This window comes from Haloarcula rubra, assembly GCF_019599465.1.
GTDB lineage: Archaea > Halobacteriota > Halobacteria > Halobacteriales > Haloarculaceae > Haloarcula > Haloarcula rubra.
Genome location: NZ_RKLR01000008.1, coordinates 1 through 115343, shown reverse-complemented (window position 1 = coordinate 115343; position 115343 = coordinate 1). Strand labels below are relative to the sequence as shown.

Genomic DNA, 115343 nt, shown 5'->3' with positions numbered 1-115343 from the left:
TTGACATCGAACCCAGCTGGGGGCCGTCCAGTCCATCGGCCAGCCTCTTTTGCAGCGTCGATACCGGATTGAATCCGACGGAGCTTCTGTTTGTGCTCAACCCGGGCGAGGTCACCCATCACACCGGCGATAAGCTGACTCACCGCTCTGTCAACGAGGCCATCCTCAAGGCTAATTTCCAGTCCGACTTCCAGATCTTGAACGCCAGTTTCGTGACTCAGACAGAACTCGAGGAACCCGTGGATTTCGCCAGCACCGAGTCGGGAGAGTCGGGACAGCTCGTGAACGACGACTACATCCAAAGAACCGTCTTCGATATCTGAACGGAGCCGCTGGTACTCTTCACCACGGGCAGTTTCAGTACCACCGATGATGTCTGCATAGGCGTTAATCTCTGGCTCATCGTACGTGTCTCTGGCAAACTCCCGAAGTTCGTCGAGTTGTCGTTGTGGGTCTTGGTCTGTCGTCGAGACACGGGCGTAGATGCCGATTTCGGGCATACTTTCTGCGGCCTCGACCGAGTGTATAAGTTATCCACCTTTTGAGGGGTCCGTAGGAAGCACTAGGTTTAAGCTATTACATAGGTCCCAACACGGACTGCAGTTCGTCTCTGATGAGCTCCGCACGCTGTTCTATGAACATATCGAAGTTCTCTAGCTGGTGGGTCTGAGGGTCGGTCGGGATCAGATGGGTGTCGTAGAATGACTCATCCCTGCTTTTGATCCACTTCTCGAAAGGTTCGTCCTGTTTTGCCTCGTTTTCGCGGCCGGTCAGCAGCTGGAGGTTCGCTAGACGGTCGCTTTTTTCCTCGAAAGTCCGAGCGCGGTCACGGTCAATTCCCTGTTCGACCAAGTGATCTTCGCTAAGGAGATTACTCGGGAAGATATGGTCCTGGTGATACTGGATACTCCCGAAGTCTATCTGATCATAGAGGAGTGTCAACGCTAGGAACGTCCGACTTCCACCTTTCGTGTACTCGAGGACATTCTCGATCATCTCCTCGTTGAACCCCGTCATCTTTCCGAGGTCAGCGAGCTCCGCTTCAATTGCCTCAACCGGGAACCCATCTCCAGCCTGATTCCTGAGTACATCTCGAAGTCGGGTCAGGACGGAGTCAGCACTGCCCGAGAAGGTCCCATGGAGGAGTGACGAGACGAACCATCGTTTGATTTCGCGTTTTGTTTCTGCCCGCTTGCTCTCATCCCGGCGTAGTTTTTCGGCCGTCAGCCCTGTCTGCTTGAAATAATACGCGAGCGGAATGACCGCGTTTCGGCTCAGCAGTGTCTTGCCACCGATTCCAAAATAGTTGACGAGGGTTGCTGCCTCCTCGATGGCTCGCCGAATCTCCGTCCATTCTGCTTCCATTTTCGCGACGTTCTCACGCTTGAACTGGCTAACCCTGTACCGGACGGGAAGGTCAGCTAAGACGAGCGAGGATTTCAGGAGGAAGTCCTTCCCGTAACTGTTCGGCATCGGAAGCTGGGTGTTGAGGTGGTCGACGAAAGACGTGAGTTCCTCCCGGGCATCGTACTCTTGCCAGTTGGCCTGCGCAATCGAGAGCAACAGGTCGGATTTACTGAGCTGTGTGCCTCCATCATTCGTGCGAATGAATATCTCAAGGACACGGTCGATATCTTGGCGTTGCTCTTCGAAGTAGGTGATGTACTTCTGATCGTGAATCGCCCGTCTGAGATCTTGGAGGTTCTGTCTGAACGCTTGCTCATCTGCTATTTCCCGTTCGGATATCTGCTCCGTGATATAATCCTGGATGTCGATGGAGTCTGGATAATTGAGAATTGCACCCGCCCGGAACCACCAGTCTTCACTGCGCTGAACGAGGGTTTCGTCGTAATTATCCACCGAGAGGAACTTGAACTGGTATCTGGTGTTACGATCGCCGCCTTCCTCGGCTTCTGTCCGTGGATTAGAGCTGAGATTAAGATAGAGGCGTGACTTCGTCCAAGAACTCGGGTTCCGGTACCATTTGTACGGCTGCTTGTACGTGTATGTTCCCTTGAGACCGATATAAAATGAAGAGAGTCGTTGCTGTCCGTCGAGAATGAGCTTCAGATCACCAGCCCCGTCCGGTTTCGCTTTGGAATTACGGGACTGGGCATTGGTCTCAATCCACTTCGTCGAGGTAATATAGTCCTTGATGAAGCCATACATCGTATACTCGTCCCAGTTCTCTTCCTGCAGATCCCAGTAGAGGAATGTCCCAATCGGATAGCCCTGCAGAACGGAGTCAAAGAGGTCGGTTATCTGCTCACGTTCCCAGACAATCTCTCTCTGAATCGCGGGGAGCAGGTAATTACCGTTCTCGATTCGCCGCACTGCGTCCCGAATCGTCACTCGCTGATCGTACATTGCCAGTACCAGTGGTATGCTATCAGATAACAATTGGGGGGTATCTATTCTGGACCTCTTTTCGAGGGCCGCGTTCCGTTTTCGAAGGCGGAATTCAATCGTACAGCAGTGGGGGGATTTATATTGTGGAGTGGTAATGCAACTACTATGTCTGACTTCAATGAGATCTCGAACTTCGTTTGGGGCACTGCTGATCTAATTCGTGACAAATTCAAGCGAGGCGATTACGAAGAAGTCATTCTTCCGTTTGTTGTACTGAGGCGGCTTGACTGCGTTCTTGAACCAAATAACGATGACGTGCGGGAAGCCTACGAACAATATGGTGACCAGCTGAACGAACAGGCCCTCCAGGAAGTTTTGAAAGATGCTGCGGACGCACCCTTCTACAACTACTCTGAGTACACCCTCGAAACCCTGCTCGACGAGCCGAGCGACATCGAGCGGAATCTCAAGGAGTACGTCCACTCCTTCTCTCCGGAGATGCAGGAGATTCTCGACAACTTCGGATTCGAATCGACGATTGAGGAGCTCGCTAAGCACGATCTCCTCTACAAGGTCGTGAAGCGGTTCACGCAGCCAGAAGTTGATCTGCATCCCGACCGAGTCGGGAACTCCACCATGGGAGACATCTTCGAGGAACTCATTCGCAGATTCAACGAATCTCTCGACGAGAATCCAGGCGAGCACTTCACTCCGAGAGAAGTCGTCCATCTGATGGCAGAGCTGGCAATCGAGCCAGACAGAGACGAGTACGAGGAAAACCAGATCCTCCACGTGTATGACCCCTGCTGTGGTACCGGTGGGATGCTGACCGAGACCGAAGACCGAATAAAACAGATCAACGACGAGGTTGAGGTCTGGTCGTTCGGTCAAGAGGTCAATCCCCAGACACACGCCATCGCCAAGTCAGACATGTTCATCAAAGGGGAGGACGCCACAGCAGCAAACAATATCTCAGACGGCTCTACCCTCGCTGAAGATGCGTTCCCGGACAAGCAGTTCGACTACATGCTCGCCAATCCCCCATACGGGAAAGACTGGAAAAGCGACAAAGAAGCCGTAGAAAAGGAATACGAGCAGGGATACGGAGGCAGATTCGGAGCGGGGTTACCCTCCAAGACCGATGGTCAGTTCCTTTTCCTGCAAACAATGTTGTCCAAGATGCAGGATCCTGACGACGGGAGCAGCAGAATCGCCTTCATCTCTAACGCGTCACCGCTCTTTACGGCAGACCCCAACGTCTCGGACAGTAAGAACGAGTGCAGTATCCGAAGATGGATACTCGAAAACGACTGGCTCGAAGCACTGATCCGGATGCCGGACGAGCTCTTCTACAACACCAAGATTACTACCTATGTCTGGGTGCTCTCTAACGACAAGCCCGAAGAGCGAGATGGGGAGATCCAGCTAATAGACGCGTCCGGTGAAGAGTTCTGGACTTTGATGGATGACAACAAGGGAGACAAGCGGAAAGAACTCACTGAAAATCAGATTCAGGAGGTACTCGAACTCTACAGAGAAAACGAGGACTCGGAGAACTCCCAGATCCATCCTGTAAGCGAGTTCGGCTACAGGAAAGTCCGTATCGAACGTCCGCTACGCAAGAACTTCAAGGCCTCCGAAGACCGGATCGAGCAGATCAAAGACGAAAGAGCATTCAGCAACCTCTCCGGCAGCGAAGAAGGCGAACAAAAGCAGGAAGCCATCATTGAAATGCTGCAAGGGATTGATGATGAGCTATACAAGGACAGGGGAGAGTTCGAGGAGAAACTCGACGAAGCAATCGAAGAAGCAGGTCTCGACCTCAAAAAATCCGTCCGCGGAAATATCTTCAACGCGCTTGGGGAGAAAGACCCTGACGCAGAGATCGTCCGCGACAGCAAAGGCCGACCAGAACGCGACACAGACCTAACCGAATACGAATACGTCCCCCTGGACAAAGACGTTCGAGACTACTTCGAGGAAGAAGTAAAGCCCTACCAGCCACACGCCTGGATCAACGAAGACATGACAGATCCACAGGAGGGTGGACTAGGCAAGATCGGTTACGAGATCAACTTCAACCGCTACTTCTACGAATACGAACCACCCCGGCCACTCGAAGAAATTGAGGAAGACATTGAGGAAGTAGAACAGCAGGTCGTCGACATGATCCAGGAGGTGACCGAGTGATGCAGGAAACTCAAAAGACGACTATCCAGGAGTTTGAATCAGAGGGCAACGGTCGCTATGGCAAATACCCTAATTATAAAGAAATAGATGGTTCTTTGCTATCTGTCCCTGACCACTGGGAAGTGAGGCGACTGAAGTTCTGTGCTAAGATCAACCCTTCAAAGAACGAAGTAGAGGATTTAGATCCGGAAACAGAGGTTACTTTTCTGCCTATGGAGGATGTATCTGAACAAGGCGAAATCAATCACGGGGAGACCGAACTGTTAGAAGATGTTATTGACGGGTATACATATTTCAGGGAGGGGGATGTCTTAGTTGCAAAAATAACACCCTGCTTCGAGAACGGGAAGGGTGCATTAGCCAAAAATATAAAAAATAACATAGGTTTTGGAACGACGGAGTTTGTTGTCTTACGGCCGGACGATGAGTTGAATAACGAGTTTCTCTACTACGTAACAGCCTCAAATCTCTTCAGAAAGGTCGGAGAAGGTCAAATGAAGGGTGCAGCAGGCCAGAAACGCGTCCCAGATGAATTCTTTCAGAACTTTCCTCAACCCCTTCCTCCCAAAGAAGAACAATTAGCCATTGTGAATTTCTTAAACAAAGAAGAAAATAGAATAAATAAATTGATTAGGGAGAAAAAGAGGCTGATTGATTTACTGAGAGAGAAGGAAGTCTCTCTAATCAAAAACCTAGTCAGTAATGGGATTAAATCTAACAGAAACGTTAAACAAAGTGGGGTTGAATGGCTAGGGGATATTCCAGAAGATTGGGAAGTGCGAGATCTCCGTTACATCGCTGATATTGACACTGGCGACAAGGACACTAAAGACGCCATTGATGATGGCGACTATCCATTCTTTGTACGCTCACAGACAGAAGAGCGAATTAATTCATACACTTACGATGGAGAGGCAGTTCTCACCGCAGGGGATGGTGTAGGTGTTGGAGAGGTATTCCATTATGTCAACGGGAAGTTTGACTATCATCAAAGGGTTTACAAAATAAGCGATTTTCCAGATGAGATTGATGGGAAGTATCTCTATTACTATCTTAGGGCAAATCTCAAAATGGAGATATTCAAAAACAATGCAAAATCTACTGTAGACTCGCTTCGAATGCCTATGTTCAAGAGCTTTCCAGTTGCGTTCGGAAGTCTAGAGGAGCAGCATGATATTGTTAACCTCTTAGACAAACAAAGTAAAGAGACAGATGACTTGGTTAATAAGGTCCGAGAGGGCATAGACCGGCTAAAGGAGTATAGAACTGCTCTTATTACGAATACTGTTACTGGGCAAATTGATGTCCGGGGTGAGGTTTGATGTCTAAAAAGCTGGGTGAGCGGGAGTTTGAGGACGTTATTGTCGAGGATTTGACTTCGGAGGATACGACTTGGGAGGAAGGCGAGTTAGAACCACTGTATGAGCGATTTGATCCTGGTGGTTACCGTGAACGCGAAAACCGCCATTACGACAAAGAACTCGCCCTGATCCCGGAGGATGTCTTGGAGTTCGTCAAGGCGACCCAGCCCGACGAGTGGGAAAAGCTGGCGGATTTCCACGGTGAGGGTGCCGAGAATAAGTTCCTGAATACGCTCGATAGACAGATCAAACGGAAAGGTGCAATCCACGTACTCCGAAACGGTTTGAGGCTTAGCGGAGCGAGATTCCAGCAACTCGCTTACTTCGAACCAGCCACGGACCGCAACAAGAGAGCAGTCGAAAACTACGAGAAGAACATTTTCTCGGTCATACCAAGACTCACCTACAAATCGGGATCAAATCTAGAAGTCGATCTCGTGATCTTCCTGAACGGGATTCCGATTTTCACGGCTGAGTTGAAAGGGGAGTACACTGGTCAGGATGTTATCGATGCTAAGGATCAGTACCGTACGGACAGAGATCCGAGAGACAAGCTCTTGAGCCCTGGTCGTTGTCTCGCTCACTTCGCCGTTGATCCCGAGGAAGTGTACATGGCTACCGAGCTGGATGGCCAGGATACCTACTTCCTCCCGTTCAACAAGGGATACGAGGATGGTGCCGGCAACCCGCCGAATCCCTCTGGCTACCGGACGAGCTACTTCTGGAAGTACCTGCTGAGTCCGGACAGCGTTCTCGACGTCGTCCAGAATTTCATAACCGAATTTCGTGAGCGAGATGATCAAGGGAATCTGAAAGACTCCGAGTTCCTTGTTTTCCCACGGTACCACCAACTTCAGGCTGTACGGCGGAGCGTCGTCGATGCGAAGCAGAACGGTGCGGGGCAGCGATACCTCATCCAGCACAGCGCAGGCAGCGGGAAGACCTTCACCATCTCCTGGCTCGGACACCAGCTTGCCGAACTCCACAACGATCAGAATGAGCCAATATTCGACTCAGTAATCGTCATCTCCGACCGGAGAGTACTCGATGACCAGCTACAGCACCATCTGAAGCAGTTCTCTCAGGTCGAAGGGGTCGTAGCCAACGTCGAGGACAACTCCCAGCAGTTGAAGCAGGCGCTCGAAAGCGGGGAGAAAATCATCGTTACCACGATCCACAAGTTCGACTACATCGTTGAGGAGATGCAGGATCTCTCCAAAAGAAACTTCGCTGTCCTGATAGACGAGGCTCACTCCTCCCAAACGGGCGAACTCAAAGACAGTCAAACGAGAGCCCTCTCCGAGGAATCCTCTATTGAAAGCGAAGAAGATGAAGATGAGGTCTCCGTTCAGGATCGGTTAACTCAGGACATGGAGGGGAGGGGGGTCCTCTCGAACGTCAGCTCGTTCGCCTTCACCGCCACGCCCAAAGAGAAGACTCTTGAGATGTTCGGTGAAGAGACCGAAGACGGCGGGTACGAGCCGTTCAGCCTGTACAGTATGCGGCAGGCTATCGAGGAAGGATTCATTCTCGACGTTTTGCAGAACTACACGACGTATCAAGACTACTTCAACCTGCTAAAAACAATCGAGGATAACCCGGAGTTTGAGGAATCCAAAGCGAAGAGACTACTTAAGTCATTTGTCGACAGTCACGACCTCGTTATATCCAAGAAGACCGAGATCATCGTCGAGCACTTCGTGGAAGAGGTGATGCATCGGATCGACGGGAAAGCGAAAGCGATGGTCGTCACGGGGTCGAGAGAACAGGTTGTCAAGTACAAGAGGGCATTCGACGAGTACCTTTCCGAGAACGGCTACGACTTCGAGGCCTTGGCTGCCTTCTCTGATTTCAAATACGAGGGCGAGAAACTCACGGAGAAGAAGGTAAACAAGGACCTCGATACCAAGATTGAGGACCGATTCGAGGACGATGACGCTCGGATTATTATTGTCGCCAACAAGTTCCAGACTGGGTTCGATCAGCCTCTTCTGCACACGATGTACGTCGATAAGAAGCTCGGAGGGGTGAGGGCTGTCCAGACCCTCTCTCGGCTTAACAGAACCCATCCGGATAAGGAAGATACGATGGTCGTTGACTTCAAGAACGACCCGGAAGACATCCAAGCCGCCTTCGAGGACTTTTATACCAAAACGAGGGTCAAGCAGGGGACTAACCCCCAGCTTGTGTACGATCTTGAGGATGACATACGCGAATTCAGACTGTTCGAAGACAGCGAGGTTGAGGAGTTCACCGAACTCTGGTACGGTGACGACACTACCCAAGATCAGTTGAGTGCTGTACTCGACCCCGTCAAAGAACGGTACAGGAGTAAGGAAGAGGAGACTCAAGAAGAGTTCCGCAAGAAGCTGCGGGACTTCATACAGCTCTACTCGTTCCTCATCAAAGTCGTGAACTTCCGGGACGAAGAACTGCACAAGCTCTATCAGTTTTCGAGGGTTCTGTTCCGGAAACTGGATGTGGAGCGGGGGGAGATGCCGAACGAGGTCAAGCAATTCGTTGACCTGGAGCAGTACCGCATCAAAGAAGTTGCTTCTGAGGAGAATCGGTCGCTTGAGAAGTCAAACGGTGATCTGGGACCGACTCACAAGTCGAAAGACGGGACGGCCAGGACTGAGGAGAAGAAGTCTCCGTTGGAGAACATCGTTGAGATGCTGAACCAGCAGTTTGGGTACGAAGTTGATGAGCAGGATAAGGCCTTCATCAAGCATCTGAAGAAACGCCTGGAAGAGAATGACGCGTTGAAAGAGACTGTGAAGAAGAATAGCACTGAGAAGGCCCAAATGAAGTTCGAGAACGTCACTCGACAGGAGATGCTGGATATGATTGACCAGAATACGAAGTTCTTCAACAAGGCCACAAATGATGACGAGTTTGCAGAGGTATTCCAGAGCTGGCTATTCAATCAGTTCGTCAGCTCTTCCAAGCAAGATACTCGGGGGCTGATTGAGAAGGGGCGAAGCAAGACAGTCGAATTCGAAGAGCATCTCCTGCCTGATACGGAGTCTGACGCCCTCGCAAAAGAAAGAGTCGCTCAACATGTTGCTGCATTTGCTAATGCTGCAGGGGGCCACCTGATCATTGGCGTCGACAAAGACGGGAACGTTCAGGGTCTCGAAAAGGATTTCAAATCAATCACGAAAGGACAAGAAGGGTTCAAAAAGCAGCTTGAGAACGCTCTGGCGGAGCACTTGGGTGAAACGTTTGCTACACAGAAGACCGGCGTTCAATTCGAGACTTTGAGCGAGAAGTCGGTATGTGTAGTGAAGGTAGAACCCAGTGACGAGCCCATCGAATTCAGCGGAGATGAGTTATTCGTCAGAAAGGATAGCGACACGAAACAACTCAGTTCAAGCGATTCGGAAGAGTACGTCAAGAGGCATTTCAGATAATCTGATTTGGAGTAGGTCGATCTGTATCATTGATGGCTGGGCGACCGATTGTTGTACAGCGTTTGATTAGGTTGGAAAAATGGATATGAGTCTCAAATTGATCTCGCAATCCCGGAACGTTAGTGCTGGTTGAAAATATAAATAATTGTGTTAGGTTACTACGCAGACGGAATTTGAGTGATGAAATCTGTGATGCTTAACGCCTCAAGCGTAAGCAGGGCCGCTATGCATAACACTACAAGTATCAATATGTAGTATATCAGCAGGTCAAGGGCGAACCCGTATTTCACCTTAGCCTGATTGGGATCTTTATTCCTAATATTCCACCACCACCGGAACGGCCGTCCCCACCAAGGAGAAGTGGTTTCAAGACCGATACCACGCTGGGTGAGCTCCTTATCACTGAAAAAGTTCTTGTAAAAATCAACCTGTTCTGTCTGAGAACCAACAAGATCTATAAACTGATTTCTGATGCCAAAAATCCGTCGGAGAGTAATCAAACAATAGACACCCAACAGCGTAGCGACGCCAATATATGTGGGTGTGGGTGGAAGAAGATCATCCAAACGGAATACGACTGTGGCTCCAATAATCACAATGAACGCAAATGTCCTGAATAGGTCGCGAGACAGATCGTTCATTAGCTCGGATCTAAGTCTAACATATTCGCTCTGGATGTTGAAGGCGCTCTCGGTCAGATCTTGCCGGAATTCAAAGAACTCATCCACGCTCTCTTTTACATAGAATTGCCTATTTGATTGGGCTGAACTCAATATCGGCTCGGCATCAGTGATTAACTCAGCAAGGGTGTTGGCGTATAATGTCGCGACATTGCGTACCACTGTTATTCTGTCATCCGCTCGTGCATCATAGATCCACGAATACAGCGCGTAGATATCCTTGACCAGTTCAGCAGTGATTTCAATCGTCGCTGAATTCCCATTGGAAGACACTGTGATCTGCTCACTCGCCGACTGCACTACCTCCCCCTCGATGTACTGGCGGCCCTGAATTCGCACTCGCCAGGTTGAGTCATCGACGAATTCGGCTGTGTTAGCAATAGCTAAAATCGAGAAGATTACAACATACGGGTTAAACAATTTTTTTGCCTCAGTCTCTAACTCTTGGTCGCTAGAAATATTGAACTGAAAAAAGGAGGGTGGTAGGAAACGAACCTCTGGCTCTTGGATTAGTGTTTGGCGCCGAATTTTCTCCATCTGGTCATGCCACTTACTTGACTGACCCTCGTTTACGTCGTATTCGTGAAGACGTGACAAGGCGTAGATGGAGAGTCCATCGCCTGTGACGAAATTGTCAAGTGACAGAATAACCACCAGGGAATGAGTGTGTCTATCATCAAGCAGCTTACCTCGTATTTCGGCGATACTGGTGTCGGAAATTTCGCGTTTGAATGTATCCAATTCGATATAGAAATGGACCGAAATACTGTCTACAGTCAGTTCGTTGGCGAGGGCTCTCTCTATCTCGTCGAGGGGAAGTGTATATTGAATATCGACCTGGAATTGATCGACAGTGTGGAAAAGCTCTAGAGCTTCTATAATATCATCCGTAGTACTAATCGTATTATCCCGTAACCCAGCCAAGACATCTATGAGAGCGTCTTGACCCCGATAGAGGTCATCAATCGCCGAGGGTCCATTCCGATCCCGTGAACCCGTAATTGAACCAGTCGATGGATTGTAATTGATGCTGTATTGTTCATCAGCACCAATTATCTCAAATTTCAGCGGACGGAGCCTGGCGAACTCAGACAGCTCTTCTGTATCAGCGATCAAGTCTTGGGATGCCTCAGGCGAGACATCGTCTGCATTGAGTGTCAGAGCCGCGTACCGTTCCGTTAAGGAATCGTCCCAAGATTCGACAAACGAAGATAGGGACCCCTTCAGTTCCTGAAACATCTACTAGCTACTGCTTGTAATCTTTGGAGACGTCATACCCTCTGATAACTGCTTCCCATTCATCCTGCATATGTTCCTGCTCCGAAATCTGGATCTGGTCGCTCTCAAGCAGTTCCACTGGAACCTGGATTACGATTTCACCATCAATCGTCCATTCTACCTTAGAGGGAGCAAAGTCTGGATCTGAACTGATATGTTCCTCGCCTTTTTCATACAATCGTCGCTCAAAGTCATCATCATCAAACTGTGGGCCAACAATGTCCCTCGCCGTTTCTTTCGCAACATCGTCTGTAAGTTCCCCATGTTCTTCTACGGCGTCGTAAAAATCCTGAACATCCTCTGATGTCAGTGACTCATTAGCTAGGGTTTCTTTGGTCTCCTCAACGGCCGCGAGGGTGTGTTGAAACTGCTTCCGACTTCCTTGACCAACGTCACAGCCCAAAAACCGAGGGAAATACTTTGTAGTACCGTCATCTTCAAGGAATTTGATATCTCCCGATTTGCTGAAATTATCGGACTCAAATAGCGGATACACACACCCTTTCTGAAAATCATCAGGATCTGGTAACGCGCTATCAAGCTCCTCATACCGAAGTTCCCGGGTATCTTCATCAATTACGGAGCGTTCCTCATCCTGGGGTTCCAGTTTGAGCATACTAATTAATGGCTCGCCATTCCAAGTCGCTTGAATAACGAAAAATATCCCCTCATTGGTGTTCCCGCTCATCTCCTCTATCAAACGGAAAGAAAAGCTCTCTGCAACATTTTCGAAATCATCATACTCAGCCGACGCTTCTTCCATATCTAACTCAAGTCCAAGCATCTCATCCAGATATTCCTGACTGCGGTCGTCATCTCTGAACTGGCCGACACTCACTTGGTTAGTATCGGGTTTGCTGATGATTTTTGCTATGTATTTACGAAATATATCTATAGTGTCATCATCGACATCAACATCCCGGGTACTTGATTGCCAGAACTCATCAGAACCTCTCTCTACATCACTATTGACCGGTGAGAAAGTAAGAGCATTAATTTCAACCGTCACAGTATATATCCAGAGACTTCATTTACATAACCTTTACCCACTCGTTGGCTTCTGATAATATGTAATATTGTCATATCTGTAAAACAACAACTATCACTTGTAGCATATCTTTCCAAAAAAGGCGCATTATATACAAACGAGGACTACTTTGAATTGTCCTAATAGGTGTCATTGTTCTGGTACGCTCTTCTGTTAGAGATTGTGGATAAAGTTCGCCACAGTGTGTCGGAACAGAAACTACCGATCTAACGCCTCCATGCCCAATTCTCTACTCAATTGGTTCAGCATAGAATCGCAACAGGTCTCTGCCTGAATAATGTGCCTCCCAAGAGTATTGTAAGAATAGACGCACCCCATGGTAGTCCGGCACAATAACCGTATCCGCTTGACTGGTCGTGATTATTGATCTATTCAGCCTCAGCCCCATACTACATAACCGCAGTAAAGAAAGATGTTATCGGATGGATAGGAAGTAGTTGATCGCCGCGGAGATACCGCCGATAACACGGAAGAACTTCGCCAGGGTGCCAAGTCCGATCGTCCCGAGGATGCCGCCAAATAGCGGGTCCACCGCCATTCCAATCCGGAGCAACGTCCCAAACTCAAACAGTTCGACGAGTAGCAGGCCGCCGGTGAACATGGCGAAGTCGACTGGGACGGCGATTCCATGTTAGTAGAGGAACCAAAGGGTGGCAACACCGCCGATCAGTACCCAGAACAGATACTTTCGTCCTCGCTGCGTGGCGCTCTCGGGGTCGCCCTTCCGCCAGTTCCGAAAGTAGTTCGCTGACTGCAAGAGGGCTTTGAGTAGTCCGGACGCCATTCTGACGTGTTAACAAACCGTTGAAACATATAAGCTTTATTCCGGTACGTAATCTGGTCACGAGCCTTGTGTAGACGGTCAGTATTGGGAGCAGATATTTAAGCAAACTTGACGTACTGTATGGAAATGACGGTATTCGGCCGTCTTGGTGCCCTGTTCGTGGTCCTCAACGGGGCAGCCCTCCTGCTCGTGGATGCTCTACGTTCTCCCCCAGGCCTCTGGTACGCGGCTATCGGTATCGTCGCTGGGACAACGATGATGGCGTATACGGTGATATCTTCGACCTTTCGCCGACGTCCGCAGCCTGCTCCCGAACCAACGTATTCGAGCACATCCAACAAGTCAACGACAGCTTCAACGACGCAGCAGACCGACTCACAGGCAGTTGAACCACCGCAAACAGCCGAGTCCCCCAAATCAACCGATCAGGAGCGGGTGTTAGAGAGCAACGACAACACGGATCCTCCGGAGTCGCCAACATCGGAGGAGAAACCGGAGCCGTCGTTGACCACGGTGAAAGATCCACAGCGCCTCCTGAAAAAGACCCAGACGACGGAGCGAACAGCCTCGTACACCAATTCCTCCCGGACGAAGAAAACGGCGGGAACGTCGTTTCGCCAGAATAGACACGTCACCTCCTCAGTTTCACCGAGGCGGAGCCCATCCACCGAGACCGACAACCAGTATTTCAAGCCGGTCGACTCGAGCCACGAAATCAAGTTCGCCCAGATCGACACTAGATTCAGCTACCTCGATATCGACTGGGGGCCGGAATTCATCGGTTTCGACCCGATCCCTGACCTCGTTGAGGTGGATGTCGGGCCAAGTGTTGTGAGCCACGAGTTGGTGCGCAGCCCGGTCGAGATCAAGATCTCCTCATTCCTCAAGACCCTCCTCGCACTCACTCCACGAAGCTCCGGTACCGCGACCCCGGACGTTGGTACGCAGCCGTCGGTAGCAGCGTACAACCACGTTCGTCGGCGGACAGACGACACTGCCACCAGCCAGAAATCGGTACCCCGCGATACCTATGAGACTCGGTATAGTGACCAAGACAGGCGTCTGGACAGCCGCCGTGAACCAATGACAGCGGCTGATAGACGGCAGCATCCGGCGGAGACATGGCCCAGGTCTAGTCCGGAACCGGGTTATCAACGCCCAACAACTGCTGACACAACCGGTTACGGTAGCCACGAAGAGCTGGGCACATTTGACAGCAGACGCTCTAGTGACCGCCGTTCACTTGGCTTCGAGCCGGTCATACGCGAGGAACCGATCGGACCGCAAGAGGTGGGTGTAGCCGGTAATCCGGCGGTCGATATGGATATGAATCATTCACTACCGCGAAGGGAGCCGCCGCAGTCGGATGCCGATACTTTTGGACTGAACGACGTCGCCCCGGGATTCTCCGAGCCAGCAGAGTCAGTGATGGACCCGATTGAACAACCAGCACTCGGGTTTGGAATGTCCGACTGGGAGCCCGGAATGCTGATCGACGAACCCATGGTGGATCCAGAAGTCGGTGCGGAGATGTTGGGCTTGGACGAGTTTGCGGAGTCATCAGAAGGCGCGGTCGGTCTGCCCGGCTCCGACGTCGAAAACGGATCAAACCCCTTGTTCCTCGAATCGGAATGCCTCTTCCCAGAACCAGACGCGGCGGACGACTGGCTGGGCTTCTAACATCTCTTGTATGGTTGGCCGGGGCACGTCAATAGGCCCTACAGCCATCCCCGATACTTAATTGACGAAAGGAGTTGATTATCGCGGCCAGATAGATCGAAATTTGAGATCGGTGAGGGCGCGATGCAGTCGGTACCCTGGTGTATTGCGTGGATCTATTCGAAGCGCCTCGCTGATTCATGGCACAGAAAGTCTCTTTCCTCGTAGAGGACTGCGGAATCGAGCCTGACTATTAACCAACATAGGTGAGACTAAGTACCGCCCTGTTGGTTAACAACATACCTACGGTCGTTGAATCGGTCAGTGCAGGTAACACACTTACCGTGACCAGCGACTACTTATCAGAATTTTATTACAAATGCCGTGCAAAACTTAGAGCATCTGCTCATCACGAACAGCAATAAGTTAGTCTACCCAACCAGCATACTACATGAGCACGCCGAATAATCCTCTAGATCCATTATTTCTGTCCGTCACACCGATCAAATTTCCGGACGGGGGTCACGCTACAGGCACACTGTTCAGGTACGAACAGGAAGGCGAGGAGAAAGACTTCCTGGTCACGAACAGGCACGTATTCGTTGAGGAGAATGAAGACAGCGAGGAAGAGTTAGTAGCGGAGGAAGCCCGGATTTATTTGCGAGACAGCGCTGATGCGCCGATGCTCCGGATTGCCAGGCCGCTCGAACTAGTCGAGAACGGGGAGCGAAAATGGATGGAACACTCCGCAGAACCACAACCCGACCTAGCAGTGGTTGAGCTGTATGACGACCTAGATGATTATATTAATCAACCGATAGGCCCTCCGAACTTCCTCCCGGATGGACGCCAGATAACGGCAGGCGAGGAAGCGATGATTGTCGGTTATCCAGTGATTGAACCGAACGATTACATGCCAGTAATTAGGAGTGCGCTCATCTCAAGCCATTACGGTAGCGGTTTCATGGGGAATCTTGCATTCGCTACAGACGCGAATACGCACTCTGGGATGAGCGGCAGCCCTGTTTTCACAACACCGTCAATTATAGACCAGATAGACGGTGGGCCGGTTGTATACCAACAACCGCAGCGGTATTTCCTCGGTATACATTCATCTACTCTCCATTCGAATAAGCATCCGATTGAGGAAGGCCCATTGAACGTGAACTTCGCCTTCTACCCTCAGCAGATAATCGAGATTATTGAAAACAATGGAAAGTGACCATTGCTCACTGCCGCTAGGTTCGGATCCAGTTTTTTCTTGGGAGTTGGATACATGTTAGACTGACTAAAAAACAGAATGAGTCGCTACCGCTCGTCGTGACCATTGTACTCAATCGGTTCCACAGCACCAGACGTTGTCACATGGAGTCCTTCGTGCTTGATCACCTCATTTAACCTGTACCGAACCTTTTCTTGGCGGTCTTCTTTCCCAATGTGCTGTTTCGGTGACGCCGCTTGCTCGATGACCTCAATAATCAGTTGATAATCCTGATTGTTTAGATTTTCTAATACGTCCATCACGTAATCCTTCCTGACGCCTTCTGCTCCATCAACCGGTGAAAAGAGACTGGCATTAAATTCAGCCTGATGTTCTGTCTGTTGATCATACTCGGTTTCATACCCCAGGTCTCGGATGAAACGATTCAAATCATCCCCTTGCCATGTGTCGGCTATCACCTCAGCAATAACATTCAATACAGACAAGTCGAACTGCTTCAGTTTTTTCAGCTCCTTCAGATCCTTATCGCCTGTTGGATTCAGCTCCTCAACCCGTTCTGCCTCTGCGTACAATTTCTGTAGATCCTCCCACTTCGGGAACCAGATGTACTGGTTTCCGTGCTCGTCTTGAAATTTGACATCCAATCGGATATCTCCACTCCTGAAGGTTCCACTGGAATTGATTTTCTCAAAATGGATTCGACTATCTGTCATAGCTTGTTTCTAGAATGGGAACGGTGGGATTTGAACCTGCGGCTAATCTCTTGGGAGAGGTACTATCTACTCTACTGAGTTACGTCCTTACAGGCAGGAATTGATGTAGAGGCTGCCAGAACGTGCAAGATATGTGCGTTGTATCTTGCACGCCCATCAGAATATCTATCGGAATTGATAGAAGCTCCGATGGTCAATACGCATGCATAACGAGGAGCTGATTCGATTTCCGCTCGTGCGCCTTCGCTAATTAGCCGTGGTGGCTATAGGGACTGTCTGAAGAATTCTGGTCGTGATTATCGCCGTAATCGGGACTTCACTCAGGGAGTTTCGCATCCTTTCCGGAAATCCTGGAAGCGACGGTTTACCGGAAACAGAACCGCATGACAACGGCGGAGTTGGCGATAAGAACAAACTATAGACCCCAATTTCCGGAAACTACCCAGTCACCATTATATACCGCGCTAGAAAACCAATCTACTAATCAATCCATGATTCGCGATGCTCGTGTGCTTCGGGCGGGGTTCATACCGAAGGAAATTGAGCATCGCGACGCCGAGTTGAACCACCTCTCCAGCGTTCTGGAGCCGATTACGAACGGGGAACCCGCCGACACCGCTATCGTCACAGGCCCCAGCGGCGCCGGGAAGACGTGCATCTCAAAGTTTGTCACCGAACGCCTGCGAGAGGAGGTACTGGACATCGAGACAACCTACGTCAACTGCTGGCGCAACTACACCCGCTTCCGCACGCTGTATCAGATTCTCGACGACCTCGGCCAGACTATCGATATCCACCGGCAGTCGACACCGCACGACGAACTTGTCGACCGGATTCAGCAGTACGATGGACCGCGAACGGTGATCATCCTCGACGAGGTCGACCAGCTGGAAGATCCGGGTATCCTCTACGACCTGCACAGCTTGGAGCAGTTCGCGCTGGTCTGTATCGCTAACAAAGAAGAGGAGCTGTTCAGCCGTGTCGACGACCGGCTCGTAAGCCGACTCCGCTCCAGCGAACACGTCCGGATGGACAAGTACCACGACGAGCAACTCTACGACATCCTGAGTGCCCGTGCGAAATGGGGTCTCGACGAGGATGTTATCACCGACAACCAACTCTATCGCATCGCCGACGCGGCCGCCGGCGACGCCCGTCTCGCGATAGGGATTCTCCGTACTGCCGCTAGCGAGGCTGACAGAGAGGAACAAGAGACGATCACAGACGAAATGCTGTTGGACGCTGCGGATGACGCCCGGGCACAAATCAGGCAGACGAGCCTCGATTCACTCACACCACACCAACAAACCGTCTACGAAATCGTTCATGAGGATGGTCCCCTCGGACCAGGAGCCATCCACGAGCGCTATCGCGACGCCGTCGAAGACCCGCGAACGAAACGGACGATTCGGACGTACCTCTCGAAGATGGTCCAGTACAACCTTCTAGAAGCCAACGGGACGAGCCGAGACCGGCAGTATTCCGTCGTCACCGAACCAGTCAGTTCGCCGGCGAACTGAGTCCCACGCAGCGATTCGACGCTACAGTTGCTTCGTTAACCAACAGTCGGACTGGTTTGACCCGTTTTGTTGGTTAATACACTCACAGCCGATTCCGGAGAGTTTCGCGGAAGCGGTCGAGACACTCAAAATCCCGGGTACAACGGTCTATTCCAGATTGCTCCGGTCGGTTTCCTGAAACACGGAAGCTACACGCCGCAGGTTATCGGATCCGTGGACCTCTACTAACGTATGTCAGACCACCCACCCTCGAATCGATTGGAAATTGAGCAACCAACGCGAGGAGCTGACCGGAATCGGTCCATTTCCAGCCAACCTGATACAGCGAGCGACGACATCCTACTTCCCTCACTTGAGGACGGCATCACGGTGTTGGACGTCGACGGCAGTCGGGGCGTGCCTATCCTGCAGTCGATAGTACTTGACCATCTCCTCATGCGCGACGGGCCCGCTTTCTGGGTTGACGCCAACGGGCACGCCACGACCACCACGCTCTCACGAATCGCTCCCAGCCAACGGTTGCTCGACCGGATCCACGTTGCACGCGGATTCACCGCCTCCCAACATTACGGCGCTGTCTGTGATCTCCCGATGGCAGTGAACCACTGTATTCAGGAATCGACGACAGAGGACAGCCTGCGAGGGCAACAGTCCACGGGTCATGACGAGGACACATCCCCGTATACGCCGTCGCTCATCGTCGCCCCAGCCATCGATGCACAGTACCGTGCCGACGATACCCTTGGAGAGGCACAGGCCGAGACGCTCCAAGCCCGAGCGCTCGCAAAGTTAGCGACCTATGCTGAGGGGTATGACATCCCCGTTCTTGTCACCCGAAGCAAGCGTGACGAGTTCGCGGCACCGGTCGAGACGGCCGCCGACCACCGGCTTGAGTGCGAGCAGACCCGGATGGGACCGAAAATTAGTGGCGACGACTTCGAGACACTCCTCTACCCCGTCGACGGCGGCGCTTACTACCAGACGACGTTTGCCTACTGGCGACAGTTGCTCGCGGCACGCGCCACGCAGGTCGGCGTGGAACCGGCGACGCCGTCAACGCCGACCCAGGAGGGCGTCGGGACAGGCGTCACAGCCGACGGTGAGACGGTTGCGGCCACCGCGGACCCCTTACTCGATGCGTGGACCGCGACCGGGACAGGAGGCCGATAGCGATGGGGCGCACAAACCCGACGTACCGAGACGCTATCCGGGCCATCGAAGAACGTTGGGCGGAGTTCCGCCGGGCACTGCGGCGTCGCGACCAGCCCCGGTTCGACCGACTGTTCGAGTACGCCCGCGAGCATGCTGACGCGAGCGGGCTGTTGAACCACCAGAACCCGCTGCTGCCGGCGCTGCTCAGCATTGACCTGGAACAGGAGGCCCGACTCGACGACCACGAGGAACGCCTCGAGGAGCTCGAAAACGAACTCAATGAGGAGAACAAACGACAGCAACTCCCCAAGACGGGTACCACAGAGGACGGGTTGCACTGATGATTTTTATGACGGGGTACTAGCCCCTTCGTATGGCAACGGATCGCTTCCAGAGAATCAACGGCTTGGAATCAGGTGATCGAATTCGGATCCACCTTACCGGGGACGGTCCGGTTGAGGCTGGCGATGTTACGTTTCCGAATCCGTGGGAGACCTCCGTCGGAAGTGTACACGAAGAGAGAAAGGATCCACGGAAGGGAGATGAGGTCCGACATATCGAATTTCACCGGACAGTGCGTCTCAATCCACCTGACGAGATCGTGCCGCCTGATCGCGTCGTGTTCAAAACTGCACATCGGATGGACCAGGAGAACACGCTTCAGCTGACATTCAAACAGCTGATCGAAGATAGTCCTGGTCACTATACACTCCTTGCTTTGGGATTCGAGGATCTCGATGTTCTCGAGTGAATCCGTATCGAATATAGCGCCTCAGTTCCGTAATCAGTAGTCTTAACCAACATATCGTGGGCTGCGCTGATTTTGTTGGTTAAGGTGGCGGGAAGAGGAACCAGCTCCCCGGAAGTGTTTGTGGAAGATGGTTGGACAGGGCCAAATTCGAATTCCAAGCCCTTCACAGCCGTGTCGCACAGATCCCTTGAACTCCGGAAGTGACACACTGTCAATTATCGGGTGAGCGCACGTTGGCGTGCCTATACTGGAGGGAGACAAATAGAAAATGCCGTTCACATTTGATTTCCTCGATGACGGCCGGGTCCTCGAATGGGAGACGACAGCTGACGGCGCCGTCGCGACCGAGCACGAAGACTACTCGCCGCGCTTCTACGTCGCCCCTCGCGACCCAGAGACTGACCTCGACCTCACGACACCCCAGTCGGTGTACGACCAGCACCCGGACGTCGTCGCGACCGAGATGGTTGCGCGACGGCCGGGCTTTCGGCGAGGTGAGGAGACAGTCCTCGCCGTCGACGCCGCCCACATCGACCGCGTCACTCCGCTCGCTCGGCAGGCACGCCAGTTGTCCGACTATCCGATCGGTGGTATCGCATGCTTCAACGTCGATTTCTCGCGAGAGTTCCGGTACTGCTTGGAGAACAGCGTCGATCCAACGCCGGCGAGCGAGCTGTCGACGCTCCGGCTCAGCGTCCCGGTGACCGAAACGAGCAACGATATCTATGGAGAGCTGTCCGTTGCCGGCGACACCGTCACCGGCTCGCCGACGGATATCCTGATCGCCGTCCAGGGGGCGCTCGAAGCACATGATCCGGACATCCTGGTCTGCTCAACCAGCGAGATTGTCCCGACGCTGTACGAGATGGCGACAGACGCCGGTGTCGACGACTTCTCGCTGAGTCGGTGGTCGGACGTCGACTATCAGCAGCTCGCGGGTGCATCGACCTACGCCAGCTACGGCCAAGTAGGCCACTCACCAGCACGGTATAACGTTCCGGGCCGGGCAATCGTCGACGAATCGAACACGTTCTTCTACGGTGAGACGAATCTAGACGGCGTCCTCGATCTTGTATCGCGCTCGAAAAAGCCCGTCCAAGAACTCGCTTGGGCATCTATCGGGAACGTTCTCACAGCGATTCAGATCTGTGAAGCCCACGGCCGCGGCGTGCTCGTCCCGTGGAACTCCTGGCGTCACGAATTCTTCAAGCCAATGGGCACGCTGCACGACGCCGACCGTGGCGGGTTCATCTTCGCACCGGAGGTCGGTTTCCACGAGAACGTTCACGAACTCGACTTTTCGAGTTTGTATCCGAACATCATCTGTACGCGAAACGTCTCACCCGACGTCATCAGGTGTGACTGCCATAGCGACCGTGGCGATGTACCCGGATTGGGGTACTCGATTTGTGACGAGCGTGGCTACCTCGTCGGCGTCCTCCAGCCGATCATCGACGCCCGAGACGAGATCAAGGCGGCCATCCGTCGAGAACACGAACGTGACGAGCCCAACGAAAAGCGCCTCGACGAACTCGAGGGGCGCTCGGGAGCGCTGAAGTGGATCCTCGTCGCGTGCTTCGGCTACCAAGGGTTCAGTAGCGCGAAATTCGGTCGTATCGAGTGCCACGAAGCGATCAACGCCTACGCTCGTGAGATATTGCTCGTGGCGAAACAGCGCTTGGAGGCGGGCGGCTGGCGCGTCGTCCATGGCATCGTTGACTCCATCTGGGTGACCCCAGACCCCGACGTCGACGACGATGCTCGTGAGGATCTCGAAACGCTCGCGATGGACATTACCGACGAAGTCGAGATTCGCCTCGAGTACGAAGCTCACTACGATTGGGTGGCGTTCGTCCCGCAGCGAGAGAGCAACGCCGGCGCGTTGACGAAGTACTTTGGAAAAGTCAGCGGCGAGGAGGAGTTCAAGCTCCGTGGCATCGAAGCTCGTCAGCGGTCGACACCACCGTTCATCGAAGCGGTACAACGGGAGTGTATAGAGGTGCTTGATGAGACACGGTCAGCAGACGTAGTCATCCGCCGGCTCAAAGCGGCGATTGCAAGCCTGCATTCCGGAGAGGTTGCTGCCGACCAACTCGTCGAACGGAATCGAGTCTCAAAACCACTGGAGGGGTATACCCAGAACACGCAGAATGTGGCCGCGCTCAAACGAGCACGAGATCAAGAATTGGGCGTCCATCCGGGACAGGACATCAAGTACGTGGTCGTCGATGATCAGAAATCATCTCGGGACCGTGTCGCCCTAGCGCATGAAGAGATTGAGGAATACGATCCCGAGTACTACGAGACACAGCTCGTTCGAGCGGGCGAGAGTATCCTCTCTCCAAAAGGGTGGGATCGGACAGATATTCGACGGGAGCTCGCTGAAACAACTACGAGGAGACTGAGAGACTATTGTTGAAACGTGATAGGGTGGACACCGGATTTCCGGGGAAATACTCCAATAGAGAAGCACAGCTGGTGAACTACCCGACCCTACTCGCTCGTTGAGGAAGGGGCCTTAGCGCCTACGTTCAGCTAAACGCAGGAGTCAACATTTACACATCGATGACGGGGGGTGCAATATGTCTGGGAGAGATTCCAGTCGAGGACTGCCGGAGATGTGGAAGTTACACATCGATGACGGGGGGTGTGGCTGACAGATGATTTGAACGACAATACCAGAGCGTTATCCAAATCCAGCCAATCCGCTCGCTGTTACACTTCGAGCACGGGGGGTGAACCACAGCAATGTACTTCGTTACCGGTACAAAGTCCAGATATTCCAGATTGGCAAATATGAGGGATAGCCCAAATGAGGCGGAGAGATATACATCGACGGAGGTTAATCTTTTTAGTACCTGCGTCACACAGCAGGAGTATGGCCGGCAGCAATCAGGGTGGGAGTGACCAATCTACGTTGGAAGAGGAATCAACGCAATCAGAGGTAGAGGAGAAGCCCAACGCCACTGAAGATAATCCCGCTGCCGACGACGCATCCCTCAGTCTTTCTGAAGAGAATGCTAGCGAGAGTACACAGCAGTCGATTCGGGATATGCTCAACGAGGAGGGTAACGGGTCAGTATTCGTCAATCGTGATCTCGTCGAGCCCGACACCATCATCGACGAAGAGCGAATCGTCGGTCGCGACGATCAGCTCGAATCGGTCGTGTCATTCCTGAAGCCGACACTGCAAGCAAACCGACCGCCAAATATGCTCCTCTACGGCCCCGCCGGTACTGGAAAGTCACTTATTATCGGTGCTGTGACCCAGCAAATCGTCGAGCTCTGCAAATCGAAGGGCGAGAGCTTCGGTGTTGTCGACATCAACTGCCAGCCGATCAATACGCTCGATCAAGCGGTCTATGAACTTGTCCAGACAGTCGCCAAAGACGTCGGCGCAGAAGTGGGCGTCCCCGAAACTGGCGTGTCGACGAAACGCAAGTACCGACGTCTCTACGAACTCATCAACGAACACTACGATTCGGTCATCTTCATCCTCGACGAGATCGACCTCCTGGTCGGACGCCGCGCTAACGACGAACCCGCCTACTCGAAGTTGCTCTACCAGCTCTCACGAGCCAGCAATACGAACGAAATAGAGGGCAGAGTATCCGTCGCAGCGCTGACGAACGACCCGAAATTCATGGAGGACATCGACGGCCGAGCCGAGAGTTCGTTCAACCCACGGGACGTCTACTTCCCAGATTACGACGCTAATCAACTGCGCGAGATACTCCAGAATCGTCGCGATGCCTTCCGACCAGACGCCCTCTCTGATGACGTGATTCCACTCGTCGCTGCTTTTGCAGCGCAGAGTCACGGGGACGCTCGGAAGGCAATTGACCTGTTCCGTGGCGCCGGCGACCTCGCCGACGAGCGTGGTGAGGACAGCGTCGACGAACACCACGTCCGAGAATCCCAGGAAGAAATCGATAAGGACCGCTCGTTGAAACTCGTGGAGGGGCTCACGACGCAGAAGAAGATCTCGCTGTACGCCACTGCCGCCGTCGCACATTATTCGAAGCGCTCAGGCAGTTCCGTTCCGAGCCCAGTTGGATTCAAAGTGTATCAGTGGGTTACTGATGAGCTCGACGCGGATCAAATGACTCGAGAGACGTATGTCAAGTACGTCAAAGAACTTTCTACGTACGGGCTCATCTCGACGTCGAGGAAGAGTCGAGGCCGCGGCGGGGGGATGTACATGGAGTTCACCTTCACGGGTGACCCTACGGGGATTATGGATCGAGTCACCGACGATACTCGTTTAGAGGGCATCGTTGGCCAAGGAGAACTACTCCGAACGGTGGTTAACGCGCAACTCAAAGAGTTCCACCAAGACTGAGGGACGGTATTTTCATCAAGTTCGAGTAGGACACACCCCCCGCCGTCGATGTGTAAGTTCCTGACCCCACCCCCCGTCATCGAAGTGTAACTGATTTCGATGCAGTGACTGATTCCACGAAACCGAACAAGGGCGATCGCGATTATTGAATACAGAGTCCAGGTCGTCTATAGTGGCAAGCACTCTCGCTATATTCTACTGATTCTGGAGGATGCATTCATTCAAAAGAGAGGGGGAGGTCTCTGAAGAATTACCTCAAGTTCATACTGCAACCCCCTCCCCCCGTCATCGATGTGTAAATCACCAGTGAGGGATGGGTAGAGGCGACAGAACAAGTAGTCTCAATCAGGTAGAGAGCATCTAAAGCTAGCGATAGTACGCGAAGAAGGGTGTAGAAAGACATTCATCCAGAGGAATTGACCTCGTTCGATCAACTTGAGAGATACTCCAGTTGACACTTACTCTAGGTCCACTGCGGATTAGGTTAACTCGGGGGTTACATAAAACTTCGTCAGACTAGAGTCATAAGTTCTAGAGAAGTTATTTATAGAGTGTGAGGACCTCTCGCCCGTGTTTGCGACTGTTCCCTCCGTTTTCCTCGATTTCGTCTTCTCCCCCCGCCCCCTTCTCACGGTTTTACACATCGATGACGGGGGGAGGGGGTCATCGCTTCCAAACTCATCGACAATCTTCACTTGGGGTTAACCGGGGCAATGTACTCATTCTTCCACGAATCGCCCTCTCGCCACTGCCAGTAAAAATATCGGTACGACTTATCGCCAGTCTCTTTTGTAGTCTTCACCGTGATGTAGGCTCCACTCGGAACATCGCTGTAGTCCTCGGAATCGGTCGAAATATCTCGTTCACTAAGCTCTTCAAGCACCTCTTCATCTACTTCTTCCTCAGCTCGACGTTGTTCCAGTTCTGCCTCTCGTTGTTCTCGTTTCCACTCGGCAAGGTCACTTGCGTAGGCCGCTACCGTTTCCAGCCGTTCCGGGGACTGTTTCTGGAGTGGCTCACGAAGATACTTCGGAAGATCCGGAGTCGGGGGCCTCTCTGCCATAGTTACCCCACAAGGCGAAAACACTTTGAATTTGTGGGGTAACTATCGAGAGCGAGCTAGAACCGATTGCTGTTCTATCCGATAATACATATCGCACATGGAGGGTCCTCGATTGGATATTTCAGCCGCTCAAACAGAAACCTCACACTACGGTTCCAAGTGTGGCACTCGAACACTGCGCGAGTTCATATTCCATGCCGGCGTAACTAACCTCCGTAAATGACTGCACCCTCCCAAAACGACGGGTCATCAAATGTCGATAACCCCAGCAATACGCCTAAGTACAGCCCAGTCACACTCAGTTCGATCCACGCTGCTATTGGCGAACTGGGTTACTCGAAAAAGTACATTCCTGTGGTCTCTCAAGCCCTCGATGAACTCCAGCTTGCGCTGTCGACCGCACAGGGTGGCACCTTCCTCTCTGTAGAACTCGCGAACAAAGCGAAATCCTCGAAATATCTTCACATCGACACTCATTCCGAACCCAAGAAAGGGCCGACCCAAGCTCTCACGGACCACTCGCCTGGATTCGATGAAATCATGCTCGCGAGCGGCAGTCTCGTCCGGACGATACTCGATGAATTTCTCTGCGTCGTCGACCCCGCATGGCAGCACTCGCTCGCTGAGGAACCGTTCGCAACTCGGAGCTCCGAGTTGGGGAGTGGTATGCCTGGTGGCCTTTCAGCAGACTCTCCCAGTACGGACGCGTTCGCTGAAGATAGACTCATTCCCGGCGTCAACTCTCTTGAGATGCTGTACGCTGTCCACGCGATCGTCGAATTGGCTTTTTACATCTATCTCACAGAGCCTGGTTTCGCTGGTTCGCTGACGACTGACTTGGAACCCGACGTACCCCGATTAGTCGCCCGGACTGCTCACTTCGACGATCTTGTGATGAACGAGCCCGGCCCGTACCGCGCTCCTATCGCTAGCGACTAAGTCTCATCTCCGTCGAAGCTGAAATGCTCAATGAAACGCATATATCTGACTCTCACAAAGATATATTGCGCTTCGTACCCTGCCTATGCTTATGACGGAGTTTGATCCAGCGCCAGAGTCGCCAGCCACCGAACGACGGTGGCAGCAAGGGGAGGATACGTTCAGTCGTGTCTACGATGTCGCAATGGGGATTACATCACCCACCCCCGCTGCCGAGATTGCAGACGTCGCAGATTGTTCTCCGAACGCTGCGAAAAAGCATCTTGATCGACTAGCGAAGATGGGCATTGTCAGTGTGAACCGTGACGGCCGGCCTGTGCAGTACGAACGCAACGAGGGGTATTTAGAATGGCAAGACGCTAGCCGGATTGCCGACGAACTGACCGTCGAGGAGATTATCGACCGGGTAGGTGAACTGGAAGAAGAACGGGCCGACTATGAAGATGAATTTGACGCTACCGATCCAACTGCTGTGAGCGTTTACGACCAGGACAGCCACGAGGCTATTCATGACCGGATGACTGCAGTCAGTGAGTGGCGCGGTGTTATTCGGGATATTCGACTGTACGAACTCGCCCGCCAGCTCGCAGAGAACGATGGGCATCTCATCCCGGCATAGATGGGGCCAGACCCAACCACACCGAATTCAGGTTCTCCCGGTCCACCCGACCGACAGACGCTGCAACTCCTGGCCCGGCACCTTCGAACTGAGGCACTCATTGCCGAGACGAAATTCGATCCAGACAGCTACGAGCCTCGCCTGCTTCACGCCTTAGTCGACGCGGGACAGTATCCTGAAGGCGTCATAGCGGCTCGACTCGATATTCGCTGGTTTACGACGGGAGATTTCTCGTTTCACTACGTCGAAACACACGAGGATGATAATCGATGGGAGTGTCGCTGGGACCGCCATCCAAATCCACACAACGCACGAGTGCACTTCCACCAACCACCAACCGCAGTGGAAGCCATCGACTTGTCACTGTCATCACGCCATCCGCTGGATGTCTACTCTACGGTTCTTGATGCTATCGAGGGGCGTATCCAAACACTCTGGGAGAATTGAGCAGCTTTCAGTCTGAGTTTCGAAACGGTAGCTGGTGTGTAGACCATCTACCGGTGCCTCTGACAGCCGTTATCCAATCGGCCTCTGTACATTATATGCGGACGACATAAATTCTCCCGTAACACCAGTGTCACCTCCCGAAACGAGTTGCAGAAAACCGGGCGTGGGCAACACCCGGCGAGATGCAGTTGGGCGAGGTCCCGGCAACTGGAAACTGGAGGTGTGAAACTCGCGGAGACCGTCGCCCACACGGGAAAGATTCTCTACCCCAGATATACGTTTTGTGGTGAGTTTCTTCTATTCCAATTGCTGGCGACGTCGACGACTGGCTGAACGTAACCAACGTCCAGCCAAAGACACACGGGATTCGGATTTGAGGTCGGGAGCTATCAGGGGTTTTGACCTCAGATCCGTGTCCCACTGAGACCGTACCTAAGGCGGTGTAATAAAAATTAGCCAACCCGGCTCGTCGTATTGAGCCATCGGAAGCAAAGGGGCACCTGCGCTGTTACACAGACGCGCTTACGGGCGCATCCCCTGCCACCGGAAACTGAGACGATTTCTTACGCGGGGTGCTCGGCCAGTGTGTCCACCAAAACGCGGCAGTAATCGGGAATGTCCGCGACGACGCGCCCCCAGACGATGTTGCCATCGCGGAATGCCGGTTCGTCGACCCAGGTCGCGCCGGCGTTTACGAGGTCGTCCTTGATGCCCAGTGACCCCGTCGCGTCCGAGCCCTCGACGATGCCGGCGGAAATGCCGACCAGTCCGGCGTGACAGATCATCCCGACGATGTTGCCGTCCTCGTAGACGTCCCGGACGAGGTCGAGCACCGACTGGTCGCGGCGAATCTTGTCGGGCGTCCAGCCACCGGGCACGAGGACCGCGTCAAACGCCGCCGGGTCGACCTCCTCAGCCGCGACCTCGGTCTCGGCGGTGAGTCCGCCGCTCTTGCCTGTGTACTCTACGCCGGCTTCCGTACCGACGACGTCAATCTGTGCCCCTTCCTCTTCCATACGCATGTAGACGGCCCAGAACTCCAGGTCTTCGAATCCGGGTCCGACCAACATCGCGATTCGTGTGTCTTCCAGTTTCATGTAGGATCACCGTTGGGATTACGAACTAGACGTTCCGGACTGCGACGTTCATGCCGGCCCGTCCGGCCGGTACCCAACCGTATATCGAAATAGACACGATTTCGTGATAATCTTGGCCCTGTTGAAATCCTTAGCAGCAGATAGCTTTTTGAGACCGTGCTGAATCCAGAGCGCATTTCGGTCAGCAATCTTCCAATTAGATTGGGACTGTGTATCGGTCAATACAGTCACTCAATAGACAACTTACTCAAACTGCACAAGAGATGTCTGGTTATCATTTTCAATCATTCCTCCATACTTACAGTACCGCCTGATTAGGGTAATTGCGAGTTCCCGTCGACGCTCGTGTTTTGCCGACGAACTATCTTCCCCAGAAATATCTATATCTTTGACAAGTCCAGTATATTTAATATCATATCGCCCATTGGCTTCATCCGCGTGCCTAGCCGTACTCAAAAATTGGAGGCAGTTTTCAATCCACTCAATAGCAACGTCTCCATCCTCTATTCGCTGAGTATTTAGTGTCTGTTGAAGAGATGGTGGGCGGACAGTGATTTCCTCATTACTTACAATATTTCCTTCTCGCCAAGCCTGAAAATCCCTATCTGAAAGTTCAGTGGGGAAGACTTTCATCCAGAGGTACGATGCCAGATACGACTCAGGCGGCTCGACATTATAAATTGGTTTGTGAGTTTTCGCTCTGAGGAATTCTTTGGTCCCCAATTGATAAGCCTGATATCCTCCATCCGGGCCAATTGTATTGCTGAGCGATTGTTCGTCAGGGAGGTGATCCTCACGGAACTCTTGGTCCAGTCTGGTTTCTCTCTGAAACACATAGTTGGCTCGCTGATCATCCATGCCATACCGGATTAAGATCAGATTTGGTTCCAACGAATATCCATCATCAAATCTTTTAGCTAATAAATCGCCGAACTGCGAGGAGTAATCATTTGGAACAAAAGCGACGATATCAGTCATTTCTGGTTCCTGAACTGTACCATCAGATCCTTCAATTGCATAACTATCCTCAACTCCACTACACATCTCTAGCAGTTTTGTAGCAATTTTTTCAGGGCTATATGATTTAGGTTGTGGGAGAATCTTTGCGATAACACCGTACTTCGAGTTAAAATAGACCGAAAAATCGGGGACATACTCAATGCCTGATCCGACATTATCCGGAAACCGGTCAAAGTGATACTGGGGAAAATACTCGTCATATACTCCGAAAACAGTCTCCCAGCCACTAATCACGTCAACCGTATCATTGTAGGTCTTGAATTGGTGATGCCGTCCTGGGACACACGGCATATCAGAATCACTCATAATTATGCAACAAAGTCAGTTAAATCGTAGTTTGGTTCTTCACGGACATGCATTACCCCCTCTTGGAATTCTTTTGAAAGCTGGTCGGCAACTCGAATAAGCGAGTTGACTGACCCTTTGTATCCAGGGACAATCGATACTGTGTTACTACCTGTAACATAGATATCATGGTTCGATCCGTCTACAAAATCCACCAGTGACAAGTGGGCATAGGGGTTATCGTGGAAGACAGCCATCGTCGTTTTTGTTAAATCATCAAGAGCATCAATTAATTCTCTATTGTCTGCCGGTGATCGAAGTACATCTTCGTCAAATTCAACTTCAATTTCAGTAATTTGACCGCCCTCCTCACGGCTTGTATCTACTAGCACCTCTAGCTTATCTGAGACTACATTAACTAGCGAACCAACAAGATACTTATAAAAAAGGTCAGGCTCTCCAGCATTCAATTTGGTTACTCCTTCTCGGCTAATGAAACCATCAAAGAACAATTCACCGTTACGTGTAGCTGTAAAATTGAGCTTATCAACGTATCCATTAGTCAATTTATTATCCGTGAATACTTGCTTATAGGGCCGCGTCTGGAAACTGATTTGTCCCTCATCGCGCGAATAAACAACAGTCTTGTCAACAGTGATGTCTACAGAGAGTTCTCTTTCCACGCGTTTTAAGATATCTCGAAGTTCCTCCGAATCCGCGTATAAATTCGAGATATGTGGCTCAGAACGTTTGAAAACCCATTTGAAACCTCGCTTGAAGAAGTCTGGGTCGTAGCCAGTTAATGCGGTCCAGATTTGGGACCCACCATGCTGATAAAGTGCAAATGTTCCTTCAACTTGGCGCTCACCACCATCTATATCGCTTCTCTCAATCGTCCGACTGACCGAAACGCTATAGAAGTCCTCCTCTTCGGTTACTTCCACAATAGCAGACTCTTGACGATCGGTGATGCGCGGTAGTACTTCATGAGGAGGCTTGTGACAAAAGACCGTTTTACACCGGGCCTTGGAGTAGGTATTATTGTTTATTTCAGAATCGATTAATCCCTTAAATCCACTCCACGAAACGTCTCCGTACTCAATTGCCGCCCCATCTTGGAATCCATGCATTGTTTAGTACTGCAAGTTACTATTCAACTATTTCCCTAGCCGAAGAGTGTTACGGAAAATACCATGAGAGCACTATTTTGTGTGTCCGAAAAAATAACCCACAAACAAAAAAGCACCCAGCAGTACAATAAGTTCGGTCATAGGAATATAATCAAGTGTAGACATTAAATAGTCAATTAGAAAGCTGATTAAACCAGTATCTCTAATCGAAACGATAAATTGGAGTAAACCTAATCCGAGGAGGAACCACGTTAATCGTTCGACAGAAGTCTGGAGTGAAAGATTAGATCGTGTTGCAGTTGATTGCAACCGATCGCGGATTACACCAGCAATCATATCAAGTTTTGTCTGTATTCGCTCGAGTGAGCCTTCAAGATTCGTTATTTGGTCTTCCAGGTGGGTAGTCCAGTTGGTTAGGTACCCATCAGTATCTGATGGAATAGACTTCTCAATTGGAGGGGTGCTCTCACCCTGGACATAGTCCTGAAGAAGTTGTTTCATTTGGGCAATATCATCTGTAGTTGTCGTGTACTCTTGGACCCAATCATCACGGAGTGACTCAAGGTCTGCTTCGGTTTCCCGAACATCAGCTGGTTCTTCAGTTTCATCAGTCTCCGGCACAGTGAACCCATGTGATTCGTCATCAATGGCACGAATAGCCGCAGAGCGAGAGTGTAGCCAATGGTCAATCAGTAAGGGTTGTGTGAGAATCTTCAGCTGACGAAAGGTTAGTTGAAACCATGAAACCCAATCATCTGAATCTGTAAGGGGATAGAGTGAGTTTTTCATCTCAGAAAGTGTGGGAAGTGGTGACTCGCGGTTACTTTCCCAATCGTTCGAAATGATTAGACGATCATCCACGACTGTTAGAGACTCATATGGATCAATTCCATACACATCAAGATTAGCAATTGACGAGCGAAATGACTCTACTGAGTCTACAGAAGAAATTAAGTTACTATCAGTATGTAACATAAAGATTCCTGGATATGGTCCGCTCTCAGTAACGAGCCCGTTTGGATATGTATCTGTAATCTGTTCTAGTGTCTCACGTATTTTTGTTCGGGTTGACCGAGCTTCAATAGCTGTCTGTCTGCTAAGCTTCTCAATTATTTCCTTATTAACTGTTCCAACTGTCAGTACCTGGGCGATTGATTCAATATCAGAAGTTTCTACGAAAAAAGCGTAGATCTCATCGAAATACTCTGAGTCTGCTTCTTGCTCCATTGGACCATACATATCCGCATTGCACTGTAATTTCCATTCGTTGACAGAGAAGATCTGCTCATTGAGTTTGAGATGATTATCAGAGTGCTTAGAGAGAGTCTGTTTTATTCTGTTAGATTCTGTTGAGCGGAAAAAATTCGAATGCACTAACAAAGTTGCTTCAATATCCATTCCGTCACTACAATTAGATTGATTTATTTTATTCTTTCTGTATGGATCTATCATCCCGGCTACTCTGAGCTGAACAGTATAGACGAAGGATGGCCCCCTTGGGACAAGAAGGGATCACAGGGTTGCCTCTGACAATTGAGTGGACATACCGGGCCGCGGGGTGATTAAATGATGTGGGAGTGTGCCCATTTCAACATGTCATCTCAAACCATTTAACAATCCTTTACCCAGAAATTCATGTTAGTAAAATAAATTACTTTACTATTTCATGCAATAAGAGTTGGGTGGCAGGGGCCGATTTGCAGTCTTGTTCTAACAGCCGATTCAGAAGGATAGGCTGAGAAACACACTGGGGTGCGATATCCAATCTCTCAGTATCACCGTACGAATCGCCATATCAATGATACCCGCGCGTGCCTTGTCCGGGGTCCTCGAAGTCAGCCGCATCGATATCAGTGGTGTCTGGCGTACTAGTCCCAATCGGATCGTTTCCGTCAACACGGGGTAGCTCCTCGATGTCGTGATTCCTCATCTCGGAGAGCCCCTCTAATTCCTCATTCGGTGGAAAGTCCTCTCGCTCAACCGACTCTGCATCGCGTTCAGCTGCATTTCTCCGCGCATCTTCGACGATGTCTTTCAATTCCGCTCCGGTGAGTCCTGCAGTGTGGCTTGCGAGTTCGGCCAGGTCTTCACCGGAGAGTTCCGATGGGACAGCAGCGAGATGCACGTTCAGTATGGCATGACGTGCCTCTTCGTCGGGGAGGCCGACCTCAAAGTGGGCCGATAGTCGACCCGGACGGAGTATTGCTGAGTCGATATCAGCAGGGCGATTCGTGGCTGAGACGACGATAGCCTCACGATTCTCCTTCGTAAGTTGGACGAGGAACTCCGAGGTCACTTTGCGATCCTCTGCATGAATCGTCCCGTCACCGAGAGTACGTGCACCGAAGAGATGCTCCGCTTCATCGATAAATATCACGCAGGGGCCCAGCGCTTGCGCTTCTTGAAACAGGATCTGGATCTGTTCAGTACTGGCATTGACCCATCTGCTAGTGACATCTCCCGGTGACAGCTCTACGAAGGGAATCCCGAGTTCGCCGGCGAGTGCCCGAGCGAACATCGTTTTCCCTGTTCCTGGCGGCCCGTAGAACATGATCCCTCGAGACGGCTGGATTCCGAACCGCTCGTACCGATCATCGCCTTCGAGTGTGGTCCTCAGTGGCTTTAGAACACGCTGATTTAGCGCTTCTTTCACCTCGTAGTACCCGCCGATATCCACAAACGTGGTTTGAGAGTATCGCCAATCGTAGGATAATTGATCTAAATCTACTGGCGCCGGAGTCATTGATACTTGCTGGGGCGGGCTCTTTCGGGCATCAGTGGAGGGTTTTTCTGGTGGTTCCATACCAGTTGAGTCGACATTCGGTTCAGTGCCCGAAGTTGATAGGATCGTTTTGGCGCTTTGTATGTCAGAATTTGCGCTCAAAGGCTTCGTATCGTTGCGATACCAGGCTACGAGCACTCCAACAAAGAATATAGTTAGCCAGAGAGTTGGCTGAACGTACTCACCGACGAATCCCTGATTGAGAGCTTGCTCTCCTACGTAGTCCTCGACGAATGTCAGCCCGAAGCTAAACAGAAACAACAGGGCACTGCCTGTACCAATGGCTCCGTGGACTCTTCCATTCCATAGAGACGCAGGTATGAACATTAGCGTATATACCAGTCCATACATCAGAATTCCATTTAACGCGACGCTATTGTCTATGGTTTCCCATTCCTGACCAAAAGGAAGTCCAATATAAGCAGCTACAATCAGCACTACGATTGTGCTTAGAGTTGCTTTTAGCCAGAACCGGTCGATCAAACGATAGGAGAGGTGCATTGGGATAGTCAAAAGAAGATCAACTACAAAGAGCAGCAGCGCGACTCCCAACCACTGTATGTATGACATTTATACTGATTTCGTCTTCGTCTGAGTCATCATCGATACTTCCTTCGTTTGTTCTATCACTTCAATAATATTTGAATAGAACGGTGGGGGCTCCGATTATTTGAGACATTTTGATTCATTTGATATCCCCAGAGTCACCGGCTTGGCCTGCCGCTGCCTTTCCGAATTCATCCAATGTCGTTTCTTCAGTAGGCCGCCCTGGAGAGTTCCCTGTCGTATTTGGCCGAATCATCATATTTGCCGAAGACCGTTTGGTCCCAGAATAGGCCAGATAAGGATTGCCACCAGCTGCACCAACGAGGGCTGAAGCACCTATTTTTGAGACATTTTTTGGGATAGTGAATCCTGCCATCTTTGCTCCTTTTTTACTCCGACCGGCTGCAACTTTTCCAGCGGCGGACGTTTTCTCACCTGCCTTTTGCGCCATCTCTCTCCGGTTGATTGATTTCTGCTCTTTGTGTGTCCGATCTGCTGCAGCAGTTTGTTCTTCCGAAAGATTCACTGTCTGCATCCTGCCGCTGGAATCTTGATAGGAGGCCATTGTAGCCCCCGAATCCGCATCTGTGTGCACAGTTGCACTAGCTCCTTCTGCTGGGCTTTGAGAGATAACTCCAAGTTCAGATGCTCTCTCAAGATCAAGTTCGCGGGAAGTGATTGCTTCAGAAACGAATTCACTAGCTTGTGATGCCTGCTTAGCATCCTTTCTCTTATTGTCGACCGACTTGTTGAACTGACTCACTGGATTCGCTTTATCGGCAACACCAGATGCCGTCTCGCTCACTTTGTTCACCCCGGAGCTGACGCTGTCGTCGACTTTCGATAGCGTCTGGCTCTGATCAGTAGCGAATTTCCTTCCTCGCTGCGCTACACTCCCCATACGACTGGCCAGTCCAGAACCACCACTTCCTAAGCTAGACGCACCTGTACTGGCAGCGCTGGCGCCTGAAGCACCAGCCCCGGACGCCCCAGCGGCACCTCCTGCACCACCAGCACCAGCAGCGCCGGCGCCACCGGCTGCTGCACCACCACCCGCCACAATGCCGCCGACACCACCCGTGGCGACGGTCCCGACTGCTGCAGCGGCAGCCAAAGTTGCAGTTGTCGCGGCTTCCCCGACGCCGAGTGGTTTGCCCGCCCAGGATATCTGTTTCCAGACGACTACGACCAGTATTATCGGGAAGATCATAATCAGGGCTATCTCCGCAGCGAGAGTTGCTGCAGTTCCAGCTATTCCGTCGGCACTCTCGACGAATCCACCGTTTTCGATGAGTGCCATCGTGAGGATGACCAGCGAGATAATAGGGCCCGACAGTAGCGCGTAGACGCCCATCTTGAGATAGGTCGCCCCGACGTTACCAACGGCTTCCAGCGGGCCTCGTCCAACGAACCAGAGAGCCACGAAGAACGGGGTTCCGATGAACACGAGATACACTATGAACCACCGGAGTAGCAGGAAGAATATCGTGAATATCACAGCTAGCATCGTCAGGAACGCCGTGAACAGAGAGATGACCATACTTAGCGTGGATGCCAAATCCCCAGCCGACTCGTAGGAACCGAAGGCCCCACCGACAGTCGGGTCGTAGTCCAGCATCCCAATCGTCACGGCATTGGTCACATCGATAGCGAACCCCCACGCCGGCTGGGAAATCCCGATGAAGAAAATCGCCATCACCAGCCGGATTATCATCTCAACGATGCTGAATTCCCTATTCTCCCCGAACGGCCATGCGACGAGGGCAACCGCGAAGAAAATCGGCAGCAGTATCAGCGAGATATCGAATACCCCGTTGAACACGTTGCCAGCAGTGGCTGATTCATACGGATTCGGAACCACGATCAGCTGTCGAATCATCCGCTCAGTAATTGCGGATGAAAACTCAGTGGCGGCATCCTCGAATATCTCCTCCACCTCATCGAAGAAGAATTCGACAATGCCGGTCATGACGTTCCTCAGGTCCTCTCGAATACCCATGGTTACTGATCTCCCACGGTAGATGTCTTCTGAGTGGGCTGATTGAGCGCCGCAGATGCGTCCAATGTGTCATCAACGCCCGGCATATCTTCTTGGACTGGCTGAGACGGAGCGATGTTCTCGCCTTCTCCAGCACCGACCGCTGGCTCGCTAGGTGCTACGCCACCCTCTTCCTGGGCGATGTACGCCCATGGATCGAGGTCGTTATCGAGGACGTGGTGTTCGAATTCCCCGGTGTGAACCTCGATACGGCGACGGCCGTGTTCTGTGGAGGAGAGAAGACAGCCAGAAAATCCTGAGGCTTGGCCTCGAGGCGCATCTGACTGTAGGTAGTTCACCTCTTCCGGAGAGAGGTCGAAGTACTCCCGCGTCTCCTCGGCCACTGACTGCGTGTAGAACAGCATCTTGATGTCGCAGTTATCGTAGACCTCGTGGGCCTCTGGTGTCCGGAGGAATTCGTGAGCCGTCTGGCTCATGAGCGTCAGACCGGCGTCATAGTGCCGGGCGTGTCTGATGAAGAGGTTGATGAGATCACGCGTCGACTCCCGGCCCAGCAGATAGTGGGCCTCGTCGAAGGTGACGTCGAACCGGCTGGGCGAGCGTTTTGCCTCGAGGTAGGCCCAATTCAACATCGCGTGAAGAATGAGGGGCATCTCCCCGGTGTCAGCGAAGGAGCTCATATCCATCACGACGAGGCGTGAGTTGAGGTCCAGGTTCGTCTGCCCGTTCAAATTCTGGTTGATGCCTCCGGGCTTGAACGACTCGAATTTCGGCTCAAGTGCCTCGGCAAAGCTACGGTGTGCTTCCGATGGCTCGAATATCGCGTCAGGAACAGCGAATGGCTGTGTCTCTGCCAGCTGTCCATCGGAATCTAGGATATGGAGTTCCTGTAACTGGAGGAGGTCCTCCATTGGGACAATCTCTTGCTCGAACGCTTTCGCGAAGCCGCCCACCGAGATGATTTTCACCCCACGGATGAGGTCACCGATAGTCGGTGACTCATTCTCATAGGTGTCGTACTGTCCCATCACGATCCCTTTCGAGAGGTACGCGTAGTGCGCTGCCTGGGTCAGCATCCCTTCTTCGGCCGGTGGAAGTCCGCCACTGGCTTCGAAGAGGGTGTGTAGCATCTCGACGATGGCCCGGACGGTCAGTGCATAGGTATCTTCAGTCTCGCCAATGTCTCTGTTCGGTGGTTCAAGATCCATCGGGTTGACTTTCTGATTCCCACCGAAGCGAATCACCTCTCCACCGAGCTTTTCGGCGAAATACGGGTAGTCGTCTCCAGCGGGGTCGAAGAGGACGAATTGAACATCTGGCTCACGGAGCATCCGGCGATACACCTCGCTCTTTCTGCAGTAGGACTTCCCCGACCCCGTTTTCCCGGTGATTGCGGCTGCAAAGCCGGAATGAGCGTAGCGGTCGATTACGACCGGACGGGATGTATCGTCGAATCCCAGCAGTATCCCATCTTCGTCGTAGATTGGCGGTTCGACGAGATTGAATAACGTCCCGAGTGCTTCCAATTGGACCGTGTGGGTGTTGTCGATAGTATCGGTCGCAAAGGGCGCGACTGAGCCGTTGGCTTCGAACTGCTGCCGTCGCAGGACGACCGTTTCGACATCTTGTTCGGCGAGAATGGTCTCGACCTGCGAGCGGGTTTCTGCCAGCTCCTCTTGGGACTCCCCGAGCAGTTCGATATAGACTGCAATCTGGAACATTTTCGTCTTGCCGCGGACGACGTCTTGGAGGATGCGAAGCAGGTCGTCCCGTTCGGCTTCGTCTTCCTGCAAGTCGGTACGCCCCTTCTTCGCCTTCCGCATCAACGATGTCTGCGTATGGGTATATCGAGCCTGAAGCTTGTTGCGAGCCTTCTTTTGGTCCGTGGGCTCGATGTGTAGCGATAGCCTGAGGTTGGCGTCAGCCACCGTGAGGGGCACGAGCCAGCCGAGGCCGACTTTCGATGGGAAGGCTGTGACAGTTAACGTCGTCGAGATGGTGCCGTTTCGAACCTGATATTCCGGCGTTCGCTCCATCGTTTTGGGCGCGATCAGTTTCTTATCCAGATTTTCGCGCTCCGCGAGCGATTCAACGGGAGAGACGAGCGGGACTTCATCAGCTTGGAGTTGATAGGCCGCCCACTCGATGTTCTCTCGGTTTGGCTCCCGGTTTATCAGTTGTAGATACTCTATCGCGACCTCGGTCTCGTTCCCAGTCATATCGTCGATAGGGATGCGTTCTTCGTCGTCGTCGTCGGATTCGTTTCCGAATAGGATATGTAATGGGTTCATTCATCCTCTCCTGCTTGCTTTTCACCTGGCTGTTCTGCTGGCGACACCTCTTCGCTAGATTCGCTCAGAGCCTTCTCAGACGCTTCTTCACTGTCGGCTGTTCCTGAACGCTGCTCCTCGCTGTCCGGGTCTGTGGTGTCTGGCACTGCTGCTGAGATGCCAGCAGTGGTAAGCTGGCCGCCATCAGCTGCAACATCAGACACGACTGGACCGTCGTCATCGGCGTCGGATTCTACATCGATGCCTCCGTCTCGACCATGGTTACCATCAGTATGAATCGGCAGATTGAGTCGACGCTGTGAACGAATCGCTACGGCCACAGCGAAGACCAGTGCAAAGACACCAGCTGCATACACCTGAATCGTGAACGTAGTCTGTGCCGGTGCGGACAGGTCCCATTGGAAGGGATACGCCCTGACGAACAACACCGTAGCCCAGGCTGTGACAGAGAGGCCTGCTGTTCCAACCAGCTTGGCTCTCCTCCCGGTCGGTAGCAGTATGACGAGACTCAGAAGGAAGGCCGGCAGACTCACCGCTAGTCCAGCGAAGGATGCTGTTCGTGCGGTCCAGTAGATATCAGCGCCTCGCGGTGCCGCTTCCAGACTCCAGACGAATCCGCCGAGACCACCGAGCGCTAACCCCACGCTCAGGATGGCCAGAGAGAGCCCAGCGTACACTGAGGCGGGAATAATCGGCCGCTCACCGTGACCGATGGGTCCTATGTTTCTGGCATACCAGCGCAGTATACGGTCTTTCGAGACTCGGTCCGCCAAATCTGGGTGGGCAAAGCCTCCGTCAGGAATAGGAGCTAAATGAGTCGCATCAGATTCCGGTTCAGGCTCTGGGTCTGTATCGGAAACCCGGCTGTACTCAGACTCATTCTTGCTGCTTTGCTCAGGATCCGGTGTGTCACTAACGGTGTCCGCGGAGCTAATTGCAGCGGCTTCGGCCACTCCCGAGGGCCGGGTGAAATTGCTCTGTGTGAACCCGAACGCTGGCTTCTCATTGTTGTAGACCTCGTAGAGTATCTCCAGCACAGCGGGCCGGGTATCGATGAGCGTTGTTTCGACCTGTACCTGGGGCAGTTTCGAGGCCACGTGTGAGGCGCGTGCTTTCACTTCCTCAATATACGCGTCCTCATCTTTCTCTTCAGGTTCGCTCTCGCCCTGCACTTTAGACAGAAGCGAGTTTAGGGGACTCTCTTCGGATCGATCTTCGCCCTTGGGAACAGCCACTGCGACAAAGAACTCTCTATCTCGAATATCTGCGACGTCGATGACTTCTCTGACCCACTCTGCGTGATACTTCCGACCGTAATCTAACAGCGGGGACTCGTCAGGGACGACGTCTGAATCATCTTCGTAGTTCGATCCGATGACTAATTCGTCATCGACAGCAACTCCTTCGAGATACGGCTCAGGGTTGTATGCCGTAGACATCGTCAGGATTTGCGTCGGGAACGACAAGCTCCGGAGATAGCTGAGGAACGAGCGGTAGATACTCTCTCGACGGTCAGTCGAAAGGACCAACCAGTCGGTTGGCTCGACCCGTACTATCATCGCATAGCTCGTTGGCGTCTCGATGATGCCACCATCTCGAATCGTGGTGAAGTCCATCAAATCGAGTGTCGAACCCGACCCGTCGACGGAGCTCATCGAGTCCCCTCGGATTCAACAGCTGACGGGCTCTCGGAGTCAGTAACACTACTCTCCTCGTGGAACGCCCGCCTGGCTTCTTGGGCGGGGTATGCGTCGTGGGTGAGCCATTGGTTTGAGGTGTCACCATGGCCGAGGCTTCCCTGCTCGGGGGTCGGTGCTTGCCAAATAAACTCTTCAGGGTCCCGCAAGTCACGGAGAATTGCCTTCATGAAATTCAATGGGCGTTGCCCGGCTGGCGTCCGCCTGTAGACGAAGACACCAGTACAGACTCCGACCAAGAGGAGGGGAAGGGTGACCTGTAGCGGCAACCCGAGTGTGTAAAGTATCACACACGGCAGCATCGGTGGGCCGACTGATTCCGCCAACTTTCGGACTTCGTAGCCACCGATCTTTGATTTCAGCAGATTCGAGGCCATCGGGATATCTTGGCTCACGGCGAATCCTCCGCACAATCCGTTTGGTCTCTGCCCGACGGGAGGCCGAGCTGTTGCTCGGTCGCGACGAGCTGCTGTTCGGCTTTCAACATTAGGCCACGCCACGTCAGGCCCAGATCTTCTCGAACGGTGACGAGCCACTCATACTCATCTGCATCGGAAATCTCGATTCGGGTCCTGTGGCCGGCAGGTGTCTCGGATGGCATTAGAACTGCCCCTCATCGAACTCGAGAGGATACTCGTCATATCCGTAGTATGGGTCGACTGAGTCGAACTGACCCTCGTGGGTTTCCTCACCCTCTACCCATGGCTCAGAAATTGGTTCGTCCTCAAACGCCTGGCCGTGGGTCTCTATAGACTCGAAGGCTTCATGTTCGCTGTCCCGGGGTTCATTGCTCTGCTCGTCACTGTTGCTTAGGGATTCGTGTGGCTGGAAGGACCTTGGACCAGCATCGCGATCTTCGTCGACCGATGAAACATCACTGGACGACCTGGTTGTATCGTGTGGACCACCTTCCTTGTCGACATCCGCCACGTCGTTAGCAGAGAATCCCTGCCCACTACTGGAGCATTTTGCTGTCCGGTCGAGGGTGCTCACCGGGCTGGTGGAGGACGATGGGTTGGTATGGGCCCGTAGGATCGCTTGGACGAGGTCGGTGCTTGCTGCGTCTTTCGCGCCTGCGAGGAGTACGCCGCGCCACAACAGCCCGTGGCGTTCACGGAGGTCACGGATTCGTTCGTATTCTTCGGCAGAGTGCCAGTCAATTTGTACTTCGGGCATTGTCGGGTGTCCTTACTATTGAGCGGACTAGCCTCGCTTACACGCTCACGAACCGCCTGGAGGGCGGGCATCGCATTGTCGTGTGATTAGGGGGATTTTAGCGGGCTTTTCCGTTGGATGGTCTCTGTCGGTAAATGATATAGTGGTAACAGGATTGCAAGGATTGTAACATTACAACCGTTGGTATCTGTGAGTCTACTTGCTGTAGGTCGCCCTCTCTGTGCGTACTCAGTTGACAGCGGGTTCCGCCGCTGGCAGCTCCTCCATCCCTCCAATGACATTCGAATCAACAGACCTGCTCGGGCATCTCATTCCCGTAGTTTCCAGTATCGGGTGGTTCCCCGCGTTTGGAGCAACTGCCGACGTATCGACATCTGCTATTCTTTCTCAGCTCCTCCATCTCAGCCCTGAGTGGGTAGCTGTGAGCCAGCAGCTGCTGGGAATGTTGCTCACATACCCACTCGGTGGCAGTTTCGATACGGTTGTGACTTTCCTCAGTGGCCACAGCGGAATTGTTGACGAGATTGCCGGCGCCGCTGAGATGCCCGCTTGGTTCGGAACATCAATGCAGACTCTCGGACTGATTCTGCTCGTTGTCGGAGCGATGGCGTGGGCCGTCAGTCCAAGTGCTCGAACGCGAGAACGGGGCTTCTATCTCGTATCCTCCGGATTCGTCCTCGCGATTGTCGGTTACGGATTCGAAACATTTCAGGAGTTGATTCAATATGTCTTCACCGCGTGACGAGGGGAACTCATCCTTCGCTCGTATCTTGTCCCGCACGAAGGCTTGGTCGCACTCGGTGGCCCCCTTTCGACAGAGGATCATCCTCGCTGTACTTCTCCCAGCTATCGTTTTCAGTTCAGTCACGATGCCCGTCAGCGCGACTTCGCTTGACCCTATCTACGAAGTCCCGACACCGACTCCCGGTGTAGAAACGTTCCACGACGGGACTTTCCGAATTCTGGCGAATAACGACGAAGACGTCTCACCATCGTATTTTGACTCAAATCCAGGTACTGATGAGACATATCTTGGGTACCCCAGTGCGCTTGGTGATGAGGTAATGCCATCCGCAGATGCACTCTACGCGACGACGACAGGCGATGTTTACCGGACACATCTCTCTGATTCTGTGCCTATCCCATATCAGGACGAGTGGGTCACGTATACCGAATGGCAACGCTCGGGTGGAACACCAGCCAGATTTTATCCAGTTAGCTCTGATTCGACGGTCCCAACAGACGCCTCTGGGCAGTGGCAAGTCGTCACTCGCAACCAGAATTTAGAGCCTCGGACGGTCTACAACGCGCAAGTCTACAGGAATCCTCTCACCGAAGAGCTTGAGATACTGAACTCCGATGATGCACTGGTCTATACCGCTCGCAGTGCGACCATTCAGGAGCGGTATCTGCACATTCGGGACCAGTATTTGCAATACAGCGATGATTCCTCCAGAGCAGCCGTCCCGATGTTTGATGGGGAAGAAGTCTATCCCACAGCAAGCGGTGGGTCTGTTCCGCTCCCGCACGGGCCCGGTAGCTCTGAAACAATATCGGATGCCTGGATTGGGATTTCCGATGTCCGAGAGAGCGCGTGGTATCGCGACTCCTACGTCACCGATAACGCCGACCTTGGTGCATACATTTTGTACGACTATCGGGCCAGTGCCCCCGATGACTTCACCAGCAGGTCCAGCTGTACCCGTACTCACACCGTCACCCGAACAGTCACCGTTGGGAACGAGACAAAGACTGTCACGGATACGCATACGCACAGGTATCCCCGGACTCGATGGGCTGAGTTCGACCTCGTCGATTCGAGTGCGACCGTCACTTCCGTCTCCTTGGACAGGCCCGGCTACGATGGTGACTCCGCACTCGTTGAAAATGAGGAAGGCATCTGGATGGCGACCGATGGAGGAAGAGACCGTTCCCCTGAGTTCTCCCCCGGTGAATACGAGCTCACCGCGACTCTAGAAGTTGAGTCCGAGGTCGAAGCTCGGTGGGGTGTACGGAGTAGCCGATGCAGTGAATATGAACGCTCTCAGAGCTATACCCGGACGCTGACTCGAAGTCACTCCGTCCCGGTAACTATCATCGACGCAGACGCGTCGGGTCTTGAGATAGATGTCACCGTCCTCGACGGTGTCGAATCGGACCGGACAATCGTGCAATGGGATGGGGACCAGGACCTCACTGGCGCTCCGTGGAGCTCGATCGAACTCGAAATTGGCGATGCCAGTTTCAGTGTTGATTCACCGTGGCGATTCTACGGGGTATCACAGACCACACACGTCGAGGAACGGAGCGGTAGTGATAGCGAGACATATCCCGTTACTCACACTCAGGGTGACGCTTGGCCTGCGCTCGTCCATTCGGTGACGAGCGTCGGTAACGTGTCCGTGTCCGCTGCCTACGGGCCAGATGGTGAGTACGGTGGCCTATGGATTGAGGAATCTACCGTGATTGACGAGGAAATTCCGGGAACAGAGCTACCCGCAGGTGTCGTCGACGAAGCCAACGGTTCACCGACGTATCTGTTCGAGAGGCTCGAAGGGGAATTCAGGCCACGAGATGCAAGAGTCGACGAAGCGCTGAATGTTCGGGCCTCGACGGTCTTCGATACCCAGGTTCCGGATGCGAATATTGACGCCCATATCGTGACATCTGAACTTTCAGAACTGGTCGTTGCCGACACCGTACCGGGAGACGACCCGAGCGACAGGCGTGTCCTCCTCCGGTTAACCGATCCCGATGGAAATCCAATACCGAACCGCGAGATTGCACTTAGCGGCGCCGTCGACGAGTCCGTTACGACGAATGGAGACGGTGAAGCGTGGACGACGCTCGATGGGCCATATCTTCGCGCTTCGTATTCTGGCGATGATCTGGCTGGTAGTGATGGCCGATATTTCGAGGGTGATTTCACGACCTACATGGCGCCCTATTCGTACGACGGCTGGGGAGCAACGGGGACGGTTGAACGGTATCTTGAGGCGGCTATCGGCAGCGTGCTCATGTTCGTCGAATGGATCGCCCTCGGACTCCTAGCCTTCTGGTGGCGAAAATATATCAGCATGAGGGAGGCACCCCAATGACGAGCGAATCCGGTTGCTGTGATTTGGCCAGTGTCGCGAGGCAGCTCCATGTCTAGCGTTGACGACCTTGTGGCACCTGCTGAAGCGCTTGCGACGATTGCTAACGCGCTTGGGTACTACGGGACGCTTATCGCACTCATCGTCGGTCTCGTCGGTTGGGTGAGTGCAACCCGAGATCCCGGGAGACAAGTTCGCTTCCGTGGGATGGCCATTGCTGGTGCTCTGGGCCACTTGGTTATCATCGCCGTCGAAGGCCTCTATGCTACCATCCGATTCGTCATGGGGACTGAGTTCCTGCCCGATGGCTGGCCGTATGGGGCATCCCTCTCCGGGTCAGGGGAGAGTGATCTGATACTCCTTTCAGAAGCGCTCAGTGGGTTGCTGTATCATCTGGGTCTGGCGATATTCATCATCGGCATCATTGCGTGGGCCTTCGGCCATATCGGGCGTGAAGGCTCGCTCAGGAGCAATACTGGGGTAACTCTCGGGCTGGTGATGATTGCTACCTCGATAGGCGGGAATCTGTTCAGTGTATTCACCTATATCCTCTTGTAGAATTAGTCAGCGATTTTCTACTCAAAGCAGGCGAAGCAGTGACCAGCATGCATTCGCACGAATGGAGTGAGCGTTCAGCCTTATTGACGTAGATTTTTGCGCCGAGCGGTGGGCGAGCGAGGCGAACTCACCCGAGGCTGAAAAGGTACGTTTGCGAATTTAGAACACAGCTAGCTGGCAGCTGTATCCTCTCCAGTTGACTTTCCAGTCTTTCATTGGAAAGCTCCAGTCTAAAAGCTGTATTTAACAGTAAGTTTTTGCCGCTTAGAATAGTAGCAAAATAGTAATGCCTATGGAAAAATCACATAGTAACCCTCAAAGAAAAATCAGGGCTAACTCTTATAAAAAATGTCCAGACTGCAAAGAGTCGAATCTTCAGCAAAATAATCAGTGCTCCGGTTGCGGCTCCAACTTTTAAAGTGACTAACCACTCAGACGACATCTTTGATGGTTTGGTGCAGAAATCGTACAAGAAATGTCCTGCCTGTGGAACAAACAACTTGCGGCAGAACAAGACGTGCTCAAACTCCGATTGCAGCCACCGATTCTAACTATGAGTAATGACGATTCCGACCCACAGTTCACCAATGATAGCCGGAAACTGTGCCCAGACTGCCAGTTAAGTAATCTTCGCGGCAACAAGGAGTGCACCAACTGTGGTTATGAATTCTGACAGGTGGAATAATGACCAATGAGGACGATGAGGGTAAGGCTCTTCGACAGTGGACATGTCCTGAATGCCGCTGTTCAAACCTCACTTCCAACAAGAAGTGTAAGAACTGTGACTATGAACTATAATGCTGTTTGATTCGGTTTTCAATATTGTACCGCAACCTGTAATTTCTTGGTGGCTGATACTCCTTCTACTCATAGAGTTAGTGACAAAAATCGGCATCAATCCAGTACATCAACTCAGTATTGTCGAAAGTCACGATGTGTATGAGGATATCTCAGAACGACAACGCAACTCGGCGTTGTTGGTCGCTAGCTTAGTGATAGCCGGATTAGCAATTATTCTTCGCGATCAAAGTAGCGAACTCGCACAGCAGGTCGAACTTTTCGCTGGAGCATTCGGACTACTATTGATTGCTGCGTTCGCCCATGAACTTAGCCAGACCTACAGAGTATACCTGACGTTTCAAGAACTTTCGCTGGAATATGGACTGCTACTCCTCGTATACGGTCTATTCCTGCTTGTCCAAGAACTCGTTCCAGCTGCTGCAGATGTCACATTTGCCGTCTTTGTGATTGTCTTCTTGTTTCGGTTTGCAAGCGTATATGGCGAACTTAAGGCTCACAATCTCGAATTCAGGAATTCTGATTACGCGACAAGACAGGAATTTTTAGAAGAAAATGTAGGGTTTAGGCTTACCAGACCCTCGATAAGTGGATTTCTCTACAGCATTCGCGGCAATATCGGAATACTCCTTTTGATGGCTATTGTCTACGTAGGGCAGTTAATCATTGCCGGAAATATAGACTCCAGCGCTGCTTTCACTGCGATTGAGGAATTGCCTGACTTAGGCTACTTTTTGCTTAACCCTTGGCTACACTCTACACACAACCACATCTTCCAGAACACACTGTTATTCGCACTCTTTGGCGCTTGGACTGAGAGAAAGACAGGTACGGAAACATTCGTAATCGGAGTTATCATTATCGGATACACCACGAATCTTGCCACTGGAATACTGGGTATTGGAGGATTTGGTATCGGTATTAGCGGAATCACCAACGCCTTAGAAACCTATTTTGTACTTTTTCAGCTTGCAGTCTACTCCAAGGCTATGAAAGCCGACCCGGCTCAGTACCGGAAGGCCGCGATGCACATCGTTCTTTTCTTTATAGCGTTAATCCTTGTCCTGAAATCTATTCTTGAGTTTGTTGGGTACATCACACCAAATCCTGGAGTCGCTACCGGAGCTCACTTTATTGGAGTTGTCATGGGGGCGGCTTGGTTCACAAGCAAGTATCTCGGCCCAAAGCTTCGAGAACAGTTCTCGACTCTTGCTCTGTTTGGATAAATCCCAACAGCGATACTGCTCTCCCTGTTCTTTAGAATATCGCTGAAAACAGTGAGAGAAATAAAACCGGTCGGCTCGAATTAAGCTGATTTCTGTCTTCGCCGGTTGTACTGATGATTCATTTCGAGGAAATTCTGTGCTGAACTGATGGCCGATACGTGCCCTGTGTGCAGCACGCCCCGCTTAACATCCCATCGAACTGGCAGGACTTTTTCCGGTCAGTATGCAGGTGCGTTGAGTAGCTGATTTGATAGGAACCTACACAAAGAAGCAGAGTCGTCGCGCTGAAATCAATCTATACATTCATCAACACTTTCGAGAACGGTCTCCGGCGGAGGATTCGAAAAGGACTACTGTCCTACAGCGACTGTCGCTATTCGCTGTCTTCCTCTAGTTCCGAGAGTCCAATCGGCAGGTATGGGCTCTGCAGTTCTTCACTCTGCGGGAACTTCATCGAGTCGAGGATTTCGTTAAGCGCCTCGTCGTATGACCGATTGACGAGCGGGTTCCGGTGCTTGAAAGCCGTCATTCTCGCGTACGTGTCCGGCTTCAGTGGAATATTCTGATAGCGTGGAGTCTTCTTCTGTTCAGCGTTGGAGTCTGCTTTTCGGGTGTTTGCTGACATCTATCGCTCCGGGTAACACATCGCGCTTAGGAGGGTGCGTGTGTATGGCATCCCATTTAGCGCAATGAAGTATTAAGCATTTCCACACTAAATCAACAATATCAGCGGGGTAAGAGCGGCGTTTTGTAATATTACAATAGTTGCAACTTACTTTTGTTTATCATATCGACTCTCCTAAAGAAGAACGGGAAAATGAACATCCTCCGAACATCCCGACCAGTCAAGAGCATCTCCACGGCGCTTATCGCACTGCTAGTACTCGTCCCCCTGATGGTGGCCCCGGTGGCCGCACAGGAGGTTGGTGGCGATCCGGATGACGTCACTGGCGACGCTGGCACAGATAACTTCGAAGGAATCCTGAACAACATGTACGATGTCGTGATGACTGGCCTCCGCTATGTGGGCCTCATCGCGCTCGCTGCCGGTGGTGTCCTCTACTTCACTGCCCGCAAAAACAGTGACAGAGCCGAGAACGGCATGAAAATCGGTATCGGTGGGGCTGCACTCACGCTGTTCTACTTCGGCATGAACACCGTCATCGGCCTCCTCGAATACATCGCTGGAGGGGCGTAATCGCACCCAGCAGAGAGCTGGGATTCAGCCATCATCCAGAGTGAAGTACCGAGTATAATCACAACGAAGCCCACTCACGAGGTCCGGACACCGAGGCCTTGCACTTCTGTGGGCATTATCGAGCAGTCTCAGCACTCACACTGTGACTGACGCACTACAGTAATGATTGAAACCGAAATCCACCGACAGAACAACATCCGGTGCGAGAATTCGAGTGTTACACAGCCCAGTGAAAGCTGGTTCAAACCCAACAGGATTGGGTGGGCGCTGTGACGCCCTCGCCAGACGACGATGAGAGCGCTGGCGGCGCTCCGAATACTGGGTACAACGGCATATTCAGCGGCAAGGGCATTGATGTCCGACGCGCGAAGAAGCTTGACTCTCATGTATCGGATGGTCAGGACAGCTCAGATGCTGATTCCGAGTCTCCTCGGCGTTTCACGAACGCGCAGAGAAGCGAGGAACGGAATCTACCAGCGCCAGCTGTGAAGGAAGATGGCGCCGACTCTGTCGACATCTCTGAGGAGCAGAAGGGGAGTGAAGAGACAGTCGAGCCGTATGATCCAGCAAAGGATGACATTGGCCCTGGAAAAGCTCTGGGAGACCCAATCGAAGCTCGCCCGTATATCCATATCTCCCCTGCCCGTGAGCAAGTGACGCCCGGGAACGTAGTGAGTGGGCTCTTTGGATTGTACCGGGCTGGTGTCACCAACACCTCGCGCTTCAATCTCCTCTCCACTTTCGGACTGAAGAACTACGATAAGACGTTCGAGTTCATCATCCACAAGCCCCGGGCGACGAAGCGTTTCGACTTCTATCTTTCTGCGACACCCTACGATGCGACCTCGTTCAAGAACCTCGCCGCTAACGTGCGGGCAATATACCCGGAAAGCTTCGAGTTCGAGATCGTCCCGTTCAACCAAGTCGCGGCGTTCGCTTCGAACGACGGTAATGCGCAGGTCGGCGGTCGACGAATCGCTGCCCTAGACGACATCGAGGATCTCGAACGACTCGATGGATTCGCTGACCCTTCGGTTTTCGAGCATCACGAAATCGGTGGGGGCAACGAGCCAACACCTGACGAGGCAGAGCAATCACTGCACTTGGACGGCGTTCCATTGCGTCCGAGAGAGGTGCCACCAGAGAAGCGCCCCGCCATCGTACAGTGGGAGGGTGTCCCGCGAAAGGGGCTCGACTGGATGACGCTCATTCAGCCGTTCAGCGATATTGACATAGACGTCAATGACCAGTACCGCTCACCTCTGAGTGTCTTGCTGGAGCAGGCAGTTCACACTGACGACCCGTTCGTGTTTCAGGCCGTCTTCTCTCCCCGAAAGGATTGGACAGACGAGGCTGAGGAACACAAACGCGACCTCAAGATGGGCAACTATGGGGCACTCTCTGCAGCGACCAACGAGATGTCTCGACAGCTCTTCGGAAGCAGTGACCAGGAACGGCAGAATCTCCACCGAGGCGAAATCCCCGAGCAGGTCGGTGGGACGCTCAACGATGGCGATTCCAAGAAAACGACGGGCTCTCGGATGGCCCAGATCGACCACAAGCAACCGACCACGACGTTCGACCTGACGCTTCGGGCAGCCTCTGACCCAGATACCGTCCAGAGTATCTCGAACGCGTTCACCAGCCTATCAGGTCCATATTACGGGATTGAGGGCAAGATACTCGATCAGAGTGACAAGCCCTTCTCACAACTATGCCACGCACGGCAGAACAGAGAGAGTGCGCTGAGCGGCCTCTTGAGCAATCGGTCTCCTATCATCGTTGTGTCTCCTGATGAGCTAGCGAACTTCGTGGTCGCTCCCAGTACGGATGCGTTGCCTCGGGCGAGTCGGGGGTCATCTGGCGGCTCGCCGGATGCACGAGCGCCGCTCACAGCGACTGATGAAGATATGCTGTCGAAATACGACACTGGGATGCACATCGGAAGTGCAGAAACGGCCGTCGAAAACCGGCCAGATATCCCGATTCGACTGTCCGCAGAGCAACTCACCCACCATATTCTCCGAGCAGCGACGACGGGTGGCGGGAAGACGACCGCGATGATCAACGATGCCCTCAGCGCCTACGAGGCATTCGATGGGCCGACGTTCATCTTCGACAAGAAAGGGGGCTCAATGAGCGAGGAGTACAAACGGGCCCATTTCCACAAATTCGGCTCGCTTGACAACGTCATTCATCTCCCAGTGCCTGGTCCTGACGAAGAAGTACTCGCGTTCCCCTACTTCGATATTCGACCCCAGCTGGCCGCAGGTGTGAGTCGAACCGTCGCAGTCCAAGAGAAAATCGATCGCTACAACGAGCTCCTGGTGTACGTTCTCGGGAGCGAGTTGACGCAGCAAGCGTTCGTGGCACAAGAGATTCTCAACAACCTAATCAAAGCTCTCTTCGACCCCGAATACGGCCGCGATGCCTGGCCGATAGAGGACCTTCTGAAGGCTGCTTTCGAAATGCAGGAGGGCGAGATACCGGAAGTTAGCGACGATACACTGCGTCTCACTCTGTCCCGTCATCTCCATGCCGATGAACAGCGCTTCCAGACGTCTATCGACGCGGTGATGAACCGGATTACGAAGCTCGCTGAGAGGAGTTTCATCTGGCGAATCCTGAATTTCGTGCCCGAGTGGGACGACGAGGCTGGGGCTTACGCTGACCAGTCGCCAATGTTCGACGTCCAGGACCTGCTGGACTCACGGAGCGTGGTCCTCATCGACACTGGTGACCTACGGCCAGCTTCGAGCAACCTCTTCACATTCATGCTGCTGGATTATATCTGGAGTGGGGCACGGCTACGCCACCGAATCGGTGAAACGCCCAGTGTGCGTGACGACTACGTAATCAACCTAATCATCGACGAGGCAGCACCCCTCCTCCAGTCCGAACTGGTCCGGGATGATATGATTCCAGATGGACGAGAGTTCGGACTCGCGATGGAGGTTATCGTCCACTTCGCTGAACAGGTGAAAGCCGACGCGCTGGACGTTGCGAGCTACAAAGAGATTCTTCGCAATATCAACACCAAACTCATCGGCAAACTGGCTGTCGACGACGAACTTGTCATGACCCTCTTCCACGAAGGGATTGAGTCTGAAGAGCTCGTGGACCGAATCACGTCGCTTCCGCGTGGGGAGTGGGTCGCACAACTACCCGATACAGGCTTCATGACCGATATTCCTGAGCTGGTGACGCTCCTCCCTGTAGACATTCCAGCCGGCCACACCGCTTCGGGCGACCCTGTGACGGAAGAGACAGTCTCGCCGTATGGGATTCTGTACAGCGATGCAGCCGATGAAATGTCACGGCGAACTCGTGATGACTACTGTCTGTTGCCGGGCAGCAACACGAAACCATCGGCACAGCAAGTCTCGAACGCGCAGGCAGAACCATCCGGTCCGTCTGTAACGCCAGATGGTCTTCCGCACTCTACCGGCAAATTAGATTCTGGTGGCGACAGTGGCGCGACGAACAATCTCGGCACCTCACTTGGCGGTGGGCGCTCACCTACTGCGAAACGCGACGAGAAGGGGCCGGCCTCCAAATCCCGGGCAGACGGAGACGAAGACGATGGGGGCACCCATCCTCGACCGGTACCAACGGACGATCTCGTCGACGACCTGGACGCGACCAAATCGAACGGCAGTAGGGCCACCCCCAAACCTGCTGATTCCTCCGGAACCAAACCAGACTCAGAGCCCGTTCCGAATCAGCAGAAGGGCGATTCAGGGGGCAAACCTGAATCTCCCGATGGTGGTCCCAATGCCGATTCAGAAATAGATACAACCCTGTCAGTTGACGAACGGAGGTTCCTCACCGAGGTCGTTACCACGGTCAACGGTCGGCATCCCACGTTCGACATCCTCGATTCGATGGCAGCTATCAAAAATCAGTTCTCTGATATAGATTTAGAGAAGCTGGAGGGCCTCGGCTATCTTGAGGTGCACGAAGACCTGAGCCGGATTTACTACACTGTTACCGGCGACGGGCAGGTGGCCTGTGGCGCATCCGTAACTACTGGAGAGAATCAGGGAGATGTGAATGAGAAGACCGTCCACAAGGTACTGGTGGAGGCCTTAGCACGGTCGCTCGCGAACGACCGAACCAATCAGTACTTCATCAGCAAATATTCGCTGATCGACGATGGGGCTGCCAAGCCTGATCTCGCGGCTTATGACGGTGAACGGTTGGCTCTCATTGGTGAGGCCATATCGAACAGTCCCCCCTATCTCATCGTCAAACACTTCGACGATTACAACGCGGTTGCGGCCGAGCGCAAAGTCTGGATAGTGCCGAATATCTCGGTCGCCTGGGAGATTGTTCGAGCCCTATCGAATGCAGGGCGGATTGGTGACCTCCCTGCCAAGCGAGAGGGGCTGACCTACGATGATCTGAACGCTGAAATCTGGGGCGAAAACAGTGACTGGGAGTTCGCCGGCGGACGGGAATTGATCCGTGAACTCGAGTAACCGCGTGAATCCATTCGCGCGGAAAGTGCGCATTCCGCGCACGGCAGGTAGAGAGCTCCTAAACCGCGAATCCACCTCTGAGAACACCCGGCTGCTGTTGACGGACACACAAAGTGTGCAAAATGGCTTAGAGACTAATTGGGGGTCTCTCGACACTCAGATTCCAAACTCGATTGCGTCTGGAAATCGGTTTGCGACAAAATCCGCGCAAGGCGTAAGGGTGGTTGAAAAGTGGGCAGATGCAGAAATACAGGGTCTGAACCACTCTAATACCAATATTGTAAATGAGGGGGCGTTAGGGTGGTGCCCGTCGACGAGAGCATACCTAGAGGGTCTATCGAGCGCTCTCCTGTCTCCATTAGCCATTCCCGAATTGATTTATCATAGTGTTGGGTGGGGACGGAGTCGATACAGCAGTGAAATCGCGTGCAGTCTATCGGTTTCATCTCGTAGTGTTCCATCCACCCTGAAACCGGTTTGTCACGCCTCGGTGACGGAGGCGTATGCGCCGGAACAATACCAACTCAAACCATGCCGATAATCGACGTTAGAGACGAGGAAATACCCGAAGAAATCCGCCCCATCGAGAACTGGATCTGCTGGCGAGAGGGGGAGCGAGACGGGAAACCTACCAAAATCCCGACGAAACCGTATCGGACCAGTGGCAGCCCGAATCTGGATGTCACCGACTCGAATCAGCGTCGGGATTTCGAGCAAGCAGTTGCAGCCCACGGCGACAGTCGCGTCAACTCCGACGGCCTCGGATTTGTGTTTACCGAGAATGTCTCCATCACCGGCGTCGATCTCGACAAGTGCCGTGATGCCGACACCGGTGAACTCGAAGAATGGGCTGAAGATATCATCGATCGATTGGACTCCTACACCGAAGTCTCTCCCTCCGGAACTGGTGTGCATATCCTCGTCGGTGGTGAGCTTCCCGATGGTGGGAATCGGAAAGGCAGGGTCGAAATGTATGACTCCGACCGCTACTTCACTGTGACCGGTGAGCACGTCGATGGAACACCCCGGGAAATACGCACCTGTCAAGATGACATAGAAGCCGTTCACCGAGATTTCATCCGAGGTGGTATCGACTCTGACGGACAGACGAGTCTAGATACTGCAGCCGCGTCGAATATATCAAAAAACGGTGGAAACGAAGCTGATTCATCTTCCGCCTCTGGCGGACAGCACGAGTCAGAATCGCTTCGAGACAGATACGGTGATGACCTCGACACCATCGAAGCATCGGCTGTGAGAGACGCACTGGCGCGAGTCGATGCTCGGTATCTTCCGGAAGTCATGCCGAAAACGTTCGACGACCTTGCCGGGCCGGGCGTTGAGCTATCGGACGAGGAGATACTCATCAAGATGTTCGACGCGAAGGGGGGCAGTCGTCGACGGCGCCTCTACGATGGCGATAGCTCGATGTGGGGGTCACCACAAGCCGAGTACCCCTCTCAATCTGAAGCCGACATGGCGATGGCTCACTACCTGGCTTTCTGGACGGGTAAAGACCCTGCTCAGATGGACGCCCTCTTTCGCGATTCCGGTCTGTATCGAGAGAAATGGGACCGGCGTCACTACAGCTCGGGGTCAACATACGGGGATGTCACTATTGCCCGGGCCCTACTCCGTGTCGACGACTACTACGAATTGCCCTCCGCCGATGGGAAGAAATTCGGCGAGTCATCTTCAAATGGGAAAAGCGAGACAACTGATGCATCGACTCCTTTCGACGATTCATCGAAATCTTCGGGCCACGCCACTACGGCTGACACGGGAACTGGTCTGAGCAACGCTGGCGGCACTGGCGACACTTCAGATGGCGTGGCGCCTTATTCACCATCCGCCGACAGTAAAGCCGACACGGGGCCATCCAGCGCCTCTGGTGGCGATGCGACGCCGGCACCAGAGCCTCCCTCGCCCACAGCCCACACTGACCCACCTGTCCGAAATCCCGATGCAGTGTCCGGGGACTCCGTCGAAAATGGGTACGTAGCAGAACAGGACGAACACGGACGCACTCCTGCTTCTCCCCGTGGTCTCGACACCGACGATACGCTCCGTGAGAGTACACAGGAGGCTATGGAACTCACGGCGGCGGCAGCCGGAAAGGACTGGGAGCGTACAGACCCACATTTGACTGACGCCGAAAAGCACGCGAACGACTGGAGTGTGCCTCGTGAAGGCCGGACGCCGACACAGCAGGCCTTGGACATGGCTCGTGAGGACAACCGGATATTGGCCCGAAAACTTCGTCGGGAAAGCCAGCAGTATGCTGACTATCACGCACTCGAGGAGGAAAACGAGCGTGTCAAGCTCAGTAACCGGGTATACCTCCAAGCCATCGACGAGCTGATGAGCGAACGCCATCGCTACCGGGAACTGCTTCGGACGGAAGGCCTCCTGTCAGAGGAGGATGCTCGTCTTCCAGATCATCCAACGAAGCATCTCAAGGCTATCATCCGGCCGATGATCCGACGCGAAGACACGCCGACGGCCAAGGAAACGCTCACCGGAATCGACGCGGTCCTTCAGCAATACACCGAGGCCAACGAACAAATCAGAGGGGCGGACCGAAAGACCAGTACAGGTGTCCGTGACCGGTTGTCTCGGCTGTTCGGGTAGCGTTTCTTGAGCAGCCGTGTGACCAATGTCTCGAGAATCTGTTCTCGCTTTATTGTCGTTGAGTCAGTCGTAGGAAGGCGCCTTTCAAGAAATCCCTCAAAGGCTCAATATCTTAATTTGATGTTCGGCAATACGGGCAGTGCTGCTCTGTGACTTTCGAATTATAAATTCGGCCGCAAGCAACGCATTCTTTGATGGGATTGTTGCTCATACGAGTCTTAAGCTATAATATAATATAGCAGTTCCCCTATTTTCTCGCCATCAGACAGTAGAAGGACTGTACTGACAGATTGAAAACCGCGAATAGGTCATTGTCAGGAATTCAGCAACGTGCGATTTGTCTCGTCGCGTGTGGACAGAACCTTGAGACCTAAACTGAAATAATCCAGTTAACAGTAGTTATTTCACAGAAAAATGCGTTAGTCCTTGTAAGTGATCTCGAATATGGATTTGACCGATACCCCTCAGGATATACCGGGAGACGATGAAGAAGCCCCTGACTTCGATGCGTGGGAGTCTCCCGACGATGTACTGAAGGAAGGACCGACCAGAGAGCGGATGCTGGACGTCATCATGCAGCTGCGAGAGCCAACGAAGGTGTCGACCATCGCGACGCGAGCAGACTGTGATACAGAGACTGCTCGCGACTATCTCCAGTGGTTTGCTGAGATGGGGATGGTGCGTGAGCTGTCCGGACGGCCTGTACGATATGAGCGAAACAACTCCTATCTGAAGTGGCGCAGAATCGAGCAGATTCGCCAACGGTACTCAGAGACAGAGATTGTGGCACGTCTCAAAGAGACGCTCGATGCGGCCACGGAGTATCGAGAACGCTTCGAAGTCGACTCTCCCGACGATGTCTCTCTTGTCGATGAGAGCTACGATGAGTCAGTAGAGGACATCTGGGAAGCGGTATCAAACTGGAAGACTCTCGAAGAGAGAGCAGCGCTGTTGGATGCTGCTCGCCGCGAGGATACGTCTGGCGGGCATACTGAGACAATCGATGCCTGAGGGGGACACAGACGGCGTTGGTGGCATCGATAGCGATGTCTTAGAACGGATCGGACGACGTCTCCGCGGGAGTACTCGTTTCGAGGCTGTAGAGTACCGCCCTGAGTATGCCCCAAACGTGGTCGTCGCCGAGTACGCTCTCGGATATTTTCCGGCTGCCATAGAGCGTGCATATCTTCGCATTCGGTGGTTCAAAACGGATGATTTCAACGTTCACTACTCGGAACAGTATCGGGACGGGAACTCGTGGGAGTGCAGATGGGATTGTCATCCGAACAGCCACAACGACCGGGTGCATTTTCACCCACCGCCCGACGCAATGACGCCCGACCAAGACATGGAGTTCGAAAGTGATTGGCGTACAGTGATTTCGGATATTCTGTCGGAGTTGGATGAGCGTATTCAGGCGTTCTGGGAGTGACCGTAGAACCCTCTGATACGACCGATGAGAAATTTTCTCAGCTACCCACTTCGCTCTTCCCGCGTATTTGACCCCAAAGGAGACTGAGGGAATCAGGGGTGGTTCGAATTACACTCGTCCGCCGATTGGTTCCAACGTTGCTCGCTTACAACCGGGGCGAATCAGCGTTTTTCTCCCGACCTCGGCCGTAGGGTCAGTGAGACACTTCTCAGAAACCCGCTTCGCATTTCCCGCGTATTAGCCCCCAAAGGGGGCTGAGGGGATGTGGGGCGGAGCAGGTCCGAGAGATAGTTGTGATGTCACGACTATCGAGGTCTCGCATCTCGTACCGGTTCACCTCGTGAATCCCTTCAGAGAGACGACCATGAGTGTCAACACCAATTCCGACGTAGCGTCCCGTGCGGCAAACATCAGCGGCGAATTCGAGACAATCGGTGTCGACATGTCGCCGGCATCGGTCGAAGAGCAGATGGAGTCGATGACCGCGTTCAAGGTGCCTGTCGACGACGCACAGGTGGCGGTCGTTCGCAAGCTCATCGATGAGTTCGACCTTTCGGACGACGACGTCTCCGAGGACCTCGCGGCTCTGGCGGGCTACAGTTCCAGTGGCGGTCGGTCAGAAGACTTCGACCGAACGCTCCTCCGTGAGATAGCGGACCTCGGCGACGAAGAGTGGGTGGACGTTCGAGCACAGGTCATCGACCTCTGGGATGTAACGCATGACTCCATGGCTCAGGTCGGCCTCGTGGCAGACGAGAGTTCCCAGATGAAGTTCGTCAAGTGGGCGAAGAACACCGACGAGCTCCCGACTCTCGAAGAAGGTGTGACCTACGACTTCTCGTCGGTCATCACCAACGAGTACGAGGGCAAATTCAGTATCTCGCTCAACAAAGCCAGTAGCGTCGTAGAGGCCGAACAGGAAGTCATCCCGGTCGACGGCTCTGTGAGTGCCACCGGGACGCTCGTCGCCATCGAGGATGGCTCTGGGCTCATCAAGCGCTGCCCGGAGGAGAACTGCAGTCGACTGGTGACGAACGGCCGCTGTGCTGAACACGGTGAGGTCGATGGTGAGTTCGACCTTCGTATCAAGGCGATTCTCGACGATGGTCAGTCGGCAGTCCGGGCGCTGTTCAACGACGAAATGACCGAAGCGGTCACTGGCATGAGCCTGGAGGAAGCTATCGAGATGGCGATGGAAACAGTGGATCCCACTGTCGTACTCAACGCCTTCCGAGACCAGCTCATCGGCCGAACCTTCGAGGTCAGTGGTCCGGTCATCGGCGACTACTTCCTCGTCGACGATGTGGCCCAGACAGTCTACTCCAGTGAACAGCCTGGTCTGGAAGACGGTGCCCTCGATCCGGCACGAACGCAGCGCCAACCGGCCAAGCGTGTCTTTGCACAGGACCTGAATCAGGCGACGCACTCCTTCACCCGTCCCGAAGACGGTGAGGAGGACCGAGCGCCGAACTTCTCACTGCTCCCCTCCGGTGAAGCAGCCAACCGGGTCTTCGTCGTAGGAACGCTCATGGAGACGAAGGATGTCGGGACGGACTCAGAGTACTGGCGCGGGACGGTCATGGCGGCTTCTGAATCGGTCAGTGTCTACGCTGGTGAGTACCAGCCGGAGGCAATGCAGGTCCTCTCTTCGACCGAGACACCCTGCTATGTGGCTGTAATCGGGAAGATACACAGCTACGAAACGGATTACGGAATCAACGTCTCGCTCCAGCCTGAACACATTTCGGTGGTGGACGAAGCGGTTCGGGATTCGTGGGTAGCAGAGACGCTGGACGCTACGCAGGACCGACTGGGCGCACTGGAAAGCGGTGAGACGGAGGAAGCAGACGCTGTGTTGGCTGTCTACGAGGGGAATACGGAAGACGTCGAGTCGGCGGTTGAGGACGCTGTAGACGAACTGGTAGCCGACATGGACGTTCCCGAGACGCCAGCTCAGTAGGAGCCCCAGTTCTGGTTGTCCTTGCTTAGTAGAGATTTACAAGTGGATTGTATACGTACGGACGCTGACTTCGACTCTGTGTGTAGGTCATATTTAAGCGAGTATACGATACATAGACTCTCGACTGGCGTGTCGTCAAAAGTGCTGCTGGTATACTCTTTTCCGAAACTTCTGACAGCGAGTATCAGGCCCAAGTAGGAGGGTGCATAGTGCCCTCATCTGATTAGGAGGGTTATGAGGACACGAACATTAGTAGGGGACGCAGTAAGAAAAACTCAGAGCTTGATATTCACTATCTTCAATAATTTTGATACAATTTCAAGACAATGTCCTGTTACGAACCGGATTTGTGTATGTTGCTGGAAGTGGAAGGCTCTGTAGTCTCCTGACGATTCTCTGCTGGAAGACCGAGCTCCGCGAACGAGACCGACGAGTCCTCGATGTCGTCGACGGGGATCGAGTCGACGACTGTTAATGGGATATCTTTCATCCGAGAGCCGAGTTCGCGTTTGACCAGGGTCGTGCTTTCATCTACTGAGCTGGCCTCTATCTCCACTGTAATGTCCAGTACGACCATGGCGTAGCCGTGTGTGCAAAGCACTGCTTCCATCTCCCAGCTACAGCTTGGGCAGGCAACGTCTTGGACCGAAATATCGGCAGAACGAACCGCTGAGGCGTCTGCACGACGGCCAACCTCCGCCACGGCGATATTGATTGCGTCTTGGACGCCTGGTGCCCCTGGCACGACCCACGGCAGCGTGAGTCGTACTTGATACCAGTCTTCTGACTGCGCTACATCCGTGCTCATGGTGAACTGTTATCTGGAGTATTCGTCTTCCCACAGCTAGGCACATCGGGTGCTTCGTTGGCTGTTGAAACTGTGCTACTCTTCAAAATCTGGCTATGGATCATGATTGGGAGGGTATCTAACGAGCGCCAGCAGGAGGGCTGACACATTGGAGGGCCATGACCCCTGTCCCGTTATCGACGAGGGGTAATTTGGTGGGCTGACTATGGAGGGCTATCTCACCAGCAAGCGGTGCATTGCAGGGCTTCGATTCAGGCTTTCTCCGCAATGCACTCTTTAGCGGGGATTGATATAATGACTCCAGAGTTACAACAGTTGCAACGGTGCCTGATTCTTATCGATATGGTTGGGTCTATCCAATCGATAGCGATCTTCAATTGTTGCCGCAGCGGTGAATCCGCTCCCATCTTGAGAACTCCTTGCTACCGAGCGATTCATACCGTCGATGGCCTGTGTGGAGTCCCAAAGAAGTGCGTACGAGCCCGCAAATTGCCTCTGTGGGTCGGTAGCAGAACCCCTGATGGAGGAATCCTCGCGCTTTAGCGCGCGGGAGATATCAATCTCGCAATTCGACTGACTCAAGAACTCAATGGGCGCATTTCTTACAACGCATTAACCAACACTGGGTGGGTAAAGAACCGAATTGTTGGTTAAGACAAGAGCATACTCCCGTTCATGAGCCATCGAAGGGAAGAATAGAGATCTGAGTTCGTCGCTGAACTCGGGGGGTGTTAGTGGTCGTTACAGTTCTGTTGGACAGTTGCAGCACTCTCGTTGGTGAGAGAGACGTACCTTGAGATCCAAACGACGGTTCCAGTGGTGTTCAGTGGTGAACCTCCTGGGACCGGAGTTCTTCGTACTCAGAGCAGCTGTCGACACCAGCACGGTCGAGGCAGATTAGGTGATAGAACGCCCGGACATCGCTGTCGTAGGACATCGAGCCGGATTGCTGTTGGCACACCCAGCAGGCTGAGGAATCCCATGCACTATCCGAAGATAGGTGGGTATCAGTCTGCTCATCCGCTCCGTTGGAGACAGTCTCACCGGCGGTGGGTTGCGCTATCGTCGATTGACGGGTGACGGTAGCTATCTCGGCAGACATAATCCAATTCAGCCAGTCCGAATCGGGCCATTCAGTCGAGGTATCGCCAGTGTATCTCGCCATTGCGTTCGCAGATTCGCCCGTAGACTCGTCTTCACTGGCAGCGTTGCTGCGCTTGTGGGTCGGAGGAGTGGGGCGGTGTTGCGTTGGCGGTCGCCTCGTCGACGTTCGCGTGGCTTTCTCGAGGATGCGAATGTCGCTATCCCATCGAGAATTTAGCGAGGGCTGGTCGTTGAATTCGTCTTTGCGGAAGTCCGTGAGACGAACCAAATCGCCTTCATTCGGCTCCACAAAGATGCTCTCAGACACAATCACCTCGCCGTCGGCATCGTCTGGATCCGAAGTCGAACGGGTGATGACTCGTTCGCTGGGTTTCCAGACTGCAACGTACGCGAAGCCGGAATCATCCTCCAGAATAAATCCGAACTTGATCTTCGGATTATCCGGATAATACACTCGCTTCACTCGTCCCTGAGTGGAGACATACCCTCTCGTAGAGTAGGTATTGGTGTACTGGATGTTGCCGATCTTCAGTACGTTCCGAGGATCGTGTTTCTCCAGTTCTGACTGGGTCAGGACTGCAGATGAGAGATCGCGTCCATCTAACACGCAGCGTGCTAAGACGGATGCCATCTGGACAGGCGTCTTCGTTCGAATTTCGTGGGCATGCCGGAAGTCCGTGTAGAAGCGCTTGGCTTCAGCTAGGACTTTAGGCACACTCTCAGGATAGCTTGCTTCGAGTTCTCGAAGCGGGTCTGACTGTTCCTGAATCGATTGTTCGAATCGCTCGCTACGTCGCTGTGGGAAGATGCTGTTCTGCTCCTCGCGATAGATCGCTAAGGCATCAGTGTGTGCATCGAGTACAGCAGCAACGCCAGACGTCTGACCGTGTTGGTCGATTCCGTTGGTCACCTTCTTGAGCTCGTAATCGAGTGCAAGTCGGCGTTCGATGCCTGGAATCGAGGACCGCGAGTACTGCTCCGGGTTTGGAACGATTGCTCCGAGTGGGAGCGTCGAACCATCCGGGAGTGATACTTCGAGGTCGGTCGGTTCTATCCCCAAAGCAGACGCAGGCGTCTGCTCTGCTTTCGGGATGTAGTCACGCGAACGGAGTCGAAGCGTCCGGAAATCGAGTTGATTCCACGGGACGAGCTTCTGGTCCGTTGGCGTCGTGGTATCAGCGGAACCACTGGGGTGAGATTCATCTAGGCCAGAGGACACACCAACTAACTGGTCGCCAGTCGGATCGGTGAGTTTGTCTGCGCCTTTCAGGATGAGCGCGCTGCTCGGCGGAACAGAGTCAGGTTCGGACAGTGCATCGGGTGCGCTGCCAATCACGTTGATCTCTGCCCTCCGTTCGTCGCTACGGGAGGGAACCATGGGTTGCCCATCGAACCATCCGTAGCAGTCGCTCTCGGAGAGCGTTGCGCTTTCTTGCCCAGCCACGTCCCAGTCTGAAGGAATGTCGTCACTGCGAGCCTCGACCGCATCGAGGCCCATGTAGCGTCGGACATACGGGGACCGGGGAACGTCGACATGGTGGGTGTCGGTACTACCGCTCTTCTTGTGATCGTCCTCGTTGGAGCGATCGCTGTTGCTGTCGCTGTACATAAGGTAAGAAAGCAAGCCGATGCTTTCCGGTCTCTACAACGCTCGAACTGAGTATAACTGTAGCTGCTGGATGCGTCGCAGTCTGGCGATTATAGATGGATAGCCACACAAAATCCACACATCTACCGTGAAGACTGGCTTCGGCTTGTCGGACGGATTATTGGGAACCGTGTTTGAACTCGAATCTCGACCCCAGCATCGGCTCAGAAGTATCGAAAGGAAAGGCGAGGTTTGCCTTCCTACCTTATGTAGGACCGTTCAAGGTCCATTTTCGGATACGCTTGACTTGGATATAACCATAGCGGTGAGAGAGATTTGCGTCTCGGCCAGTCACTCACGCCAGTATTTGCCCCCAAAGGGGGCTGAGGGAGTTCGAGAGGTGGCGATGGTGACATCGTGGCCTTCGCGCCTCACCTGGTGTTTCAAGCAATGAGAGCCAACTACAGACAGCGTGGACAGAACCGACTGACGAACACAGAAATCGAGCAAGGTAGCCGCTTCGACGAATTAGATATGCGCGGCCTCTACGCGAGTCCGCATCTGCAGAGTGACTGCTTGGGGACTCGCTTGGAGAACGCCGGCGAACTGTTGCTCGCCGCTCGCTCCGAGCCCAAATACGATGAATTCGGGGAGCCAATCGAAGGTACCGGTCAGGTAGAACTCGACGCCCACTGGGTGAACGCTAGCCTCCGAACGAGCGTTGCCACGGATATCGACCCGATAGATCTGGCTGACGAGGATCTCACTGGCCTCCCACTGGAAGCGCAAGAGCGCCTGCATGGGCTTCGATCCGAGCGCAAACGCCAGCGTGAGAAAGCCTTGGCTGCAGCTGTAATCGGTATCGACCGAGAGGCTCGTCGACGCGATGAAATCCTCGATGAGCAGCGCAATCGTCGGGAGGACTACTTGGACCGCGTGCTCGGCGCCGGACTCACTCGCTACGACCCCTTTGCCCGACTCGACGGTGAGACGGCAGCTACCGTTCGCGAGACGGCCGCGAAACTGTCTGATCGGTTGCTCACTGGCCCAACACTTGAGGCGCTCGAACATCGCCTTGCGGGCAAGGTTCTCGGTGGGCAATCACTCTACACAGCTATGTCGAACCTTCAGGATGAGTGCTTCCAGGAGGCAGGCGTTATTCAGCCAATCGCGACGGTCCCTGTAATCCCATCGAAGTACAACGTTGAGGCCGACATTCAGGGCGAGGTCACGACACTCTGGCAGCCAAAATCGTCGTCTCAACAGCAGGTCGGCATCATCAAAGACGACACGGGGACAATCAAGTTCACTATCTGGACCCGCTCAGGGCAGGATGTCATCCTCCACGAAGGCGACCTCGTCCGAATCGTCGGCGGAAAGGTCGGAAAGTACAACGACCAAGCCACGCTTGCGGCGGATTCTGAGACGCTCATTACCGTCATAGACCGGGGAGATGGGCCGGCGCCGCGCGGCGACATCGCTGATGTCGACTGGGAAGCGGTCAAAGAGCGCAACGTCAAGCGTGGAATCGAACAACCCCATCAAGTGCATTCGGCGAAGACGATCCCGGCTATGGGTGCGCCTGGTGTCGAGAAGGTTTCTCGTCCGGTCCATACGCCACCCGACCGGCTTGATGAGTCGGAGGGCAACGGCGTCGATGCCGGTGAGTGGCTGAAGGCGACGGAAATCTACGAAGAAGGTGGCGCGATTCCACTCCCCGAGTGGTGGCGGACTCAGGATAACGTCGTCACCGTCGACGTCGACGAGGATGCCTCCAGTCAAGCGGTCAATGTTACTATCCAAGAAGTGGTCGCGAATACGTCAGCACCGGATTCTGACCCTGAACCGGCTGGATTAGAGGTCACTGATACTCCTGAGGCCGGTGACGAACAGTTGGTCGTTCCCGATGGCGGGCAGGCCATACACACGACTCCGATTCCTCCAGGGAAACGCCGATTCTGGGCGCTCATTCGTGATGATGCGTTGTTCGGAACTGCATTGCAGTCACCGAGTGAATCCGCGCCAGCGTCGACAGCAGCCAGCGAACTCGTGGGTGTCGCAGAGCGGCAGGAAGATGTCGCAACGACGGCTACCTCAGAGCCGGATATCATCCTCCCATCGACAAGTGCGACGTGTCCGAAGTGTACTCACGACCGGGCACACTATCGCCTCGTCCAGCTGCGTTCTATCGACGAACCACCGACGCGGATGTTGACCTGCTGTGAGTGTGCTAATCGATGGCGTGAGGACAACTGATTCAGAATCGTAAACAAAGTTCCAGAATCATATAAATACTATTTGCACTCTAAGTTAACGAGATCCTACTCAAACCGTTCAATACTGCCCGTTTATTTTCTCCCGGTGAAGGAAGAGAAGAGCCGGTGAGTCTCTCACTCGGGGATTGTTCTTCCCGCTTTCAGCACCACGTATCGTGAACTCACTCATCAGCACTTCCAAGCACTATCATGAGCTTTTACGCTTCTATTGCCGGCTACATCACGTACCGTTCGAACGAACATCTCGAAGCTGTCCTTGACTATCTCAAAGAAGGAGACTGGATGAATGACAGCGAACAGTGGCTCGTCTACGGCGATTCAAGTTATACCCGCGGCCAGCCCGCTGTCAATCACCACAGCAATTCTCTCCTCATCCCATTTGGACACTATCGCAATTTGGCCCGAGTGACGACGGAACTTTTTGCAGGAGCGACTGATGGGTGCGTCGTCAGCGCATCTACCGATGGTTGCTTCGATGCCTGGCGTGAGACACCGCTCGAAAGTGCTTCTGGTGTTTCTCCGGGGGCAGGCGGAGCTGTCTCTTCGGTCGAATGCATCGATCTCTCTGACTACGCACGGCTCCGAGGGTTGGGAACGATAACTCCCAGCGAACCTGGATATATTGAGTGGCAGCAGTCTGTAGTCGGTGCGTTCCACGATGAGTACGATCCCGACCTCCCTGAGTATCTGACGCGGTCAGTTTCTTAGACCAGTCGGTGCTCGATAGAGAGTATTGAATGAACTCTCGTTCCAGATGCTATGTTCTATTGGGACTAATCAGAAGGCACCGATCCCGGATAAGGAACTGTACGGATTCGTAGCGAAACAACTCTTCACGCTGATTTGTGCGCCCCCCGTTGGATAGGGGCCGACGAACTGTTGTCCCATAATCAATGTCCACAGAATCTTCACCCGCAACTGGTCGTCGACATCAGAAACAAGGACGCTCAAACCTCTCTACGGAAGAAACGCCAACGTCCCGGCTAGCATCGGAGCGCTGCTGTCCTGAGTGTGAGAGCGACGACTTGGTCGTTCAACAAAACGAAACGTACTGTGAGGGATGTGGCCTCGTTGTCCACCGTGACGACCTCGATCGTCGCCGGAGGTGGAACTACACAGAGAGTGGACGTGAGCCCGAACGGACTGGCTCTCCAACCACCCATCGGCTTCACGACCGAGGCCTCTCGACCGATATCGGCTACTACCAGGACGGCGCCGGAAACCCGCTCGATTCGAATACTCAACGGCTGTTTTCGCGCCTCCGTCGCTGGGATGCTCAGTCGAAAGTCCCCTCAAAGCGGGATAAATCGCTGCGGGATGGGCTTAGCGAGATTGCTCGGTTGATTAGCGTTCTGGACCTCTCTGACTCGGTATTCGACGAAGCAGTGGATATCTATCGGAATGCGTGGGATGCGAACTTGCTCAAGGGTCGCTCTATCGAGGCGATTGCCAGTGGTAGTGTCTTCGCTGCCTGCCGGTTGGAACAGCTACCCCGGCATAGAAGTGAGGTCGCCGACGTCGCCCGTGTCGACAGTGATGCGATCAATAACGCCTATACGCAGATGAATCGGGAATTAGAGTTGGCAATCCCACCACCCCTTCCGCAAGATTTCCTCCCACGTATTGCGTCAGCAATCGGGGCGGGCAATTACATTGAACAACGTGCCCGAGAGCTGCTTCTTTGTCCTGCGGTCGGCAGACTTTCGAATGGACGACCGCCGTCTGGCGTTGCAGCCGCCGCATTATATCACGCTCAACAGGCTGAGACCGGGGAAAAACGTGCATCTCAAAAGGCCATTGCTGAAGCTGGCTTCACCTCCACACTCACTATCCGAACAATCTGGCGGAAGCTTCAGGAGCTCGAAGAGGAAGGCAAATTGTGCGAGAACGCCGACACGATCCCTACGTTACACACCGACAGTAATCCAGTCAAGCAGTAGCGTAGGACGATTGGAAATGAACATCTCCAATGCTGATTTGTCACCCCCGATGCGGTGAGGGGAGATAAGCCTGCAAGTGTGCTATAAAAGAGCCACTGCATTCCTTGGACTTTCCCGCCACTGCGAATCTATCGCAGAGCAACTAATCGATTATGAGCACGAACACTGAATCCACAGCAGACGCACAGCCTGAAGACGATATCGACAATCTGGAAATCGAAGCCGACCCGGAAGGTACGGTTGAGGAAGACGCTACTGACGCAACAACAAACGAAGAGGTCGATGGTGAGGCTAATATCGACAGTGAGCCAGCAGCCGACCTGACCGACGAGCAAGACACCAGTGAGGAGTCGATAGCAGAGGCTTCCGACGAAGCTGATGCCGAAGACGAGACTGAGGAGGAAAGCGTACTCACGGGCCCTCCAGAGCGCTTTCAGGCTGCGATCTTGGGTGGCGAACTCAAGAATTTCATCTCAACGCTGCGAGTCATCGTCGACGAGGCGAAACTGACTGTTGGATCGGACGGCATTACTAGCAGAGCGGTTGACCCAGCGAACGTCGCGATGTACGATCTAGAGCTGTCGGCTGCTGCATTCGAATCCTACGAGTCCGGTGACGGCCTGCTGGGAGTCAATCTAGAGCGATTCGAGTCCGTTCTCAAACTCGCAAAGAAAGATGATCTCGTCCAGGTTTCGTTCGACACTTCCACGTACAAGCTTCTCATCGTCATCGACGGTGTCGAGTTCACGATGGCGTGTATCGACCCCGATAGTATACGACAGGAGCCCGAGATTCCGGAGATGGAACTCCCAATCAGCCTTACCGTCGGGGGGAGCCAGATATCGCGAGCGGTGAAGGCTGCTGACATGGTATCCGATCACATCGGATTCCGCTGCGTAGAAGCTGACGAGACAGTGTTCATTGAGGCTGAAGGCGATACCGATGACGTCTCGCTCAGACTCACTGCTGACGAATACGAGAGTCTAGACGCCGTTGACGGACGAGCACTATTCAGTCTTGACTATATCAAGAACATCTCCAAAAAGCTCCCCAAGTCTGACGATGTCACTCTCACATTCGGAGACCAATTCCCGATGCTGGTAGACTACGAAATTGCCGACGGCGAGTGTAGTGTCGCAGCGATGGTGGCACCACGTATCGAGACCTGATGACGGCCAAAGAGCGGCTCCGGATGCATCTCGTACAGGCATTGACGCGGGCGGAATCTCCAGATGTAATCGCGCATCTCCAGGCGGCAATTCGAGAATGCGATTCTCTGCCGCCGACATCGTTGACTGAGTGTCCGATCTGTGGTTGCTGTGGTCTACCAGAACGGTTGCTTTCCCATGACTGTTGCAACGGATGCGATGGGTAGCCGCATATTCAGTGGTTCACGCGGAGACCGGTGAGTACAGCTCTCTCGCAGATTAACCAACACAAGGTCGCCAGTCTATATTATTGTTGGTTAAACTGTTTCTGTTTTCGAGATCTGGAGGTAATTCATGTCGGCTTTGTTGAGATCCTATTCTTCAGATAGGTTCTCGTGTGAAACAGTCGGTCAGTAGATTTGCCCAATCTGCAGGCGTATCCTTCTGATATCTTCTGAATTAACAACATCCAGAACTGATATAAACCGTTCTCAAAAAGTGCATAGTAATGACGACTGATTTGGGATTAATCGCCCGAAGAAAGTCCGCGACGTATTATAACGAAGCCCTCCCGTCTCACGACGAATTTCATGCAAACCGCGTCTATGGCTTGGCGCAGTATCTGGCGGACGATATCGACGAGCGGATTGATAGGGGGATACTGTCTGCCGCAGCGTGGTTACACGATATCGGTCGCCCATACGAAACTGCAGGGGAAATCTCGGATCACGTACAGTGGGCAGCAGACGAAGCAAGAGACCTCTTGGCCAACGAAAGTGTTTCCAATGAGAAACTTGACGCGATACAGCACTGTATCGAGGCCCACGGCATCCGGTCAAGTTCACCGGAACCCGATACGCCCGAGGCCAAGCTTCTCTATGATGCGGACAAGCTTGATGCAATAGGCGCAGTTGGCATTCTTCGGATGGCCTGCATCCTCGGTGAACGATCAGCCCAATCGGGTGAAAATATCGGAGTTATCGACAACCCGGAGATTGACGAGAGAAATCCAGCGGCTGGTCTGGACATCGCCAGTATGCGGGCGAGAGCGGAGCGACGGCTGGACTCGTTGTATACCGAGCCCGGACGTCACCTCGCCAGTGCCCGCTGGGAGTTTTTTGAATCGTTCATCTCGCAATTCAACACCGAATTACGTACAACAATACGTGATTGACCTGTATTGACCGCGCAGAGCCAGAATCTATCACCTACTGAGGGTTTCAATAAAGCCTCTGTGTCGTAATACACCCAGTCATCAAGCACAGCTCACCGCCGATACTGTATTTCAAAGTGTGGAGATCAGAGAAGAGAAAAGCGGACTGAAGGAGGAGAAATCAGGCATCCAGAGAGAGAACGATATCCGCATCCCACAGAAGGGTGTACTGGCTGTAGTGTCCTTTTCCTTCACCAGTCCCCCGTCGGCTGCCCGCGATCTCCAGGAAACAGAGTTCGTTGAGCAATTGCCGTGTTCGTTCGGCTGATAGCGGATCGGCACCACTCTGCTCACAGACGTCGAGATACATCTCGCGTATCTTCATCGTCCGGAACCACTCCCGCTCAGGCTGGTTTTTCGTGAGATTTGCCAGCGCGATCAAGACATGCTTGCTGTGAGGAGGCAATCCCGATATGAGTTCGAGTAGACGGTCAACTTCTGCCGAAGCCCGTGCATCGGAGAGGTGAGATTCCTTCACCCGGTCGGCGTTTTCCTTATTTGCCTGGTCACCGGCATACCGAAGGAGTCGCATGGCCTTTCGAGCATCTCCGTGTTCTTTCGCGCTCAGAGCGGCCGCACGAGGAATCACCCCGTCGTCGAGAACTCCATCGGCAAAGGCATCAGTCCGATTCTGGAGAATCTCCCGGATTTGACTGGCGTCGTAGGGCTCAAAGATGAATTCGTTGTGCCCGAACGAGCTCTTTGTTCGCTCGCTCATCTTCTCCCGGTAGTTAATTTTGTTCGACACTGCAATCACGCCAATCGGAACATCCACACTCCCGTCCTCTCCTGCCCGGGAAAGCGCCATCAATAGGTCGTCGTTATTGAGTTTGTCAACTTCATCGAGGATGATGATCGCAGCGTCGTAAAAATCATTCAGGACTGACCAGACTCGCTCGAAATACTCATTCTCGGAAATTCCCCTAGCCGGGAACGTCATACTGCTCTCTGGTGGGTTGATTGCCCGACCGTACTTGCTCAGTGCGTCGGAGTTGCCCTTTGCCTGCTGGCAATTGACGTATCCCGTCGCAAGCCTCACACCACGATTCTCAGCTTCTTCTTTAGCGATTTTTGAGACGTGCTTTGCGACGAGGGATTTTCCACAGCCCGTTTTCCCGTAGATGATGATCGAATTCGGCGGCTGACCAACGACTATTGGCCCAATCTCTTCTGCCACCTTCTCAATTTGCTCATCGCGACCGACGATGCGCTTCTCACTGGGGACATAGTCGATTTGGAGTATCTCTCGTTGTTCAAAGATTCCCCCACCACCCTCGTCGACATTCTCAAAGACACTGTGGATAGTGTCTGACCCATCTTCGCTATCCATTGTCAGAGTCAAACAGTTGTAACCGCAATAAAGATTGGGGGACCGGGTTAGGAGTAATAGTGTGAATATAGGCCGTGAGAATCCTGATATATAGATTTCCGTCTTACGCAAAACTCAGTCGAGACACACCTGGTTTTGAGTAAGGGACTACAGAGACACACACCAAATTTGGAGTAAGAAATAGAAGAGGGGTGAGGTCGGAAAGAACCGCAGTTAGAGCTGTGCTTGTTGGTTCATAACTTCTACAACTACTACACTACTACTTACTAGAATAGCTAGACTAGAGAGACACACCTAGTTTGGAGTAAGAAAACCACCCTAGACACCAGTATCCGACCCCCTACCCCACTGACTCTACATTCCTTACTCAAAATCAGGTGTGTGTGTCGTCTGCTGACCTTCCAAATACTGATATTTCAATTGGCCCGATGGACGCTCCCATTACCTGTAGTTTTGTTTCCCCCGAGGCGGTGTGGGGTTGATGCCTGACTGGAATCTCTCCTGAGTCCAGTGGCGCTCTCTCTAAGTCAACACCGGGGAAGTCTCGGTCAGGCTTGTCACACTCCCACTCCGCTGTCTGCTCCATTTGCGGCTCTCCCTTTCTCTTTTATACAATTCCACAGTACAATGTCAGCAAACTCACCCACGCGTTCTGACCAGCAGAGCGCAGCGACACCCAGTGAACAGAGCGCCGATGGATCGGCTGAACCAACTTCACAGAAGAACGACTCGCCAACTGTACCGATAGCCGACCTTCTGAAACAGGAATCTGTCCTTCGATTCGCTGGTCTCACTGAACACGATTCTCAGGACTATCCAAACGAACTCGAGAGTAACATGTGGTGTCGGTCGAGTACTCCACGGACGTTCAAAGATGTCGTAAAGGCACTCCCAGCAGCGTCTTCTGGTGAACTATGGGCGACAAATGAGTTTATCGGGACTTCCGGAGACGTTGATATCGACGCTATACGCTCCGTCGAGGGGCTGGATATCGAGGGTCTGGAACGAGGCACTGGCTCAGCTCTGGAGACGATAGCACAACGGTCGGCTGCTGAACCTGTAGTGGAAGTACAGGACCACCAGGACATCGTCGACGAGCGACGAAAAGCGTTGCACGCACTCGGCTACGATGTCAAATTCCGGTGGCAAATCGCCAGCGACTCATACACCATCATCAATCCGCAAGAGGCGTATCTCCCAATCATCAGTGCCCTCCAGCAACGTGGAGAAGATGACGTATTCGGATGGGCTTCTTACCGGGATTGGGGTGGGCTATTGAAGATGGTCGTCATCTGTCCGAGCCTTCGCCGTGTCGTCTCTGCCGGTGAGGAAGATCTGGAAGAACTGGATGGCGATGGTCTCACAGCTGCCACCCCCGAAGACGAAGCTCCGGAAACAGTGGTGTATGGGGGCTTTCAAACTGGCTACGATTTCCGGGGGACACAGACACTCTGGGCACGGCCTATTCTATTCTTCCCTGCTTCTGGAACTGTCCTTCCCGACACGGGAAAGCGATACACTCGCCGTCACTACGGAAAGGCCACTGATGCGGCTCACGAACGGGCAAACAATCGGACTCCTATCAACGAGTGGTGGCGGTCGATCTACGACGACATCGATACCCGGATGGTCACAGTCGAAACGGCAATTCAGCGGTCGCGGGCAATCGCGTATGACTTCGAAGAACTCCCGTTCAGTCTGAAGGAGTGTTACACGTACTGGGGGATCGCGAAGAAGTACGCCGAACGGGCGGCGAATCGAGCAAAGACAATTGCCCGTCCGACAACTCGCCCAACCGTGTTCAATATCCAGTTGTCGTTGCTCATTGCGCTCCTTGAAGAGTACAATGGGTCGATGGCCTCGAATTCCTATCAAGAGTACATCGAAGTCGCCGGCGAGCTCTACCGAACACCGTCGATGATGATTCAACTGGCGATGCAGGAGCACGACAAACAAACTACCGATTCAACTGACCGAGTGCTACCTGAGGACCAGCAGACACTCTCTGACTCGTTAGAAGATCTCTTTGACGTTCCTGGTATCACCGTGGAAACGGAATTAGATCTCTCGAACGAACAAGCGCAGCGTGTCCAAGATGGTGTACAACAGCGTCTCGACGAGTCAGTTTGAACGAAATACCCTCCCTGTGCAATAGTACCTGAAATGGATGCGGGAAAAGAGAGGTTTCAAAACGTAGCCAGTTGAGAGTCCTGTAACGACCCTTCTATTCCAAGAGAGTGCACCAATGTCAAACGATGCTGAAACGGGCTGGGACTCGAATCGAGAAGGGATAACGTACGAACAAGGTCAGGAGGTCCTCAGAGCGCAGAAAGAAGATATCGATGATATTGACGACAAGGCGCTTAGAACTGTTCGGGTCACCGCGCTACTGCTAGGCGTTGGTGCGACCGGAGTGCGAGTTATTAGCATCTCAGATATCAATAACTACTTAGCAGTCGCCAGTCTGAGTACTTTTCTCCTTTCTCTATTCTTTGGTGTGGTCGTCTATGACGAGTCAAACGAGGTGATTGGTCCTACATCAAACTACCTCGGACGGATGAGTAGATATGAAGTAGATGAACCGTGGGAGAAAGACTTCTTCCACCAGCTTGAAGGGTGGATCGAAGATAATCAAGAGATAGTAGAAAAGAATGCGTATCTACTCCGGGCTTGTGAGATATTCTTCGTCACCGGACTTGCACTTGGAGCTGCCGCGTTGCTAAATTTGGAGACAGGTGAGCTTCTGGTAATACTAATACTTCTCATTGTAGCGACTGTCGTAACGCTACTCGCAATCGGTGCCAGAATAAGTGATAACTGACCATCGGGGTTTTATACGTCATGAGCTACAACCTATATACAATGACAGACCAGACACGAGGCGAAGCGGAAAACGAAGATGAGGAGTACGATTACAGCGACCCCTCAGAGACTGGTCTGCGGAGCGGAAAAGGAAGCGGCTTCATCAGCAGCATCTTCTTCTAACCTGCGTCACACTTTTTACCCTTCTGTCGGGTCATATCGCCTCTGACACGGTATAGCTGAGGCTATCCGGAAGATATTCACACTCTGTTTGTTCTCTCCCAAATCGGCGAGGAGCAACACAATTTCTCACACATAGAAGCATGTCTACTGATTCAACCACGACACAGACGAGTAGCAATGGATCTCCGGAGGGACAGCGGATTCTCTCTCATTTGGTGAATCGACTCCTGCGAGCCGAAGGAGGGAGCGTACCTGTCGAACGGGTCACGCTCCGAGTCTCGGATTTCACTGACTTGAGCGACCAGCAAGCAGCGGACCTCATCGACGAGGGGGAGAAGAGCGGAATCTACACACTCACACGATTGAGTAGCAGTAACGCAACTATCGACAACGTCGTTCCTCAGGGAGAGGAACCTGAGGTGATTACCGCCGCATTTGGTCAGCGTCAACTAAACGGCAATACAGACTTCCGTATCCTCGGTGTTGTAACCGATTCAATCAACGATGCACTTCAGGATGCCGGCTACACTGACTTTCGGGCACTCTCGGAGGCCGACATCGACGACCTCGCACACTTGACTAGTACCCTCACTGAGAGCCGTGCTGAGGCTATCGTTGCGGAAGCTAAGCAACACATTCCTGTTGGTCATGCGCTGGCCCAGCGAGCGGCGTCGTACTATGCCCAGCGAAGCAATCCAGCAAGTGGCGTGGGTGAGGCCCGCGTTACTGATCTAACCAACATTACAGAGACAGTCGGTGAGCCGCGCTATCTCTCCAAAGGATGGGGTGCTGGGGATGAACGCGGGATGTACGTCTCTGATGTCGGTCGCAACACGACTGATCCAGTTCTGACTGGATTGCATATCCTCGATAATCCGGACTACCCAGGTGTTCCCAAAGCAGAGACTCACCCCAATGCCAGCTACGATGCCCTGCCTGTTGACGAAGATGGGGAGGTTATCCCTCCCGCTGTCCCCCTCGATCCGCGTCTTCAGCTCCCACTCGACGAACTCATTGCGAAGAAACTCTCACGAGGACTCGTTCCTATCCGAGTGGTAGGACCGCGAGGGTCGGGCAAGAACTATCTCATCAAGTACCTCTGCCACAAGACAAATCGTGGCTATCAGTCCATCGACGTCGACCGGGCGACGGAGCCCGAGGACCTCTTTGGGCCACTTGTTCCCGACGGCGACGTGATCGTTCCACGCAACGGCGCCGTGAAACAGGGGCTGATCAACGGCGATACAATCGTTATCAACGAATTCCCTGTCATGCAAGCCGGAGCAGCGATTGCGCTGCACCGACTTCTGAACGAGGGGACACTCCTGGTCAAGAGCCACGGCGAACTCGTCGAACCACACCCCTCGGCGCGACTCATCATTACGATGAATCCGCCAACCAGAGAATACAGAGACTCGGAACCGATGAACTCGGCGACCAGAGGGCGCTTTCGGTCGTTCGAGCAGCCGTACATCCAAGATATCGCCGAGGAAGTCGAGACATTGTATCCGCAGGTCAACGGTGACACCGAAGTTGTTGACCGTACGACGCTGAAACGGATCGTCCGATTTGCTCACAAGACTCGCGAAAACGAGAACTGGCCGACTCTCAGCACACGGAATCTCACAATCCTCTGTGAACACATCGAAGACGGGGCGTCACCGAAAGCCGCCACAAAGAATGAACTCTGGGCTGTGGCAGAACCCAACCAGTACCCAGAGGATGCTCACGAGACATTGAACGATATTCTCTGAGTCTACCCACGGCGGGAAGGGAGGTAGCCACTATCTGTCGTCATACTTACTCGCTCATCCTCTGTCTATGTCACGTACTGCCGGTCTATCTTTGAGGGGCGACTGAGGCGTGTAGGCTTGCAAAAAGTGTATTCACCACTTTCAGCTTCTACCCCCTCGTGGTCAGATAGTCGTTGAGCGACGTTCTACACGCCCATCGTTTACCGCGACGGCGTCTTTCCCTTCTAGACGTCTCACAATCTCCTGTATGTCCGCTGCAGGCCAGTCGAGTTCCTGTTGTAAGTCGGCCACCGACTTCGGTTCATCGAGGACGTGCAGCACTTCGAGTTCCTCGTAGACGCGCTCGGTGATCTCCGCAACGGTATCGTGCAATGGTGTCGTGAGGTTGTGTTCTTCGGTGAGATCAGCCAATGCCTCGTTCACATACGTCACGAACAGTTCTTGTTCAAGTAGTTCGACTTGCGTCTCTAGCTCCGCTTCGACGATGTCGAAGTCGAGGCCGGTCTGTATCAACGAGAACATATCTTCGATGTCATCCACCCGACCGGCGACCGCTTTGAACAGAAATATATCTTCTGGACTCACGAGCTCAACGACGAGATTTCCCGGGTCGAGATACCGTTCGCTCCGCTCACGAATGCCTGGTGAAAGGATTAGCTTGCCGATCACCTGCTGGTTGAAGATGTCGATGCGACACCCATCATCGTTCTCGAGGATGTGTTGGGCACCGAGTTCTTCGTACTCTTCGTCCGGCTCCTGAACGATCTCATATCCAAGTTCGAGAAGCACCACCTGTAACTGACTCAGGTCGTCGCCGGAGGAGACGATAAGATCGATATCTTTGGTCGTCTCTTTGAGGCCACGAAATGCCATCGACCCTCCGCCAATCAAGAAGACGGTAAGTGGGTTGTCCAGCTGTTGGCCGATGCGCTCGAGTTCCGAGCGAATGTATGAACTATCAAATCGCGCTCTCATGGCGTCACCTCGTACTCTTCAGCTAGTTCCTGGAAGTCCTTCCACTCGGGAAGTCGGGAGGTCCGCTGGTCTCCGCTGGTGTCGAGGTATGTGCAAAGATCGTCGACGACGTCGTCGACGCCGTACTTGGTGGCCTGAGCTCGGAGTTCGTCCCTGTCGATACTGGCGTGACTGAGCAAGAGTATGCAATATGACTGAGCCCGTGCACCCGAATCAATCACGAGCATATGGCAGCACAATATCTCCGGTGAGAGTTCACTCGTCGTCTCCGAATAGAGGTAGTATCGGCGGTCACGGGCCAACAGCGGCAGGTCATATCGCTGGAATTGCTCCGGCCCTGTCAGAATGAAGTGCTCTTCGGTAATCTCAGTCGTCGTCTGGACAAGGAACTCGTCGAGGGATTCCCACAGAATGGTGTACGTGTTTGTCTGTTGTTCGACAGTCTGGCGGTGAACGTGATGGGCAAGCTCACGAGCGAATGCATTCAACTGTTCGAAGCCGTCATTCAGTGCGTACGTCCCATTGTCGGTTTGGTAGACGATTCCCCGATGCTGAAGCGGAGAAAGCGCACGATGGACGGTACTCCTGTGGACATCAGTGTGACGTGCGAGATCAGTTACAGTCCGTGGGGTATCCAGAAAGTAACAAACACGGAGGGCAGCCCCTGACAACAGCTCCGGCCAGTCAATGTGTGAATACTGCTGCGTGAGAGCGGTGAGTAATTCGATTGCTTTTGCGTCCGATAGTCGAATCTGCTTTGTTTTTCCTTGTCGACGTGTCTCGACGAGTCCAGACGTTTCGAGCTGTTCGACGAGTTCTGAGGTATAGCTGAGACTTCGATCGAGATTCGCCGCGAGCTCAGAGACCGTCTGCTCACCGTGGAGGGCAGTGAGGGCGCGAACCTCGCCTTCTGTGAGCATACTGTTGCATACTAGCGAATCGATATATAAATCACTTCGGGATTTTGCGACACTCAACCGTTGTTTCTCAGAGGGTTTGTTGCCATCGCTGAACTGATAGCAGGTGTTCCCACTAGTACTGATTTAGAGAGCGCGAGTCCGGTCAGTACAGTTAATCAATAGCACACCGTCAAATAACGGCTACTCTGTTCGGACGTGCTACGATTGCAGGAGAAAGACCATGAGCTCCCAGTCTGGTATATTGGAGTCATCATGACGAAGTTGATATGCACCGTTTTCGAGGTTCACACCGTTCTCGTATGCCTGTAGGATGGTTCTATCCAGGGACTGACGGAGTTCTTCTTTCGTTGTCGGTCCGACTCCATTCATTGATTACCACGTCGTGCTACAAACGGATAGCCGCGCGGCATTGTGTGCGAGGGCGCGTACTATTCGCAAACCTACTGAGCAGATAGTTCAGAATTCTTTGAGCGCAACAAACTGAGGCATCGTGCCGACTTCAAGGTCTATATTCAGCACCGAAGCAAATTTAGCGCAAAATAATATCTTTCACCACCGCCTGATTTGTGTTCCCCAACTCACAGAGGGCGTTCCATTCAGGAGTTTTCAATCGTGCCACTATCCGCCACTAAGCTCACCGCCAGAAGTATCGTCGACGAACTCAATCCCCAGGTGACTGAAGTTACTCGCCTGTCGTCCCAGCGGGCTGACCGACTGCGAGAGTTTATCTGCGGCCATCTACCTCCCGACATATCGGTCGCTGTCCGAGTCTCACTGGGTGTGCAGACCGCAGCAGTGCTCCCTGCCGACGTCGACGCAGTTGTTTCATCAGATGCGACTGAAATCGAACGCGATCAAGCGGAGGCCCTCTTAGCCGATATCGATGCAGACTACCTGGTGCTGATAACGGGGAATGAGGCCGACTTAGACCGAATCCCACTCAACGACCAGCTCACTGCCGATCATGCACACCAGTTCGGACTCGCATTTCACGAACTGCTCCACATCCTCAAAACCGCTATTAGTGGCATCGGTGACCTCATCGAAGCTAACGTCGAATCCCAGTTCCACGAGCAGGTTCACGACCTCATCAATCTCATCGAGGATGGGGCAATCGAGTCAGAAGCTATTCACGGCGACAATTTCAGTGACAACGCTGGCATCCGTCTGGAATTGACTCGACGTCTCCACTCACAGACGCCAGAGGATTTACCTGCGGACAAGTGCCTCAAATATTCGTTCTGGGACGTAGTGACTGGATATCTCTACGACAGAGCTATCTTCGAGACTGGCACAATCGACTGCTTGCTCAACCCGAAGGATACACGACTCGAGTTCTTGACCGAGGCCGATAGAGATGCGTTTCTCAACGTCCGGAAACAGCTGGATGAGATGGTCGACAGCGCCCTCAAAATACGGAGCGCAAGTCGAGAGGATACCGACCACGGACATGATAAGACCGCTTCACTCCGCAGAGCACGGGTCGTAATCGACACCTGGAACAATGCCATCGAGCCGTTGCTCGAAGTAGACGACGAGCCCAAGCAAACTTCCAGCGAAGACGGTGCTACTGCTCCGGAAGTAGACAACAATGCTGCAAGGGGGGCTGAAGCAACCCACGAATCACAAAATGGTGATCGAGATGCAGATTCGAGCCGAAACGAAGGGAGGTTGTCAGATTCACAGACGAAAGAACCCGCTGGTGAACAGGACGAGAATTTCGACACGGACGTTACACTCGACCGTCAAGCCACGGAGACGTCTGGACAGGATATCTTTGAGCAGCCGCTGATTACACCTGAGCCTGATTCGACCAAAGCGGGGAGGTTGGATCCGTCTGGTGGAGGCGGCGGAATTGAGCCAGAAACTGCTTCGGCATCGAATAGTCCCCTCTCCCAAGGAAGTCCAGAACGATCGTCGGATAATATGGATAATCCGAGTTATCAAGATACTGTAGATGACCGGGCTGAGGACGAAATTGTTGAACCACAAACGAAGGCGCAGGCAATCGCACAAGCGACAGAACGTGCAAGGGAGACACAGCAGGCCGATGATGGTCATCGTGGGCAAGATGCGGTAGACGATGGTGACGACAAGCTGGAGTCAACAGCCAGTCAACTCACACTCGATACTTTCGAGCGAGACAGCCAACAAACCTCTGGAGATAGTCCACACTCCGAAAGTAAGGAAAGCACCGGCAAGGGGGACGAAGGTACAATCGATCTTCCAACTCCCAATTTAGCCGGCGCGACATCATCACCCGACGCTGAGAGCAACAGTGGTGACGCGGAGATGGACCAGAGTGGCTTATATGAGAGTATGGCTCCCGAACTGCCAAGCATTGCTGAAATCCCGTCAGGACCGGCTCACGGCCAGCAAGAAGATAAGTCCTCGAGAGGAGATACCGAGACCTTCGAGACAGCGCTCTCTCAAGACAAGCGAGCAGCCCACGGTGAAGCCACAAGAAATGGTATCGATGAAGAGGCCCTCGAAATTGAATTCGAGGCGCTAGCGGACCACTTTGCTCGTGCTACAGGGGAAGAGCAGGAGAAATCGTCCGCTCCCTTAGAACAAGATGAAGGCTCGGCAGGCGGCCCCGGCAGCCTTGAGGAATTGAATGTCTTGCCAGTGGGTGGAACTCCCGTTCCGAGAAACGAGTGGGCTGACGTAGAGAAAGGTGCTGAGCGGGTCGGAGACACGCTCGATATGTATCTCAGGTTGGATCGGCGAAAGAGTGTTCGTCGAGGACTCACAGCCGGCGCGTACGACACCAGAGCAGGACATCGATTGGCAATCGGTGACCCTCGTGTGTGTAAGAGCCGGACCCTCGGAAACGAGAAGCAGTACTCCTTGGTCCTTATCCTCGATCGGTCGGGGTCGATGCGGAGAGGGACGCCCGCAAAAATTGATGTCGCCACGAAAGCCGTCGCACGATTCGCTGTCGCAACCGAAGGGCTGGGAATCAACGTTGCAATCGTAGACTTCATCGACAACGAAGCCCGTCTTGCCAAGCCGTTCAGTGTCGACAGCAGGCACCTCCAGGCAACGTTGCTCGATACCTCCTGTGGCGGTGGGACGCCTCTGGCAGACGCTATCTCACTTGGGAACCAACTAGTGGAAACACAGCGTGACGAGCCGCTTATCATCACAATGACGGATGGACTCCCCAGTGACAGCGACGATGTCAAAGTTCAGATTCGGGACTCAATCGCTCCAGTCTGTTCGCTGACGCTCGCAACGGATTGTACCCCTGGGTATCCGCCAGCTAGAGCTGAAGAACTAGCCCCGTATTTCGAGCGGGAGTCAGTAATCTACTCGGCCGAACGGCTTGATGATCAGTTAGAACAGTTCGCGAGTTTGCTCGCGGGCTTTTAGCCCCAGTTAGACGTCTGAGTTCACCGCTAGTTTGTGGCCCCCAGTGGGGTGAGGGCGCTTCGTCCGAACTCCATGAGTAATCCGACTATCGAATCTGCAGACGACCGTGTGCCACCGCTCTCGTTACCAGCTGGATCTCTCTCCCGTAGCGACCGGCGGTATGGGTACGAGGTAGGCGTCGATCCGCCAGATATCGAACCCATAGAGCATCAAATCCGTCTCGATTTCATTAGCGGCGAGCGGATTCGGGCCGACCACCTACTGAGCGATTACAACCATTGGACCTACGATGCTGATGATCCGTCTACCGACCCTTGGCTCCGAGGGCCGGCGAAACCGAATGGGCTACAATTCGCCGAGCAATCCTGTCATAACCGGGTGAGAGAAGAAGAACGCTTCTTTGAATACCCAGAGGACAGCGCTGTGATAGCGGGTGCACCAGTCTACCTTGAAGCACAATTAGAGGAGGTCAGAGAGCACGACGACACCGAAAGCGCACTCGAAAAAGCGAGAGAACGACGCGTAAACTGGTACCGAGAATCGATTCCCGGTAAGAACCTGTACCAGATACTCAAGAAGTCCTCATATGGGACGCTCATCAGTGGCGGCAAAGGGCCATCACTGGCCACTGCTGTATTGACCGAGGACAATGTGTTTGAGGGAACAGTCGTTGTCAGTGAGGACACGGACCCGAAAAAATACGCCAGACAGCAGAACCTCCCGGAAGAGTTCGTCTATCGTGAGTCAGAATTCAGCCATGCGGATTCGGATCCTGCCCCCTCTATCGTGGACTTTGGAATCGAATTGCCTGCACCCCTCTTGATTGGTCGCTTCGCTAACGGCAGTCGGTACCCCTTCATCCCTTGGGGAGATGGATTGACCTGCTCCTGCCCGTATAAGCATGACCAGCCGTGGCGGGTCATGTGCAAACACGAATTGCTCGCGAGCAATATCTGTGGGTTCGAATCCTCATCGATCTTCATCCCGAAGACCAGAGGTATCGATATTCCACATAGGGCACGGCGCTTCGTCAGTCCCGAAATTGCTGCGACGCACCGATCGACGACCAACTGAGCCGCCTTTCGTTTGTACTCCCATGACTACATTACTGGACGACGATATCCGAAAGAGGGTCACCAACCCTCTCGATTCGGTTCACCAAGAAACCGGAGACACCCCGTTTCGAGTGTTTTCCGACTGGGTCAACCTAACGCTCGCTAGCTTCACCGGTGATGAAGAAAGCTATCAGAAGACACTCAGCCGATACAGGAGCAACGGGTTCGACGAGGATGCTGTAGACCGACTAGTCAATCTTCATGCTGAGGCTCTTGGGGGGTTAGTCCTCGGGTTGGAAGAGTCAAAAGAGGATATTTTGGGAGGGGTGTACGAACACTACGGCCTTACTAGTGACCGCTTTGGTCAGTACTTCACACCAGGACCGGTAAGCCGAGCGATGGCAGCGATGACTATTCCAGACGACGGGGATCTACGAGAGGCAACACTTGATGACCCTCTAGTCATCGGTGACATATCCGGGTGTGGGAGTGGACGACTCATTGTAGACACTGCTCGGCAGTTACGGGTAGTTGCCCCCGAGGTTCCGGCTGTCTTCCTTGGATACGAAAAGGATTCGCTGTGTGCAAAGATGGCAGTAATCAATTTCGTACTCAACGATGTCATTGGGTATGTTCTCCTCGGTGACGCTCTGAAACTCAAGCCTCAGAAAGTGTGGTCAGCTGGAACAGGACGGATGCTCAAGGGGGAACGACCAGTATCCGTATTGACTGTTGAAGAGACGGATTGGGTTGTGTCACGATTCTTCGGAGAGGAAGACAGAATCGCTGCTGAAGAAACCTCACAGGGATCTCTTGTCGACTTTGAACTCGGCTAGCCGATGTGGAGAGACTGAAATCGCCGATAGATCGGGTTGTAACGGTTGTAAACTCCTCTATTATATGCGGAATCTCGACGTATTGCAAACCGTGAATGTCGCCCAAAGATATCCCACTCTCAGTCCTAAATCCGATGTCGAAGTCGATTCTTACAGGATACTAACAATAATGGATGGTCCAGGAGTGACAGGGTTAGAGCGGTATTGGCTCGGTTATTATCGAGAAGATCTACACGACGATGATGGATCGTTTCTGGCACGGCCAGTGGGACATCACGAGCTACCCCACCCGATGACACGACCTGAAATCGAAGACTGGGCACTTGACCGGTTGAGTATTCCTGACGACGCGTTCTAGAAATTGGGAGTATCAGATAGAGTTTGAGTCGGTAGGTGGTCCCACCCTCCGCAAACGACTCTGGTTTATTTTCCGCGGGCGGACTGGCGGGACAGTGACGGCTATCCAGTTGCGCCGTTGACGGAGTCTTTTCCGCCGATGGGGATACCATGGTTACAGAGAATACTAAGAAAAGCAGCTGCACAGAGCGATCGTTTGCGGTCCATCATCAGAGTGTATTTGTGGAAGATACGGCCAGCTCTGACGGTATCGACGAGACTGAACTGCTCGAAATCGATGACACACCCTTCGAAACCACACTGTCTGACCACGGGCTGGATATCGACACACAGGCCAGAACCCCACGAATCGACAGTGGAGGGGGCCAAGAGTTCATCGATGACCGACCGTTGTCAGCTATCCGGGCGAGCAACGGAGGGGACGGCACAGAGGGGAGACAAGAAGCACTCTTCGTCAACACCGAGGTTGACCAGCGGACGTTGGGTGGCGGCCAAGCCAACGCTAGGTGCCTGTTCGAAACTGAACCTCGACAGAAATCCAGACTCAATGCCGATGAGGAATAGCTTGTATCTCCTGCAGGTTTGTCTCACCCGACGAGGTGATGGCTTCGAGAAGTACAGATAGGAAACCTGGCCGGGAACAGCAAGTCTACGATGTCGTAATCGAAATAACTCTGGAAAATACCGACCGAGAGGTAGCTGATGAGTTCTCGATGGCACTGCAGATTAGGGAACTCGACCTCGCCTCAATCGAGGTGATTCTATCGGTGGTTGCGCCAAACCAATGCGCTGCCTACGCCAGAGGGAACGCGCTAGCCCGGGCCGTACTGGATGCTGCCGGTCTCGTCGATGCATATCGTATCGGAGACGTCTCTCTAATCGAGGTACGATGATGCTCGTCTGTCCGGAGTGTCTGGAGGGTAAATTCTCGTGGATTGTCGAACAGGTTCAGTTCGGTGCAGTGTACGAACTGGAGAACGGGGGATACGCCGAAGAGACTTGGAAAAACGGGGATATTGTGGGTGACGACATCGCTGACAACGGGGTATTTTGCTGTAGGTGCATGGAAGCTCGAGCACACGAAGAACTTGTCCCAGCAAACGGGGCCACTGACGACGCTGCAGTCGGGGCAGAATAAGGCCAGTTTCTACCTGTGATAGATCCAGTAGTGCTAAAGACGGCTTTCAGAGCTTTCTATCAAGCCGTAGGATGTGTGAAACGGGCTTAACCAAGATAGATGTCGGAAATAGATACTAATGAGTGAATCCTTCCCAAGGACAGAAAGTGGCGAACCGGATTACGAACAGGCGATTGCGGAATTGACGTTCGCCGAAGCTACCCCGGCTTCGCCAGTGTATATTTCCGATGGTACGGAAACGCTGGGAGTTACCGACGTGGATGAGCAGAGCGGCTCAGTCCGGTTGGAATATTCCGGAGGAGGAACTGGGACAGTCGACTTAGAACAGCTTTGGAACGACTGGGTAGACGGGGGACTCATTTACAAGCAAAAGCGATTCCTGAACACCGAAGAGAGCGTGTATAATACAGAGACACATGCGCCAGTCGCTCGAACGGTTATTGCTGACGCACTGAGCATTGCCCGAGATGAGCTGGGGGATCTCGAATCACGTGCACCCGAGGGTGGTCCTTGGACAGAAGATGTCCGTAACACCATTACCCAGTTGCAGATGGCATTAGAGACGGGTGCAGAGCGGTAGCAATTGGATTTTGGCGGATTATAGCGTGACCAGAGTACACAATTTCGACTATCTCAGCATAACGGAGCGAGTCCTGCACCCCGATGTGGAGAACTTCGGAACGTGAGAGACAGCTGAATTTGTCAGCGACGAGCCTGTGCGCCGCCAAATACCCGGTTACACCTTCGTCATGGGAAACTCCATTCATTCTAAGAAGGTCGCGTCAGGGCCGACTGTTCAACCGGAAAGACGCTCTGAGGGACTCAATGACCACACCGATGTCGCCGAGAAAGTCTCACGAGCCCGACAAGCAACCTATGTTGCATTTCTGTCTCGGCACCCATTCGCGACAGACGCATATGAGGCAGGCTTCGTGACCGGGATTCGTGAAGACTGTAGCCTGCAGACAACTGCCCTCCGTAACGTCGACGTCCCAATACTGATGTTGGATAATGACTTCAAGAATCCAGACCTGCAGAGATATCTGTCGCGATTTCGGGAGATCGAGCCCGAAATTGGTGTCGTCGGAGACGCACGTTCAGCCGATGAAGCACATATCTTCGTCGGGGAGGCCCGTAAGCTGAAAACAGAGTACCCAGACTCAACGCTCATTATAGTCCCAAAATGCCACGAGGCAATCGATATCATCGGTTCAGCCGATGTACCGGGCACAGAGATTGTATTAGGCTACTCAATGGGATACTCAGATATCCTGGCCTCAGACTTCTCGGACTACTCGGACTGGCGTGGACGGCGTGTACACCTGCTAGGAGCAAGCCCCACCAAACAGTGGGAGGTGATTCAACAGTTGACCTCACCAACATTGTTCGGCGATCCACCTGCAGATATCGTCGGGCTGGATTGGAACGGTGCGCACAAAGTCGCCTATATCGGTGAATATTGGAGTCGGGAAGGCTGGCAACGAAGCGACCATCTCTCCATCAGGGAAACAGTGAAGAAGAGCCTTCGTGAGATGCGCTTGTTCTGGAAAGAACGCGGTGTCTGGCCTCGTGAGGGGACGGCCCCGGTTGACCGTTTAGGTGAGGCTGTCCAGGTGCCAGACGATGAGGTGTTTGCAAACGGAATGCACATCTCTGAAGCGGGTGACTACGAGGGTCCGGATGATTGGGAGGATCGACTTGACCCCGAAGACGATGAGACGACACCACTCGAACATGCAATCGTCCACCAGTATACCGACGGCAGTATCCGGGCATTTCGCTCAGAAACCGAGCGGGCATACATCGAATACCACGAGGGCTTGATTACGCCGTAGACAGTCCGTAGATAGCAAAACCCACAATCACCACCGACTGTGGGCGAGCCTGTCAGCCATCAACTCTGCAAGGAGAATTGTAGCGTAGAAGAAGAACTCCACTCTGGCGAATTTGTTTCCCCCAATAGAGGCGAGGGCTTGAATTCAATGGACTCCATCACAGCGTCACAAACCGTTTCTCGACCACCCGTTTTCTCAGAGGAAAGCATCGCGCACATCCGCCGTGTAAAGCACCTTCGCGCTATCGTCAGAGAAGATCTCGGTCCTGATGTTGAGCGTGACGGTCTGGAACAAAAAGTCACCAGTTCACTGTATGACCACCATCCGTCGATTCGGCTCGAAGATGCACTGGAACTGAAGTGCCATCTGAAAGAGCCGTCTACGGAGGGTTCGACAGACTCTGCTATCAAGGGCATCGTGGACGAAGCTTGTATACTACTGGAGAGCTGGGGTCGTCTCGGCCAGACCCAGTCTGAGGACCCGAATGCAGCCTTTGACTACTAATGGCCACCGACAAGGCGGTTCTAGAAACGCTTCCTCCAGAGAAACTTCTCGCTGCTACAAGATTACGTGTCATCAGGGCAGCGATTCGAATGTTTACCGAGGCAGAGAGTCTCGACTACTATATTTCTCACGAGAGAAATAGTGGAGGACGGGAGGGGATACTCAGAATGCTTCGTGACCGGAAAAACGAACTCAGTGAGGCATCCGGCGGAAGCCCCCAAGATGGAAAATTGAAACAGTATCCAACAAAGGCCGCCCACACGGAACCATTAGAGATGATCCACACGGAATACGAACCTCGTTTGATACGACGAGAGTTTGCACCGGACTGGAATGAGCTATAGATAGTCGTGAGAAGAGTTCAGCCCGTCTCGCTGAAAACTTGCTTGACGGGGTGACGAAGCGCTGCTAGCCGGCTCAGATCGCCTTTTCGATACGGGACTGACCAGGTGCGAGTGTTCCCTTTCAGGTCTTTGCGGCCGATAATGATTCGTACCGGACCTCTCGGAGTCTTTGCGAGAGATAACCAACTCTCGCATAGAGATGTTCCACAGAAACTTATCGACGGTCCTGATACCCACAGATCGCTATTCTCGTTCGAATACCCACGTTTGAACCAGGTTTGAGCGCTGTCCATGAACTGCTCAAACAGATCTGGTAACTCTTCGCCGATATGGCAGATGAGATATGATGAATTTCTCTTGTCCATGTCTTTCTTCCAGAACTCTAAGAAGACGTGATCAGACGGAGCTTGAATCACATTTACCCATGCTCGCTCCGTTCCCTTTCCGTGGAGCGATATAGAGGAAATTTTCTGCCAGCCGTCTGGTGATGTGCCAGAGTCATAGTAGCCCCGAAGCGGGGGGACCACTTCGAGGGCATGGGCACGGAGATATTCATCCGGGAACGGGACAGAAATCTCAACCGCATCGGGGGAGTCTGGTTTGAGCAGCTGTTGGACAACTTCAGAGTAGCCGTCGATATCTTCAGTAATTGGGATAGCGTGAGGCCATGGAGTCCGAAGTTGGTCTTCTCTAAAGCTCATATCATGGCCGTCGAAATCTTCCTGATAAGCCCAGTAGACTGTGTAGCCCGCCCGGAGAACCTCACTCGATATAGCGTCTACTTGTTTATCATCATTCGTTGGCCGGAACTCGACGGCAATGCCGTTCCCGTACGGAAACACGGGCCTTTCGAAGGTAACAAGGACATCAGCAGTATGCTCTATCTTTGGGATCGGTTCTTCGTGGGCAACAGATGCCGACGGAAAGATCTCCCTGAGCTTCATTGCCGCAACGGTCTTCATTTTGGCTTGAACAGTAGATTCTCCCGGACACATCGACCCCGCAGGATGAAAGAAATGCTCTGCAACAAAGTTACCACGATTATAATGGGAGCTTCGAACGCGCAGATTGCACTCACACAGTGGGCACAGGACGTGGTCATTTACCCCGACGTCGAGCGGAAGGACACGATCTCCGTCGGGATTCATTGCTAGATAGGGCATTTCAATCGGTGACGAAAGTCTCTCTTCGCAAGCTAGTACGTGATACGATGATAAATACAGAATAGACCGTTCAGGTCCAGAACCTCATAATATCCACACATACGCACTATCGGGAGTCCTCGCCAGACTGGCTGTAGCTCAACTCTGATGAGAAGGCGACTTCACACTCACGTCTACCTGCACCGATAGTCAAACACCCTCCAATGGTGCAGCTATCGTCGAAGCACCCTCCTAAAGGCTCGAAAATGATTTGCTCATTTTCTGCGGGTCAGACTTGATGAGTATGCTTGTCGCTGTGGTATATCGATGGCTGAGGTATATATCAGTACCTGTCAACCTCTCGGAACTGATATTCACCAGAAGCGATGTCGGTAGCAAGCGAACTATGTTCAAATCTATTGATCGCGCTGATTCAAAACAATCTCCTCAAGATCATCATGATCAAGACCAGCCTTGATCAGACCTTCAAAGAAGTGTTTGTGCTTCTCTATTTCTTCTTTGCCGTCAATCATCAGCTGGCCATTGATTTTCCGGTATCGCTCGTCGACTTTCTCCACGAGATCCTCTGAAATGTAAATCGCAGTATGTGGCCTCGATCGTCTGGTATCAGTATCCGATGAGTCAGAATCGTCGGAGGTCTCACTGTCCGATTCGCTGTTTTTCGACGAGGTCTCGGCTGTCTCATCTGATTGTACCTCTTCTATATTATCCAGGTTATCCGTAGTATCCGAAGACGCTGTCTCGTCGCCCGTTGAGGAGTCCTCATCCTCGTCACTGCTCTGAGGTTTATGCTCCTCAAACCGGTCCATCAGTGGGTTATCGTCGCTCATTGGTATTGCTCCAGGTGATCCGCGATACGGTCGTACGCTGCGATCACATCCTGCTGGGGACCGTCATCCCATGGATATCCGGCATCTTCAGGGTCGTACTCGAATATCGATGTCCGATATTCTATCGCGTGTTCTACGACATCGCGTTCGGGAACATCGAAGACATGGTCTTCACCGAAAGTCTCGAAAAACCACTCCTCGACCTCACGAGCGACATTACCTTGAGACGGAACTTCATTGAGTACGGCTCCAAGCGTCGTGATACTGTACTGGTCGAATTTCGCCTCGATTGTATCTATCTCCTCGAACAGTATCTCCAGACTGTCTCGCGCAATCGTGTTGGGATGACTCGGGAACAGGACGTTTTCAGCTGCTATTAGTGCCCCGTCAGAAAGTGGGCCAAGGTTTGGCGGACTGTCAATGACGATGAAGTCGTAATCTGTGTCCAGCCGATCTACGGCCTTTCGCAAAGATTCGTGGCCGCCAGCTTCGGAGTACAGGTATTTTTCGAGGTTGAAGTTCTTCAGGTGGCTTGGGACGATATCGAACTCTGCAGAGTCGATAATTAACTGGTCTAAATCATCATACGTGAGGTCGCCCATATCGCTGAGAACGTCAAACAACGCAAACTCACCAGACCGGTACTCCTCTCGAAGCCCCATTTTGAGTGTTGCACCCCCTTGTGGGTCGGCGTCGACGACCAGAACATCGTGGCCTCTGGCATTCAGCGCCCCTGCGGTATTGATACTGGTCGTCGACTTTCCAACGCCGCCCTTCTGCATTGATATTGTAACTCTAAACGTCATGGATTGTTTGTATTAGTCGTATTATCCGGATTACCCGTCTTATCCGACCCATCCGTGTTATCTACATTATCTCTCTGTGACAGCCAATCTTATAAAATTACGTCAGACACAGTATATACGGAGTGTTTAGCGTTCTAAGGGAACTTTGACCATACTGGATTATACGGATAATACGTATGTGAGGGGACTCTGGAACAGAGTGAAATACGGATAATCTATATAATCCAGATAATCAAGATAATCCGTCAGTCCACATGTCGGGGATAATTTGGATTACCTGGATAATCTGTTTAATCCAGCTAACATCAGTAATCCCGATTGCTGCGGATTATCCGTATAATCCATTGAGGCACAAAAAAGACGGAATCTACTCAGTAGAATCTTGATTATCAGATTGTGGGGCTTCGTCGAAGGCTTCAGCAGCGAGATCAGCGAGCTCTCCGGCCTCGATATGTGAGTAGTGCTCTCGAACAACCTGCTCAGAGTTATCCAGCAGTCGGGCAGCTTCACCATGTCCGTATTTTCGGACCATTACTTCACCAGCCGCTCGACGAGCCCCATGAGGAGCGAGATATCCGTGGGTGTCATCGTCTAATTCAATTCCCGCCCGATCAGTGAGACGCTTCATGACGTCGCGACCGCCATGCGTTGTCATCGCGGAGGGTGCTACCCCGTACTCAGCACAGAGTTCTATCATCGAGAGTTCCCCTTCAGAGACTTTTTCAAGGCGTATTTTTTCTATTTCTTCGTTATCGTACCCTCTCTCCAGTAGACTGTTAGAGAAGTCCTGAACGAGCGTTGAATACGAGAGCGAAGGGAAGACAGGCCAATCATCAGATGGTGGGTCCAGAACCTGCTTCAACCGTTCCAGGGAAGGTACAGCGGGTGCTGGCAGTGCTCGGTCATCCCAGCGCTGCTTCTTCGCGAGCACCTGGAGACTGTTATCCCCAAGCGAAAGGTCGGACCATCGTAGGCCATCTCGACCACGGCGGCCATCGTCGATGTCAGCAAGAATCTCAGCACCGCGAACACCGGAAAAGCAGAGCAAATTGACCAATGCTCGGTTTCGGCAGTCTTTGATCGCGGCTTTCGGGTCATCACTGATAGCGTCAATCGCGTTGTAGGCCTGCTCGTCGACATATGAAAGCAACTGCTCCCGGTGCTCACGGGACCACGCCTGTTGCTCACCCGATTTTCGTCCCGTGTCTTCTGGCAGCGGTTCCTTGGCCCGAGTGCGCTGGGCTGGGTTCTCTGAGAGATGCCCTTCCCGAGATGCCCATCCGAGGAAGCCCGAGACGTGCGCGTAGTAGTTCTTGATAGTGCCTTCAGCCCAGCCCTGGCGGGAGAGATATCGAGCGTACTCTCGAAGGTCAGCGACAGACAGCTCCTCGAAGGTCGCAGGAGAACCAGGTCTGTCAGAGAGGAATTCGAGGAATCGGTCGATCTCACGCTCCGCGTGTCGTCGATAGTTCCCACTCTCGCCATCCCGCCCCTTGCCCTTGTCGAGCAGATAGTCCTCGACCACGGAGGAGATGGCGATGGCACCCGTCTCATCGTCGGAGTCCGTCTTTGGCTCGGATGGCATCAGTACGTCACTCCATGGAGGACGGTGAACCGCTGCACTGGACCCAACAGAAGTGTTCGGGTGGTTTGTTGGGGTTTACCCCTGGTTCTGGGCCGAGACATCATGTTCGCGTTGGGGGAGGGCGGCCATATTGAAAAAAGTGCTTACGTTTATTGGAGTAAACGTAAGCACTTGAGCTCAAGTCTGTGTTGTCCATATTCGGGGGTTTAAAGGCTCATACACACGGTTTTAGGACTAGCCGACACACCATATACTGTATGCCGCTATACTATTTTTAGCTCGTTGGAAGTTCACAGTTTCGGAGGATAGGCCAGTTTTGGAGTAAATCTGCGTTGGCTCGTGGTTTTCTCGGCGGTCAACGGCCGATATCGAATCGATATAGGCGTAATTCTCGGATAAGCGTGAGAAATTGCGTGGATTCTGGAGATGCAAAGCAGCGTTGCCACTCCCGAACAGCGGACTCAGCGGGAGTCAACCGGTTAGTCGGGCGGGATCAACGCCGAGACGACGATCTCGACGCATTCGCCCGCGGTCAACACGGGCGCATACTCCATCTCGCCATCGACCCCCGCTTTCAGCAGGAAGTCCGTGAGTCGCCAGATATTGTACAAGAGTACCGCGAACACGAAGTAGAACAAGCGAACGCGGTAGTCCTTCGAGGACGTCTTCGCGAGGAAGTCTCCCTTGATGCTCTTGTACTCGTTTTCGATCTGCCAGCGACGACTGTACCGGCGACAGAACGTCTCGGCCTCATCCGGCCCGACTCGGAGATTCGTCGCGAAAACGGTCGTCCCCTCGCCGCTCGTCGACGGCGCGTACAAGAATCGCATCGGGTGTGAGCCTGCTTCGACGTGCACGGACGCCGATTCTACAGCTACATCTTGGTCGTCTTCGTCCATTCGCTCGATTACTTCGCGTTCGGAGCTGGTGACCCGTTTCGGGATGAGGTAGTTCACACCGAGGTTCGAGAGGGTCTGGAAGACACGCATCGAATCAAATTCACGGTCACAGAGGACCGTCTCGATCGGAACGTGTTCCTTCGCCCGTTGAACGAGTCGCCGCACGGTACGATGGATCTGATTCGGCGGGTTCTTATCCCACGCTGAACTCTCGCGCACTGGCTCGACCGCAAGGACAAGTGGGATGTTCCGCCCGATGATCGAGAGGGTCGCAAACTTGAACGCCCGCCCCTCGCCGTCTTTCGTGCCGCTCACCATTGGCATCTCCTCGACATCCCCGTAGTAGGGAACAGTCGTGATGTCGATCGCAGCGGTCACTGGCCGGCGGAACGAGGATTCGGAGGCGATGACCGAGAGTAAGCGATCAGTCGTTTCATTAAACCCATCCACAAGTTCTTCAGGTTCGAATTGTTTGACAGCGCGGAGGTGAGTGTCCCCATGCGGCCCATACTCCTCACCGCGTCGATACTGAAAGCGTGCGGCTCCTTGTGCGGTGCCGCACCGAACCATCCCCATGAAGGTCTGCAACTCGAAGAACTGTGTGTCCTCGTAGGACGCGTTCGCACCACGCCCAGAGTCGAAGTAGCCAAAAGCGTGATCGCGCGCGAGCCGTGTCGTCTGAAGAATTTCGTCCTGGGAGAACAACTCTTCTTTTACTGAGTCTTCCTCTACTGGAGCTTCTTCGACGATCTCCTTCTTAGGGCGCACTTCGTGCGCAGGGATGTCGAAATCATGGACTTCTTTGACGACGAAGTGAGCTGCAGTCTGCACGAACTCCTGGACAGCGTCGTCGAATCGATTCCGCCACGCTCGCGAGAACGCTGATTCGCCGGGCACGCGACTGAAGCCCAAGCTGGAAGCGACTTCGGGGTGCCGCGTCAGCCGTCGAGTGAATGCGGCGTACGACTCACCCGTAATCTCCATGAAAACGAACGAGAGAACCATCGCACGAAAGGAGAGCGGGCCAGGGTGCCACGCCGGATAGCCATCTTCAACTGAATCAATCGAATGGTCTAGGTTCTCGAACGCGGTGACGAGGTCGGACTCATGGAGATCGTTTCGAATGGCTATCCCGAGCTGGTACGCTTCACACAGATAGCGCATTCGCGGACTCTCACGAGAATGCGAACCGCTAGAACCACTCATGCGAGGTACTGAGAAAGATTACAAAATCAACGCTTCGAGAGCTTGGTAAGGGTTTGCGGGTGGTCTGTAACTGAGCGTTTCAGGTCATCACATACCTATGGGCGAGACGGATTGCAGAAATGAAAAAGAATCATTCGTGTGATGGTACCCTCAGCAAGTGATGTTCGGGTTGAACTTGGCAAACTGTCCGTTAGGATTCTCGGAGAATAACCAACCGTGGAGTCCGTAATGGCGTGGTTGGTCTGGGTAGTGGCCTTCCATTGGCCCCTTGAGGGTCATCCGATCTTCCTCACCGAACAGTTCCGGAGGCTCATCGGTCGATTCAGCCGGTACAAACCACTCTGCACCGGCCAGTTCAAGTTCTCCGCTGGTAGTCTTTTGGTAAAAGAGAACTTGAGGTTGGTCGTAGGAGAGCTCCGTAAATTCAGGATTGACAAACGGTTTTCCTAATTTGTCTATACACACATCTAAATTCTGATAACCATCATCTAACGCTTTCTGGGAAGACTGGTACTTCTCCAGAACAGATTTGGTGGTCTTGATGTTCACACCTGAACCGCTTTGGGCATTACTATTCGAAGCATCAGTACATCCAGCAAGGCTAGCAGCAACTGTACTTCCGATAACACGTAGGACGTTTCGACGCTTCATGATTAGAGTATCGTATCGCTGTTCAAAATAATGTTGGAAACCACAAGAGCGGTTTTAGTGATGAAAAGATGAGGGGCGTTACTGGTAAATTAGCACTCATTAGTCATGTAGTCGTTGATCGTTGACACCGCACAATTAGAATACGTAGACACGGATTCTTGTGGAGAACCGGAGTCCTCACACTGAGGGCCTTCGTTGTCAAACATGTAGGTCACGAGGCCGTCCACAGTGTTCACGGAATCTTCCGGGTGTTTTGCACCGTAGATATGTCCCGGTTCCATGCCGAGGTAATGTCGGATACCGATTCCGTTGGTGTCGAAGGAAGGAAGATGACCGCCGGTCGCAGCCTCGTAATCAACGAGAGCCGTTTTGTTGTCCTCGGTCCATCCATTAATGCCACCGACGAAGGCACACCCATAGTAATCGCCATCCCAGTAGTGATCTAGGACGACACACCCATCGTTACTTCCGTAGTAGTCGAAGTTGTTCTTGAGCCACTCGTCAGCCTCCACGAGCCGGTCACCCGACTGTCCGCAGGTAGTGGTAGCGCTGACTGGAACCTCGAGGTTCCACGTGTTTGCTACGGGATCGGTACTGACCTCGTTCCAGACGTTGTTCTTGAACCACGCAGCTTCTTGATCAAGCTTTGACTCAGCGTTACTTCCGTAGTGATTGTAGAAGTCATCCGTGCCGAAGAAATCCCAGATGCAGGTCATTATTGGCACCTCCTCTGACCGAAGAGCGGACCATGGTCGTAATTACGATGCACGACGAACAGATCGCTGTTTGGGACGGATTCGACTTTCATATTGTCTGCTGCGATGTTTCCTTTGAGAATCCCGAGTATCGGATACTCCGGGATGTCCGGTATGACGGCTACCTTCGGCGCTCCGAACAGATCAAGAGTTCCGTTATTTCGAACGGTAAGCTCGGGAGTTACTGTGGTCTTTTCGGTCCCAACGACAGGACGGACTGTGTAAGTCCCCTCATGGCCGGGACGTTTGATCTCTCGTTCTACCGGATCCCCGTATTTCTTGACTGTCACAGTCTGTTCAGAAAGTCCCTGAGTTGCTTCCGACTCCGGGGAAACACGTAGGACTGGATTGCCATCCTGGGACACGACTGCGGTCCCTCCCTCCATCTTGACGTCGAATGTGAATGGAGTGTAACCTTCGACGGGCTGAAGCTGAGTTACGCTTTTGCCGTCGTAGTCGCTCTGCTGGTAGAGCATCTCTGTCTGTTGGAACCCAGTCTGATCAGAGAACCGGGTGATATTCAACGGACTTCGGAGGAGGGCGTTGTGGGGGCCTCGAAGCTCCGCTGGATCGACTCTCAGAAGGAAAAGCCGATTCTTGTGCGTGTACGTGTTTGGAACCGCATTCGCAGGACTAACTCTCGGGATTCGATCTGATGCCGCAGGGTGGTTGATCTTTAGGTCAACCACCGTTTTCTTGCCTTGCTTAAGATCGGATTTACTCCGATCACCCTCCCGAAGGTCGAACATCGGTAAGGTAGCGAACGCGCCGGCCATCCCGGACTTCTTGAGAAAATCACGGCGTGTGTTTTCTCTATTGCCTTTCATTGGTGTAGATTGCTGTGTCATGTCTGTGTCTCCTTTCCCGGTTATGAGTTGGTGTCGGACCCAACTGTGGGCGGACTTCAGTTTCGTTGTTTGAGGGTTGTGCGTGCACGTGGTTGTCATCTGGCATGTGGACACACCACACCCGGCACATAACCGGCGGTTGTATTCATCTCACCGACTGATGAATTCTTCATGAGATGAGGGGTGCCCCCAGTTGATTGTACCCCCTCCCAATCCATACCCCCCTCCCCCACAGGTTGACCCCCACCCCCACACCGTGAGTAAACCCCCGCATCTGCTACTAATGAATCAACCTACTCAGCTATAGGGAGAATTTAACCGTCGCCTATGTGTAAATAGTTAACATGGCTCTCTCATCCGGCGACGATCTCGACGCCGTCCTCACCGAGCGCCACTCCTACCTCCGCGTACTCATCGAACACCCACGCTCGAAACGCGATTTAGAAGACGCGGTGGATGTCTCGCGCTCCACGCTGGACCGTGCCCTGCGCGACCTCGCTGCTGCTGATCTCGCCCGGTATGAAGACGGCGTCTGGATGCCTACGCTTCTCGGGTGGTGTAGCTACCGAGCGCAGGAAGCGTATCGTGACCAGCTCTCTACACTCGCCGAAGCCGCCCCAATCCTCAACCACCTCTCGATCGACGAGCCGATTGGCTGTGCGTTCCTCGATGGCGCTGACGTCTACGAGGCCGACCCATCGATGCCGGACGCAGTCATACAGACACTTCTCGATTCGGTTGAGCACGCAACGGAGGTGTATGTCGCTACTCCAGTCGTCGTGACTGGCTTCGCCGAGGAATTCTACGAATGCGTGAAGATTAGCGAACGCTACTCGCTCGAGATGATCCTGCCAACCCAGGTGTTCGAACAGGTCCATACCGCGTTTCCGACGCTCACGAACGAGTTGATGAACGACGGGAACGTGCACCTGTATCGAGCATCGATCCCGTTTTCGTTCGGGCTCTGGATTGCGGATGCGGACGAGGTTGGAATCGTGGTCTTCACTGAGCAAGGGCTGGGTGGCATTTTGGTGAACGATACCGACGACGCGCTCGACTGGGCGACAGACCAGTATGAACGCGCGAAACAGGAGGCTGAGCCGGTCTTCCTCCGAGGCCGCCTCTGAATAGGAGAAAATCACCCCTCCAATTTTTGATTCAGTTCTCGATATTTTGAATAGAAGGTACGCATCAAATCCATCCTCCGAGATTGTGCTCCGTCCACAGTTTCGGAGGATAGGCTAGTTTCAGGCTGACTCTCCGTCAACTCGTAGTTCTTCTCCCCGATAGAGAATCGAATTTGAACCCTTTCGGGTGCACTATCGGACGGGCGTGAGAAATTGCGTGAATTCTGGCGCTGCCGAGCAACGTCGCCACTCCCGAGAGGTGGACTCAGCGAGGGATCAGCCTGTTAGTCAGGCGGGATCAACGCCGAGACGACGATCTCAACACACTCGCCCGCGGTCAACACGGGCGTGTAGTCCATCTCTCCATCGACGCCTGCTTTCAGCAGGAAGTCCGTGAGCCGCCAGATGTTGTAGAGCAACACCGCGAACACGAAGTAGAACAACCGCACGCGGTAGTCTTTCGAGGACGTCTTCGCCAAAAAAATCACCCTTGATGCTCTTGTACTCGTTTTCGATCTGCCAGCGCCGACTATACCGGCGACAGAACGTCTTGGCCTCATCCGGTCCGACTCGGAGGTTCGTTGCGAAGACAGTAGTTCCCTCACCGCTCGTCGACGGCACGTACAGAAACCGCATCGGATGCGAGCCGGCCTCGACGTGGACGGACGCTGATTCAACACCGACGGGTGGGGGAACTCTCAAGTCTCAGAGAGAAATGGTCCCCGTCCGAAGAATCACGATCATCCTCACTCAAACAGGTCGTCGAAGGCTCCTTTCTCATCGTCGGTTGCTCTGCCTGCGAACATGGCTGGCTGTTCGGGCTCCTTCAGTTCACCCACGTCTACGTCTTCCTCATCGACGTCGAGCGCCTCAGCTACCTTGTCCGGGAGCGCTGGACGGGGGGCATCCTCGTGGCGCTGGATTCGTTTCGGCTTGACTGTGTTCTCATGAATAGCGCGGAGAACGGGGACACCACGGAGGTACTTGAACTCCTCCAGCACCGCGACGCCCCGTTCGGTCAGTCCGTAGAACTTGCTCGGCTGATCTCGCGTTCCCTCGCTCCCCTCATAGGTATACGCCGCGATGATGCCGTGATCGATCAGCTCCCCGAGCTGGTCGAGGATCGCAGACTCGCTTTTCTGGCTGTAGTACCCGAGTTCTGCGAGGGAGGTCAGGTGGGCGGGATGCCCGAGGATTGTCTGGAGGATGTGGTGGCGAGTCTCCTGAGAGAGGAGTTCGTGCATCGCCCGCTGGGCCTCGAAGGGAGCAGTGGGATCGGCCGGGGGCGTCTCGCTCATACACTTACCTCAGCGCCACAGCAGTATAATAGTTCGGTATAACCCAGTGGGCATATCCAAGTTGGTCAAATTCAATATAGCCAAGTTATTTCGGCAGCATTAAGTGACGCTCACACCCACGTCGGCCCGAATGGCTCCCTCCGGGTCGTCTGATGCTGCACGGGTCAAGCAAGCGCTCAACAGAGCGTTGACCGACCCGCTCCAAGTCGACGAACGGAAGGCAGCGATCGAGTTTATCCGCACAGAGTTGCCTGCTTTCCAGGTATCCGGGCGCACGACCTACCTCGTCCTCGGGAGCTACCGCGACGGGTTCGAGCGAAATCTCCGAATCGTTCAGAGTGAACTCAACAAGCGGACCGACACGTTCGCAGCTGTCGTCGGTGATCTCCGTGACCCCGACTTCGCCGACCGATCGCCGTTCGCGGTCAAACTGCATCTGCTGGCCACGTACGCCGACTGGATCGCGGGTGTCTACGAGAAGGAATCTGGCGGCGAGAGCCCCGAACTCGGTGCCATCCATACTCTCTATTTCACAAAGACTCATGTCCTGCCGAAAGATTACGTATGGATGACCGACGGGAACGTGGACACTCCCGACGCCGTTCGACGTGCAGCCCTTGAGATCTACTTCAACAACGATCTCGACGACGAGGACAAGAAAGCCGAACTGGAGGGGCTCTATCACACGGCCAAAGAGAACGATATCAGTATCACGTCTGAGGAGATCAGAGAAACGATCAACGAACGGAGGCAGTCAAACGAATCTCCAGCGACGTATAGTTGGGTTCATCTCAGCTTCTTCCGCGATTTCGAACGCGCCGGGCAGTGTCATTCCTGGTTCACCGATAGCGAGCTGAGAGAGCAGGCGGCTCGCGTTCCTGGTCCCAGTCTGCCACGGTGGGCAGCTGACTGGGAACCGGACGGCGCTCTCTAAGCAAATCGGTCGATATCGCCATTGTCGGAACTCAGAGCTCGTTCACGACGAGTAGAGGAGCGAGAAGGAACGTCCAAGACGGCCTCCGGATCATGCAGCAAATGCAGGGGATTGTCGCTTTGAGTCACGTTTCGAGATTAGAACTCAATTTCTGAGAAATTCATTTCGCAGAATGCCGTTCCTCGGATGGCTGACGGAGGATTGGGGGACTCTCCACATCAGAAGGTCAACTTACTGCACCGGAAGTTCGTTTCGCCGTCGAACATTACGCTCTGGAAGGATTTGGAGCGCAAATGGATGTCCATCGAACGCGAAGAGGTATCCACGAAACCTATCGAAGATAAATACTGAAATTTTTCTTTGTATTCGTTTGGTTCATATAGACGCCCGCCGAAGGTACACTCACTAATGGCCGCTGAGACCGAGCCCACGACGGCAGCCCCTGATGAGGGAGAGCTCGAACAGTACGTTGACCAGCGGCTGTTCGATGACAGTATGGGTGCGCTCGCTGACCACACTGCCCGAAAAGCAGCACTCGGTGACGAGCGGCGCTACGCGATTTTGTTCCTCCTCTGGGAACGGGAGGAAGTCGCTCGGAAAGAACTCGCTGTCGCTATCGACGATGACAGGTACGACCTCAGTCATCACCTCGGAGAACTCGTCGATGCTGGGCTGATTGCTCGGACGGGTGCGCCTGAAGATGCTGACGGGCGACAGACATTCTACACGATCACGCATCTCGGACGGCAAGAGATAGAGTCGGACTATCGAAGCATCACTGGCTTCGATCACTCACAATAAGCTATCGAGCGAAACGGAGGGCTTCGCTGACTGTAGCTGCTCCATTGTTCGAGCGTAAGCGACGAGTAGTCCGTTTGACACCCTTTCGATGTTCTCGCAAGTCTGGGATCACATTCAATCTTGATCTATCTATGTGCCTCAAAGCAATCATCGATTACTCTATGAGTACGTTCAGCCCGCTCGTTTCCTCGGAGAGATACTTGTTTTCCCAGGTCCGCCGCCCCCGAAGTACTCGCCGTGCCTGTGATGTCAGCGTGTAGCTGTTCGTTCGGTCGTCGAGTTTGCCCTTCTTGATGAAACCGTCCTCGACGAGCGCATCGAGATTCGGATACAACCGTCCGTGGTTGATTTCCGACTCGTAGTACGTGTCCAGTTCGTCCTTGATTGCGAGCCCATGCGGTTCATCAAGTCCAGCGAGCACGTACAGGATGTCACGCTGGAAGGCTGTCAAGTCGTTCATCTGTTCTCACTTTGAACTACGGCATCGTAGTCGTTATGACATCGCAATCGGTATTACGACCGATTGCCAACGCTCATGTGGCACGTTCCGAGACAGCGTGCCATCCCGATGACAGCACCCCCTGTCCCACTCCCTTGCAGTCGGCCCATTATCCGCTCCCGACTGTCATCGGGGCTTCTCTCTTCACAGTCGCATTATCGGAATTCGGGTAATACTGCCTGCGATATTGGTTGCTTGTGAGAACCCCCGAATTCGGTCGGTCTGTCTCGGGTGACTGTATCCGACTGATTGTACATCGTCACTCACGACCGTAATCGATACCGGATAATCGTCAATACCTCACTTCGGACTCGGTTATAGAGACCTGAGGGGAATACCTGCGTCTTTAGACGACAGAGGATGTCAGTCAGTGTGAAGCTGATCTGGCGTGAGCCGTGAGAGTCGCATCGCATTCCCGGTGACCGCCGTTGTCATGCCAGCGTCCCCGACGAGGACGGCCGCCCAGATGGGGACGAGGCCGAACGGAACTCCCAGAGCGAGTAGTGCCTTCGCACCGAGGCTCACCCAGATGTTCTGTCGAATGACGCTGTTCGCGTCGTGAGCGAGTTCGTAGAGATACGGCAGCTTCGACAGATCGTCGCTCATGAGGGCAATATCGGCGGTTTCGAGCGCCGTGTCCGTTCCGGCTGCCCCCATCGCAACACCCACGGTTGCCGTTGCGAGTGCGGGGGCGTCGTTGACGCCGTCGCCGACCATCGCGACCCCGTCGTACTGCTCGTCGAGTTCCTTGATCGCTTCGACCTTCTCGTCGGGGAGCAGTTCGGCGCGGAACTCGTCGACGCCCACTTCGGTGGCGATTGCCCGTGCAGTCCGCTCGTTATCACCGGTAAGCATGATGATGTGCTCGACGCCAAGATCGTGGAGGCGCTGGATCGTCTGCTTCGACTCGGGGCGGATCTCGTCAGCCACGGCGATGATGCCCTCGATCTCGGCTTTGGTTCCGACGAGCACGACGGTCTTGCCCTGCGACTGGAGTTCGGGAACGGTCTCCTCGAGGAGGTCGAGACAGTCGTTACGCTCGCACATCTGGCGACTCTTCGTCGTGACGACGCCGCCGTCGGTCGTTGCGTGGACGTGTGACAGGTCGAAGCCCAACTCGTTGAACAGCCCCGGCTTGCCGGCGTAGTGTGGCGTGCCGTCGAGGTCAGCCTTGACTCCTTTTCCGGTGATGCTCTCGAACTCGTCGACCTCGCGTTCCGCGACGGCTGCCTGTTCTGCACGGCCGACGATGGCCTCCCCGATGGGGTGTTCGGACCGCGACTCCAGCCCGCGGGCACACCGGAGGACGTCCTCCTCACTGTTACCGTTCAACGGAACAACATCCGTTACCGTGAGTTCGCCCTTCGTGATTGTCCCGGTCTTGTCCATCGCGATCGCTTCGACCGCGCCCATCGCTTCGAGGTGGTTCCCACCCTTGATGAGAACGCCGTTTTTCGCGGCACTGGTGATCCCCGACACTACGGAGACGGGCGTCGAGATGACGAACGCACACGGACACGCAAGCACGAGCAGCGTGAGGCCGTAGACAATGAACGTCGGCCACGACACCCCGAATAGGAGGGGCGGGATAACCGCCACCAAGATCGCGAAACCGACGACGACCGGCGTGTAGTATGAGGAGAACCGCTCAACGAACTGCTCGCGTTCGGTCTTGTTCGATTGAGCATCCTCAACCATCTGGACGATGCGCGAGAGCGTGTTGTCGCCCGCTTCAGAGGTGACCTCGACCTCGAGATACCCCTGTTCGTTGATCGTGCCGGCGTACACATCGTCCCCCGGTGTCTTGTCGACGGGCACGCTCTCGCCGGTAATGGGGGCCTGGTTGACGGCACTTTCACCATCGAGCACGTCTCCGTCCATCGGGATTTTTTCGCCCGGACGCACGACGACGACGTCACCGACAGCCACGTCGTCGACAGGAACCGTCACCTCTTCACCGTCGCGCTTGACCGTCGCCTCGTCGGGTGAGAGGTCCATCAGTTCGCGCAGCGAGTTCCGGGCGCGATCCATCGAGTAGCGCTCGAGCAGTTCGGCGACGCTGAACAGGAAGGCGAGCGTGGCGGCCTCGAAGTACAGTGACTCCCCGAAGACGAGCCCGGCGATGACGGCCCCGCTGATGGCGATGCTCATCAACAGGTCGATATCGAGATTCAGGTTCCGTGCAGAGTAGTAGCCGTTCCGGAAGATGACCTGGCCAGCGACCCCGATGGCGACGAGGAAGAGGATGTCGGCGATGAATAATTCCCGGCCGACGATCTCAGCCACAAGCACGTTCTGGCTCGTAAGGAGGAACTCGAAAAGGAGCCCGAGGGTGACGAATCCACCGCTGATCCACGTTTTGATCGCCCGCGAGCTGGTCCAGACGCTCTCGCGGTCGTCGGTGGGGCTGTCTCCAGCGTCCGCGTCAGTCGCCGTCGAGTCGGTTACCTCGTAGCCAGCGCTCTCGATAGCATCGACGATGTCCGGTGGTGAGAGGGATTCCGCATCGTACGTGACGACTACCTTTCCGGTGGTTGGCTGGGTATCGTAGCTCGATAGGCCCGAGAGATTATCTAGGGCATTCTCGATTTTCCCTGCACAGGATGGACAGTCCATCTCGGGGACAGAGAACTGGGCGACTTCGCCCTCGCTCGACGATGTCGCGGTTACGTCGTCGGCTCCGTGTCCATCGTGGTCGTGGTCGTGGGATTCATCATCTGACTCGTGTGAATCCCGGCCGGACGATGTCATTACCAGAAGCTAGGCAATGGCGAATTATTAAATTGGCTGCTATAAAACCGCCTCTAAATAAGTATCCTTAGCAATTTTCTGGAGTTGAGTTATTAACAATCTCGCTCCGACTACATCAAGATCCCGTTGTGCTTGTTCGGGAACTGCACCAGAGGGTCCATGTCTCGCGTTGAGAGATACCCATGTATGCTCCGCTGGAAAGCGCTTGCTCTTGGGAGTGCGGTTGGGCTCGTGACGCTCGGAGCAGGACCGTTTATTTCTTTCCCCCAGATGTTCTGTGGGCGGAGTAGTACTGCTGTTGAGTACGGGATTCGTTGGCGGGTTTGTCGCCGGTCGGTTCCTGAGTGACGGGTGGCGAACAGCTGCCGTGCATGGCGGCAGATGCCAAGGCGTAATCAGCGAGTCCCGGGATGAGAATCGTCGCGACGACTGTGAGCCCGAACTGTGCTTCCTTGGGGGAGCATCATCGGTGATGGTTTGCCCGATATTCACCGTGTTTGACGCCGAGGGCGAGCGACAGGACGCCGAAGACGACGAGGCCGACGCTCACCATCGCAACGGTACTCGTACTCATCGGACTCATCGCCGTGCCGCCAACGAGAACGGCGAGCAGGATGATGAATGCGATTGCGGTTGTCGTCGTGTTGAATTCCATGTATGTTGTAGTGATCTCAATCAGATGTTGTTTCTGTCGATTCGGTCGTCGCCTTCGAATCTCGGGCACGTGTCCGGATGAACCCCACCCAGAGGAGTGCACCGAGGAGACTGAGGACGCCGGCGATGGCGATCGACTGTCCGCGAACCGTCGTCCCGGTCTGATTCTGCAGTACCAACGTAATCCCAACGCCGACTAGTGCAACTCCTTGCACCCCAGCCGCACGCGCAGGTCGAGAAACATACCCTGCTTCCGTCAGGATTCCAGCAACCGATCCGACGAACAGCAGCAGTCCCGCGACAGATACTGGACGAAGTCCAAGAACCACGCCAACCTCAGAGAGTGCTAAGCCGAGTGCAACGAAGAGCGGCCATGGGCTAGTCCCGGTGAACTGGTCGCCGGAGTCGCAGTCGTCACTCATCGGTGGTTCGTCCGTCAGCCCCGAATTTTATCTGTTGATGATGAGGCGAGGACATCTCTTTCACGTTGGGTTGTAGAGTACTACGTAGCCTCTGCATGTTAAGTGTCGTTATTTTCTGTTGTGGGTTGGAGGAACAAGACATTGACCCGTCCGACGGCGTCGAAATCACGGAGGCGATACACTAATTCTCGGATGCGTCCTGCCGGACCGCGACAGAAAATCGTTTCCAGACACCAGTCACCGTGCGTGTGGTGGGTCGTCTCGATCACGTCCTGAAACTCGTGTTGAACGGTATGGAGTTCGCCGATAACGAGCGTGTGTTCGTAATCGAACGCGAGGGCCGCTGTAGCGTCGCCTGATACTTCCTCCAGTTGTCTATGCCGTTCGACGTATTCCTGGATGGCTTCTCTGACGGCCCGTGACCGCGACTCTAGCCCCTCGGCTTGCCATGTCTGGTCGAACGTTTCGAGGACATCTGACGGAATGTTCAAACTCGTCCGCATATCCATATGTGGAACTGCGTGGTTGAAAGCTCTCGTTATTACGAATCCCCGGATTCAAACATAACAACCGTCTTCAGCGGCTCGTTCCTCCATCAGGTAATGGCAATTGGTTCGGGTGTACTCATCGGTGTGATTGCGATGGGACTCTTTCACGGGCTCGAGCCGGGACACGCATGGCCGGTCGCCGGCGTCTACGCGCTCAATCAGCGGCGCAAATGGCTCACGGGGCTGGCCGGTGGGCTGCTCCTCTCGATTGCCCATATCCTCGCCTCGAGCGCGCTCGTGCTCGTGTTCCATCCTCGTGAGCACGCAGATCGATCTCTCGCCGTTCACCACGTTGATTCGTGCTGGTGCGGGTGTATTGTTACTCTATCTCGGCTATCGGCTGTACACTCACGGACACGATCACGACCATGGTGGCCATTCTCACCACGAGTCCAGCGACGGCCACGGGGATGATCCCGAGGGAGCATATGACCATCGCCACGAGCATGATGAGGGATTCGCATTCGATGCAGACGCGGCCGATGCCTCCCAGAGCGCTTTGTCAGCGTTTCAGGTCGGCGAGAACAATGGCTTGCTCGGGTTCGCTGGCTTCGCCTTCCTCGTTGGATTCGCTCACGAGGAACAACTCGTCCTCCTGAGCTTCTGTGCAGGTGCTGGTAACTGTCTCACCCTGGTGCTCGTCTATGGCGTCGCTGTCACCGTCTCGATTACAACGATGGTACTTTTGACGGTACTCGCGTACAACCAGGTACAGGAACGCGTCGAAAACGTCGACGAGTACCTGCCGCTGGCGAGTGCAGTGATTCTGTGGGTGATTGGTGGTGTGTTCCTGCTGGATGCGGCTGGCGTTATTCAGTTCCTCTGAACCGGTTTGGGGACAGTATTGTTTCCATTCTATACTCCGGTCGCTCTTCCAGCAGAGATTGTTGATATCGTTCACCCGAAGACGTGGTTATGACTGAGCGGTGCGTAGAACGGTCTACAGCAAAGTTCCCGGTTGAAGGCTTGGAGCAGCGAATCACAATACAGTCCGCCATCAATAATGCAAGAGCGTTACTTTGTTATTCCCTATTGCTTTATCGGCAGGTGCTGATCAGTCATGGAGTATGTCGCCGGGGGTGAGAATGGAGTGTCGGACTCAAGGTTTCGTTTCGAATCGTTGGCGATCTTGGTTCGGACTTATCCTGTAAGTGACTCAAACTTCTAATATTGTTCCTAACGTTCGTCGACCGAGTTGTGGAAATGACGGGTATCATCAATTAACTGAAAAGCAATATGAATAACATCAGCGCGAGCACTGTTATGAGGAGGGCAATCGATTGGCCGATACCTGCTCTAAGCGTACCTGTTTTTGGGGTTTCATCCGGATTTTCGGCTCCTTTTGATCGTTCTACAACACCTCTTATGCGTCGGACTCCTCTTTCGGGATTATTAAGGAACCACATATACCCTCTGAAGAGATACATAACGAGGCGATCGACGCGATCAAAGGATTCTGTGACTCCTTTCACTATTGCTCGAGTACCATAGAAGACTGTAGGATTATAGATGTCGTCGATATCTGGAACGCGGCCGACTCGTTGGAGTGGACGGCGCAAAATAGTGAAGCCAATAATGCCGGCTATCGCGAGTACGACTCCTTCGCCAATGTGACCCAGCGTGAAGGTTTCGTACTTGATTTCCGAACCGGCTGGGATGATACTAAACAATGCACTGGGGACGATTCCAAATATTACACACAATCCTGCGACAACTCCCATTGCAATTTTCTGTCCAGTGGTTGCGTCGCGAATCTCGCCGTCGTAGTCGCCGTAAAAAAAGACATGGTAGCCCAATTTGATGAACGAAAGGAATGTTCCCACTCCGCCAACGATCAGCAACCACCAGAGCACCTCTAATTCCTCGTAATCGGCAGCTGCTAAGACCATTCCTTTGCTGACAAACCCGTTAAAACCCGGGAATCCTGCGATTGAGAGCGCCGCTATGGAAAACGCCAGGGCCGTTACGGGCATTTTCCTAGCGAGCCCGCCGACGTTTTTCAGACTTTTTTCACCAGTTCGAAAAATCACGACGCCAACGGTCATGAATAAGAGACTCTTATAGAGGATATGGTTGAATACGTGGCCGAACGCACCAGCAGTAGCGAGTGTAGTTCCAATCCCGATCCCTGCAATCATGTAGCCAACCTGCGATTGGATATGATAGGAGAGGAGTCGACGCATATCACTCTGCATGAGAGCCATGAATGCGCCGAAGACGGCCATTCCGCCACCCATATAGGCAACTGCGAGTTGTCCATCCGGCAAAATCCGGAACATTATATAAACCCCCGTTTTCGTCGTGTAGACAGAGAGAAAAACGCTCGCAGCGACGTGGGGTCTGGGGTATGTATCGGGGAGCCATGTGTGTAGGCCAATGAATCCGACCATAACGCCGGCACCCACCACGGCCAATACTTGAGGGACAGTCCCAACGATCCCATCAGCAGCACTAAATAGAACCGAATTGACGGTGACGTACTGCCAGACGATCGCTGCCAGTAATAGTGACCCAGCGATTCCATGCCAGAGTGCATACCGGAACCCTGCTCGGACGGCCCGGCCGCCGTAATGCCAGACAAGCAGCGTACTCCCGATAGCCATTAACTCGACAAAGAAAACGAGTGTCAGCCAGTCACCCGCGAAGACCGCCCCGATACTTGTTCCAACGTAAGAGAGGGCGAATGCTGTCTGAACGGTGTCGGCATCGCTCGCGTATGAATAGATGACACCGATTGAGCCGATAAATGCAAAGATACCGCCCATCAATCGCGAGAATGCGTCTATATAGAGAAAAATAGTCGAAAAGCCGAATAGATTCCCTGAGATGAGCACTCCTTCTGGGAGTAGCCACACATATGGTACAACGGCGGCAGTCACCACTATACCAAGTGCGTGACCTACCCTGCGGGAGAGGACTGGTAAAAGGATTACAACCAATAATATTGGCACAAATGGAGGAATCGGTGGTAGTGCCATTAGTCAGTGCCTCTGCAATAATCTGGTTGTGGATCATTTATAAATATCCCGAATAAGGCGCTACAGAGAACTTCCCGGACTGGTATCAGACAATTCATCGGATTGCGATTTTTGTTAGGATCTCGCCATCTTTAGATTTCCATTCGCACCACATACAGACGGTCTTAGGGGACAAATGACGTTCGAGGGGGAAATTCGTTGGGATGGTTGAAAGACTTAGGCTCCCCCCGCGTATGGATCGGACAATGAGCGAACACGATGCTGTCCTTCTGGCTGGGGCGAGCGGCGATACTGGTCGAGAAGTACTGACTATCTTGGCGGAAACTGACATCACTGTGCGGGCACTCACACGTTCTCGGGAGAAAGTCGAACGGTTACGTCGCTTGGGCGCCGACGAAGTTGTCGTCGGTAATCTCCTGAATCGGGACGACATAACGCAGGCCGTTGAAAACGTCGATGCTGTGCTGACTGCTGTCGGTACGCATCCATCCAAGGTACTCTTCGCGGACGAGTTCGTCGACGGTCGTGGGAACGTCAACCTCGTCGACGCATCGGTTGATGCCGACGTCAAGACGTTCGTCATGGAATCGTCCCTGGGAGTCGACGAGGACCGCGGGAGTATCATGGCCCGCGCGTTCCGGGTGTTCATCCGTCCCGTTATCAAGGCGAAGACGGGGGCCGAGCGTGCGATTCGGAAATCCGAACTCGAGTATACGATTTTCCGTCCAGGTGTCCTTGTAGGGAACTGGGCCACTGGAGACGTGCAAGTTGCCGACGCGGGTACCGGCTTGTGGGGAATCGTCTCCTGCCGGGATGTGGCACGGTTGATGGTCGCAGCTCTCGATACGCCAGAGGCAACAGATCGAACCTTCGAGGTCGTCAGAAACCCGCTGTTCCGCGATCGTGAGCTCGATGTCGAGTGGTAGTTCTCACATCGATAGAACCACGAAAAGAGATCAAACGTGCCTCAACGGTCGCCCTACGTGCGAATATCGGAGACTAATCCGCTTCGCCTTTCTCGACAGGCGCCCCGACGAGGTTGCCCCACTCGGTCCAGGAGCCGTCGTAGTTGATGGTGTCTTCGTAGCCGAGCAGTTCGTGGAGCGCGAACCATGCGACTGAAGAGCGCTCGCCGATGCGGCAGTAGGCGATAGTCGTCCCCTCGCCGTCGATGCCCTCCTTGGCATACAGTTCCTCGATCTCGCCATGGCTTTTGAACGTGCCGTCGTCGTTGGTGACTGCTGCCCACGAGATGTTCTGTGCGCCGGGGATGTGGCCGCCGCGCTGAGCGGTCTCTTGCAGTCCCGGGGGTGCGAGGATCTCGCCGGAGAACTCCTCGGGCGAGCGGACGTCGACGAGTGGGAGACCGCGGTCGATGGCGTTCTCGACGTCCTCACGGTAGGCGCGGATGGACTCGCGGGGGCCGGACGCGTTGTACTCGACGGCGGAGGATTCTGGGACGTCGTCGGTCGTCGGATAGTCGTTGTCGAGCCAGTAGTCGCGCCCGCCGTCCATGAGCTTCACGTCGTCGTGGCCGTAGTATTTGAACTGCCAGTACGTGTAGGCGGCGAACCAGTTGGAGTTGTCACCGTAGAGCACGACCGTCGAGTCATCGGTGATGCCGTGGCTGCCCATCAGGTCCTCGAAGTCGTCCTTCGTGAGGATGTCTCGCTGGGTCTGGTCCTGCAGTTGGGTCTCCCAGTTGAAGCCGATTGCGCCGGGTGCGTGCGCCTCGTCGTATGCCTCCGTGTCCACGTCGACCTCTACGAGACGATACTCGGGGTCGTCACTCTGGAACTCATCAAGATGCTCCTCGACCCAGTCGGCCGAGACGAGTACGTCCTTAGCATAATCGCTCTCGCTCATACACGAGGATCGTTTCCACGCATCTGTAATACCTTTACCGGAATGATCCCCTCTTCACCAAGTGTCATCCTCACCGATTCGGTGCGGACATTACTCGGGGTCCTCCGGGTCAGCGACCTCGGTTGTTTCGGGCCCCGACAGATCTAACGGCCGTATCCAAACGTACCAGATGATCAAGACGATCTGTCCATATCCGAGTATCCAGACACCGGTTGCGAGCATTTCGTAACCCATCTTGGTCAACGTATTGTCGATCAACCCCGTGAGGATGAACGCTCCGAACAGAACGAATGCTAAGCGCCGCTTGCTGGTAATGTCTATTGATATCATCTCTCTTGTGTTATGCAGTAGTTGAATAGTGTCCCTCCTAAATGGTGGGATGGAAGCCATTTCGTTTCGGGCACCATCTTCCTCTGAGTCAAGGTTTTCACAGCTATATGCGTGTGAAACACTGTCCAAGTTCGTTTCGTCACGCAACAGTTGTTTCGGTCAAAGGCGGCCAAGGCTCCCACAAGTGCCAGTCCACCATCGATTCCTCCGGTTCTCTTCACACCATTTTCGGGCGGTCCATCGGCCGGTACCGTATCCAGAATCTCACACCCCCATAGTTACCCGCAGCATTCCACGGACACCCTGCGGGAGCCCGACAGCGGTCGCAACGAAGAGGATGATCCAGCTCCAGCGGGACGTGAGGTCCTCGTCTCCGGAGCCGATGGTCCAAACGATCAGCGCGACCGCTGCGAACTTGAGCAGGAACGTCGATCCGGAGAAGTTGGTCGCCTCGTAGACGACTTGGGTGATGAACAGCTTCGGCGTGTATCCGAAGAAGGTGACGCCGAGCAGGTTCTGGGCGGCGTCGAGCATCTAGCCGAACACGAGCAGTAGCGTTAGTGGGTGCTGGAGGTAGCGACGGTCCAAGCGGTCACCTGTAAGATAGAACCCGGCGACGAAGAGCGCGGCGATCCCGACGGTCGCTACCGGAACGAGTGGGCGGAAGGGTCGTCCCGACCCGAGACCGAACGAGAGGGCGACCACGACCCCGGCAATCGACCAGACGGTCCCGACGGTTCCACACGCGAGTGGAACGGCGTGTTCGCTGTCGAAGTGCTGACGGAGAAGAACCCCGATAAGGAGTGCGGCGGTGGTGATCGCAGCGACGGTGAAGTAGATCGGTGGGGTGATGAACAGCAAGTTGAGTGGCCGGAACAATAGCTCCGCATCTTCAAGTGCGCGCATCACCCCTCCGGCAACGAGTATCGGGGCGAGTCCGTATGCGAGACCGACGTCGAGGTCGATATCGAACGCAGTGAAGAACTCCCGCACGCCTGGGAGCGCGTACAGCATGATCGTCACGTAAGTAATCGTGTTCACCGGGTTGTAGCCCTTGACTGCACGAATCCCCTCGTGAGTCACCGGTTCGCCGGCGCCGTCCGCAACGACCGGCCCCCAGAGGTACTGCCAGATGTATCGGTCGTAGACGAGTTCGGGGACCAGTGCGAGACCGAGGCCGACGAGGCTAACCGGCGCGAGCAGATACAGGAGCCACCACGAAACCGTGCCCGTCGGTGGTAGCCGGGCCTCTATGTGATTCGATACTGATGATGTCATGGATTTCCAATTTTCACGTCCTGCAGCAGGGAGATGTGAGATGTGACACTCTGACCCTCGTACTCTTGATACCGACTCGCTCCTCCTATTCTTTTCGGATGCTTGGTCAGTGACGTTCGAGACCCCATGTTCTCAAGTCTGTCCCCTGAGTCCTATCGATATGAGCGAGCCAGCAACATCGGTTGTACGCGTCGACGTGGACGCTCACCGATCCCTTCTCGAAGGGCTCTTGGCCGAGTATCACAGGTGGATGGAGACGGTGGTCGGCCGCGAGACAAGGGTGTCCTACGACGCCGACGCGCGCGTCGACTCCGACCTTCGGGACGTACTTGATCCCGCGATGGCTTGTCTCGGCTGGCTCGCCTTTCGAGGAGATACCCCGGCCGGGTGTGTCCTCTTCTACGGCGTGGCCGACGACAAGGCCGAACTCAAGCGGCTGTACGTTCGGCCCGCTCACCGAGGTCATGGACTCGGACAGGCCCTCACAGAGACCGTCGTTGATGTGGCCGCCGGACGTGGCTACGGGACTCTCGCTCTTACCACGCCGCCGTGGAGCGATGCAGCGCACGCGCTGTACGACTCGCTCGGCTTCGAGCGCACGGGGCCATACCCGGAGACGCGACTCCCCGAACAGTATCACGACGATGCGATTTTTATGCAGCTGGATCTCACTGACTGGGCCGACTAGCAGGTCTGATCATTCGACTACCAGCCTCAGAGCCACCGGCGAACGCTGTCGTGGTACTGGTGGAACTCATTGCCGAATGTTGCTTCGAGATACGCCTCCTCTCGTTCGATGACTCGGTCAAGATACCAGAGAAGAGGCACGAGCGTCACCAGTGGCCACAGCGTGTCGAAAAGCAGGCTTGCTCCGACGTACGCTAGGCTCTGGCCGAGGTATATCGGGTTCCGGCTGTATCGGAACACGCCTTCGGTGAGGAGTTCCGGTGATTCGTCGTCGTGGGCTGGCGTCGTCTCGATGCGTCGCATCGCAAGGATCGCACCGACGAACAGGGCAACGCCCACGATGACCAACAGCCCACCGATCGGGAGGTTCCATGGCTGGATGACGGTTCCAATATGTGCGATTCGATCGAGACCGATACCGACGACGAACGCGATGAGAGCTAACATCGGAGATGGTGCGAGGATCTCCCCAGGTTCCGCTCTCCCGTGTTCTGGCTCGTGACCAGAACCTGGCTGTTCGGTCATAATGGGTATGTCCGTTCGGACCCACTAAGGATATTCGCTCGCGGGGTGTGTTTCACTCCGGGGGTGTCTCACGAACCAGTAGAATCCACCTATCCGGCGAGGCGAAGCCCTTCCCATCCGTAGATGTGGTTCAACATCAGGTAGGTACCAATGCCCAGCGCGAGGCTCACGGACCACGCCGCGACGGCTGCCTTCCCGACGCGTGGGTGGATGGTGTCACCGAGTTCGGCCGGGGAATAGCTGAGTCCGAGGACGACGGCGTGCAACACCACCGGGACGGCGACAATCGAGAGTAGGATATGCACCGCTAGCATCCCCCAGTACGCATACGTGATGAGTGTGGCGAACTCCGCGAGGAACTGGCCCTGGCTGACGACGAACTCTTTCGTAAACCCGCCGGCCTGCTTCCAGATGTAAACGACGAGGAAGAGCAGGATAAGCGCGAACGATGTGAGCATCGACCACTTGTGTTTCTGGACGTCACCGCGCCTGATGAACAGCCAGCCAGTGATGAGCGCGGTGAGCGCGGCCGTGTTGATGACCGCGATAAGGTCACCGAACAGGATTACCGTGTCACGCCCCAGTTCGGGGAACGGGACAAGCCCGACGAACGATCCGATGACGACCACGTAGCCGATTATACTCAGTACAGCCGTCACCACGCGCGGATGGGTGCGTGTGCGCTTCCGAACGGTCTCAGCAATCGCCATGGTGGTCCATCACAGTGGAGGGTGAATGGTTTTACGGTGGGTTCTTGACTGTTTGTGAATGGTGAGAAGATAGGATTGAGGAACGGCTATCACTGCGGTTCGCAGTCTCGGATTCGGGTAGACCTCTTTTGAGCCGGCAGGCATTTGTGGATTCCGGAGGTTCCACCCGATAATGGCAAGCAGTAAATCCGTCGTCATCGCCGCGCTTGTCGCGAACGCCGCTATTGCGGTTTTGAAATTCATCGGGTTCACACTAACAGGGAGCCCGGCCATGTTGTCGGAGACGTATCACTCCATTTCCGATACGGGCAACCAGGTATTCCTCCTCGTCGGAATCCGGTATAGCGAGAGGACGGCGGATCGAGCCCATCCATTCGGATACGGGAAAGCGCAGTTCTTCTACTCGTTTCTGGTATCGGTACTCCTGTTCGGTATCGCTGGCTGGGAGTCGGCCAAACAGGGCTTCGAGGCGATCATCAACCCACACTCACCGGGCACCGGAACAGCGACGATACCGTTTACGACGATCAGCTTTGACGCCGTGTTCGTCAACTACAGCGTCCTGCTAGGTGCGATTCTCTTCGAGTTCTTCGCGCTCCGGAAGGCCTACGCTGGTCTCACCCGACAGATGCAGGAAAATGACTGGGAAAGTCTCTGGGAAGCGTTTCAAAAGACCAGCGACGTAACGACGCTCACCGCGTTCACGGAGGACACGATTGCAATGGCCGGTGCCGGGCTTGCCCTGTTTGGGGTCTTCCTCTCACGACAGACTGGAAATCCGATCTTCGATGCTGTCGCGTCCTTCCTCATCGGGCTCATGCTGATGGGGTTTGCGATCGCGTTGGCGTGGGAGAACAAGCGGCTCTTGCTGGGCGAGAGTCTCCCCGAAGCGGACGAGCAACCACTCCAAGAAATTATCCGATCGACTGCTGGCGTCGAGCATATTGACGATTTTCGGACGGTGTATTTCGGCCCAGAGAAGGCGGTTCTCACTGCCGACGTCAGCTTCACGCCGAACCTAGACACGGTCGAGATGGACACCCGAATCACTGAGATGGAGGATGCGATCATGGAACGACAACCGAGCATCACGAAAGTTTACATCGAACCCGAGCGGTAGCCGCCATCGTCCGGTGAGGAACGAACCTGCTACGACCACGGGTTCTGTTTCCCGTGAAGTCCGCTTTTGTGCCTCTCGATCACGGCATTAATGCGCCGAGGTTTCCTTGGTACAGGGTAGCAGAGATTCAACTGGCTGTCGCCGTTCTGCCCACTACACACGATGCCAACACGAAATCGCTCATGAGCACGAGATTCTCCACTGACCGCTGGGCTGAGCTTGTCACTGGCACTGAGAAAGAAGCGCAAGCGGTGTCTGTGTGGCCCGTCGACTCACGCTCCTCGCCGGACTCGTGTTGATAGGGTCGTTCTTGAGTCCCCTGTATCATATCACCGATGTCGTCGGTGGTGTGGGCTGGCTCGTGCTCGCTGTCGCGAGTGCCTTCGGCGTGGGCACGATTGCAGCACGTGTCCTTCCAGCTAAAATCGGTCTCGGAGTTGGAGTGTTCCTGTTCGTCCTCGGACTGGGTGGCTATCTCTGGGCGATTCCCAACGCGTATGTCGCGCTTCTCTCCTTTCGACTCCTCTCGGATTTGGTGGTACTCGTCCTGGGTGAGCTATCGGTGTTGCAGATCGTCCGAGCGGATCTGTGGGCGATTGCAATTGCCCCCGCACCGGTGTTCGGGACGTGGTATTTATTGGTCCGACATCGATATGATCTGGCTGCTTGGGTTGGCGGTCTCACACTGCTGTTCTTTGTGCTCACGGGCGATGCGAGTGAGGCGCTCACACTTGTTGGAGTGGCGGGTGCGATGGGCGTCCTCGGGTTCGGTTCGCTCGATCGCGCGGGAGCGTCGTGGCCACAGATACGGGAGATCGGGCTCGTACTCACAGCCGTGATCGTGGTGTCACGTCTCGCTTTACCAGTGACTGCTCGACTGACGACCTCTCCATCCGATTCTCCTGTTTCAGGATTATCTGGTTCGTCGCAGACACCGACCCTCGAGGGGAGTCTCATCAACGCTCCCGACCGGGTGGGCATTCTGGGAGGTATCTCTCTATCACCGGAGGTTCGGTTCACCGTCACAGCTGATAGACCGGCGTTCTGGCACGTCGCTGCGTACGATCGCTTCACCGGTGGGAGTTGGGTACGCTCTGGCGAGACGACGACGTATTCCGGACCTTTGCCTACACCACCCGGCGAGACCCAAACGCTCGAACAAACCTTCGAAGCGGCTGCAGCGGTCAACACGATGCCAGCCGCGTGGAAACCCGTCCGCGTCGGAACTGACATTGCCCAACGGACGCGCGTGACCGATCTCGGGGGGCTCCAACCGACGCGATCTCTTTCGGACGGAGAGGCCTATTCGGTTACCAGTGAACGTCCGCAGTGGACAACGTCCCAGCTCCGAAACGCGGACGAAGACATCCCTGATCCCATTCGAAATCGCTACCTCCAACTGCCGACCAGTACGCCCGAACGTGTCGGCCGCCTCTCCGCCGAACTCACGGCCGATGCTGACACGTGGTTCGACAAGGCAGCTGCAATCGAGCAGTGGCTGGAACGAAACAAGCAGTACTCGCTGGACATCACACGCCCCGACGGCAATATCGCAGACAGATTCATTTTCGAGATGGAACGAGGCTATTGCGTCTATTACGCGACTGCTATGGCGACCATGCTTCGGACACTCGGTATTCCAGCCCGATTCACGG

96 protein-coding genes and 2 pseudogenes (1 of these 98 running past the window's edge) are annotated in these 115343 nt (G+C 53.8%); 51 read left to right on the top strand and 47 right to left on the bottom strand.

Annotated elements, in window-relative coordinates:
- Positions 1-500: the 5' portion of a recombinase family protein gene (locus EGH21_RS17350; protein ID WP_220619732.1), read on the bottom strand. It extends 307 nt beyond the left edge of the window; 500 of the gene's 807 nt are visible here — the first part of the coding sequence; it begins with the start codon at positions 498-500; its stop codon lies off the left edge, out of view.
- A 76-nt stretch (positions 501-576) separates the two neighbouring features.
- Entirely contained in the window at positions 577-2367 is a 1791-nt protein-coding gene (locus tag EGH21_RS17345; RefSeq protein WP_220619731.1) for a GmrSD restriction endonuclease domain-containing protein, read from the bottom strand.
- Between the two features lie 147 nt (positions 2368-2514).
- Between EGH21_RS17345 and EGH21_RS17340 the strand changes: the two genes are divergently transcribed.
- Genes EGH21_RS17340 through EGH21_RS17330 form a run of 3 tightly spaced genes read left to right on the top strand, consistent with a single transcriptional unit; the run spans position 2515 to position 9313 of the window.
- Positions 2515-4539 (top strand): type I restriction-modification system subunit M, encoded by a 2025-nt coding sequence (locus tag EGH21_RS17340; RefSeq protein WP_220619730.1) that lies wholly within the window; start codon positions 2515-2517, stop codon positions 4537-4539.
- On the top strand, positions 4539-5861 hold the full coding sequence (locus EGH21_RS17335) for a restriction endonuclease subunit S (RefSeq protein WP_220619729.1): 1323 nt from the start codon (positions 4539-4541) through the stop codon (positions 5859-5861). Before EGH21_RS17340 ends, EGH21_RS17335 begins: the two co-directional genes overlap by 1 nt.
- Positions 5861-9313, top strand: coding sequence for a DEAD/DEAH box helicase family protein (locus EGH21_RS17330; RefSeq protein WP_220619728.1), 3453 nt, complete (start codon positions 5861-5863; stop codon positions 9311-9313). Before EGH21_RS17335 ends, EGH21_RS17330 begins: the two co-directional genes overlap by 1 nt.
- 158 nt (positions 9314-9471) lie before the next feature.
- On the opposite strand, the gene EGH21_RS17325 is transcribed toward EGH21_RS17330, so the two are convergent.
- From EGH21_RS17325 to EGH21_RS17310, 4 genes are all read right to left on the bottom strand, one after another.
- The gene (locus tag EGH21_RS17325; protein WP_220619727.1) at positions 9472-11232 is read right to left on the bottom strand and encodes a hypothetical protein; all 1761 of its coding nucleotides are present in this window, start codon (positions 11230-11232) and stop codon (positions 9472-9474) included.
- 7 nt (positions 11233-11239) lie between these two features.
- Positions 11240-12280 carry a nucleoid-associated protein gene (locus EGH21_RS17320; RefSeq protein ID WP_220619726.1) on the bottom strand — a complete coding sequence of 347 codons (1041 nt, stop codon included), beginning with the start codon at positions 12278-12280 and terminating at the stop codon, positions 11240-11242.
- A gap of 454 nt (positions 12281-12734) precedes the next feature.
- Entirely contained in the window at positions 12735-12920 is a 186-nt protein-coding gene (locus tag EGH21_RS17315) for a hypothetical protein (protein ID WP_220619725.1), read from the bottom strand.
- 30 nt (positions 12921-12950) lie between these two features.
- Positions 12951-13103, bottom strand: coding sequence for a hypothetical protein (locus tag EGH21_RS17310; RefSeq protein ID WP_220619724.1), 153 nt, complete (start codon positions 13101-13103; stop codon positions 12951-12953).
- Between the two features lie 126 nt (positions 13104-13229).
- Here EGH21_RS17310 and EGH21_RS17305 point away from each other — a divergent pair, with 126 nt between their 5' ends.
- On the top strand, positions 13230-14783 hold the full coding sequence (locus EGH21_RS17305) for a hypothetical protein (protein WP_220619723.1): 1554 nt from the start codon (positions 13230-13232) through the stop codon (positions 14781-14783).
- 78 nt (positions 14784-14861) lie between these two features.
- On the opposite strand, the gene EGH21_RS24865 is transcribed toward EGH21_RS17305, so the two are convergent.
- The gene (locus EGH21_RS24865; RefSeq protein ID WP_483867061.1) at positions 14862-14942 is read right to left on the bottom strand and encodes a DUF8012 family protein; all 81 of its coding nucleotides are present in this window, start codon (positions 14940-14942) and stop codon (positions 14862-14864) included.
- A gap of 271 nt (positions 14943-15213) precedes the next feature.
- Here EGH21_RS24865 and EGH21_RS17300 point away from each other — a divergent pair, with 271 nt between their 5' ends.
- Positions 15214-15984, top strand: a complete 771-nt coding sequence (locus tag EGH21_RS17300; RefSeq protein WP_220619722.1) for a S1 family peptidase — start codon at positions 15214-15216, stop codon at positions 15982-15984.
- 86 nt (positions 15985-16070) lie between these two features.
- Here the strand turns inward: EGH21_RS17300 and EGH21_RS17295 are convergent, their stop codons facing one another.
- Complete coding sequence (locus EGH21_RS17295) at positions 16071-16697, bottom strand: hypothetical protein (protein ID WP_220619721.1); 627 nt, start codon at positions 16695-16697, stop codon at positions 16071-16073.
- Positions 16698-17188: 491 nt separating this feature from the next.
- Between EGH21_RS17295 and EGH21_RS17290 the strand changes: the two genes are divergently transcribed.
- The 6 genes from EGH21_RS17290 to EGH21_RS17265 all read left to right on the top strand — a co-directional run bounded on the left by EGH21_RS17290 (position 17189) and on the right by EGH21_RS17265 (position 24462).
- Positions 17189-18217, top strand: coding sequence for a Cdc6/Cdc18 family protein (locus EGH21_RS17290; protein WP_220619720.1), 1029 nt, complete (start codon positions 17189-17191; stop codon positions 18215-18217).
- 231 nt (positions 18218-18448) lie between these two features.
- Complete coding sequence (locus EGH21_RS17285) at positions 18449-19387, top strand: hypothetical protein (RefSeq protein WP_236035630.1); 939 nt, start codon at positions 18449-18451, stop codon at positions 19385-19387.
- Positions 19388-19389: 2 nt separating this feature from the next.
- Positions 19390-19710: a DUF8156 family protein gene (locus EGH21_RS17280; protein ID WP_220619719.1), complete on the top strand. Its 321-nt coding sequence runs from the start codon at positions 19390-19392 to the stop codon at positions 19708-19710.
- 32 nt (positions 19711-19742) lie between these two features.
- Positions 19743-20120, top strand: coding sequence for a hypothetical protein (locus EGH21_RS17275; protein ID WP_220619718.1), 378 nt, complete (start codon positions 19743-19745; stop codon positions 20118-20120).
- A gap of 268 nt (positions 20121-20388) precedes the next feature.
- The gene (locus EGH21_RS17270) at positions 20389-22539 is read left to right on the top strand and encodes a type B DNA-directed DNA polymerase (protein WP_220619717.1); all 2151 of its coding nucleotides are present in this window, start codon (positions 20389-20391) and stop codon (positions 22537-22539) included.
- Positions 22540-23172: 633 nt separating this feature from the next.
- A complete protein-coding gene (locus EGH21_RS17265; RefSeq protein ID WP_220589807.1) occupies positions 23173-24462 on the top strand; it encodes an orc1/cdc6 family replication initiation protein in 1290 nt (429 codons plus the stop codon).
- A 691-nt stretch (positions 24463-25153) separates the two neighbouring features.
- Here the strand turns inward: EGH21_RS17265 and EGH21_RS17260 are convergent.
- Entirely contained in the window at positions 25154-25525 is a 372-nt protein-coding gene (locus EGH21_RS17260; protein WP_220619716.1) for a hypothetical protein, read from the bottom strand.
- A 219-nt stretch (positions 25526-25744) separates the two neighbouring features.
- Between EGH21_RS17260 and EGH21_RS17255 the strand changes: the two genes are divergently transcribed.
- The 3 genes from EGH21_RS17255 (at position 25745) to EGH21_RS24745 (ending at position 27530) form a co-directional block, all read left to right on the top strand.
- Complete coding sequence (locus EGH21_RS17255) at positions 25745-26464, top strand: hypothetical protein (protein WP_220619715.1); 720 nt, start codon at positions 25745-25747, stop codon at positions 26462-26464.
- A 91-nt stretch (positions 26465-26555) separates the two neighbouring features.
- Positions 26556-27083 carry a winged helix-turn-helix domain-containing protein gene (locus EGH21_RS17250; protein WP_220619714.1) on the top strand — a complete coding sequence of 176 codons (528 nt, stop codon included), beginning with the start codon at positions 26556-26558 and terminating at the stop codon, positions 27081-27083.
- Positions 27084-27530 (top strand): toxin-antitoxin system TumE family protein, encoded by a 447-nt coding sequence (locus EGH21_RS24745; protein ID WP_425433310.1) that lies wholly within the window; start codon positions 27084-27086, stop codon positions 27528-27530.
- A gap of 563 nt (positions 27531-28093) precedes the next feature.
- Here the strand turns inward: EGH21_RS24745 and EGH21_RS17245 are convergent.
- From EGH21_RS17245 to EGH21_RS17195, 11 genes are all read right to left on the bottom strand, one after another.
- Positions 28094-28627: a type 1 glutamine amidotransferase domain-containing protein gene (locus EGH21_RS17245; protein WP_220619713.1), complete on the bottom strand. Its 534-nt coding sequence runs from the start codon at positions 28625-28627 to the stop codon at positions 28094-28096.
- A 243-nt stretch (positions 28628-28870) separates the two neighbouring features.
- Positions 28871-29881 carry a hypothetical protein gene (locus tag EGH21_RS17240; RefSeq protein ID WP_220619712.1) on the bottom strand — a complete coding sequence of 337 codons (1011 nt, stop codon included), beginning with the start codon at positions 29879-29881 and terminating at the stop codon, positions 28871-28873.
- A 74-nt stretch (positions 29882-29955) separates the two neighbouring features.
- Complete coding sequence (locus EGH21_RS17235) at positions 29956-31062, bottom strand: hypothetical protein (RefSeq protein ID WP_220619711.1); 1107 nt, start codon at positions 31060-31062, stop codon at positions 29956-29958.
- A gap of 72 nt (positions 31063-31134) precedes the next feature.
- Positions 31135-32514: a hypothetical protein gene (locus EGH21_RS17230; protein ID WP_220619710.1), complete on the bottom strand. Its 1380-nt coding sequence runs from the start codon at positions 32512-32514 to the stop codon at positions 31135-31137.
- 343 nt (positions 32515-32857) lie between these two features.
- A complete protein-coding gene (locus tag EGH21_RS17225; protein ID WP_220619709.1) occupies positions 32858-34414 on the bottom strand; it encodes an ATP-binding protein in 1557 nt (518 codons plus the stop codon).
- Positions 34415-34529: 115 nt separating this feature from the next.
- The gene (locus EGH21_RS17220) at positions 34530-36389 is read right to left on the bottom strand and encodes a hypothetical protein (RefSeq protein ID WP_220619708.1); all 1860 of its coding nucleotides are present in this window, start codon (positions 36387-36389) and stop codon (positions 34530-34532) included.
- A gap of 2 nt (positions 36390-36391) precedes the next feature.
- Entirely contained in the window at positions 36392-38680 is a 2289-nt protein-coding gene (locus EGH21_RS17215) for a VirB4 family type IV secretion system protein (protein ID WP_220619707.1), read from the bottom strand.
- The gene (locus EGH21_RS17210; protein WP_220619706.1) at positions 38677-40335 is read right to left on the bottom strand and encodes a cell division protein CdpA domain-containing protein; all 1659 of its coding nucleotides are present in this window, start codon (positions 40333-40335) and stop codon (positions 38677-38679) included. Before EGH21_RS17210 ends, EGH21_RS17215 begins: the two co-directional genes overlap by 4 nt.
- Positions 40332-40772, bottom strand: a complete 441-nt coding sequence (locus EGH21_RS17205) for a hypothetical protein (RefSeq protein ID WP_220619705.1) — start codon at positions 40770-40772, stop codon at positions 40332-40334. The genes EGH21_RS17210 and EGH21_RS17205 overlap by 4 nt, the downstream gene beginning before the upstream one ends.
- On the bottom strand, positions 40769-40978 hold the full coding sequence (locus EGH21_RS17200; RefSeq protein ID WP_220619704.1) for a hypothetical protein: 210 nt from the start codon (positions 40976-40978) through the stop codon (positions 40769-40771). Before EGH21_RS17200 ends, EGH21_RS17205 begins: the two co-directional genes overlap by 4 nt.
- Positions 40978-41553, bottom strand: a complete 576-nt coding sequence (locus EGH21_RS17195) for a hypothetical protein (RefSeq protein WP_220619703.1) — start codon at positions 41551-41553, stop codon at positions 40978-40980. Before EGH21_RS17195 ends, EGH21_RS17200 begins: the two co-directional genes overlap by 1 nt.
- A gap of 274 nt (positions 41554-41827) precedes the next feature.
- Here EGH21_RS17195 and EGH21_RS17190 point away from each other — a divergent pair, with 274 nt between their 5' ends.
- From EGH21_RS17190 to EGH21_RS17175, 4 genes are all read left to right on the top strand, one after another.
- Positions 41828-42295: a hypothetical protein gene (locus EGH21_RS17190; protein WP_121578204.1), complete on the top strand. Its 468-nt coding sequence runs from the start codon at positions 41828-41830 to the stop codon at positions 42293-42295.
- 127 nt (positions 42296-42422) lie between these two features.
- Positions 42423-44651, top strand: coding sequence for an Ig-like domain-containing protein (locus EGH21_RS17185; RefSeq protein ID WP_220619702.1), 2229 nt, complete (start codon positions 42423-42425; stop codon positions 44649-44651).
- A gap of 48 nt (positions 44652-44699) precedes the next feature.
- Positions 44700-45206 (top strand): hypothetical protein, encoded by a 507-nt coding sequence (locus EGH21_RS17180; RefSeq protein WP_220619701.1) that lies wholly within the window; start codon positions 44700-44702, stop codon positions 45204-45206.
- A gap of 797 nt (positions 45207-46003) precedes the next feature.
- Complete coding sequence (locus EGH21_RS17175) at positions 46004-47230, top strand: rhomboid family intramembrane serine protease (protein ID WP_220619700.1); 1227 nt, start codon at positions 46004-46006, stop codon at positions 47228-47230.
- A gap of 373 nt (positions 47231-47603) precedes the next feature.
- Here EGH21_RS17175 and EGH21_RS17170 read toward each other — a convergent pair whose 3' ends face one another.
- A complete protein-coding gene (locus tag EGH21_RS17170; RefSeq protein WP_220619699.1) occupies positions 47604-47855 on the bottom strand; it encodes a hypothetical protein in 252 nt (83 codons plus the stop codon).
- Positions 47856-48047: 192 nt separating this feature from the next.
- Here EGH21_RS17170 and EGH21_RS17165 point away from each other — a divergent pair, with 192 nt between their 5' ends.
- From EGH21_RS17165 to EGH21_RS24135, 6 genes are all read left to right on the top strand, one after another.
- On the top strand, positions 48048-48428 hold the full coding sequence (locus tag EGH21_RS17165; protein ID WP_220589692.1) for a hypothetical protein: 381 nt from the start codon (positions 48048-48050) through the stop codon (positions 48426-48428).
- Positions 48429-48697: 269 nt separating this feature from the next.
- Positions 48698-52909 carry an ATP-binding protein gene (locus EGH21_RS17160; RefSeq protein ID WP_220619698.1) on the top strand — a complete coding sequence of 1404 codons (4212 nt, stop codon included), beginning with the start codon at positions 48698-48700 and terminating at the stop codon, positions 52907-52909.
- A gap of 531 nt (positions 52910-53440) precedes the next feature.
- Positions 53441-55540 (top strand): phage NrS-1 polymerase family protein, encoded by a 2100-nt coding sequence (locus tag EGH21_RS17155; RefSeq protein WP_220619697.1) that lies wholly within the window; start codon positions 53441-53443, stop codon positions 55538-55540.
- A 444-nt stretch (positions 55541-55984) separates the two neighbouring features.
- Positions 55985-56551 (top strand): DUF7342 family protein, encoded by a 567-nt coding sequence (locus EGH21_RS17150; RefSeq protein ID WP_220619696.1) that lies wholly within the window; start codon positions 55985-55987, stop codon positions 56549-56551.
- Entirely contained in the window at positions 56544-56972 is a 429-nt protein-coding gene (locus EGH21_RS17145) for a toxin-antitoxin system TumE family protein (protein ID WP_220619695.1), read from the top strand. The genes EGH21_RS17150 and EGH21_RS17145 overlap by 8 nt, the downstream gene beginning before the upstream one ends.
- A gap of 442 nt (positions 56973-57414) precedes the next feature.
- Positions 57415-58932 (top strand): hypothetical protein, encoded by a 1518-nt coding sequence (locus tag EGH21_RS24135; protein WP_236035628.1) that lies wholly within the window; start codon positions 57415-57417, stop codon positions 58930-58932.
- Between the two features lie 334 nt (positions 58933-59266).
- Here the strand turns inward: EGH21_RS24135 and EGH21_RS17135 are convergent, their stop codons facing one another.
- Both EGH21_RS17135 and EGH21_RS17130 read right to left on the bottom strand, forming a co-directional pair.
- Complete coding sequence (locus tag EGH21_RS17135) at positions 59267-59740, bottom strand: DUF555 domain-containing protein (RefSeq protein WP_220619694.1); 474 nt, start codon at positions 59738-59740, stop codon at positions 59267-59269.
- Positions 59741-60563: 823 nt separating this feature from the next.
- Entirely contained in the window at positions 60564-62453 is a 1890-nt protein-coding gene (locus EGH21_RS17130; RefSeq protein WP_220619693.1) for a hypothetical protein, read from the bottom strand.
- 429 nt (positions 62454-62882) lie between these two features.
- Between EGH21_RS17130 and EGH21_RS17125 the strand changes: the two genes are divergently transcribed.
- The 5 genes from EGH21_RS17125 to EGH21_RS17105 all read left to right on the top strand — a co-directional run bounded on the left by EGH21_RS17125 (position 62883) and on the right by EGH21_RS17105 (position 68970).
- Positions 62883-64688 (top strand): hypothetical protein, encoded by a 1806-nt coding sequence (locus tag EGH21_RS17125; RefSeq protein ID WP_220619692.1) that lies wholly within the window; start codon positions 62883-62885, stop codon positions 64686-64688.
- Positions 64689-64897: 209 nt separating this feature from the next.
- A complete protein-coding gene (locus EGH21_RS17120; RefSeq protein ID WP_220619691.1) occupies positions 64898-65416 on the top strand; it encodes a hypothetical protein in 519 nt (172 codons plus the stop codon).
- A gap of 185 nt (positions 65417-65601) precedes the next feature.
- On the top strand, positions 65602-66648 hold the full coding sequence (locus EGH21_RS24470; protein WP_268899079.1) for a transcription initiation factor IIB: 1047 nt from the start codon (positions 65602-65604) through the stop codon (positions 66646-66648).
- A 152-nt stretch (positions 66649-66800) separates the two neighbouring features.
- Positions 66801-67817 (top strand): DNA polymerase sliding clamp, encoded by a 1017-nt coding sequence (locus tag EGH21_RS17110; RefSeq protein ID WP_220619689.1) that lies wholly within the window; start codon positions 66801-66803, stop codon positions 67815-67817.
- 487 nt (positions 67818-68304) lie between these two features.
- Positions 68305-68970 (top strand): HD domain-containing protein, encoded by a 666-nt coding sequence (locus EGH21_RS17105; RefSeq protein ID WP_220619688.1) that lies wholly within the window; start codon positions 68305-68307, stop codon positions 68968-68970.
- A gap of 160 nt (positions 68971-69130) precedes the next feature.
- Here the strand turns inward: EGH21_RS17105 and EGH21_RS17100 are convergent, their stop codons facing one another.
- Positions 69131-70339: an orc1/cdc6 family replication initiation protein gene (locus EGH21_RS17100; RefSeq protein ID WP_220619687.1), complete on the bottom strand. Its 1209-nt coding sequence runs from the start codon at positions 70337-70339 to the stop codon at positions 69131-69133.
- Positions 70340-70966: 627 nt separating this feature from the next.
- On the opposite strand from EGH21_RS17100, the gene EGH21_RS17095 reads away from it, so the two are divergent.
- The 4 genes from EGH21_RS17095 to EGH21_RS17085 all read left to right on the top strand — a co-directional run bounded on the left by EGH21_RS17095 (position 70967) and on the right by EGH21_RS17085 (position 75078).
- On the top strand, positions 70967-72469 hold the full coding sequence (locus EGH21_RS17095; protein WP_236035627.1) for a hypothetical protein: 1503 nt from the start codon (positions 70967-70969) through the stop codon (positions 72467-72469).
- Between the two features lie 115 nt (positions 72470-72584).
- Entirely contained in the window at positions 72585-73160 is a 576-nt protein-coding gene (locus EGH21_RS17090) for a hypothetical protein (protein WP_220619686.1), read from the top strand.
- 41 nt (positions 73161-73201) lie between these two features.
- Positions 73202-73324 (top strand): hypothetical protein, encoded by a 123-nt coding sequence (locus EGH21_RS24465; protein ID WP_255410833.1) that lies wholly within the window; start codon positions 73202-73204, stop codon positions 73322-73324.
- 293 nt (positions 73325-73617) lie between these two features.
- Complete coding sequence (locus EGH21_RS17085; protein ID WP_236035626.1) at positions 73618-75078, top strand: AAA family ATPase; 1461 nt, start codon at positions 73618-73620, stop codon at positions 75076-75078.
- 162 nt (positions 75079-75240) lie between these two features.
- Here the strand turns inward: EGH21_RS17085 and EGH21_RS17080 are convergent, their stop codons facing one another.
- Both EGH21_RS17080 and EGH21_RS17075 read right to left on the bottom strand, forming a co-directional pair.
- The gene (locus EGH21_RS17080; RefSeq protein ID WP_220619684.1) at positions 75241-76053 is read right to left on the bottom strand and encodes a DUF6036 family nucleotidyltransferase; all 813 of its coding nucleotides are present in this window, start codon (positions 76051-76053) and stop codon (positions 75241-75243) included.
- The gene (locus EGH21_RS17075) at positions 76050-76973 is read right to left on the bottom strand and encodes a winged helix-turn-helix domain-containing protein (protein ID WP_220619683.1); all 924 of its coding nucleotides are present in this window, start codon (positions 76971-76973) and stop codon (positions 76050-76052) included. Before EGH21_RS17075 ends, EGH21_RS17080 begins: the two co-directional genes overlap by 4 nt.
- Positions 76974-77753: 780 nt before the next feature.
- Between EGH21_RS17075 and EGH21_RS24600 the strand changes: the two genes are divergently transcribed.
- The 10 genes from EGH21_RS24600 (at position 77754) to EGH21_RS17025 (ending at position 86417) form a co-directional block, all read left to right on the top strand.
- Complete coding sequence (locus EGH21_RS24600; RefSeq protein ID WP_220619682.1) at positions 77754-80348, top strand: vWA domain-containing protein; 2595 nt, start codon at positions 77754-77756, stop codon at positions 80346-80348.
- Positions 80349-80726: 378 nt separating this feature from the next.
- Positions 80727-81422, top strand: a complete 696-nt coding sequence (locus tag EGH21_RS17065; protein WP_220619681.1) for a hypothetical protein — start codon at positions 80727-80729, stop codon at positions 81420-81422.
- Positions 81423-81444: 22 nt separating this feature from the next.
- Positions 81445-82239 (top strand): N-6 DNA methylase, encoded by a 795-nt coding sequence (locus EGH21_RS17060; RefSeq protein WP_220619680.1) that lies wholly within the window; start codon positions 81445-81447, stop codon positions 82237-82239.
- A 507-nt stretch (positions 82240-82746) separates the two neighbouring features.
- Positions 82747-83160 (top strand): hypothetical protein, encoded by a 414-nt coding sequence (locus EGH21_RS17055; protein WP_220619679.1) that lies wholly within the window; start codon positions 82747-82749, stop codon positions 83158-83160.
- Between the two features lie 38 nt (positions 83161-83198).
- Positions 83199-83489, top strand: a complete 291-nt coding sequence (locus tag EGH21_RS17050) for a hypothetical protein (protein ID WP_121578230.1) — start codon at positions 83199-83201, stop codon at positions 83487-83489.
- Positions 83489-83734 (top strand): hypothetical protein, encoded by a 246-nt coding sequence (locus EGH21_RS17045; RefSeq protein ID WP_220619678.1) that lies wholly within the window; start codon positions 83489-83491, stop codon positions 83732-83734. The genes EGH21_RS17050 and EGH21_RS17045 overlap by 1 nt, the downstream gene beginning before the upstream one ends.
- Before the next feature lie 118 nt (positions 83735-83852).
- Positions 83853-84314, top strand: coding sequence for a hypothetical protein (locus EGH21_RS17040; protein WP_220619677.1), 462 nt, complete (start codon positions 83853-83855; stop codon positions 84312-84314).
- Between the two features lie 307 nt (positions 84315-84621).
- Positions 84622-85569 (top strand): DUF6610 family protein, encoded by a 948-nt coding sequence (locus EGH21_RS17035; RefSeq protein ID WP_328765697.1) that lies wholly within the window; start codon positions 84622-84624, stop codon positions 85567-85569.
- A 147-nt stretch (positions 85570-85716) separates the two neighbouring features.
- Positions 85717-86073, top strand: a complete 357-nt coding sequence (locus EGH21_RS17030) for a hypothetical protein (protein WP_220619675.1) — start codon at positions 85717-85719, stop codon at positions 86071-86073.
- Positions 86073-86417, top strand: a complete 345-nt coding sequence (locus EGH21_RS17025; protein WP_220619674.1) for a DUF8129 domain-containing protein — start codon at positions 86073-86075, stop codon at positions 86415-86417. The genes EGH21_RS17030 and EGH21_RS17025 overlap by 1 nt, the downstream gene beginning before the upstream one ends.
- A gap of 17 nt (positions 86418-86434) precedes the next feature.
- On the opposite strand, the gene EGH21_RS17020 is transcribed toward EGH21_RS17025, so the two are convergent.
- The 8 genes from EGH21_RS17020 to EGH21_RS16985 all read right to left on the bottom strand — a co-directional run bounded on the left by EGH21_RS17020 (position 86435) and on the right by EGH21_RS16985 (position 95160).
- Positions 86435-87361: a hypothetical protein gene (locus EGH21_RS17020; RefSeq protein WP_220619673.1), complete on the bottom strand. Its 927-nt coding sequence runs from the start codon at positions 87359-87361 to the stop codon at positions 86435-86437.
- 614 nt (positions 87362-87975) lie between these two features.
- Complete coding sequence (locus tag EGH21_RS17015; protein ID WP_220619672.1) at positions 87976-88410, bottom strand: DUF8160 family protein; 435 nt, start codon at positions 88408-88410, stop codon at positions 87976-87978.
- On the bottom strand, positions 88407-89192 hold the full coding sequence (locus EGH21_RS17010; protein ID WP_220599882.1) for a ParA family protein: 786 nt from the start codon (positions 89190-89192) through the stop codon (positions 88407-88409). The genes EGH21_RS17015 and EGH21_RS17010 overlap by 4 nt, the downstream gene beginning before the upstream one ends.
- Before the next feature lie 391 nt (positions 89193-89583).
- Positions 89584-90801, bottom strand: coding sequence for a tyrosine-type recombinase/integrase (locus tag EGH21_RS17005; protein ID WP_121578239.1), 1218 nt, complete (start codon positions 90799-90801; stop codon positions 89584-89586).
- Between the two features lie 479 nt (positions 90802-91280).
- The gene (locus tag EGH21_RS17000) at positions 91281-92864 is read right to left on the bottom strand and encodes a transposase (protein WP_123623101.1); all 1584 of its coding nucleotides are present in this window, start codon (positions 92862-92864) and stop codon (positions 91281-91283) included.
- 192 nt (positions 92865-93056) lie between these two features.
- On the bottom strand, positions 93057-93557 hold the full coding sequence (locus EGH21_RS16995; RefSeq protein WP_123623064.1) for a hypothetical protein: 501 nt from the start codon (positions 93555-93557) through the stop codon (positions 93057-93059).
- An 89-nt stretch (positions 93558-93646) separates the two neighbouring features.
- On the bottom strand, positions 93647-94273 hold the full coding sequence (locus tag EGH21_RS16990; protein WP_123623067.1) for a hypothetical protein: 627 nt from the start codon (positions 94271-94273) through the stop codon (positions 93647-93649).
- Positions 94273-95160, bottom strand: a complete 888-nt coding sequence (locus tag EGH21_RS16985; RefSeq protein WP_164471140.1) for a twin-arginine translocation signal domain-containing protein — start codon at positions 95158-95160, stop codon at positions 94273-94275. Before EGH21_RS16985 ends, EGH21_RS16990 begins: the two co-directional genes overlap by 1 nt.
- A gap of 344 nt (positions 95161-95504) precedes the next feature.
- Here EGH21_RS16985 and EGH21_RS16980 point away from each other — a divergent pair, with 344 nt between their 5' ends.
- Positions 95505-96287 carry a helix-turn-helix transcriptional regulator gene (locus EGH21_RS16980; protein WP_123622727.1) on the top strand — a complete coding sequence of 261 codons (783 nt, stop codon included), beginning with the start codon at positions 95505-95507 and terminating at the stop codon, positions 96285-96287.
- Positions 96288-96571: 284 nt separating this feature from the next.
- On the opposite strand, the pseudogene EGH21_RS24740 reads toward EGH21_RS16980, so the two are convergent.
- Positions 96572-96971: pseudogene (locus EGH21_RS24740) on the bottom strand (transposase); the annotation flags it as partial.
- A 62-nt stretch (positions 96972-97033) separates the two neighbouring features.
- Positions 97034-97585, bottom strand: coding sequence for a helix-turn-helix domain-containing protein (locus tag EGH21_RS16970; protein ID WP_220619671.1), 552 nt, complete (start codon positions 97583-97585; stop codon positions 97034-97036).
- 130 nt (positions 97586-97715) lie between these two features.
- Here EGH21_RS16970 and EGH21_RS16965 point away from each other — a divergent pair, with 130 nt between their 5' ends.
- Entirely contained in the window at positions 97716-98519 is an 804-nt protein-coding gene (locus EGH21_RS16965) for a DUF8170 family protein (protein WP_220619670.1), read from the top strand.
- A 408-nt stretch (positions 98520-98927) separates the two neighbouring features.
- Complete coding sequence (locus EGH21_RS16960) at positions 98928-99320, top strand: ArsR/SmtB family transcription factor (protein WP_220619669.1); 393 nt, start codon at positions 98928-98930, stop codon at positions 99318-99320.
- A 154-nt stretch (positions 99321-99474) separates the two neighbouring features.
- Here the strand turns inward: EGH21_RS16960 and EGH21_RS16955 are convergent, their stop codons facing one another.
- From EGH21_RS16955 to EGH21_RS16935, 5 genes are all read right to left on the bottom strand, one after another.
- Positions 99475-99780, bottom strand: coding sequence for a helix-turn-helix transcriptional regulator (locus tag EGH21_RS16955; RefSeq protein WP_220619668.1), 306 nt, complete (start codon positions 99778-99780; stop codon positions 99475-99477).
- A gap of 402 nt (positions 99781-100182) precedes the next feature.
- Positions 100183-102570, bottom strand: coding sequence for a heavy metal translocating P-type ATPase (locus tag EGH21_RS16950; RefSeq protein ID WP_220619667.1), 2388 nt, complete (start codon positions 102568-102570; stop codon positions 100183-100185).
- Between the two features lie 463 nt (positions 102571-103033).
- Positions 103034-103225, bottom strand: coding sequence for a DUF7333 family protein (locus EGH21_RS16945; protein ID WP_220619666.1), 192 nt, complete (start codon positions 103223-103225; stop codon positions 103034-103036).
- A 16-nt stretch (positions 103226-103241) separates the two neighbouring features.
- Positions 103242-103646, bottom strand: a complete 405-nt coding sequence (locus tag EGH21_RS16940) for a DUF7541 family protein (protein ID WP_220619665.1) — start codon at positions 103644-103646, stop codon at positions 103242-103244.
- A gap of 98 nt (positions 103647-103744) precedes the next feature.
- Entirely contained in the window at positions 103745-104149 is a 405-nt protein-coding gene (locus tag EGH21_RS16935; RefSeq protein ID WP_220619775.1) for a CopG family ribbon-helix-helix protein, read from the bottom strand.
- A 301-nt stretch (positions 104150-104450) separates the two neighbouring features.
- Between EGH21_RS16935 and EGH21_RS16930 the strand changes: the two genes are divergently transcribed.
- The gene (locus EGH21_RS16930) at positions 104451-105020 is read left to right on the top strand and encodes a hypothetical protein (RefSeq protein WP_220619664.1); all 570 of its coding nucleotides are present in this window, start codon (positions 104451-104453) and stop codon (positions 105018-105020) included.
- Between the two features lie 394 nt (positions 105021-105414).
- Here the strand turns inward: EGH21_RS16930 and EGH21_RS16925 are convergent, their stop codons facing one another.
- The gene (locus EGH21_RS16925) at positions 105415-107172 is read right to left on the bottom strand and encodes a Na(+)/H(+) antiporter subunit D (RefSeq protein WP_220619663.1); all 1758 of its coding nucleotides are present in this window, start codon (positions 107170-107172) and stop codon (positions 105415-105417) included.
- Positions 107173-107417: 245 nt separating this feature from the next.
- Here EGH21_RS16925 and EGH21_RS16920 point away from each other — a divergent pair, with 245 nt between their 5' ends.
- Complete coding sequence (locus EGH21_RS16920; RefSeq protein ID WP_220619662.1) at positions 107418-108098, top strand: SDR family oxidoreductase; 681 nt, start codon at positions 107418-107420, stop codon at positions 108096-108098.
- A 73-nt stretch (positions 108099-108171) separates the two neighbouring features.
- Here the strand turns inward: EGH21_RS16920 and EGH21_RS16915 are convergent, their stop codons facing one another.
- The 3 genes and pseudogenes from EGH21_RS16915 to EGH21_RS16905 all read right to left on the bottom strand — a co-directional run bounded on the left by EGH21_RS16915 (position 108172) and on the right by EGH21_RS16905 (position 110646).
- A complete protein-coding gene (locus EGH21_RS16915) occupies positions 108172-109038 on the bottom strand; it encodes a sulfurtransferase (protein WP_119712945.1) in 867 nt (288 codons plus the stop codon).
- 90 nt (positions 109039-109128) lie between these two features.
- Positions 109129-109368, bottom strand: coding sequence for a DUF7996 family protein (locus tag EGH21_RS16910; RefSeq protein WP_119712944.1), 240 nt, complete (start codon positions 109366-109368; stop codon positions 109129-109131).
- 264 nt (positions 109369-109632) lie between these two features.
- A pseudogene (locus EGH21_RS16905) lies at positions 109633-110646 on the bottom strand (DUF63 family protein).
- 160 nt (positions 110647-110806) lie between these two features.
- Here EGH21_RS16905 and EGH21_RS16900 point away from each other — a divergent pair.
- On the top strand, positions 110807-111334 hold the full coding sequence (locus EGH21_RS16900) for a GNAT family N-acetyltransferase (protein WP_119712943.1): 528 nt from the start codon (positions 110807-110809) through the stop codon (positions 111332-111334).
- Positions 111335-111360: 26 nt separating this feature from the next.
- On the opposite strand, the gene EGH21_RS16895 is transcribed toward EGH21_RS16900, so the two are convergent.
- Positions 111361-111858 carry a methyltransferase family protein gene (locus tag EGH21_RS16895; protein ID WP_119712942.1) on the bottom strand — a complete coding sequence of 166 codons (498 nt, stop codon included), beginning with the start codon at positions 111856-111858 and terminating at the stop codon, positions 111361-111363.
- A gap of 89 nt (positions 111859-111947) precedes the next feature.
- Entirely contained in the window at positions 111948-112568 is a 621-nt protein-coding gene (locus tag EGH21_RS16890; protein ID WP_119712941.1) for a DUF420 domain-containing protein, read from the bottom strand.
- A 172-nt stretch (positions 112569-112740) separates the two neighbouring features.
- Between EGH21_RS16890 and EGH21_RS16885 the strand changes: the two genes are divergently transcribed.
- Both EGH21_RS16885 and EGH21_RS24590 read left to right on the top strand, forming a co-directional pair.
- Entirely contained in the window at positions 112741-113688 is a 948-nt protein-coding gene (locus tag EGH21_RS16885) for a cation diffusion facilitator family transporter (RefSeq protein WP_119712940.1), read from the top strand.
- A 259-nt stretch (positions 113689-113947) separates the two neighbouring features.
- A partial coding sequence (locus tag EGH21_RS24590) for a transglutaminase TgpA family protein (RefSeq protein ID WP_220619661.1) occupies positions 113948-115343 on the top strand: 1396 nt, incomplete at its 3' end.

Bases quoted from the DNA above. Each gene is read 5' to 3' on its own strand.
- EGH21_RS16995 (WP_123623064.1), bottom strand. From the start codon at position 93,557: ATGAAGCGTCGAAACGTCCTACGTGTTATCGGAAGTACAGTTGCTGCT.
- EGH21_RS17265 (WP_220589807.1), top strand. From the start codon at position 23,173: ATGCTCAACGAGGAGGGTAACGGGTCAGTATTCGTCAATCGTGATCTC.
- EGH21_RS16985 (WP_164471140.1), bottom strand. From the start codon at position 95,160: ATGACACAGCAATCTACACCAATGAAAGGCAATAGAGAAAACACACGC.
- EGH21_RS17195 (WP_220619703.1), bottom strand. From the start codon at position 41,553: ATGCCCGAAGTACAAATTGACTGGCACTCTGCCGAAGAATACGAACGA.
- EGH21_RS17045 (WP_220619678.1), top strand. From the start codon at position 83,489: ATGCTCGTCTGTCCGGAGTGTCTGGAGGGTAAATTCTCGTGGATTGTC.
- EGH21_RS17325 (WP_220619727.1), bottom strand. From the start codon at position 11,232: ATGTTTCAGGAACTGAAGGGGTCCCTATCTTCGTTTGTCGAATCTTGG.
- EGH21_RS17345 (WP_220619731.1), bottom strand. From the start codon at position 2,367: ATGTACGATCAGCGAGTGACGATTCGGGACGCAGTGCGGCGAATCGAG.
- EGH21_RS16925 (WP_220619663.1), bottom strand. From the start codon at position 107,172: ATGGCACTACCACCGATTCCTCCATTTGTGCCAATATTATTGGTTGTA.
- EGH21_RS17230 (WP_220619710.1), bottom strand. From the start codon at position 32,514: ATGATAGATCCATACAGAAAGAATAAAATAAATCAATCTAATTGTAGT.
- EGH21_RS17105 (WP_220619688.1), top strand. From the start codon at position 68,305: ATGACGACTGATTTGGGATTAATCGCCCGAAGAAAGTCCGCGACGTAT.
- EGH21_RS17080 (WP_220619684.1), bottom strand. From the start codon at position 76,053: ATGAGAGCGCGATTTGATAGTTCATACATTCGCTCGGAACTCGAGCGC.
- EGH21_RS17210 (WP_220619706.1), bottom strand. From the start codon at position 40,335: ATGAGCTCCGTCGACGGGTCGGGTTCGACACTCGATTTGATGGACTTC.
- EGH21_RS17180 (WP_220619701.1), top strand. From the start codon at position 44,700: ATGTCTAGCGTTGACGACCTTGTGGCACCTGCTGAAGCGCTTGCGACG.
- EGH21_RS17275 (WP_220619718.1), top strand. From the start codon at position 19,743: ATGGCAACGGATCGCTTCCAGAGAATCAACGGCTTGGAATCAGGTGAT.
- EGH21_RS24470 (WP_268899079.1), top strand. From the start codon at position 65,602: ATGTCCACAGAATCTTCACCCGCAACTGGTCGTCGACATCAGAAACAA.
- EGH21_RS17150 (WP_220619696.1), top strand. From the start codon at position 55,985: ATGGATTTGACCGATACCCCTCAGGATATACCGGGAGACGATGAAGAA.
- EGH21_RS17300 (WP_220619722.1), top strand. From the start codon at position 15,214: ATGAGCACGCCGAATAATCCTCTAGATCCATTATTTCTGTCCGTCACA.
- EGH21_RS17100 (WP_220619687.1), bottom strand. From the start codon at position 70,339: ATGGATAGCGAAGATGGGTCAGACACTATCCACAGTGTCTTTGAGAAT.
- EGH21_RS16890 (WP_119712941.1), bottom strand. From the start codon at position 112,568: ATGGCGATTGCTGAGACCGTTCGGAAGCGCACACGCACCCATCCGCGC.
- EGH21_RS17055 (WP_220619679.1), top strand. From the start codon at position 82,747: ATGGTTACAGAGAATACTAAGAAAAGCAGCTGCACAGAGCGATCGTTT.
- EGH21_RS17015 (WP_220619672.1), bottom strand. From the start codon at position 88,410: ATGAGCGACGATAACCCACTGATGGACCGGTTTGAGGAGCATAAACCT.
- EGH21_RS17190 (WP_121578204.1), top strand. From the start codon at position 41,828: ATGACATTCGAATCAACAGACCTGCTCGGGCATCTCATTCCCGTAGTT.
- EGH21_RS16935 (WP_220619775.1), bottom strand. From the start codon at position 104,149: ATGCGGACGAGTTTGAACATTCCGTCAGATGTCCTCGAAACGTTCGAC.
- EGH21_RS17295 (WP_220619721.1), bottom strand. From the start codon at position 16,697: ATGACAGATAGTCGAATCCATTTTGAGAAAATCAATTCCAGTGGAACC.
- EGH21_RS17225 (WP_220619709.1), bottom strand. From the start codon at position 34,414: ATGTCATACATACAGTGGTTGGGAGTCGCGCTGCTGCTCTTTGTAGTT.
- EGH21_RS16980 (WP_123622727.1), top strand. From the start codon at position 95,505: ATGGCTCTCTCATCCGGCGACGATCTCGACGCCGTCCTCACCGAGCGC.
- EGH21_RS17060 (WP_220619680.1), top strand. From the start codon at position 81,445: ATGACTACATTACTGGACGACGATATCCGAAAGAGGGTCACCAACCCT.
- EGH21_RS17285 (WP_236035630.1), top strand. From the start codon at position 18,449: ATGTCAGACCACCCACCCTCGAATCGATTGGAAATTGAGCAACCAACG.
- EGH21_RS17250 (WP_220619714.1), top strand. From the start codon at position 26,556: ATGACGGAGTTTGATCCAGCGCCAGAGTCGCCAGCCACCGAACGACGG.
- EGH21_RS16900 (WP_119712943.1), top strand. From the start codon at position 110,807: ATGAGCGAGCCAGCAACATCGGTTGTACGCGTCGACGTGGACGCTCAC.
- EGH21_RS17280 (WP_220619719.1), top strand. From the start codon at position 19,390: ATGGGGCGCACAAACCCGACGTACCGAGACGCTATCCGGGCCATCGAA.
- EGH21_RS17145 (WP_220619695.1), top strand. From the start codon at position 56,544: ATGCCTGAGGGGGACACAGACGGCGTTGGTGGCATCGATAGCGATGTC.
- EGH21_RS24745 (WP_425433310.1), top strand. From the start codon at position 27,084: ATGGGGCCAGACCCAACCACACCGAATTCAGGTTCTCCCGGTCCACCC.
- EGH21_RS17220 (WP_220619708.1), bottom strand. From the start codon at position 36,389: ATGGGTATTCGAGAGGACCTGAGGAACGTCATGACCGGCATTGTCGAA.
- EGH21_RS17305 (WP_220619723.1), top strand. From the start codon at position 13,230: ATGACGGTATTCGGCCGTCTTGGTGCCCTGTTCGTGGTCCTCAACGGG.
- EGH21_RS16965 (WP_220619670.1), top strand. From the start codon at position 97,716: ATGGCTCCCTCCGGGTCGTCTGATGCTGCACGGGTCAAGCAAGCGCTC.
- EGH21_RS17120 (WP_220619691.1), top strand. From the start codon at position 64,898: ATGAGCTTTTACGCTTCTATTGCCGGCTACATCACGTACCGTTCGAAC.
- EGH21_RS24135 (WP_236035628.1), top strand. From the start codon at position 57,415: ATGTCGCCGGCATCGGTCGAAGAGCAGATGGAGTCGATGACCGCGTTC.
- EGH21_RS17260 (WP_220619716.1), bottom strand. From the start codon at position 25,525: ATGGCAGAGAGGCCCCCGACTCCGGATCTTCCGAAGTATCTTCGTGAG.
- EGH21_RS17215 (WP_220619707.1), bottom strand. From the start codon at position 38,680: ATGAACCCATTACATATCCTATTCGGAAACGAATCCGACGACGACGAC.
- EGH21_RS17125 (WP_220619692.1), top strand. From the start codon at position 62,883: ATGAGAGCCAACTACAGACAGCGTGGACAGAACCGACTGACGAACACA.
- EGH21_RS17255 (WP_220619715.1), top strand. From the start codon at position 25,745: ATGACTGCACCCTCCCAAAACGACGGGTCATCAAATGTCGATAACCCC.
- EGH21_RS16945 (WP_220619666.1), bottom strand. From the start codon at position 103,225: ATGGAATTCAACACGACGACAACCGCAATCGCATTCATCATCCTGCTC.
- EGH21_RS16970 (WP_220619671.1), bottom strand. From the start codon at position 97,585: ATGAGCGAGACGCCCCCGGCCGATCCCACTGCTCCCTTCGAGGCCCAG.
- EGH21_RS17270 (WP_220619717.1), top strand. From the start codon at position 20,389: ATGCCGTTCACATTTGATTTCCTCGATGACGGCCGGGTCCTCGAATGG.
- EGH21_RS17025 (WP_220619674.1), top strand. From the start codon at position 86,073: ATGGCCACCGACAAGGCGGTTCTAGAAACGCTTCCTCCAGAGAAACTT.
- EGH21_RS17315 (WP_220619725.1), bottom strand. From the start codon at position 12,920: ATGTTCACCGGCGGCCTGCTACTCGTCGAACTGTTTGAGTTTGGGACG.
- EGH21_RS17020 (WP_220619673.1), bottom strand. From the start codon at position 87,361: ATGAAGCTCAGGGAGATCTTTCCGTCGGCATCTGTTGCCCACGAAGAA.
- EGH21_RS17095 (WP_236035627.1), top strand. From the start codon at position 70,967: ATGTCAGCAAACTCACCCACGCGTTCTGACCAGCAGAGCGCAGCGACA.
- EGH21_RS17000 (WP_123623101.1), bottom strand. From the start codon at position 92,864: ATGCGCTATCTGTGTGAAGCGTACCAGCTCGGGATAGCCATTCGAAAC.
- EGH21_RS17330 (WP_220619728.1), top strand. From the start codon at position 5,861: ATGTCTAAAAAGCTGGGTGAGCGGGAGTTTGAGGACGTTATTGTCGAG.
- EGH21_RS16950 (WP_220619667.1), bottom strand. From the start codon at position 102,570: ATGACATCGTCCGGCCGGGATTCACACGAGTCAGATGATGAATCCCAC.
- EGH21_RS17290 (WP_220619720.1), top strand. From the start codon at position 17,189: ATGATTCGCGATGCTCGTGTGCTTCGGGCGGGGTTCATACCGAAGGAA.
- EGH21_RS17310 (WP_220619724.1), bottom strand. From the start codon at position 13,103: ATGGCGTCCGGACTACTCAAAGCCCTCTTGCAGTCAGCGAACTACTTT.
- EGH21_RS17155 (WP_220619697.1), top strand. From the start codon at position 53,441: ATGCCGATAATCGACGTTAGAGACGAGGAAATACCCGAAGAAATCCGC.
- EGH21_RS16915 (WP_119712945.1), bottom strand. From the start codon at position 109,038: ATGAGCGAGAGCGATTATGCTAAGGACGTACTCGTCTCGGCCGACTGG.
- EGH21_RS17090 (WP_220619686.1), top strand. From the start codon at position 72,585: ATGTCAAACGATGCTGAAACGGGCTGGGACTCGAATCGAGAAGGGATA.
- EGH21_RS17030 (WP_220619675.1), top strand. From the start codon at position 85,717: ATGGACTCCATCACAGCGTCACAAACCGTTTCTCGACCACCCGTTTTC.
- EGH21_RS17245 (WP_220619713.1), bottom strand. From the start codon at position 28,627: ATGAAACTGGAAGACACACGAATCGCGATGTTGGTCGGACCCGGATTC.
- EGH21_RS17135 (WP_220619694.1), bottom strand. From the start codon at position 59,740: ATGAGCACGGATGTAGCGCAGTCAGAAGACTGGTATCAAGTACGACTC.
- EGH21_RS16895 (WP_119712942.1), bottom strand. From the start codon at position 111,858: ATGACCGAACAGCCAGGTTCTGGTCACGAGCCAGAACACGGGAGAGCG.
- EGH21_RS17040 (WP_220619677.1), top strand. From the start codon at position 83,853: ATGAGTGAATCCTTCCCAAGGACAGAAAGTGGCGAACCGGATTACGAA.
- EGH21_RS16920 (WP_220619662.1), top strand. From the start codon at position 107,418: ATGAGCGAACACGATGCTGTCCTTCTGGCTGGGGCGAGCGGCGATACT.
- EGH21_RS17130 (WP_220619693.1), bottom strand. From the start codon at position 62,453: ATGTACAGCGACAGCAACAGCGATCGCTCCAACGAGGACGATCACAAG.
- EGH21_RS16960 (WP_220619669.1), top strand. From the start codon at position 98,928: ATGGCCGCTGAGACCGAGCCCACGACGGCAGCCCCTGATGAGGGAGAG.
- EGH21_RS17050 (WP_121578230.1), top strand. From the start codon at position 83,199: ATGGCTTCGAGAAGTACAGATAGGAAACCTGGCCGGGAACAGCAAGTC.
- EGH21_RS16990 (WP_123623067.1), bottom strand. From the start codon at position 94,273: ATGACCTGCATCTGGGATTTCTTCGGCACGGATGACTTCTACAATCAC.
- EGH21_RS17010 (WP_220599882.1), bottom strand. From the start codon at position 89,192: ATGCAGAAGGGCGGCGTTGGAAAGTCGACGACCAGTATCAATACCGCA.
- EGH21_RS17005 (WP_121578239.1), bottom strand. From the start codon at position 90,801: ATGCCATCCGAGCCAAAGACGGACTCCGACGATGAGACGGGTGCCATC.
- EGH21_RS17335 (WP_220619729.1), top strand. From the start codon at position 4,539: ATGCAGGAAACTCAAAAGACGACTATCCAGGAGTTTGAATCAGAGGGC.
- EGH21_RS16955 (WP_220619668.1), bottom strand. From the start codon at position 99,780: ATGAACGACTTGACAGCCTTCCAGCGTGACATCCTGTACGTGCTCGCT.
- EGH21_RS24465 (WP_255410833.1), top strand. From the start codon at position 73,202: ATGACAGACCAGACACGAGGCGAAGCGGAAAACGAAGATGAGGAGTAC.
- EGH21_RS16885 (WP_119712940.1), top strand. From the start codon at position 112,741: ATGGCAAGCAGTAAATCCGTCGTCATCGCCGCGCTTGTCGCGAACGCC.
- EGH21_RS17110 (WP_220619689.1), top strand. From the start codon at position 66,801: ATGAGCACGAACACTGAATCCACAGCAGACGCACAGCCTGAAGACGAT.
- EGH21_RS17165 (WP_220589692.1), top strand. From the start codon at position 48,048: ATGAACATCCTCCGAACATCCCGACCAGTCAAGAGCATCTCCACGGCG.
- EGH21_RS17235 (WP_220619711.1), bottom strand. From the start codon at position 31,062: ATGCATGGATTCCAAGATGGGGCGGCAATTGAGTACGGAGACGTTTCG.
- EGH21_RS16940 (WP_220619665.1), bottom strand. From the start codon at position 103,646: ATGAGTGACGACTGCGACTCCGGCGACCAGTTCACCGGGACTAGCCCA.
- EGH21_RS17185 (WP_220619702.1), top strand. From the start codon at position 42,423: ATGCCCGTCAGCGCGACTTCGCTTGACCCTATCTACGAAGTCCCGACA.
- EGH21_RS17200 (WP_220619704.1), bottom strand. From the start codon at position 40,978: ATGCCATCCGAGACACCTGCCGGCCACAGGACCCGAATCGAGATTTCC.
- EGH21_RS16910 (WP_119712944.1), bottom strand. From the start codon at position 109,368: ATGATATCAATAGACATTACCAGCAAGCGGCGCTTAGCATTCGTTCTG.
- EGH21_RS17170 (WP_220619699.1), bottom strand. From the start codon at position 47,855: ATGTCAGCAAACACCCGAAAAGCAGACTCCAACGCTGAACAGAAGAAG.
- EGH21_RS17340 (WP_220619730.1), top strand. From the start codon at position 2,515: ATGTCTGACTTCAATGAGATCTCGAACTTCGTTTGGGGCACTGCTGAT.
- EGH21_RS17175 (WP_220619700.1), top strand. From the start codon at position 46,004: ATGCTGTTTGATTCGGTTTTCAATATTGTACCGCAACCTGTAATTTCT.
- EGH21_RS17075 (WP_220619683.1), bottom strand. From the start codon at position 76,973: ATGCTCACAGAAGGCGAGGTTCGCGCCCTCACTGCCCTCCACGGTGAG.